Source organism: Paenibacillus polymyxa (assembly GCF_001719045.1).
In the GTDB taxonomy this organism is placed as follows: domain Bacteria; phylum Bacillota; class Bacilli; order Paenibacillales; family Paenibacillaceae; genus Paenibacillus; species Paenibacillus polymyxa_B.
Genome location: NZ_CP015423.1, coordinates 3,157,844 through 3,242,500 on the forward strand (window position 1 = coordinate 3,157,844; position 84,657 = coordinate 3,242,500).

The following is an 84,657-nucleotide window of genomic DNA, read 5'->3' on the forward strand; positions in this document are numbered from 1 at the left end:
AGCGATGCGTCGTAATTTGACTGGTGTATTGGTATTTATTGTATTGATGTTGGTTGTAAGTGCATGCTCCGGCGGGAATTCTGGATCTACGTCTGAGACGAATGGGAATACACCCAGTACAGCTACCACAACAGCTGATAACGGACAGCCTAAAGATGGCGGCAGCCTGATCATTGGCGTACAAGCTGATCCGGTGGTGCTGAATCCGAATTATGCGGGTGATCGGGTAAGTCTGACGATAGATCAGGCGATATTCGCACCATTGTTTCAAGTGAACAATGGCAAAAAGACATTTTATTTGGCAGACAGTCTGACTCCTTCAGCAGACAAGCTGACTTATACACTAAAACTGAAAAAAAATCTGACTTGGCATGATGGCGAGAAGCTGACAGCTGACGATGTTGTTTTCACCATTAACAAAATTTTGGACGAGAAGCAGCACAGCTTTTTGAGAAGTAATTTTATGGTTAATGGAAAACCGGTTCAGGCGAGCAAGGTTGATGATACAACGGTGGATTTCAAGCTTCCTCAGCCAGCTCCTGCTTTTGAGGCAGCACTGGTACAGGTATCCCCGATTCCGAAGCACATTTTCGAGAATGAAGCGGATATTGAGAAAAGCACAAAAAACAACTCTCCGATTGGATCTGGTCCTTTCAAATTTAAAGAGTACAAAACCGGTGAGTACGTTACACTCGAACGGTTCGATAACTATGTTGGCGGAAAGCCGCATCTGGATTCAGTAACATACCGGATTGTTAAAGATTCAAATGCTGCGAATTTGGCCCTTCAAAATGGTGAGATCAATGTAAACTATCTCGATCCGCAAAATGTGGAGACCATTAAAGCAACAGATAAGTTTGACATTTTCCCTTACAGCGAAGGTCGCTTGGCTTATCTGTTGTTTAATGAAAACAGTGATACAAAGCAGTTGAACAAAAAAGAAGTACGGCAGGCGCTTTCTTATGCATTGAATCAGGATGAATTGATCCAGGTATCCTATGGCTCCAAGGATTATGCAGATACTGCGAAATCTGCTCTGACACAGGATGTACTGTATCACACGAACGACGTTGCATTTTTCAATAATGATGTGAACAAGGCAAAAGAGCTGCTGAAATCGGCTGGAGCTGAAGGACTGAAGCTGCGCATTATCATACCGGGCGGCAACAAGGTTCAGGAAGCACAAGCGCTGTATATTCAGCAGAAGTTCAAGGATATTGGCGTTCAGCTGGATGTGAACAGCATGGATTCCTCGGCATGGTCGCAAAAATTCGTCGATACGAATGCCAAGGACTTCGATCTGGCGATCAGCGGCTATATCATGGGGTATGATCCTGACGCGTATCGTATTTTGTATAGCACCGGATCATCTTCCAACTATTCGCATTATTCAAATAAAGAAGTAGATAAGCTGCTGGAAGAGGGCGCGGGTGAGTCGGATACGACTAAACGTGGAGCAATTTATAAAAAGGTACAAGAGCTGCTGGCTGAGGATGCTGTTATCTACCCGATTGCTTACACCAAGACTATTGTAGCCTTCGACAAGCAGTATGGTGGTATTGATCAGGCTGTGTTAAAGCCGGTCGTGATTTTCGAGGATTTGTCCAAAATTTATCACAAATAAGACAGGGTTTTCAAAAATAAGCTGGGTTAACCAGCTTATTTTTTTCGAAAACAGCAAGGGGAAGGGAAACGTATGAGACAACTCATCGCCAGAAGGTTGCTGCAAGTTATACCGATGCTATTTTTTGTGTCCATCGTCTGCTTCGGCTTGATCAAGCTGGCTCCAGGTGATCCGGTTCTCTCTTTTGTTACACCGAATATGCATCTGGAAGACATTGAACGAATGAGGCATAGCTTGGGGCTGGACCAGCCTGCTTATATGCAGTACATATTATGGCTTAAAAAAAGCCTAACGGGCGATCTCGGCTACTCGCTAATTAATCACCAGCCCGTGCTGGATCAGATTCTCGATCGTCTCCCGGCTACAGCCGGGTTAATGGGCGCATCCATCATATTGGCTGTGCTGATTGCAATTCCGCTCGGTTTGACGGCTGCGGCTAATCGGAATCGCTGGATCGACAAGCTCATTAATCTGATGTCGTACATCGGAATTTCTGTTCCGCTATTTTGGCTCGGTATTTTACTTATTTATTTGTTTGCGATTTATCTGCATTGGCTTCCGAGTACAGGAATGCGTACCATCGGTACGGACTCGGTGCTAGATGTAATCAAGCATGGGATTTTACCATGTTTTGTACTGGCCTTCGGCTTTCTGTCTGTGTATGTGAGATACATCCGTTCCAGCACGATTACGCAGCTCAAGGAAGAGTATGTGCAGATTCAATACGCGTTCGGATCTGGAAAAAGACTGGTTTTGTTTCGACATGTGCTTAAGCATGTGCTGTTGCCCATCATTACGCTGCTCGGAATGTCGGTTGCGGACCTGGTGGCTGGAGCCATTGTGACGGAGACGGTATTTTCCTGGCCGGGCATTGGCTCGCTGGGCATGACGGCGGTAAAAGGGATGGATTATCCCGTCATCATGGGGATTACTTTATTTTCCGCTCTGCTGCTGATCCTGGGTAATCTGCTTGCAGATATCTTGTATAGCATCGCGGACCCGAGAATTAAATCAACGAGGTGAATTCATGAATCGGAGCAAATGGCGCAACATCGGGATCGAGCTGATGACGAGCAAAATGGGCGCCGTCGCCCTCATACTATTGATCGTATTCTCGCTGGGGGCGATTTTCGCATTTTTATCGCCGCAGGACCCGAATAAGTTGAATGTGCTGGAGCGTCTCCAACCGCCGGGAGCGGCACACTGGTTTGGGACGGATGATTATGGGCGGGACTATTTTACAAGAGCACTATACGGCGGACGTGTATCATTGCTGGTAGGCTTCGCGTCCATGATTATTGCGACCAGTATCGGTGCAGTGGTGGGGATTGTGAGCGGGTATTTTGGAGGATGGATCGACAATCTGCTTATGCGGGTTTTGGAGCTGATCATGTCAATTCCGTCTTTCTTGGTTATTTTGCTGCTGAGTGTGTTTTTGAAGCCGGGCGTCGGTAATATCATCGTCATTATCGCACTGCTCATGTGGATGAACATTGCCCGGGTGGTCCGTGCAGAGACAATGACGTTGCGCGAACGGGAGTATGTACTATACGCCAAAGCTTCGGGACAAAGCACGTTGGGTATTATTATGAAGCACATCGTACCGAATCTGATTCCGGTAATTATCGTAGGGGCGACGAACAATATCGCTTCAGCGATTATGATGGAATCGTCGCTGAGCTTCCTCGGCTTTGGTGTTCAGCTGCCGAACGCTACGTGGGGCAGTATGCTGAATAATGCCCAAGGATATATTGCACAGGCCCCATATATGGCATTATTCCCGGGTCTACTTATTTTACTGACTGTGTTGAGCTTTAATGTTTTGGGGGATGTGCTGCGTGTAGGCTTTGAACCCAAATTAGTAAAACGATGATTCATAGTTTTATAGATTCATAGTACAGGTCCATTACAAATGGCTCCAGGAGCGACAGGAAGGAGCGAAAACACAATGACAGAACATCTACTGTCCGTCGAACAGCTAGAGGTCTCCTTTTTCACTCGTGAAGGGGAAAATCAGGCAGTTCGAGGGGTTAGTTTTCATATTGATGCTGGAGAAACGGTAGGAATCGTAGGAGAATCTGGCAGCGGCAAAAGTGTTACAGCGAAAGCGATCATGTCGATGATTGCCCCACCCGGCAAGCGGCTGAACGGCGATATTCGTTACCGGGGACAAAGCCTGACCGCTCTGACGGAAAAGCAATGGCGCAAAATACGCGGAAACCAGATTGCAATGGTTTTTCAGGACCCGATGACCTCGCTGAATCCGGTCAAAAAGGTTGGCTATCACCTGGTTGAGGTGATTCGCAGACATCAAGGACTGAGCAAGGAAGCGGCTACGCAAGCAGCTGTAGAACTGCTGCGACAAGTAGGCATTACCGAACCGGAGCGCCGAATGAACCAATACCCGCATCAATTCAGCGGCGGGATGCGCCAGCGGGTGATGATTGCCATGGCGCTCTCGTGCAGCCCGGAGCTGCTGATTGCAGATGAGCCGACTACAGCGCTGGACGTAACGATTCAGGCGCAAATCTTGGAGTTGCTCAAGACGCTAAAGCAGCAATCCGACATGTCCATTGCTCTGATCACCCATGATCTGGGCGTCGTCGCCCAGGTGTGTAGCCGTGTCATCGTCATGTACGGCGGCATGGTGATGGAGGAGGGACGCGTGGACGATATCTTTTATCGTCCGGGCCATCCGTATACGCAGGGCCTGCTGCGTTCTGTGCCCCAGCGCACGAACGGCTTCCGCGAGCGGCTGGTGCCGATTGAGGGCACGCCGCCGGACCTGCTGAACCCGCCATCAGGCTGTCCGTTCATGGAACGGTGCCCACACGCGTTTGCCCGCTGTGTGGAGCGGCCGCCGATGGTGGAGCTGCGCCCGGATCAGCGAGCAGCCTGCTGGTTGAACGAGCCGGACGCAGTGCCTGCCGGAGTCTGCGAGACGCCGAAAGCGGGCCACGCGGAAGGAGGGAATGACGGTGAGTGAAACAAAAGATGTATTGGGTGAGCAACAGCCCTTGGTGGAGGTACACCAGCTTAAGAAGCATTTTGTGACCGCAAAGGATTTGTTAGGGCGTAGCTCTGAGGTGCTCAAGGCGGTGGATGGCGTGAGCTTCCAAATCAAGCGTGGCGAGACGTTCGGACTGGTCGGTGAGTCAGGTAGTGGGAAATCAACGGTTGGACGCTGTCTGACGCGATTATACGATTATACAGAAGGTACGGTACGCTTTGACGGTCAGGATATTTCCAAGCTGAACGACAAACAGCTCAAGCCGCTGCGTCGGCGCATTCAGAGCATTTTTCAGGACCCATATTCCTCTCTTAATCCGGGTATGAACGTGCTTGACCTGATCGGTGAGCCGATGGATATTCACAGACTGCATCAGGGCAGTGAGCGTAAGGATGCTGTAGTGGCTTTGCTTGAGAAGGTAGGGCTGAAGCGGGAGCATCTGTATCGCTACTCGCACGAGTTCAGCGGCGGGCAGCGCCAGCGGATTTCCATCGCTCGTGCTCTCTCCGTGAACCCTGAGTTCATCGTCTGTGACGAGCCGATTTCGGCACTGGATGTGTCCATTCAGGCGCAGGTCATTAACACGCTGGAGGATCTCCAGCAGGAGTTCGGGCTGACGTATCTGTTCATCGCCCATGACTTGTCGATGGTGCGACATATTTCAGACCGAATCGGTGTGATGTACCATGGGCGACTGGTAGAAGTAGCCGATGCAGATGAACTGTATGAGCAGCCCGCTCACCCCTACACGCAGGCACTGCTATCCTCCATCCCTGTGCCTGATCCGAGAGCGGTCGGAGAGCAAGGGGGACTGGGAGGAGGCTTGGCCCAACCAGACGGTTCATTAGTATGGGACAAGGATATCAACAGTGCAACCGAGCTGAGAGAAATCAGTCCCGGCCATTATGTAGCATACCCGGTTAACCTTTAGGGTTAAGAGCGGTTGTATGATGTGCATGACCCAAAGGAGGTAAAAAACGATGACTGAATCGACGAAAAGAGTACGTATTTCCCAATGGGACGCGCTCTTGCTGGAATCATTACGCTCTTTAGGCTGGTCCCAAGAGGAATTAATCCGTCGGGTGCAGCAAAATGAGCTGCCAACGGACGGACCATCCGATTTTGATTATACAGAGCTTGTCACCGGGCTGGCGTCCCAAGAGCCGGAGGTGTTTGTCAGCGCAGTAACGGACGGATATCAGATCAAGTACAATACGATCCGGGGCATTCGTTCGTGGATTGCCGTTGCGTTCGGGCGGGAGCCTGAGCTGTCACTAGAGGAAGGAAGCGAAGCCGTTACATCCGAACTGACGAAGGCTGAGTATGATCGGCTTGGGCGGGTACTGTCATTAGGTTGGGTCATCCAGGAAGTACGTCCCGCGGCGGGCGAGACTTCAGGATTATACCGAATTGTACCTGCTGCACAGATTAAAAGTTGACTTTGTAGGGCTCGCTCTGCAAAATTAACAGAAGTGGAAAATGTTCAAGGTGAAAAGGCTACAGCCGATAACTGATGTACTTAGAGAACTTTATTTGAAGTCAGGGAGTCAATGTGCTTTTCCTGATTGTGTTAAACGGATTGTGATTGTGGATATGGATTTTACTAAACTAGATAAGTAACGGTAAAGCTGGGCGGTTGCTCAGCTTTTTTCTTTATGCATGGAGTCGGTATCTCTGTAATCCCGTGAAGGCACGCTTGCCAGCCCCAATGTCGTCCAACCTTATGGCGGAATGTTTGACTTGGGATGGTCTGCTGGAGCGGGCGAAAGTATCACCCTTGCCTTAACGTTTTCCAATTGTTATGTAATTATTTTCAATAAACAAGAAACAAATTCACGATTTTCACGTCTATGTATATAGATATAGTTTTAGGAAAACATTGGATCAAGACCTGTATAACAATAATTTTTTTACAAAGGAGCAATTAAAATGAAAAATCTAAGATTAAAATACGCTACTGCTTTCCTGTCGAGTGTAGTGCTTGTGGGAAGTGTAAGTGGTTTTTCTATTGCCAATGCTAATAGTACATTACGCCCTAATACGTATGTTCAAAGTTCAGTTAATGCTGTAAATCCATCTGTGTATCAGTTCATAACTAAGTTTAAAAAGAGCGAGACCCCAAATCAGTTGATTTGGAAGGAGAACAACATTTCGTTAGTGGCAAAAAAAATTGAGCTAGAAAATGCCCCAAGTTCTGAGAAAAGTGTTATTACATCAATAACGATCAAAAAAGGAGAAAAGAGTTATACCATTAAAACAGATGGATATAATGATAAACTGCGTGATATATCGAGCGCAGTATTATCTCCTTCTAATACATGGTTGGCTATACAGGCACAGCGGAGTGCGGGAGATACGTTACTACTGATCAATCTTAAAACCGGAAAATCTACCATTGTAAATGATCTTTTAAAGGCTAAAGGCAAAAAAAATATAGAATCAATTACTGCTTATAACTGGTCACCTAAAGAAGATCAAATTGCCTTTTCGTACGGTGATACATCAAGCAGCTCCATAGCTATATATAACACAAATAAGGATGCCTTTATATATCTTCCTAGGGAAACGGATTACATCAGCACAAGTCTGATTTTATGGCATAAAAATGGGAAAAATTTAGACTATATAAGTGAGTATCCATCTGACCAAAAGAAGTTATACAGATACTCAATAGACAGCAAAAAAGTGAAACCTGTTAAAAAAATTAGCCAGAGTGAATTTCAAAAATGGTTCAAACTTGATAAATACAAAACAAATTAATACAAAAAAGGGCGAAGTTTCACCTCCGCCCTTAATTTTTTAGCTTTCGCTTATTGTGATCTTACCAGAACTACCGTTTTGCTCAAGAACTTGAATTAGTGCTCTTTGATCGCTGTTAGTAAGTCTAATGCAACCGTATGTTGGACGCAAAGGATACCATGTTAAAGATGTGCTCTTAGCAGGGTCTCCGCCATGAATCATAATTTCGTCGCGGCCATTATTTGTAGCAGTCAAGAAGTTCCCACTTACTGCTTGATTCAGCCACACCCGCTTATAAGGACCATAAGAGTAGTCAGAATCACCTTTAGCATAAACAATTGTTTTCGCGACACCCGTAGGAATGTCTGCATATTTAAGTCTCCAGTTCGTATGATCCTGACCGTTTTTTGCATCATTTGATCCACGGCCTAAAGCTTCTACAGGTCCAAATACCAAACTGCCACTATCATTATAAACTTTCAGTGTTCCTTTGTAATCTCGATTAGATGGAAAATTAGCAATAATGTGATAACCCATTGTTAAACGCCTCCATTGGTTTAGTTGAGAGTGGATTTGATGGAGTCGCTAACATCTAAATGGCTCCACATTCTTTGATGTTAGTCTTCAATTCCCTCTCACTTATGTAGGTGATTTAAGGCTGTGAATTACAACCAATCGTGAAAAATGCGAATACATAAATTTTTTCAATTCATGTACTTTGCTCGATCATCCCCTACACTTATATAGGAGTTGGGGACTGTAACTACACAACCTGAATATGAACTTTTTCTAGATCGAGAAAATCCCTCTCTAAATTTGAATAGCCCCTCTAGCTAGAATAGATACTTGGATAAACCTTTGGATTATCCTGTATAATTTAAAATTACGCTCAAGATGTGAGAAGAGTTGAGGAGTATATTCCAACTCGACCACAGCAAAATAAGCTGCCTCCGGTAGAGTAACCGGAAGCAGCTTATTGCCAAGGACTCATTATTTTTTCATGATGAACTCAAGAAGTTCAGTTTTCATACTCTGGATGGCATCCTCTTTTGGCATACAGATAAATTTACTTAATCGTTTAATATCTGGATCGAAATATTGAAAAATTGCATTCATAGCCTCTACGTCGGATTCGGTTTGGGCAAGTTCAACTAATTTCATAAACTCATCATCTGATATAAATCGTGGAGCGCCTTCTTTTTCCATTTGTTCACCGCCTGTTGTGTAATATGGAGTTCCTTGGCAACTTGTACTTCTGCTTTATCGTTTATGTAAATTTCATAGATGACCTTTTTGCCTGTCTCAGACCTTAGTCTATTAATATATGATTGCATCATTATTTTGTTATCAGACTCTTCCGAAAATGAGGTTTGAAAGAGGTTAGGCTTAAATTCTAAAGAAATTTCACGTTTCCGATTTCGTTTTGTACGATACTGCATTCTCCAAGCAATTCTATAAAGCTCGCGTCGGTAATCTTCGATAGCACCCATCAAAATTTCCTCCCCTTGCTCAAATACGTACATATAAGGTAGGAGTTCTCAAAATCAATATAACAACCAATTTATAGAATCAATTTTATTTTTTTAGCGAATATAATAAAATTTTGAATTATTTTGGAACTATTTGAAATTTCCTTGTAGAGAGCCTCTAAAATTTTGTGAAGGGTATGGGCGATATGGGGAAGCTACTAGAAGACCAAGTGAAGTCAGACGCTCATTTTTTATGCTATATTTTATACATAAGGAAAATTAGTGAGAGTTGAGGTGCAGCATGACATCAATGAATATTGTCGAATCATCTGTCAAACCAGGATTAATGGCTTTTCAGGCAAGCACTGAAGATCAGGAGCAGGTTCAGGAGTTAATTTTAAAGACGGCCAGATGGCTGCACAGCAAAGGCTCTACGCAATGGGGACGCTTACTAAAAGGAAAAGATGATCATAACCTAGGCGGCGCTATTGCACGCGGAGAAGTGGTTATTTTCCGAGCATCAGAGGATCATAGCCTGGCAGGCGCAGTGATCTTGCAGCAGCAGCCCAGTGCATGGGACCGTAAGTTGTGGGAACTAGACGAAACGGATTCTGAAGGAGGAACCTCAGTATATCTGCATCGTTTGGTTGTGGATCGCGATAGCACCGGGAAGGGGCGAGGCCGTGAGCTGATGCAATGGATTGAACGAGGCATCCACTTCACAGGCAAGGATCGAATCCGTTTAGACTGTATTGCGGGCAATGACAAGCTTAGTGAGTTTTACAGACAATGCGGTTATACGTATATAGGCGAAACGAACGGCTATAATATTTTTGAAAAGATGCTAATAAAGTCATAGAAAACGGAATCATACTGAAGGAATACGAAAGAAGGAAGCAGGTGAGCTGCATTCTTCTTTTTTTGCTGTATAGCCCTTTACTTTCCCTTGGTCGCTGTCATATCAGAGCCCCAAAAGAAAAAAATTTATATAAAAATGAAAATGGGGATATCGCGCCTCCCCCTCCTACATATGATGATAGGGAAAGTTTTGTAAGCGCTTCAAAAGAAGGATGACATACAACCATGCGAAGCTACAGGAGGCGGTTAAGGTGGACAATTACATGAGCTGGATAAAGATTGGATTTTTCCTCAGCGTTCTGTTTTTACTTGCAGCGGCATGCAGTACCTCTCCCAAAATAGAGAACACAGAAGGGCAAAAAGTGCGACTTACGATGCAGGCTTGGGGTAATCCTGCGGAGGTGAAGGTGTATCAGCGGGCGCTGGATGCATTTGAAAAGGAAAACCCAAATATCGAGGTTAAGCTGGTGCCTGTACCGGGAGACCAATATGAGCAAAAGCTGTTGACACAGCTTCAGGGAAGTCGCGGACCGGATGTGTTTTATTCGTATGAATCGACGATTGCGCGTTTGATCGGGGCGAAGCAGGTACAGCCTTTGGGTGAGTTTTTAAAAAGTGATGCGAGTGATGTGAAGGCTGAGGATTTTCCGGAAGGATTGTGGGGACCGGCAAAGCGTGATGGGGAAATTTATGGGGTCACTCCCGACTCCAACCCGATGGTCATGTATTACAACAAAAAGGTATTTAAGGAAGCAGGCGTGAAGACGCCGCAAGAATACTATGACGAAGGCAAGTGGAATTGGGACGCCTTTGAAGAGGTTACATCCAAGCTGAAGGCAGCCGGAAAGCAGGGTTATATTGCGGAAAACTGGTGGGCTCACTGGTATTCATGGGTGTGGTCGAATGGCGGTCAGATCTTTGATGAACAAGGTAAATATGTGCTGGACCACAATGAAAAGGGCAAGGAAGCATTCGGTTTTATGTACGATATGGTGAAAAAGGGAAATGCGGTATATCTCGGCTCGCTTCCCAAAGGGCAAGGGGCTGACGCGATGTTCATGTCCAATCAAGTCGGTATGCTGGCGGCGGGAAGATGGCTGGAACCCTTGTTTAGCCAAAATAAAAGCCTCGACTTCGATTATATCTACTGGCCATCTAATACCGGTAAGAATGAGCCCGTTGCCATTCCGGTTGCCTATGTAGCTGTAAACAAAAATAGTCCGCATGTGCAAGAGGCCATGAAGTTGGCAGCATTCTACGTCTCTGTGAAGGGACAGGAGGCCCGGCTGGTTGAAGGTGGGAATGCCATGGGTACGCTTGCTGCCGCAGATGAGAGCATTATGAAAAAGGCGATAATTGAGCATTCAAGCTATTTGACCGAAGGACGTAACATAGGGCATGCTCATGGATCTGCACTGGCCTATGATGCTCAGGTGCCAGGGCTGAACTCGGATATCACGGAAACCATCGACCTGATGTTCCTGGGCAAGCAGGATGCTGCGGCAACCATTGAAAAATTGAATCAGATCATATCCAAGGCGGTCAAGTAGGCACGGGATGGGCCGTGACCGGGGAGGAAGGTGACAAGATGCAGAAAAAGCATCAAGCGCTGTGGGGCTATCTATTCATTGGCCCCCAGTTTTTGGGTCTGTTATGTTTTTCGCTGTTGCCGTTGCTATATGCGCTTTACTTAAGCTTTGTAAACTGGGATGGATTTGGCGTACCCTTGTTTGTCGGCTTGGACAATTTCAAGGGCCAATTATCTGATCCTGATTTCTGGAAGGCACTCATCAATACGATGTACTATATGGTGTTGGTCATCCCGGCGGGGATTATATTGGCTCTGCTCGTAGCCATCGTGCTCAACAAAGTGAAGGGCAAGGAAATTTATCGCTTGTTCTTTTTCATGCCTGTCGTAACCAGTTCGGTATCGGTTGGTGTCATCTGGATGTGGATACTGAACGGCGAATTTGGCATTTTAAATCATCTGCTGCGAGCGATTGGGATTACAGGCCCGATGTGGCTTACCGATACGCAGTGGGTGATTCCGTCGATTGCGCTTTTGAGCATATGGCTGGGACTTGGATATAATATGGTCATTTTTCTGGCAGGACTCCAGGGTATCTCCAAAAGCTATTACGAGGCAGCCGAAATTGACGGGGCCAGCAAGTTCCAGCAGCTAAGGTATATTACATTGCCGCTGTTGTCACCAACGACCTTTTTTGTGACCATCATGATGGTCATCAGTTCTTTTCAGGTGTTCGATCAGGCGTTTGTCATGACGAATGGAGGGCCAGCCAAAGCAAGCTATACGCTGGTGTACCACATTTATGATCAGGCGTTCATTGACTTCACGATGGGAGAAAGTGCTGCGGCAGCAATGATTTTGTTCGTGATCATTCTCGTATTTACACTGCTGCAATTTAAAATGCAAAAGAGGTGGGTGCACTATGGAGATTAGTTCCAGAGGTAGGGTATTCCTGCGCCATGTGCTGCTCGCTGTCGGCTCTTTAGTCATGTTTTTTCCATTCCTGTGGACTGTTCTCAGTTCCCTGAAGGATATTTCTCAAATTTTCGTCGTCCCACCTCAATGGATTCCTGATCCGTTCGTATGGAGCAACTATCCGGCATCGCTGGAGGCAATGCCCTTCGTGCAGGCGTATATGAACAGCTTTTACATTACGGTGATCATCGTGACAGCGACACTGATTAGCGCGTCTATGGCGGCGTATGCTTTTGCTAAAATCCGATTTCCGGGCTCGAACATACTGTTTATCTTGTTCCTCGCTACGATGATGGTGCCCAAGCAGGTGACGATGATTCCGTTATATTTGGTGATGGATCGCATCGGTTGGCTGGATACACATTGGTCGCTGATCGTACCTGGAGCCTTGTTTAATGCATTCGCAGTGTTTCTGCTCCGCCAGTTCGTCATGGGTATCCCACGCGATCTAGAGGAAGCGGCGGTAATGGATGGGGCGGGCTACATTCGTATTTACTGGAGCGTCATCCTGCCACTCATTCGTCCGGCATTGGCGGCAATAGGGATTTTCACCTTTTTGGGTGCCTGGAACAGCTTTCTTGATCCGCTTATCTATCTCAATACACCGGAGAAATTCACGGTTCCGCTTTTACTTAACAATTTCAAAGGGTTATATACCGCCGATTGGTCACTGATGATGGCGGGTACCACCATTTCTGTCGTCCCGGTGCTAATCGTCTACATCATTGCCCAAAAGCAAATTATTGAAGGCATCACCTTGACGGGAATTAAGGGGTAGGGGCATCTCTCTACTCCTTTTTGTATTTTTTTCGGTACTGTAGTGGGGTGTGCCCGGTAAGGTGCTTGAATACACGACCAAAGTGAGCGATGCTGTCAAAACCCGTTTTTTCAGCAATGGAAGTCACTTTCCAGCTTGTTTCTCTTAAATACGCCCGAGCCTGCTGGACCCGCACATCCTGAAGATATTCTACTAAGGTAAAACCTGTTGTCTGCTTGAAAATACGGCATAAATACGTGCTGCTAATATAAAAATGCTCAGCCAGCCGATCTAGCGACAGGCTCTCGTCATAATGAGCATGCAGGTATGCGATGACCGAGTACACGCGCTGCTGCTTTTCGCTACGTTCCGGTGCAATGGTATCGGCAGTGGCCGATTGTATGCGCCGGATGCGGATAAGGAGCTGGAGTAGCAAGCTCTGGAGATATAGCTGGCGGTAGGCATGTTCTTGGTGGTATTCATCTAGCATTTGCCGGAATAGGTGTTCCAGCTCGCATTGTTCTTCCGCGGAGGGGCGAAGCAGAAAGCTTTTCTCTGGCAGAAGAAGCTGATTCTGATCGCTGGAGGGAGAGACGGTCATTGACGAGGCTGCAAATTCTTCATCAAAGTTAATCAAAATCCGTTCATGGCTACCGCTACCCTTGTTACTCGTACGGTGAAAATCATGTTTGCTGATCCAAATCAAATCGCCCTTCTGGAGCGCATATACCCGCTGATTAATGTAGTAGTAGCGCTCTCCTGCCAGCAAATAATAGATTTCGTGCGCTTGGTGAACATGGTCGGCGGACATGCTGAATGGCACCTTCCGCAACGCTTGCTCGATGGCAAAACGGGGTGTAGCGATCATATCGATAGTCTCCTTTAGTGAAAGAATACATAAGGATAATATATGTATATTTTACGGGAAAAATCATAATAAAAGCGAAGATTTTGCTCTTTCTTATACTATAAAATAAAAGCAATTCATGTAAAGGGTGTGAACCAATTGACTAAAATCAAATATGCACTTGTGGGTACCGGAGGAAGAGCCGAATTTTTTTACGGTGAAGTTGTTACCGTTTTCAAAGATACCTCGGAGCTGATCGCGTTCTGTGACGTCAATCAGACGAGAATGGATTATGCCAATCAGCTGCTGCAGGAGAAATACGAGCATGAGCCGATTCCGACCTATAAAGCTCACGAGTTTGATCGGATGATCGCGGAGACGCAGCCGGATATCGTCATTGTCACGACCATTGACCGGGTGCATCATCGGTATATTATCCGGGCGATGGAGCTGGGCTGTGATGTCATTTCCGAGAAGCCGATGACGGTGGATGAAGATAAATGCCAAGACATTTTGGATGCCATAGACCGCACGGGACGGAAGCTGCGCGTCACCTTTAACTACCGCTATGCGCCGCATAATACGAAAATCCGTGAGCTGATCATGGACGGAACGCTCGGAGAGGTGCTGTCAGTCAATTTTGAATGGCTGCTGAATACACAGCATGGCGCGGATTATTTCCGTCGGTGGCACCGGGACAAGCGCAATAGCGGCGGTCTGCTGGTGCATAAATCGACGCATCATTTTGATTTGATGAACTTCTGGCTTGGCTCGAAACCGGAGACGGTGTATGCGATGGGGGATCTGAAATTTTACGGACGAGAAAATGCGGAGCAGCGTGGCGTGACGGAGTTTTATCAACGGGCTTACGGCAGCAAGGCAGCGGAAAATGACCCCTTTGCGCTACACCTGGACCGTAACGAGCATCTAAAAAGCATGTATCTGGATGCTGAGCATGAGGATGGCTATGTGCGGGATCAAAGCGTATTTGGCGACAATATCAGCATTGAAGATACGCTGAGTGTCATGGTGAAGTATCAGAACAAGACGGTAATGAACTATTCGCTGAATGCTTACATGCCTTGGGAGGGCTTTATCATCGTATTTAACGGCACGAAGGGACGGATGGAAGTTCGGGTATCCGAGCAATCCTATGTTAATTCCGGTGGCAGCAAGGCAGATGAGGGTGCGCTAAAAGAGAAGACCATCACCATCTATCCCCACTTTGCAGCACCTTATGAAGTCGAAGTAGAGGAAGGCCAGGGTGGTCATGGCGGAGGAGATCCAGTTATGCTGCGTGATATTTTTGATAAGCCGGCAGAGGATCGGTTTCATCGTGCGGCCTCACATATTGACGGTGCATGGTCCATTTTAACAGGCATTGCCGCCAACCGTTCTATGCGTACAGGTCAACCGGTGAAGGTGGAGGAACTGGTGCGCTTGTAATGAGCAGTAAATGTAATACCGAAAAGCCCCCTCTAACTAGATGAATAGAGGGGGCTTTTCGGTTGTATTTATATATAGAATGCACCTTACATCTTACGGCACTTTATTTTATTATTTATTGGCAGTCAGTTCCCGGGTTCCCAGTTGTTGTACAGGACGATGGTTATCGGGGAAAATGGCAGCAAACTGGTTGATTTGGTCTGCGGACATTTCAATAGGCTGCTCCAGCACTGTCCAATTTACATGTTCTGTGCATGGCGGGGTAGTCAGCGATCCGTTGTAGCGAACGGAGTGCAGGTCTTTTGGCAGCAGCGCAGCGAGATCTATTTCTTCATCTAGAGCCGCCGCTTCTTGGGAATTATCCTTCGGTAGTTTGGACCAAATGCGGTTGAAAGCCTTGTTTTCTTTGCCACTTTGGATAAGGACTCCTAAGACAGCTGTGCTTCCGTTGTCGCTTTGATGGACAAAATGAAGCTCCATTTCAGCATTTTTACCATCTATTTGGTGTTCGCTCGGGTGATGAAAATGAAACTGCTTTAAAGTGAATTTAGTACCGTCCAGCATGATGCTATTGCTGGCATCGGCAACATTGATTTGCACAGTGTGCCCATTGTTCAAAATGGATGCTTTCGTATTAGTGTAATGAACTTGCAGCGGTTGCTGCGTTTGCGATGCTTCCAAATGGGTATGCTCTATATTGACAGGAGATTGTTCGTGGCCGTTACCACAAGCAACAAAATCTTTTTCCAGCTCTCCCCAATGCTCCGGTCCCTGATCTCCTTCATAAGACCAGTGCGGGCCTTTTTGAACAACCGCATGAGCGTTGGTAGCTGATGAGGATGAAGTGCTGGTGGTACTAGAAATGGCGGGCTGTGAATTGCATCCTGTTACTGACACAACCAAGATAATGGCAAATATGCTGAACAGGCAACCTTTCCAGTTTTTTTTCATGTTTCTTTATCCTTCTTCCAAATAGAGTATGTGAAACTTTTTACATTGTAAATTATTGTACAAAGTTCCTACAAGGGTCCAAGGACTTAGAAAGAAGCATTTTTCGATTAAATAGTTTTAAGTTAGTAAGTTAGATTTATGTTTGTCCTTTTTGGGCAAGAGTTACTATAATAATGGAGTGTGCATTACAAAATAATTCCATATCTATTTAAAGGAGAGATCTACATGAAAGCAGCAATTGTTACAAAAGACAAGAAAGTCAGTGTAGAAGAGAAACCTTTACGCTCCCTGAAGCATGGGGAAGCGTTAGTCCAAGTCGAGTATTGCGGAGTTTGCCACACAGATTTACATGTAAAAAATGCAGATTTCGGTGATGTCACAGGCAGAGTTCTGGGGCATGAAGGTATTGGGAAAGTCATTGAATTAGGTGAAGGAGTAACCAGTCTTAAGATTGGTGATCGCGTAAGTATTGCCTGGATGTTCCAAAGCTGCGGTCACTGCGAATATTGCCTAACCGGGCGGGAAACGCTGTGTCGTGAAGTTAAAAATGCCGGATATACGGTAGACGGTGCAATGGCAGAGCAATGTATTGTCACAGCTGACTACGCGGTCAAAGTACCAGATAGTCTTGATCCTGCCGCTGCAAGTAGTGTAACTTGCGCAGGGGTTACCACATATAAAGCAGTTAAAGTAAGTGAAGTCAAACCAGGACAATGGATCGGTATCTTCGGCATTGGTGGCTTGGGTAACCTGGCTGTGCAATACGCCAAAAATGTATTCAATGCTAAAGTTGTAGCCTTTGACATCAGTGATGAAAAACTAGAACTGGCCAAACAAATCGGTGCTGACTATATCGTTAACAGCATGAAAGAAGATCCGGTCGCTCGAGCTAAGGAGTTAACAAACGGTGCCGGTCTGGATGCAACCGTGGTTACTGCTGTTGCCAAAACACCTTTCAACCAGGCCATCGACGTTGTGAAGGCTGGCGCGCGTGTCGTAGCTGTAGGTCTCCCAACCGATAAGATGGATCTGGACATTCCACGTCTGGTTCTGGACGGCATTCAAGTTATTGGCTCCTTGGTCGGCACTCGTGAAGACCTTAAAGAAGCGTTCCAGTTCGCTGCAGAAGGTAAAGTTGTCCCTCTTGTACAAAAACGTCCGCTCGAAGACATTAATGAGATCTTCGAGGAGATGGAGCAGGGCAAAATCCAAGGACGTATGGTCATTGATTTCACAAATTAAAATGATGTCCAATTCGTAACCCTTGGAATTCGGAGAGAGAAAGCGCCTGCTGATGTATTGCAGGCGCTCTTTTTGGCTTTACAAATTATTCAGAATGTTATCTTCCAAAACCGCAGATTTATCCCCGTATTCTTTAATAATATGTCTTTCTCCCCAAGCACAAAGAGAATCTAAAATGCCTTTCAGACTACATCCATATTCACTAAGCTCGTACTCCACCTTGGGTGGAACCTGATTATAGCTAATCCGATTGACAATGCCGTCTTCCTCTAATTCACGAAGCTGCTGAGTCAGCATTTTTTGTGTTATGGAAGGCATCATCCGTTTTAATTCGCTTGTCCGCATCTTTCCATGTGTCAAATGACACAGAATGACGCATTTCCATTTCCCACCGATCACCTCTAACGTCGCCTCAACAGAGATATTGTATTTTTTCTTCCCCAATGCCGATCCCCCCATGTGTATCGCTTCTGTTATACATACCTTAACAGCCTGTTTTAATTAAAAAGAACTTTATTTAGGGTACTTTTTAGTACCTATATCACTAAAAAGTACGTACTGTTCATATTTGCTTGAATAACTCATAATAACATCTGCTGGTCGAAGATTTCTATAGATAGGAGTGAAAAACATGTCGCCAGAATCAAAACGAAGTATCTGGCCATTACTGGCTCTAGCCGTAAGCGCCTTTGCGATTGGGACAACTGAGTTCATCAGCGTGGGACTGCTTCCCCTGATTGCTGAAGACTTGCACATATCTGTAACGATGTCTGCACTAACTGTAACGCTGTATGCATTAGGGGTGACCATCGGGGCACCTGTCTTGACCTCATTAACATCAAGTGTTTCCCGTAAAACGTTGCTGCTGTGGATCATGATTATATTTATTGCAGGCAACAGCCTCGCTGCGGTCTCTAGCGGAATTGCCTTGCTACTGATTGCACGTGTGATCTCGGCGTTCGCTCATGGGGTATTCATGTCCATCGGTTCCACTATCGCGGCCGATCTTGTGCCGGATGATCGGCGAGCGAGTGCGATTTCCATTATGTTCTCCGGGTTGACCGTAGCCACGGTTACAGGCGTACCTTTGGGTACCTACATTGGGCAGCAATGGGGTTGGCGGGCAGCATTTATGGCGATTGTGGTCGTCGGTGTAGTGGCACTCATCGCCAATCTGATTCTGCTGCCATCTACGCTGCGCAAAGGGAACAAGACTCCTTTCCGCGAGCAGGTCAAACTGGTTACCAATGGTCGCTTGCTACTCGCATTTATCATTACAGCTTTGGGGTATGGAGGCACATTTGTGGTATTTACTTATTTATCTCCATTACTTCACGACATAACCGGATTTCAGCAAAGTACGGTAACGTTTATACTTTTGCTGTATGGAATTGCGATTGCCATCGGGAATGTTATTGGCGGAAAAGCAGCAAACCGCAAGCCGCTTTCAGCTTTGTTTTACATGTTTCTGATTCAAGCAGTGATCCTGTTTCTCCTGTTGTTCACGGCACCTTTTAAAACGGCAGGACTGATTACGATCTTCTTTATGGGATTGCTTGCGTTTATGAACGTGCCCGGGCTACAGGTATATGTCGTCATGTTAGCCGAACGGTTTGCACCCAAAGCTGTCGATGTTGCCTCTGCTGTTAATATTGCAGCTTTCAACGCAGGGATAGCAATCGGAGCTTATGTAGGCGGGATTGTAACGGATTCACTCGGTCTCATTCATACGGCCTGGATCGGGAGCATTATGGTTTTCGTTGCGGTTTTGCTCACAGGCTGGAGTCGTATGCTCGAAAAAAGGGATACAACCCCCATTACAGGTTAAAGCTTTTAAAAAATAGAGAGGAAGATTCAAAATGACACAAAACTTACAAAGCACAACATTGTTAAACAACGGAGTTCGCATGCCTTGGTTTGGCATCGGGGTATTTAAAGTGGAAGAAGGTTCGGAGCTGGTCGATGCTATAAAGGCTGCTGTAAAGCATGGCTACCGCAGTATAGATACAGCTGCAATCTATGCGAACGAAAGCAGTGTAGGGCAGGCTATTCAGGAAGCCCTTCAGGAAAATAATCTGTCCAGAGAAGATCTGTTCGTCACGTCCAAAGTGTGGAATGCAGATTTAGGCTATGAAGAGACACGAGCCGCTTATGAAGCCAGTCTGGACAAGCTGGGTCTGGAATATCTGGATCTATATCTGATTCATTGGCCAGTTCAAGGAAAGTATAAAGAAGCTTGGAGAGCGTTGGAATCCTTGTATAAAGAAGGACGGATTAAGGCCATTGGAGTCAGCAACTTCCAGATTCATCATTTGGAAGATCTCATGAAGGATGCCGAAATTAAGCCCATGATCAATCAGGTGGAATTCCATCCACAATTAACGCAAGCCGAGCTGTTGCAATTCTGTCAAAAGAACGACATTCAAATGGAAGCTTGGTCTCCGTTAATGCAAGGTCAATTGCTCGATCATCCGGTACTGCAAGACATAGCGACCAAGTACGGCAAATCGGTGGCGCAAGTGATTTTACGCTGGGATGTACAGCAGGGAGTTGTCACCATTCCCAAGTCTACCAAGGCGCATCGGATCGTCGAAAATGCCGACATTTTTGACTTCGAACTGACGCGCGAGGATATGGATCGAATCCAGGCGTTAAATGCCGATCTTCGGGTAGGTCCAGATCCGGATAACTTTGATTTTTAAAATTACGTTCATCATGAGACGCCGTTTCCTTCTTCACTGAAGGGACGGCGTTTTGTGCATGATGGGTCTGGAGCTACAGCAATCCAATCCCGCCATATGGTATTATAGGGTTATGTGAAAAGAGACGTTTTGGAAGCTTGTGAATACGAAAAATTTCCGGGGGACTTCATGAATAAGACGATTGCAGATATAGCCCAAATGGCTGGCGTATCCAAGAGCACGGTATCCCGTTTTTTGAACGGCGGGTCTGTCAGCGTGGATACGAAACGAAAAATTGAAAAAGTGGTTAAAGCCACGGGCTATGTGCCCAATGCCTTTGCCCAGAGTCTTAAGGCGAAGCGGACCAACATCATCGGCACCGTTGTCCCGCGTCTGGATTCTTTTGCGACATCTCATACGCTGATGGGGATTGATGAGGAACTGCGTTCTCAGCATTATCAGATGCTGATCTCTAATACGAGCCAGGATGTACAGCGTGAAATCGAAGCCATTTATGAGCTGGGAAGACAAAAGATTTCGGGCATCATTTTGCTGGCTGCTCAAATTACAGACGACCATCTGGCCGCGATTCGTGACATTGGTATTCCGGTGTTGCTGGTGGGCCAGCAGCACGAGCAGCTTCATAGTCTTATCCATGATGACTATCGTGCAGGATATGATATCGGCACGTACGTTTTGTCACAGGGACACCGCGAAATTGCCTACGTTGGTGTTACTGAAAAGGATGTTGCCGTCGGTGTGCAGCGCAAGGAGGGCTTTAGGCAGGCTGTTCGCGATGCAGTGCCTGCTGAGTCTCATACGGACGATGCGATGCGAGCAGCAGGGTATGATATCAGATACTATGAGACCGGATTTAAAATGTCCGATGCACGGATTGCTGCATCCGCCATTTTGGACCATTTCAAGCCATCGTTAATGGTGTGTGCTACGGATAATATCGCGCTGGGCGTAATCAATGCTGCTTATTCCAGAGGGATTGTCATCCCGTTGGATTTGTCGGTAACTGGCTTTGGGGGATACGATATTACGGAGGTCATTCACCCTGCCCTGACAACCGTTCAATATCCGTATATGGAGGCTGGACGTGTAGCAGCGCAAAATATTATGCGGCTGGTAGAACATAAATCGGTAGAAAAAGTGACGGTCATGAATTATTCCCTGATCGAAAGAGAAAGCGTTGACAAACGCTGAACAAGTGGATTATAATTTCTACGAAACCGGTTCCATAGCATTCGAGCACAAATGGAATCGGTTGCAAATCCATGGATGAGCATTTTTTTTAATCGTATAGGAACCGGTTCCGATTAAATATTTTTTTCATTAATTTGGAACCGGTTCCCGAAGCGAAGTTTTAATAAAATGAGGTACAACTATGAAAATGACAAGAGAACAAAAGTATCGAATGATCGAGCAGGCAGAGCCCGGTGAAATAGCCGGCTTGGAGGAGAAAGTGGAGCAATGTCACTGGCGGCAGGCGTTTCATATCCAGCCACCGACCGGTTTGCTCAATGACCCCAATGGATTTTCTTATTACCAAGGTGAATACCACTTGTTTTATCAGTGGTTTCCGCTCGGAACGGATCATGGGATGAAATACTGGTATCATCTGAAATCCAGAGATTTGGTCACATGGAATAGTGCGGGCATTGGGATCGCACCGGGGGACTATTTTGATTCGCATGGGGCTTATTCCGGCAGCGCACTGGAGCATGAGGGTAAGTTACACATGATGTATACAGGGAATACACGAGACGAAAACTGGATTAGACATCCTTATCAATGCATGGCTGTTATGGATGAGAACGGTCACATTACTAAATGGGAGCATCCTGTTATTGCCAATGTGCCAGAAGGCTATACAGACCATTTTCGTGATCCCAAGCTATGGAAAGACGGCGATAGCTTTTACTGTGTGATTGGTGCCCAGAGAACGAATTTAACAGGCTGCGCGGTCCTCTACCGATCAACTGACCTTCGTACGTGGGAGTTTGAGGGAGAATTGTGCACAGGCCTGGAGTCGTTTGGCTACATGTGGGAATGTCCAGATTATTTTGAACTGAACGAAGCGGGAGTCTTGATCTTTTCTCCTCAGGGCTTGGAGCCTTCTGGGGATGAAAATCGCAATATTTATCAATCGGGCTACGTAATCGGCAAGCCGTTGGATACCGAAACAAGAACGCTGGAGCACGGTGCATTCCACGAGCTCGATAGAGGCTTTGACTTCTATGCGCCACAGACGATGATTGACCCACAGGGGCGGCGTATTATGGTGGCATGGATGGGCCTGCCGGATATCGAATATCCCACAGATCCGAACGGATGGGCTCATTGTCTGACATTACCAAGGGAGCTTACGCTTCATGAGGGCAAACTCTTGCAGCGGCCGATCCCTGAGCTGACTACGCTGCGTAGAAATCGTGAGGATCGGGTAGCTGACACGTTATTTTCAGAGAGCAAAACCTATGAAGGATTTACAGGTACGGCCTATGAGCTGATCTGTGAGGTAGATCTTTTGAGCGCTAAGGTGTTTGGTATTGAATTCCGTGCGAGTGAGACTGAGAAGACGGTGATTAAATATAATGCCGTCAGTCGCAAACTTGTATTGGACCGTTCGCAATCAGGTGAGCCTGTAGCCACTTCCTATGGTGAGGTACGGCAGTGTCCATGGGATAAAGATCATATCAAACTACATTTGTTTGTAGATGCGTCTTCAGTTGAGATTTTCGTCAACGATGGGGAAGAGGTGTTCACCAGTCGTATTTTTCCGCATCCAGAGAGTGACGAAATACGCTTTTTTGCCGACAAGGGAGAGGCTCTCTTCCAGGCGGTAAAATGGGATTTTACATGAGTAGGCTAAAACATCAAGTGGTTCGTTAATCATCAAACATAACGGAATGAACGAGAGGATGAACATCATGGCGGAAAACAGAGAAATAGCTAAAGAAGTGATCCAGGCAATCGGTGGGCAAGAAAATATTGCATCTTTTGCTCATTGTGCGACGCGCTTGCGGATTATGGTGCATGACAAGGAGAAGATTGATCAGAAAAAAGTTGAGGAGATCGACAAGGTCAAGGGTGCTTTCTTCAATTCCGGGCAATATCAGATTATTTTTGGTACAGGTACGGTAAATCGAATTTTTGAAGAGGTCGAAAAGCTTGGCGTGACCGGTTCATCTAAAGAAGAGGTGAAGAGTCAGGCGAAAAAGGAAGGCAACGTCTTCCAACGCTCCATTCGTACCTTTGGCGATGTGTTTGTACCCATTATTCCTGTGCTGGTTGCTACGGGGCTGTTCATGGGGCTACGTGGCTTGCTCACTCAGCCGCAAATTCTCGCTCTCCTCGGCATGACGCCACAGGACATTTCACCCAATTTTCTATTATACACACAAGTATTAACGGATACGGCCTTTGCTTTTCTGCCCGCGTTAGTCGCATGGTCAGCCTTTAGAGTATTCGGCGGTAGTCCAGTGCTGGGTATCGTTCTCGGTCTGATGCTGGTAAACCCGGCCTTGCCCAACGCTTATAGTGTTGCGGACGGCTCAGCCCATCCGTTGACGATGTTCGGGTTCATTCCTGTAGTGGGCTATCAAGGCTCGGTATTGCCAGCTTTCTTCGTGGGCTTGATCGGAGCCAAGCTGGAGCGAGCGCTGCGCAAACGGGTGCCTGAAGCGCTAGATCTGATTCTCACACCGTTTTTAACACTGTTGATCATGATCACTTTGGGATTGTTTGCCATCGGTCCGATTTTCCATTCACTCGAAGAATGGGTGTTGCACGGAACAACGTTTGTGCTGGATTTGCCTTTCGGTATTGCAGGGATTGTCATCGGTTTCTTGCATCAGATTATCGTCGTTACAGGTGTGCATCATATATTTAATTTCTTGGAGATTCAACTGCTTGAAAAGAACGGCGTAAATGCCTTTAACGCCATCATTACCTGCGCTATGGCTGCTCAAGGTGCTGCCTGTCTGGCGGTTGGGCTGAAAACGAAGAATAGCAAACTGAAAGCGTTGGCACTTCCTTCCTCGTTGTCTGCTTTTCTGGGGATTACGGAGCCGGCTATTTTCGGGGTCAACCTGAGATACATGAAGCCTTTTGTTATGGGCCTTATCGGTGGGGCGGTTGGCGGTTTTATCGCTTCTGTCTTCCATTTGGCGGCTACAGGCATGGCAGTTACGGTCATTCCAGGCACGTTGCTCTACATGAATCATCAGCTTCCGCTTTACATTTTGGCGAACTTGGCTGCTATGGTTGTAGCCTTTGTCCTGACCTGGATGTTTGGCTATAACGATAAAATGTTGGAAGAGGTCAAAACAGCGGGTTCCTCCAATTAACACCACCCAAGTAATGCGAATACACGCAGATTTATACGCTTAATTATAAATATGATGGTCGTTCTATATGGAACGCTCTTGGTCCCTAATCAAAAAGGACTACTAGAGCAGGGTTCCAGGTAGAACGACCATTTTTATTAACTGAGGATTTTGCAAAATCCTGTAACTATGAAATTCTGTTCTAGACCATCCAACTAAACAATCGAAGAGCGTTCATCCAGAAATTCGGACGGCGAGCAGCCTGTCAACCGTTTGAAGATCCGATGAAAATAGGAAACATCGCTATATCCCACATACTCCGAAATTTCACGAATCGTTAGCCGGGACTCGGTCAGCATGTAGATGGCGGTTTTAATGCGTTGCGTATGTACATGCTCGCTGATCGTTTGGCGTGTTACCTCACGCAGCAGCGTCGCGGCATAATTGGGGGTTTTACGGATGGCGTCGCCAAGCTCCTCCTTGGTTACCTTTTCCCGGTAGTGGTTCTGGATATACTGTTTCATATGTTCCACATGTCGCTCTCGATCGCAAGAAATGGCGCCTTTGTCCCATTCCTGATTCATATATATCATTGCCTCGGTCAGCAGACAGTCAGCCATCAGGGTGTAGTAGCTTGGGTGTTCAGTCCATTGATAGTACATCGATTTAATTCGTTCATGCAGCATATCGTAGCATCCAGGTTTGATCAACAACGGCTTGTCAGTATTCAGTATGGGAAGTGGGCTGTTCGTACATGTTTTGCGGCAATGTATCACATACTTGGTATGAAAAAGCGTAGGAATGCTCTTGCCATAGTAATCCAGATGACCGGGTAAAAGCAGTGTTTCACCCTTACCGAGAATGAATTTGCAACCGTTCACCCAATATACACATTTGCCAAAGGTAACCAAAATGAACAGTAAGTCATCGTTGTCGCTATTTGCACCAGCCTTTTCATACCAGTCCACACCGTTGTCCTGCCGAATATCCACCAATGTAATCACGAAACTCACTCCCCGATGTCTTCAACATTCATTATACTGTAGTACATTCATCATACTATAGTTCATAGTCTTGGTGCACGGGTACAGGTAGAATAGAGCTATATAAGTTTAATGTAGATAGAGAAGCAAAGTGGAATAGAAAACCATACAGTAAAGACATTCAGGAGGATGACATTACTATGCTTAAAACGAAAATTATTTGTACTATGGGACCTGCCTGTGACTCCATTCATTTGCTAAAAGAAATGATCCAGGCTGGTATGACTGTAGCCCGCTTGAATATGGCTCACGGGGAGCTGGAAGATCACGTTAAACGTATCGAAAATGTGCGTCAGGCTGCGAAGGAAATGAATACCTTTATACCTGTCATGATGGATATTAAAGGACCAGAAATACGGATTGGCAAGCTGAGAGAGGCATCTTGTCTGTTGAAACCAGGTAGCCAGCTCATTCTGACCACAGAAGAGATTCTAGGGGACGAGCATCGTATTTCAGTGAATTACCCGGATATGCCGAAGGACATCAAACCAGGCGACCGCATTCTCATTGACGACGGTTTGGTTGATCTGACTGTAACCTCCATCGAAGGTACGGAAATGATTTGTAATATTGTAAGCGGCGGTATTTTGAAACCGAGAAAAGGTGTAAACCTGCCAGGGATTCATACGACCCTTCCAGGCGTGACGGAGCGAGATGTGAGGCACATCCAATTTGGGGTGGAGCAGCGTGTTGAGCTTATTGCGGCTTCTTTTGTGCGTAAAGGCGACGATATCCGTGAAATCCGTGAGATTTTGAAGGGACATCATGCTGAGCATGTACAAATCTATTCCAAAATTGAAAATGCTGAAGGCATGGAAAACCTGGATGATATTATCGAAGCTTCCGATGGCATTATGGTAGCCCGTGGCGATCTGGGTGTCGAAGTGCCGATTCAAGATGTGCCTGTGATGCAAAAAGAAATGATCGACAAGTGTAATCTGGTCGGCAAACCCGTTATCGTAGCTACCCACATGCTGGAATCCATGCAGGTGAACCCGCGTCCGACGAGAGCCGAAGTTAGTGACGTGTTTAATGCCGTTATGCAAGGAGCCGATGTTGTTATGCTGTCGGGCGAATCAGCTGCGGGTAAATATCCTGTCGAGTCTGTACGGACCATGGCCGCTGTAGCTGCCAGAGCAGAATCGCAATTCGATTATCAGGAGCAGTTTGATAAGCGCCGAGCACGTCAAAGCACCAACATCACCGAAGTGATTAGTCAGGGTGCGGTGAGTTCGTCCCTGGAGCTGGATGCGAAAGCAATTATTACATCGACTGCCAGCGGATTCACGGCACGTATGGTATCCAAATATCGTCCGAAGGCACCTATTATTGCGGTTACTCCGAATAATACGGTATTCGCTAAAATCTGCCTGTTATCCGGCGTATTCCCGATCAAGGGGGATAAAGTAGCAACAACGGATGAAATGTTCGAATCCTCCATCCGTAACGCGCTGAATGCAGGATATATCCATAAAGGCGATACTGTAGTCCTGTCAGCAGGTGTTCCTGTCGCTGAGGCGGGCACCACTAACTTGATCCGAGTATATCAAGTGTAATTTACAACAAAATATAGACAAGCCAAAAGGCGCTGGCCCCCATGGGTTCAGCGCCTTTTTCACATTCTGTCATATCACTAACTTACAGCCCGAACACACTTTTAGCAACGACCTGTGTCAATTCTGCCTTATGGGCTTGGTATTGCTCAGGTGTAATGCTCTTATTGGCCAGTCGTTGATCCAACTGCTCCGTTAACTGAGCTACCTGTAAATCAACAACAGCCTGTGCGTCCTGTTTATTGGATTGTGCAATATCTGCCAAGGTTTGACCGTTATATAACGCATCATACAATTGCTCATCCGAGGATGCGCCCAGTGTTTTCAAAAGTTCATCATCCTTGGAAGCTTCATTATCCTGTACCTGAGGGGCTCTCTCTGGAGCCAGTGTAGCAGCATTAGCCCGACTTCCCCAAGTAGAAGACTGCCCAATAGATAACGCCAGCAACAGTGTACAGATGATCATAATTCGTTTTCGATTCATGAGTGTAAATCTCCTTTGTGTTCATTCAATTTCTGACAAGGTGGAGCCTTATATGGATATCCAACGGGAGTAATGTTTATGCCTTTAGCCGATCCGGCTTATGTAGTTACCAGATTCTAATATACATCATACACACCCAATCTTAGCGCCAGCTTAATACTCGTTTAAAATAAACTAAAAGAGGAGGATATAAACAGGTAAAACCAAAAAAAATTCACGGATACGAATAATGGATGTGACTTACCCTTTGGATTCTGCCCTTTTCTTTGACCACATTGTTCGTATCCCATGAATACAGAGCATCTGCTCAGACTTACTTTCGCTGTGCTGGATTGGCGGCTTTTTAACTTTGTTAGGGGAGAGGCGGATATGAAAAAAACCTCCTTCACAAAAGTGAAAGAGGTTTTAGACATCTACAACCACTATGATTTAGGGTTTTTTCCATACTTATTGTCGCCAGGCTGACTGTCTAGGCATTCGAATACAAGCAGCACAATGCCACCGAAAGGCACAAGAGCAATCAGAATCCACCACCCGGTTTTACCTGTGTCATGGAGTCTGCGGACAAACACTGCCAGAGACGGTAACAAAACAGCCAAGCTATAGATAAGTGTCAATACTAAAGGAAGTCCCAAAAGGAGATCCACTAAGTATAATATCAAACAAGCTATCACATTGAACAGAGTAAACATCCAGTATTCTGTACGTCTTGCTCTGCCTTGGAATCCTACATAGTTTTGCAGCACTTTTAAATACCATTGCATATATTTTTCACCTCCTTATAAAATCTAAATGTTTCTATACACGTAAAATTGTTCTTTTAGGTATATCGGCAGGAAACATATAGAATTTTAGTTGTAAAATTATAACTTTAAACTAGAAATTTACGCAATACATTTATTAATGTTAATAATTCGATGAATAATTTATAAAAACATAAAATTACATATTGAATTTTCCATATCCATTGAATAATATAGAGGTACGGTTAACCGCCAGGTTTGAATCGTCCTTCTTAACAGAAGGTGCTTTTATTTTTCAAATCAATTGAAAGCGCTTTAATTCCAATAGGAGGGATGACCAACATTAAATTCGAGGGTGAAGAAGTTAATACAAACATAATCCTGACCGCTTTCTCAATATTCTTTTATGTTATCAGGGATGTTCACAACGAGAGGAGATTGATTTATGAAGCAATCATTTGTTCGTAAAGTAACGGCAGCTTCACTCGCAGGTGCGCTGTTGTTGCCTGCTTCTTTGGTAGGCGCGGAGCCAACACTCCATTCAGATACAGATGGAATTCAAAATGTAGGGCAAACTTCCCTTCAAGCTCAAGACCTGGAAAACTTTTCAATTCAAAGTAAAAAGGCTGTCTCTTTCAAGGAGACTTCCGTACATGATCCATCCATTCTGAAAGTGAAAGACACATTTTACATTTTTGGCTCACATCTGGCGGCTGCCAAGTCCAAAGACCTTATGAATTGGGATACGATTGCTACAGGAGTGGCGAATGGTAATGCATTGATTCCCAATGTCAAAGATGAATTAAAGGAAGCACTGGATTGGGCGCAGACGGACACGCTGTGGGCAGCTGATGTCATTCAACTGGCAGATGGCAAGTTCTATATGTATTATAACGCTTGCAAGGGTGACTCCCCGCGTTCAGCGATGGGCCTAGCAGTTGCTGATAAAATTGAAGGGCCTTATAAGAATAAAGGAATTTTTCTAAAATCCGGCATGTGGGACCAACCGAGTGAGGATGGAACGATCTATGATGCAACCAAGCATCCGAATGCCGTGGACCCGGACACCTTTTATGATAAAAACGGCAAGCTGTGGATGGTATATGGCTCTTACTCTGGAGGCATTTTTATTTTGCAGATGGATGAAAAAACAGGGAAGCCGCTCCCTGGTCAAGGCTACGGGAAAAAGCTGACAGGCGGTAACCATGCTCGTATGGAAGGGCCATACATACAATACAGTCCGCAAACGGACTACTATTACTTGTTCCTGTCCTATGGTGGATTGTCAGCAGATGGCGGATACAACTTGCGGGTGGCTCGGTCCAAAACACCGGATGGCCCTTTCTACGATGCTGAAGGCAATGATATGATCAAGGTCAAGGCAAATCCTGATAAACCACTTTTTGATGACGCTTCCATTGAACCATACGGTGTCAAACTGATAGGTAATTACCTGATTCCAAGAGAAATTGGTGATCCGGGTACTGGACTGGGTGCAGGCTATGTGTCGCCCGGACACAACTCGGCTTATTATGATCCCAAGACGAAAAAGCATTTTGTCATTTTCCATTCCCGTTTCCCGGGGAGAGGCGAACAGTATGAAGTGCGGGTACATGAAATGTTCATGAACGCTGACGGTTGGCCTGTGGTTGCACCTTATCGTTATTCGGGAGATGAGGATTCACTGAAAAAGCTGTCAGAAAAGGATGTCCTCGGTCAATATTCGTATGTAAATCACGGGAAGGAAATTTCGGCAAATATTAAGCAAGCCGTTAACGTCAGTCTGGATAGCGGCGGCAAGCTGTCTGGTGGAGTGAACGGTACATGGAAGTTGGGGGCAGGCAATCAGCTGGAAATTACAGCAGAGGGTACGAAGTACAAAGGCGTATTCCTGCAGCACCGTCATCCAGACACAGGTGCCAAGACGCTTGCTTTTACCGCGTTGTCCTCAAAGGGTGTTGCGGTATGGGGTTCGCTAAAGCCTGACCTGAAGGCCAGCAAGATTGTAGCTGCTGTGCAGAAGGATCTGAGCCTGGGCGATACGAGCAATGTTCTTTATAATCTGACGCTACCTACTCAAGCAGCACAAGATACCACTATTTCATGGGAGTCCACCCACCCGGAGAGTATTTCTGTGACAGGTGAAGTATACCGTCCAGAAGCCGGTTCTCAGCCTGTAACAGTTACATTGACGGCGACCATCAAAAAGGACAAAGCCACAGCTAAGAAAAGTTTTACAGCCACTGTTCCCGGACAGGCGCAAGGTCCTCAGCTTGCACGCTATTCGTGGAGTGAAGATCAAGGAACTTCGGTTGTCGACAGCACATACAATCAATTCGATGGTAAGACCTATGGTGGTGCCGCATGGGATAAAGACGGGAAGCTTGGCGGTGCTCTTGTCCTGAACGGCAAGGATGGTTACGTGCAGCTACCAGCGACGGTAACGGATGCGAAGGATTTTACCTTTTCCGCTTGGGTGAACTGGAAGGGCGGTGCAGCTTGGCAACGGATTTTTGACTTTGGCAACGGCCAAGCCCGGCATATGTTCCTCACCCCTTCCCAAGGAAGTGGTGTGCTCCAGTTTACAATCCATGAGGGTACGGATCAAAGCTTGCTTTCCAAATCATCATTACCTCTAAACCAGTGGACGCATGTAGCGGTTACACTGGAAGGGAATACAGGGAAGTTGTATGTAAATGGTGAGGAAGTAGCTGTTAATGACAGCATTACCTTCAATCCCGATGAGTTGCTGACGAGCGAGGCTTATCTCGGCAAAAGCCGTTTTGCCGCCGATGCTTACTTCAATGGCAGCCTGGATGAAGTTCAATTGTATAACAAAGCGCTGACAGCAGAGGAAATTAAAGCACTGGCAGAATTGTAGTTCAAAATGAGCAAATAAACGCAGGAGATGAGCTTTTAGTAAGAAGTTCGTCTCCTGCACAATGTTTTGTATATTTATTTCTTGATTGCTGGTATAATAAGAAGCAACTGCGGATATAATGTTTTAAGTAGGCGTTAATGACTCACTCCCTTCGAATGAACACAGCTTTGAAGTTCGCAATAGAGAACATAAGCACTCTGCATAAATTAAATTCACCAGTGCTTGCGTTTTCAATACACTTATGGTAATATGAGTATATTGAAATTGTGACCTGAGATTCGCATATTGTAGAGGGCTATTGTTTTAGGTTGAAATAACCTTGTGCAATATGTGAATTTTTATTTGTAAAAAATAAAGGTCATATAAATACATTTTGGAGGTAATTCCATGCAAACAGGTACAGTAAAATGGTTTAACGCAGAAAAAGGTTTTGGTTTCATCGAGGTTGAAGGTGGAAGCGACGTATTCGTACACTTCTCCGCAATCCAAGGCGACGGCTTCAAATCTTTGGACGAAGGCCAACGCGTAGAATTCAACGTAGTTGAAGGAAACCGTGGACCACAAGCTGAGAACGTTGTAAAACTGTAATTTAAAATTACAGCCTACTTCAGATGCCCCGAACATAGCGTTTGGGGCATTTGTTTTTATCTGTTCACAAGACCGTTTTTGAACTGATTACATCTTATCGCTTTATAAATCATGAAGAAAGAGGGATGTTTATGTACAATTCACGGAAAAAGCCAATGGATGAGATTCCTGAGGAAATTACAACTGTCTGGAATTGCGCCAGCGATACATGTAACGGCTGGATGCGGGATAACTTCGCTTTTTCTGTCGAGCCGACATGCCCCATTTGCGGTTCTGCCATGGTGAAGGGCGAGAAAAAGCTGGCAGTTTTAAATAATACGAGCTTCAATCATACCAAACAATCCTAAGCGGATAAATGTTTGTAGTGAAAGATGCCCCATAGCCATTAACGGCGCTGAGGCGTCTTTTTGTTTTTTATAAATATAAATTATACATAAGAATGAACAGGCTTTCAATTATGGTGTGTAGGATGGGGCTAGTATGCTCAGTAAGATAGAATTAAATTCAGGTAGCGCTTCGTAGAATACACCGTGGCCGCTACGTTCGAAAGGAATAAGCTTTGATCCGGCGATTCCTTTTTGAGTTTGGACAGCCAGGGGGAAAGGACAGACCCGATCCAGCTTGCCGTGTAGAATCCAAGTAGGCACGTGTATACATGGCAAATCAGGACGCAAATCAGAGTCACGTAGTGAATACAAAGTACAAGCCATGCTATGAACTGAAGCCGCAAAGCCCTGATCACGTAACCAGTCGCGTAAGCTCTGGCTGACGGGATTGGCAAACAACATTTCGCCAAAAGAAGTTACCAATTGTGGGCGATCTGTATAGGCTTGTTTGATGAGTTTATCTACCTCTGTGACAGGAGTACCATAAGGGAAGTCGCTGGTTGGCGTGAACCGGGGTGTAGCTGCTCCGATTAAGATCAACTGATTGACGCCAAATCCCCGGTGCCTGCTCATGTAGCGTGTGACTACAGCTCCCCCCATGGAAAAACCAATGAGCCGGACCTGGCTTAACTGAAGCGCCTGCATAACAGCCAGCAGATCGTCCGCCAATCGATCGTAATTGTATCCATGCCATGGTCGATCAGACTTGCCGAACCCTCTAAGATCAACCTGAATACAGCGATACCCGTAAGCAGGCAACAAGGCGACCTGGTATTCGTACATTCGGTGATCCAGCGGCCAGCCGTGCACCATCAGAACAGGGATGCCTTCTCCAATATCCTCAACATACAGCTTCACGCCGCGTTCCACCTCAATATAATATCCCATCGTGTTCACCCCTCTAGAAATCACGTCATTTCATTCTCTCTCACATATATGTAGCCAGGGCTTAGCTCATTCGAAAAAGGGATGAGTCTGTCACGATATAAGCATATAATATGTCAAAAAATGTATGTCATCCTGTATAGGAATAGGATATAATTATGGAATGAAACAGCATCGGGAGAGTGGAACAATGACACCATCAAAAACATTAAAATGGATTACAGGCGGATTGGAGCTGTTTTTAGCTATTCCCGTTTTGGGCGGGCTGCTCATCGTAAATTCCGCGTATACTATATTGTTCTTTATGCTGATTTTCCACATTGTTACGTTGGTGCTATCGGTGACGAATAGAGAGTCTTATTATGGATCTATTTTAGGGATCGTGACCTCGGTTATTGGATGGATTCCGATTGTGGGCTGGTTGATGCATTTGCTCTCAGGCATATTTTTGATGATTACCGCAGCCCAGCAGCCGCGTGATCAGTATCGCAATCGCAATCCTTATGATGATTATCGCTATTAGGGTAAGTGTGGGGATGCAAAGATGAAAGATCCTGTTGAACAGGGTCTTTTTTTATTTATGAAATCTCCCCATGATTATGGTGTTGTAGTATTTTCCATCTGAAAGAACCTTATCGTTTTTTAATAACCCTTCGATTTCAAATCCATGTTTTTTATAAAGCTCAATGGCTTTATCATTCGTTTCCAAAACTTGTAGAGTTATTTTCTTGATGCCATTGGAGTCAGCCCAGGAAATAGATTTTTTTAAAAGATTCGTCCCGATCCCGTAACCCCAAAAATCCTTTAGTACACATACGCCGAATTCAACTTTATGAGAGAATCTGCTCAGAACATGGCCCTCACATCTTGAAAATCCGACGATTTTATCATGAACTACCGCAACTAAAAATAGGTTTCTGTTATTCTCTGTATCTGATTCAATGAGCTGTTCAAAACCGGATGTACTTATAAACGCTTCTCCCTTCTCTCTATCTAAATTTTCAGTTTCTCCATCAATCAGCAAGCGGATTTCAGACAAATTCTTCGCATCTTGAATTATGGCTGATCTGATCGTATAGTGTATTCCTTGCACATCAAATTCCTGTTTATTTATTTTCATTACATTCTCCTTATTATGAATTAGAGTGAAAAATGACCTCTGGATCATGTTAGTCTACCACATGTTATCTTGTTTACATGACAAATAAGCCTGTCTCCTTCTGTTGTACCGCAGCAGGGGACAGGCCTATTGATTTCTCTACCCGTACAGGGAAGCCGGATGGAGATTTATTATACATGGGTGGATGTGTCAGATTAACAAATGGTTTTTATGAATGCGACTTATCGAGCTACAGCTTTTGGAAAACGGAAGTTGTGGCTATTTCTGCTTAGCAGAGGCTTTAGCTGCATTGGTTTTAGCAGGAGCCTTGGCTGCATCTCCTTGAGTAGGAGCTTTACCTGCATCCGCTTTACCGCCATCTACTGGTGGTTTGGATGGTTTCACGCCATTCACCATATCTGTCATCATTTGCTTCAGATTAGAGACACGTTGGTTATATTCAGTTGCCGTAATCTTGCCGTTTTGTTTTTCCGTAGCCAGTTTCACTTTCATATCTGAAACCATTACATCAATAACGGAATTTACGCTCACGCCCTGTGCTTTGGCGATCGTAGCAAGGGATTTACCTGCTTTCAACTGTGTATCCAACTGACTGGAGGATAATTTCAATAATTTCAGGAGAGCTTTGTTCTCAGCATAGTTACCTCCTGCGATTTTAGGGCCATTAGCATCGCCGGGATTCCCCTTAGGTGCCTGTGCTTTGTCTGCGATGGGAGCCTTCTCAGGTGTAGTTGAAGCAGCATGGGCTGCGCTTGTGGAGTACAGTGCCCCGCCTCCTAAAAATGCCAAGGCCATCGTTCCAGCCAAAATTGCTTTCTTGGTGCTCTTCATCTTCATTTTCCACCTTTCGGTTGTGGTTTGTTTGGTACGTGATACATCATAAGGGATCAACTTGAATGCTATCTGAGCGCAAGCTGAGCATTTACTGAATGAAATTTGGGTGGCATGACTAAAATTTCAGCTAAAATAAACTTGTATTACGTGTATTAAGTGATATAATACACTACAGGCACGATAGATGCAGCCGATTAGGGGGAAACACCCATGGAAGAACAACGGGTTGGCTCGTTCCGATTTTTAATTGACTTTAGCCAGCCATTATATGAACAAATATTAAATCAAGTACGAAGCTCCATTGCTAAAGGGGAGATCGAAATGGGAAGCAAAATGCCATCTGTTCGTGATTTAGCGCAGGAATTACGCATGAATCCGAATACCGTGATGCGGGCATATCAGGAGCTGGAGCGGGACGGATTGACTGAGAAGCGGCGCGGGTTAGGCACTTATGTTACTTCGTCCGGTGAACGGATTGCCAGCTTTCGGGAACAATTGGCTATAACATATATAGATCAGTTTCTCGGACAGATGAGTAGCCTGGGGTTATCGTGGGAAGATGTACAGCAGTATATACGAAGCAAACAGGACGGAAATGGCAAGGAAGGAGGCGATAAGGCATGACGGAGTCTGTTGTGGTTGCGAATCATCTGGTGAAGCAATACGGCAGTAAAAAAGCACTGGATCAATTAGATGTCATCATTCCGGCAGGACGTATTGTAGGCGTGCTTGGACCCAATGGCTGTGGGAAGTCCAGCTTCTTTCGAGCAATCACCGGATTGATTCAGCCAGATGGGGGCGAGCTTCAGGTGTTGGGCCGACAGCCTGGTTGGGAAACCAACCGGGATATATCCTATCTTCCTGACCGGGCACGCTGGTACCCCCATCATACAGTTCAGCAGACGCTGGAATGGGGGAAGTCTTTTTTGCCTGGTTTCAATATAAAAGATGCGTATAAACTTGCTGATCATATGGACGTCGAGCTGGAACTTAAAATGACTGGGCTGAGTCGCGGACAGGAGGCACGTGTGCTACTGATTTTATGTCTGGCACGTGAGGTTCCAATCATGATCCTAGATGAGCCGTTTGCGGGTATTGATGTCCTCTCCAGAGAGGCCATTGTAGCCGGGATTATTGATTATTTGGAGGGGCGGCAGCAGTCGATACTCATTAGCACGCATGATATTCAGGAAGTGGAAGGCTTGTTTGACTACACGGTCATGATGGACCGCGGACGGATCATATGGTCTGGTGATTCGGATGATCTGCGTGCAGAGCATGGCTCGCTGAATCAGGTGTTCCGCAATTTGTACAAAAAGGAGTGGAAGGCGTGAATTCATCAGGGCTGTTCAAAGATTTGATACGCCATGAATTTCGAAATAAAGGAAGCTGGAGAAAGCAAAGTCGCAATCGACTACCGAGATCGTGGAGACTCGTGTATTTCTCATTATTTCTAATTGCGGCGTTCGCTATTTCCTTGTACTTCGCACTTCACAACCAGCTCGAATTGACAAGGCTGTGGTATGTCACCCTGGGCCTGCCGTACATGATCATTTTTATGGGTGTGGGAAGTTTGAGAAGAGAATGGGAAAATGACACCTACGGATGGTGGCTGACCCTTCCCTATCCGCGCATATGGCTGATTAGCGCCAAATGGATTGCGGCTATTTTACAAACCATGGTCGTAATATCGCTTTTGTTTGTGGTGGGTTCTCTGTACGCGTTGTTCATCTCATCAACCATACAGCCTTATACGTTTGCGGATGCAGCGTCTTTTATTGTAGCCGGATTGAACTGGTTTGTGATGATTATCGCCTTCACACCGTTGGTTATTGCGCTGGGTCTATTGACGGCCAGTACCAAATACAGCACCTTGCGGCCGCTTAACCCGATACTGTGGATTCTTTTGATGGGTGGCGGGAGTGTCTTTTATTGGTCGGGCGATCAGGGGCTTTATGAGCAGTTTGACCATGCTCAAACAGGACAATGGTTTCCATTTACCTGGCATTTCCCGATTGCGGTGTTGATGAGTTGGATTGTTGCGTATGTATTAATCCGCTTGAGCGCGTATCTGCTGGAGAAAAAACTGTCGATTTAGGCTAGCGTATCTACAGGATCTATGAGGAAGGAGTTACTACACCATGACGACGATATTTATATATGTATTGATGGCTGTTCTGGTGGGGCTGATGATCTGGCTAAGGACCAAGAGACGAAGGGGACCGGTAAAAGGAAACGGAATCCGGATTCTGCTCCCCTTGTTTATCGCATTCCCGCTTATGATGATGTCTGTGTACCAATTAATGCATATTCCCGGTCAAACGTACGCGCTCCCCGCCTTTTGGGAACTGCTGGTTGCCGGGCTACTAGGGGCTCTGTTTGGCTATGTTATCTTGCTGCATACGGCGTATGAAAGACGGGATGACGGTCTTATTTATCCCAAGCCGAACCAATATTTTAAATATATTATTATCGCTATTATCTTGATTCGCGTCGTTTTGACCCAGTATCTCAGTAGTTTGGGTACGACCGAAATTAGCATGCTGGCAATTACGATGGCGCTGGTGTATATCTCAATCTGGCGAATCGGGAGCTTTATCAAGTTTCGGAGAACGTTATCCGTATAACAATAGCAATGGGGTTAACACAGCGGCTTACTATTCAAAAAGCGTTCATTCGCTTGGCGATAGGAGCCGCTTTTTGAGTTTTGGCATTAGCAAGTTATCACACATTGTTATTGCTCCCCATATCCTTTATTCTAAGGCTTGTGGCTTGCATTGTAGCAGTACAATTATAAATTTTTGAAAGGAGGGTTATTGAGGTTTCAAAAGATTTAAATGGGGTTTAAAGTTAGATAGGCGGGGAAAAGTTGCTTCTTGCGATTAGGTGTAACTTAATTAGTTACATAAAAGGGAATTGTTTTCAATTTTCTATTTTTTTTATGTTGAGAGGGGCTTACATTCATGAAAAAACATACGGTTACTGCCGCACTCGCTGGCTTGCTCGTGCTATCTTCTGCTGTACCGGCCTTGGCGGCCGAAACAAAACCCGCTACAGGTATTCAGGTTTGGGTAGATGGCAAGAAGGAGGCTTACAAAATTGCGCCTATCGTGAGAAATAAGCAAGTCTTAATTCCCCTGAGACAATTGGCCTCCAGTTTGGGAATTCCGTTGGATGCCAAGCATATTACATTCAATACGGCGCGACAAAGCACGACCATCCGATATGATCAGGCGACGGTTGTACTGGTGTCTGGCAGCCCGGAAGCGCAAATCAACGGGATTAAAGTGCCACTGTCCACCTCGACCATCTTGACCAAGCAAGGGGTAACCTATGTACCGGTTGATGTCGTCAAAGAAGCATGGGGCAAGCAAGTGATTTGGGACCCGGCCAGCCAAACGGTGCAAATCGGGGTGAGTAATAAGGATAAGGTCATTGAAATCGTGAAAAGCTTTGAAACCGGAGACACGAAAGCGGCCGAGACTTGGATCAGCAAGGATCAGTACATTCAGCACAATCTGAGCTTTGCTAGCGGAAGAGATGCGTTGCTGCAAGGGATTAGCCAGGCGAAGGGTGCCAATGTACAGGTTGAAATCCAACGTGTAATTCAGGATGGTAATGATGTAGCGGTTCATTATAAAGAATCCATTGCAGGGAAAACGAGCATTGTTTTTGATATTTTCCGCTTCGATAGCAATGGTAAAATTGTTGAGCATTGGGACAACATGCAGGACTCGGCTCCAGCCAATCCAAGCGGACACACCATGATTGATGGAACAACACAGATCACGGATCTCAACCAAACTGAGACGAACAAAACACTGATCCGCAAGTTTGTGGATGATGTCCTGGTTGGCAAAAATCGTGCTGCATTGGAAAGCTACTATAACGGTGACCATTACATTCAACATAATCCTCTTTTTGGTGACGGTGTATCCAATTTGAAACAAGCATTTTCCGCAGCGGGAAGCCAAGGAGCTTCTTTTGGATATGATCAGGTTCACATGGTCATTGGAGAAGGCAACTTTGTGCTGGTTGTGAGTGAATTGACATCGTCTAAGGGAACTTCAGCCGCTGTTTATGATCTGTTCCGGGTAGAGAACGGCAAGGTAGCGGAGCATTGGGACGTAGTTCAGGAGGTTCCAGCTAAAACAGAGTGGAAAAATACAAACGGCAAGTTTTAAGAAAGTGCATTTGTGGTATGGCGTGATTGGCATGCTTCCCTAATCGTCCTCTTCCTGTTAAAATGATGCAAACTTATAACAGGAGGTTGGACGATGGAAGGCTTGAAGCAACGTGTGGGCTGCCTGCATGCACATCACTCGAACATAGCCTATGTGGAACGAGCTTTTGCTTCTTATGAGGTGGAGCTGATACATTTTGTGGACCCTGGGCTTATGCGCCGGATCTCGTCAGACCCGCATTTTTCTGCGGACGATGCCAGTCGCAAGGTAGAAGAGCAACTGAGCTGGATTGCTCAAAGCGATATAGACGTTATTTTGATAACGTGCACGAATTATATCGTTTTGGCAGAAAAAGCTCAATTGACCCTGTCTACACCAGTAATTGCGCTGGATGAGCCCTTTTTTCATGAGATATGCGATGATTTGCGGCCACGGACCTTGGTATTCACGAATCCGGCTACTGTAGAGGGAACGATGAAGCGTCTTTATCATACGGCTGCTCTGTTAGGCAAACCGGATATCTCTTCTTGGATAGAGGTTAAGGTGGTGGAGGACGCTTTTGAACTGATTATGCAGGGACGTGAAGACGAGTATAAGGAATTGCTGGTTCGTTCGCTGTATGAGCTAAGGGAGGTTGATCCAAGCAGAGGGCTGGCTGTAGCACAGTTGTCTATGGTTGATGCTGCGTTACAGGTGGAGCTGGAGACGGGGCAAACGATTGGTAATCCCTTACGGTCGTTGTCGAATTCAATTGAGGATTTGTTAAGTTAAATAAGTATAACCAAAAGAACTTCCGCCCCGTGTTTTGGGCCTGTGGAAGTTCTTTTTTTTTGGGAGGAGGCTGGCGAGCAGTTTACTTCTACGCTGTTCATCACAGATTCTGTTGATCTTGGGTGATGAGTGCTGCGCCTGCCGATTCTCTTTGGACAAGCGTAACGTATAAACGTTCATGCTCCACGTCTTCCCCAGCAATGATTTTGAGAACTTGTTCGGCAGCTACAGCGCCCCATTTACGCTTGGAATAGTCAATCGTTGTCAGACGGGGCTGAATATATTGCGCCAGCTCGATATTATCAAAGCCGACGATATGAATATCCTTGCCAATCGTCAGCTCTGACTGAGCCATTCGATTGTACAAGCCCACTGCCATTTCATCATTGAGACAAAATACGGCTACAGGTTCCGAACCCGGGCTAACGTGTTGCTGCAAAATGATCTCAGCCGCCTGTTCACCGCCCGATTTCTCAAAATCGCCGTCAATTTCGATCATTTCAGCCACGCCGCTACGCTCAATGGTCTGCTTGACCGCCTGCATCCGTTGCCATGAATCGTAAGAACCTTCTGGTCCGGTAACCACATATAGCTTACGGTGTCCCAATTCTAATAAATGTTCGATTGCGAGAGCGGCGCCCGCTTTGTTATCCAGCAGCACCTGGTTAATGTTAGGATGATTCAGTTCACGGTCCAACACGACAATTTTATGTCCTCGCTCGGCGTAGTTCAGTAGCTCCTGACTATCAAACGTCTGATCCAGCACAATGGCGCCGTCGATCATGCGTTCCGGCAGCATTCGGTGAGACTGCTTACCGCTGCATACGATGAGATCATAGCCCTTGCGGTTCAAAATTTCCTTGATGCCATACAGTAAATCTCCATAAACGTCTCCACGGAAATCAGTTAGGAAAACGCCAATAATTTTGGTCTGCCTTTTCTTGAGATTACGTGCGGCGGCATTGGGCACATAGTTAAGCTCTTTGGCAATGGCTAAAATACGTGCGCAAGTTTCTTCTGTTACCTTATCGCTACCATTCAAGGCATATGAAACGGTAGATATGGAAACGCCCGCCTGTTTGGCGATATCTTTAATGCTGACCACATCGTCACCTCCTTGTCGTCCGTCTTATAATTGCTATTGTATATTCATTATTAACCACATATCTATTCCAAATGTCTTAGTCCTACACATAAGCAGCAAAGGGCGATCCCGCAAGATCGCCATCCCTTTGTTGCCTATACCAGATTTAGCATTAAAAACGCTTTATAAAATAATCTCCAGACGGTGTACACCGTCATGTTCTGCCAAGGCTTGCTCGAAAATCTCGCGTTTGATGCGCAAGGCACCGGAGCGGTAGCGATTATCATCGGCTGGCACGCTTTCCAGTGGTGTTCCGTTCAATACTGTACGGCCTTGCTCACCGCCAGTATGCTCTTGCAGCATGCGGTAGACGAAGGTGATCGGTTTTCCTGCAAAGGAAAATTCAAATTCCAATCCGTCGAGATGCTCCGGCAGCACGGGGTCCAGGATCAGATCTTCGCCCGACTGACGAACACCAAGGACATTTGATATGAGCTGATTCATATAGATTCCTGGACCACTGGAATAGATTCTCCAGCCGCCTTTGACGGGTACGGCTCCTTCACGCAGTTCACCAAACCGTTCCTGTGCTTCATAGCGGGTATTAAATTTACCGTCCGAGCTGCTGAAATAGGCGTTGCTTTGGCGCCATTCGGCATTCGGTACGGACGCACGTATGCCGACCGGATTGATGAGCTTCAAGCTGTGCCAAGCGTCATCCTTGCGTCCCAATTTGGCCATCGCTTCCGCAAAGCGGATATGGGCATGCACATATTGCAGCCCGACCTCACGTCCGAAGTTGGCCGCTTGCTCTGCACGCTTGAAGTGCGAGCTCACACCGCCATCATACTGTGCAGGGCGGTTCATCAGACGCACGCCATCCGGGCAGAGGAACTGCTCACGGATGAGTTGCTCATGAGCCAATGCTTGCTCAGGCGTGAGCAGCTGGCTGATCATGCTGCGTGTCATCGGCAGCAGCCGATAATGGATTCCTGTCTCGGTGTCAGACGGATGGAGCATCAGCTTAGGTTGGCCGGGCTCTTCCATATACACGAAGCCCGGAATAATTCCGCTCTCCAGCATGTAGCGGTTAAAGTCTTTACGGATGCCATTGGCCATCTGATGTAGATCTTGTGCGATCTTGTCGGCTTCACTTACTACACCCGCGGGGGCCTGCTCCAAAGCAGCAGCAAAGTTACTAATAACTTGGTAGGTGAGTGCAACCGTCCAGCTGCTCGCCATGTATTGCTTCAGCTGAGCATTGGCTGGTTGGAGGGTATCATCCCAATCGCCGTCGCCATAGGCCGACAAATACGTATCATGCAGGAAATTCTCGCGAATATATTCGATTTCCTTCAGGGCATGTTCCATGAGAGTCGCGGTCTGCTTGGTATAATCGAAAGTATGCCGATGGGTGTAAGGCACATTTTCTCCCAGAATACTGTAATCACGGGTAGCGGTCAAATAATCGCCCAGTACCTTGAGCGGCCAGACGATAATATCTCCATGGCTTTCTTCTTGCTGCACGTGAGTATAGTTGTCAAACATAAACCATTGCGGCCAGTTTCCGCTGTCCTCGTACTGATGGCTGAAAACAGTCAGCAAAATGGAACGAACCTCATCGAACTTTTGCATAGCTGAGAAATATTCCACAGGCCCCTGACACACATCACGTGTTCCCCAGGCTGCACCGCCGTATTGCTCCAGACCGTGAGGCACAGAGTAGTGAACGAGCATATTGTGGGTGTACCACCAAGCCACTGCGTTCACACGGAATAGCTCGCTCGTTTCGTGTTGACCCAGCGACAGATGGAAACCGTTCATAAGCTCGGCAAAATATGCCCGATAGCGCTCGCACTCATCTTCAAAGGAAGCGTGACGCTCTTTGTGCGCTGATTCTTGCCCAGCTGAAAGCCCATTCAGCCAACCCTGCACGGTGCAGGTCCATTCGCTGCTGTCACCCAGCTCCAGCACAACCAGAGACGCATCAGGAGAAGCTTTCCCCTGTAGCAGTGCGTGAGCGTCGCTCACATGCTGTAATGGAGCGCCCTCTATGTGCATTCGGTACAGCAGGTCTGGATAGGCTTCGGCACTCAGGGAAGCTGAGTCTGCCCGGAAGAGTAGGGCGTCACCTTCACGTTCCATATGAAACGGGAGTTCATATTCGTTCACATGCATAGACATTTGCTGAGTGATGAGGAACGGATAGGTTTTGCCACTCGCCGCACGCATGTGAAGCCGTACTTCTGGGCTATCGACATTCGTATGGTTTGTAATAATGAATGTATCGTCTGCCGTTTTGTAATACCAGCGCACATAATTGAAGCCAATCTCGAACAGGGAAGGCATCGTAAGCAGGCGGTATTTCCCTTGGATTCCGACATAAATACGTTGACCGGATGTCTTGGGAATATTGAGCGCATTACGCGCGTTGGTAATCATTTTGTTGAAATTTGTATTGCCGATTACGAGTTGGGAATTGAACACCCCGTACATATAGGAGGTGGTTGTAATGGTTTCTTCCTTACCTCCTGAGTAATGCCCACCCATTAAAATGTGCCCATGGGGACGCTCTACACGAAGCTCTTTGGATTTGAGTACGACATGCTCATAGCTGTCCGTGAAAAAGGAAAGTAGCTCATCGCCATCCCGTTCTTCTTCCTGCCGTTTGGGGAAAAGTTGATCCACTTCGGCATCGGTTAAGTCCAGCGTGCGCAGCGGCTCACCGATGGTTTGAGCTGGAGCCACACGCCCTGCCTGAAGATCACTTGCCGCGCGTACCGGTATGATGGTCTCGGAAGCGTCTACTAGAATGGCAGCTACTTCGTCACGTGCTTTTGTCACCAGTTCCTGATACTCCAGCTTTGTCACTGCGGCTGGATGATTCGGCTGGAACAGACCGTAAAAAGTAAAGCGAGCTTCCCCAGCCAGTTTCACCCGCTCAGATTGCAACGCGGTATAGGCGAATTCGTATTGGTACACTTCATTGGCGAGCGAGTCGCGACGGAGTGCTTCCGGCTCATTCGTTTCTTTGTACGAAAGTCCAAAGAACTGAAATCCGTCAGTCGAGTAACCAACAGTGCGGGTTAACGAGCCTTGTTGAATGTATGGGAATGCCTGACTTTGAGGCTGGTTTTGACGTGAGCAAACGGTATAGCCTCTTTGTTCATCATGGTAGACGGTGTGGTCAATATATTGAGATAAATAAGCTTCATTACTGCGCACAGCAGCGGTATCGGCAATGCCGATATCCTGACCGTACACGACATCTGCTTCCACGTCATCGCCCTGTAGGGTTACATCCCAGAACCATACTCCCAGGCGGCTTAGCGTGAAGGTCACCTGATAGCCTACACCAGCGGTGAAACCTTCCCAAATAATCTGCTGATCCGTTTGTCGGATTACTCCCGGTGAGCGAACCCCAAGCAGGGGAGTGATACTTACACCGGACGGACGGTACAATCTCAAGTACAGATTGTTCAAGGAACCGTCGACTGAATTGGTCAACAGTTGGTTGATCATCGTTGAGCCGTGAGCGATCTTGTACACATCACCGCTGCTTAAGAAGGTAAAAGACAGGTCTCCGGTCCGCAGCAAAATATTTTGATCTAGACTTGTATTTATCAAAGGGAACGCCTCACTTTCCTGTTTCTTTTACTAACCGAAAATGGCCTTCTGTAGTATCTCGGCTGTTAGGTCCTGTAAAGACGGCAAATTCACCGCTGTCACTGTCAAAGCTCAAATCTGCATGATGATAGCGCAGCTGAGGCTCGGTCACTGTAAATTCCACTTCCCGGCTTTTGCCTGGGGCAAGCAGGACTTTGCAGAAATCTTTCAGTTCTTTCATCGGACGAACCGTATCACCGCTGATATCACGAATATAGAACTGGACGGTTTCCTCGACTGGACGCGTTCCTGTGTTCGTTACCTGCACTTTAACGGTCAGCTCCTGACCGGGAGTAAGAGTGTCGCCGGAAAGCTGTACGCTGTCATAGGCTACATTGGTGTAGCTCAGTCCATAGCCGAACGGGAATAAAGGTTCGTTCGGTACGTCTAGGTATTGGGAGACGTAACGTTCTTTTGTATTCGGGTCTAGCTGCGGGCGTCCTGTATTAAAATGATTGTAATACACGGGCACCTGTCCGACCGATTGCGGGAATGACATGGTCAGGCGACCCGTAGGTTCGGCATCACCGTACAACAAATCGGCAATCGCCGCGCCGCCTTCGCCACCAGGGAACCAGGCTTCCAGTACAGCGTCTACTTCTTCAATAACACCGTGCAAATCCAACGGACGACCATTAAATAGTACGGCTACCATAGGCTTGTTCAGCGTCTTCAGGCGCTTCACCAGTTCCAACTGGGCTTGTGGCAAGCGAATATTGGAACGGCTGCCTGCTTCACCACTCATATCCGAGCGCTCTCCAAGCGCCAACACGATAACCTCTGCTTGGCTGGCAGCTTGCAGAGCTTCTGTATATTGCTCCTCAGTCATATCGTCGATAGAGCATCCTGCCGCTACCGTGAGCAGCGAGGAGGATATTTTCGATTGGAACCCGTCAACAACACGAATGGCTTCCTCTTGTGAACCGCTCCACGACCAAGAACCCAGAATATCGCCGCTCTCTGCAAAAGGTCCGATCAACGCAATAGGTTGATTGCGATTCAATGGAAGAATGGAATCATTTTTGAGCAACACGCAAGATTTAATAGCTAATTCTTTGGCAACTGTGCGATGAGCGTCGCAGAACACAACTTCACGTTCACGCTCAGGGTCTGCGCCGCGTAGCGGATTCTCGAACAAGCCCAGCTTTTGTTTGAGCTTCAATATACGCATCACTGCTTCATCAATGAGCGCTTCATCCAGCTGTCCGCTGCGAACCAGCTCAGGCAGATGCCCGTTATAGCAGGAGGTCATCATTTCGATATCTACGCCAGCCAGCAGTGCTTTCTTCGCGGCCTCGCGCTCATCCTCGGCGATGCCGTGAGGGATAAGCTCCTTAATGGCGGCCCAATCCGAAATGAGTACACCATCAAAGCCCCATTCATCACGAAGCAAATCACGCATCAGGCGCTTATTGCCCGTTGCGGCTACGCCTTCTACGGTATTGAAGGATGTCATCACCATTTCACAGCCTTCATCTAAAGCAGCTTTGTAGGAGGGGAGATAATACTCTCGCAGCTGCCATGCGGACACATCAACAGTATTGTAATCCCGTCCGCCTTCGCCAGCTCCATATGCGGCAAAATGCTTCACGCATGCGGCCACCCGGTCGGTATCGTTCGTCAGATCTTTACCCTGAAACCCCCGCACAAACGCACGAGCAAATTCGCTGTTGAGGTAAGGGTCTTCCCCTGTAGATTCCATCACACGGCCCCAGCGCGGGTCACGCACCAGATCGACCATAGGAGCGAATGTGACGTGAACACCGGATACAGCCGCTTCTCGGGCAGCAATGGTAGCGCTCTCTTCTGCCAGCTGCATATCCCATGAGCAACCAATAGCCAGCGGTATAGGGAAAATCGTTTTGAAGCCGTGTACAATATCTGCCATAATTAAAAGCGGAATACCCAGACGGTTTTTACTCAAATGAGCCTGCTGAACACGAATCGCTTCTTTAGCCCCTGCGATGCCAAGCACGGAACCGACGTTATGGACATTTTTTTCTGTGATGCCGAGAGAAGCCATAGGACCGGTAATTTGACTATCTGTTCCCGCTTCTTCAAAGAAGGCACCTACAAGCTGTAGCAGTTGATCGACTTTTTCTTCAAGCGTCATGTTTTCTAAATAGGAATTCAGGTGTTGTTCCATCATAATCCTCCATAAGCTGTATTGTTGGTGGACAGCTCTCTTTTTCAGATTCATGAGATTTTTTGGATAAAGATGATTCAAAAAAGTGCTGAACAGGCTAATAGCTAGTATAGAAGCATAATATTCTGTCGTATTATTAATCGAAACGTTTCTATTGATGAACTCAGTTGGATTATATACGCTTTCAAATGGAGAGTCAAATCCAATGCAGCGGATTTTTATAGGCTAAATAGCGTAATAAAGATGATAAAAACGAAAAAAAGTCAGGATTCCGAGTGAATAAAAAATAATATTGCTATTGAATACGGTTTCAATTTGTTCTATAATGACTATCGAAACGTTTCTATTGACGGGTATGGTCCTTGTGCTTTGAACATAAGTGTTATAGCGGTATGCTTTAATCGCTATGTATTTACATGCATCAGGATTTTGCAAAATTCGATTCCAATCAATTATTGTATTTTTGCAAAGTCCTCGTATTTGAATCCGTTATCATATTGCATGATCGGTAAACCGATCATCTCGGGAGGAATTTGTATGATGAAAAGAACGTTGGGGATCATTTTGGCAAGTACCTTATTACTGGGGGGCGCGCTGGTAGGCTGCTCGTCCAAGGATGATTCGTCTGGCAAAGATGCGAACGGCAAGACGACCATCACCATGTGGGGCATGGGAGCAGAAGGAAAACTGCTGCCTGAAATTGTAAAAGATTTTGAGAAAGAAAATCCAGATATTCACGTTGATGTACAGGCGTTGCCTTGGGATAACGCTCACGATAAGCTGCTGACAGCAGTTGCTTCAAAATCCGGTCCGGACGTGGTTCAGTTAGGTACATCATGGGTTCCCGAACTTGCGTCTGCGGGTGCATTGACGGATATTACCCCTTATATCAGCAAGTATCCTGAACTGGAATCGAAGAATTTCTTCGAGGGTGCTGTAGGTACGACAAAATTTGAAGGGAAACCAGTCGGTGTGCCTTGGTACACTGAAACGAGAGTTTTGTTCTATCGTTCTGACCTACTGAAACAAGTCGGATATAATGAAGCGCCTAAAACGTGGGAAGAGCTTTCCGATGCTGCTCAAAAGCTGGCGGCTCGGGGCAAAGGCAAATATGGCATCTCCTTTAGTGCAAAGGAGCAGTCTATGGGCTTTATGTTTGCTCTCCAGAACGGTTCCAAGCTGGTTGACGAGCAGGGCAATCCGCTGTTCAATCAACCACCGTTTGTGGATGCTGTGAAGTATGTGAATACCTTTTTCCAAAATGGCTCTAACGCAGTGGATATTGGAATTGATTCCGTTCAAGGTTTGCAAGGCGAGGGTATCGTTCCAATGTTTATCAGCGGTCCTTTCATGATTAAAGAAATCAAGAGCAAGGCACCAGAATTGGAAGGTAAGTGGAATATAGCGGAGCTTCCTGGCAAAGTAAACAACCTGTCCGTTTTGGGTGGAGCCAACCTTTCAATTATGAAATTCAGCAAGCACCCAGAGGAGTCGGCCAAATTCCTGGCTTACATGAGCAAACCAGAAACACAGCTGAAATGGATGGATCTGTCCAGTAACTTGCCTGCAACTACTAAATCGTGGGAAGATGCCAAACTGAAGAGTGATCCGATGCTTCGGACGATTCGCAAACAGTTGGATCATTCCGCAGCATTGCCGCAACTGGCCGCATGGGAAGAGGTTTCTCAACAATTCATCAAGAGCTTCGAACGTATTTACCGCGGTCATGCCGATGTACAGAAGGAAATGGATGACTTTAATCAGCAGGCTGCAAGTATAATGAAAAAATAATGATCCATATCCGTCATTGTCAAAGGGAGTGAAGGCATGAAAGGAAGCTCGCAGAAGCTTGCGCCATACTTGTTTATCGGTCCCTCCATCATCCTGTTAACGCTGTTTTCGTTGTTGCCGATACTACTGGCGCTCGTGATCAGCTTCACGGATATGGATCTGTCCGGACTCGTTAATTATGAAAGTATTCGCTTTATAGGATTGGAAAATTACACGAACGTGCTTTTGGACCCTTCCTTTATAAAGTCCCTTGGTAATACCCTGTTCTTCGTCATCATCGGTGTTCCGTTGGTGCTGATATTTTCGCTTAGCATCGCGATTCTGATTAACATGGGGAAATCACGTGCTTTCAAAGTATTCCGCGTCGTGTTTTATCTGCCTTCCGTAACGAATGTGGTTGCGGTCGCAGTGGTTTGGAGCTATCTGTATAATCCGACGCTTGGATTATTCAACTACGTACTTGGTCAGATGAATTTAGGTCCCGTCCCATGGCTGACCGATCCAACAGTAGCGAAAATTTCGCTGATTGTGTTAGCGGTTTGGCGGGGCATCGGCTTAAACATGATTATTTTTATTGCGGCTATTAAAGGGATTCCGGGTTCTTATTATGAAGCGGCTCAGCTCGACGGTGCCAATACATGGCAGCAAATTCGTTATATTACGCTTCCGCAGCTTCGTTACGCTATTTTCTTCGTGTCCATCACGACGATGATCGGCTGGCTGCAATTTTTCGAGGAACCGTTTGTCATGACCAAAGGGAAACCGCTCGACGGTACGCTGACGGCATCCCTGTTCATTTACAATAACGGATTCCAATTTAGTAAATTCGGGTATGCCGCGGCGGGATCGTTCATTCTGTTCTTCGCGATCATCGCGGTGACGCTGATTCAGTTCCGTTTGCAAAATAAAGCGGAGTCCTGATAGAGAGAGGTGATGAACGTGAAAACAGCTGTTCAGCAAGCCCGCGCCAATACGCGCAGTGGTGAAAAAACATTTCAATGGTTCGTGGCGATTCTCCTGACCGTAGGAGGTCTGTTGATGGTGCTGCCTTTTGCGTGGATGATTCTATCCTCCTTTAAGACAGAGGGGGAGGTAACCAAAATTCCTCCGACCATCTGGCCGCAGCATTTTACACTGGATAATTTTAAATTACTATTCGATAGCATGGCTTTTGGAACCTATCTGACGAATACGCTGATTATTGTTTTAGCTTCCTTCTTCGGATTATTTCTGAATGCCATGGCAGGTTATGGCTTTGCCAAATTCCAATTTAAAGGCAAAGGGTTTCTGTTCTATTTGGTACTGGCAACGATGATGATTCCAGGCCAAGTGACGATGATTCCCGTCTATTTGATTCTGAACCAGATGGGGTTGACCAATTCCATGCTAGGGATTGTCCTGCCTGGATTGGTAGGTGCGTTCGCGATCTTCCTGTTCCGGCAGTTCATGTCCGATATCCCGGAAGAACTGCTAGAGGCGACACGCCTCGATGGAGCAGGGGAGTTCCGTACTTTTCTGCAAATCGTATTGCCTATCTCGACACCGATTCTAGCAGTACAGGCCATTTTAACCTTTATCGGCGGATGGAACAGCTTCCTGTGGCCGCTCATTATTGCGAACGATGAGAAGCTGTACACATTGTCCGTCGGACTGTCACTGCTCAAGGGACAGAACGAAAGTCAATTTGCCCTTCAAATGGCAGGCTCGACCTTTATGGTCGTTCCGATCATGATTATCTTCATTGTTTTCCAAAAGTATATTATCGAGAACTATACGATTTCGGGGATTAAGTAATAGTGTAGTGACAAACTATAGGCTGAACATAGTAACGGCGTAGTTTCTTGGTTCTAAACCAACGAGACTACGCCGTTTACTCTAATGGAAATATGATCAGCAGGACAACTATTACTATTTAGAAAAGGGTTATTCACTCAATAAGTTTGTTTATAAAACGAAACACTTAGAAATACGTAACCAATTGCTTATCGTTTATTCTAAACATTAATAAATGCATTAAGTATTTAATAATAATATTGACTATAATAAATATGGTGTGTTATATTAAAACCGTAAATAAAACGGCTTCTTAGTCTTGGTGGTACAACGGATTTTATTTTCGCATTCAGAGAGGATGGTTTAGGTGGCAGCAGCTGTAAAAGCAAAGATGATCGTAGACAAATCTTTTCGTATTGCTGAAGTCGATAAACGCATTTATGGCTCTTTTGTAGAGCATCTCGGGCGTGCCGTATATGGTGGCATTTACGAGCCTACTCATTCAACCAGTGATGAAGGCGGTTTCCGAAATGATGTTAAAGATTTGGTAAAACAGCTTGATGTTCCTATTATACGCTATCCGGGAGGCAATTTTGTATCCGGTTACAATTGGGAGGACGGTGTCGGCCCTGTCGCGTCCAGACCTAGACAGTTGGAGCTGGCGTGGAGAACGGTCGAGCCGAATGAAGTGGGTACGAATGAATTTTTCAAGTGGGCCAAGGATGTAGGTTCCGAAGTCATGATGGCAGTTAATCTGGGTACGCGCGGAATTGATGCTGCGCGTAATCTGGTGGAATATTGCAACCACACAGGCGGTTCCTACTGGAGTGATCTACGTCGTAGTCACGGTGTAGAGCAACCACATAAGATTAAAACCTGGTGTCTTGGTAACGAGATGGATGGCCCATGGCAGATTGGTCATAAGACAGCAGAAGAATATGGCCGACTGGCTGTTGAATCTGCAAAAGCCATGAAGCTGATTGATCCTGACATTGAGCTTGTATCTTGTGGTAGCTCCAGTTCCACAATGCCGACGTTCCCAGAATGGGAAGCAACCACACTGGATCATACCTATGAGGTAGCAGACTATATTTCCTTGCACCAATACTACGGCAATCATGACAATGATACGGCTAATTACCTGGCACGCTCTATGGATATGGATCATTTTATTCATACGGTCATTTCGACTTGTGACTATATCAAAGCAAAGAAACGCAGCAAGAAGAAAATGATGCTCAGCTTTGACGAATGGAACGTATGGTACCACTCCAATGATGCGGACAAAAAAATTGATCCGTGGTCTGTGGCGCCGCCGCAGCTTGAGGATATCTATAACTTTGAGGATGCACTGTTGGTAGGCAGTATGTTGATTACGTTCCTGCGCCACGCGGATCGTGTGAAAATGGCTTGCCTCGCCCAACTGGTCAACGTTATTGCGCCGATCATGACCGAGAATAACGGAAAGGCGTGGAAACAAACGATTTTCTATCCGTATTTGCATGCCTCCCGTTATGGTCGTGGCATATCGCTGATGCCTGTTGTGGATTCGGAAAAATACGATTCCAAGGACTTCACAGACATTCCTTATCTGGACAGCGCTGTAGTTTATGATGAAGAGGGAGACGCACTGACTGTCTTTGCAGTGAACCGTCATTTGTCTGAATCGCTGGAGCTGACAGTAGATGTACGCAGTTTTGAAGGCTACCGCATTGTCGAGCATACTGTATTGGAGCATGATGATCTTAAAGCGACCAACAGTCCAGCTGGTGAAAAAGTTACGCCTCACAACGGCGGCAACGCCAAGCTTGAAGACGGAATTGTAAAAGCTCATTTGGGCAAAGCATCGTGGAACGTTATCCGTCTCGCTAAGTCACATTAATTCTCTTCTGTAAAAGGTCCAGCTTCGACTGTATCTAAATAAGCTCGCATTCTCTCTTGTAAGAGTATTACAAGAGCGGCAATGCGAGCTTTTTGCGTAAAATGAGCCATTTGTCCCTCCATAGATATAGGTCTCTAAGAGAAGGGTGGATTTTAAATAAATATTATGTTTATTACTAAATTTAACTAGACAAAGATGATCCTTATTCACTAAGTGCTCGTACTCCGTACATTTTTATGAAGTTAATTAGACCCAGTGCCAGACTTCCCAGGTGAAAAAAGACCCTATTATATCGTTGTCAACGTACTGATATCTGAAATGCAGGGTGTGCAATCCGACTTAAATCCACGTTATACTTTAAAAGACAGTCTATTTAAATCCAAATGGTGGTTGTAGTATTTCGAGAAAGGAATGATCTGTATGAGTCAAACAGACGAATATCGTTTTCAAGTGAACTTGGGCGGTATGATTGATATTTTGGCCAATCATTTATATAGCAGTCCGCGAGTGTTTATACGTGAGGTTCTGCAAAATGCAACAGATGCGATCACGGCTCGCAAGGAGCTGCGGAAGGTTGCTGCTGAAAGTAATGTATTACAAGAAGACAAGGCCCTTGAAGATACAGCTTCTGAGAGTAACGACTATGAAGGTAAAGTCATCGTGGAGTTATCTGGTTCCGGGGAGCATCAGGTATTGATGATTCAGGATAACGGCATTGGATTGTCAGAAGAAGACATTCACCGTTTTTTGTCGATCATCGGTCAGTCTTCCAAGAAGGGAGCCGATTTGCTGGCTTCTGAGACTTCGTTTATCGGACGCTTTGGGATTGGGTTACTATCCTGCTTTATGGTGAGCGATGAAATTGTAGTGCTGACCCGCTCGGTGAAGGAAGGCATCTCCATGGAATGGAGAGGGAAGCCGGATGGGACGTATACGATTCGTCGATTGGAAACCGAGCTGCCTGTAGGGACACAAATTTATTTGCGCTGCAAGCCGGGAAGTGAGTTTTATTATGAGCCAGCGCAGGTGGAGGAGTCTCTATTCTATTATGGGGCGTTGCTGCCGTATCCGGTCATGCTGTCTGTAGATGGGGAGACCAAACGGGTCAATCTTCCGTCGACGAGCTGGATGCAGGACCCAGATCAATTACGGAGTCGCCGTAGTGAGGTACTGGATTTAGGCTATCGCCTGATGGGCGAGCGCTTCAGTGATTTTATACCGTTGCGGACGACATCGGGCAGAACAGGCGGGATTGCATTCATTTTGCCTCGCAGTGTTAATCTGAACAGCAAGCGGCTGCATCGGGTGTACCTGAAGCATATGCTGGTGTCGGACAAGGCGGAAAATGTTTTGCCGGAATGGGCATTCTTCATTAAAAGCCTGATTTGGACAGATGAATTGCAACCAACGGCATCACGTGAGTATTTTTATGAAAATGAGCAGCTTGACGATGTTCGTTCTGAACTGGGGACCTGTATTCGGGAAGAACTGCTACGCATGGCGCAGTATGAGCCAGACCGCTTGCAGCACTGGATTCGTTTGCATGAGCTGTCCATGAAGGCGCTCGCCGTGGAGGATGATGAATTTTTGCGGATAATGTACCGTTGGTTTTCCTTCGAAAGTACATTTGGGCGGCGTGAGCTGAAAGAACTGATCCAAGAGGCGGACGGACGTCCACTGCATTACACATCGACAGTAGATGAGTATCGTCAGATTACGCATGTGGCGGCGGCGCAATCCATGTTGGTGATCAATGGCGGCTATATTTATGATTCAGACATTTTGGAAAAGCTGCATTGGATTGACCCTAACCTGCAAACAGAGCGTCTTAGCCCTGAGGAAGTATCTCTTTCATTTACCGGGCTAACGCAGGAAGAACGCGAGAGTTATTACGGTGTGCTACGTGTCATGGATGCTGCTTTGCAGCCGATGCGTTGCCGCGCTGAGTTGAAGCGTTTTGAGCCTGTGAGTTTGCCAGTGTTGTATACTATTTCTCAGGATGCCCTGACCTTGCGCTCTATGGAAAACACGGTTGAGGAGACAACCTCACTTTTTTCCAATGTGCTTGATAGTCTGAAAGCAGGAGTTCAGCAAAATTCGGGCTATTCCACCTTATACTTTAATCTGAACAACCCGGTGGTGGCGCGGATTCTTGAAGCTACCGATACGCAGATGGTCACGGCAGCTACAGAAATGATGTATGTGAATGCGCTTATGATGGGGCACTACCCGATGAACCGCAGTGAGTTGGGACTGATGAATCGGAGTGTGCTGCATTTTATCAATTGGGGATTAGGGAACGGACAAAATGCGTAATTGCGTAATTATAGGGGGAGCCAAATGGAAGATACGATATATGAATTGATGGAACAGGCGCAGGATCTGCCCGGGGGTGCAGCAAAGCTGGCGATTCTGGAAGAAGCTGTCCGCTTGGCAGACACATCCGGGTTGAAGGAACTTGCTTATGAAATCCGGGGAGAGATTGTAGACTGCGCTATTTTTAACGGATATCCATTGAAGTCGCTGATTGCTTTTTCGTGGCAGCTGGGCCAATTTGATCAAAATCCAGAGGAATACGACGCAGATGAGCTGTTGTGGAATTACAAATGGATACTCGGGAAGGTGTGCAGCTTTTCCAATATATCGAAGACTCAAATAGAAGATCTGGCGGAAGATATGCGCAGACGTTATGCCGAATATGGGTATAATGAGCGTCCATATTACTATTATAAGTTCCGCATCGCGATGGACATGGGTGAACTGGATGAAGCACGGCGATATCTGGATACCTTCCGCTCGGTCGAGCGGGACAGTATGAGTGATTGTGAGGCCTGCGAGCAAAGCCAGATGGTGCGTTTCTACTACTTGACCGGAGAAGACGAGCAGGCGCTTGCCGTGGCAAAACCGATTTTGTCGGGACGGATGAAATGTGCAGAAGTACCGCATGTGACGCTTTCTCAGGTACTGTTGCCGCTTTATCGTCAAGGCGAGGTTGATGAGGCAAAGGAGAATCATCGCAAAGGCTATCGCCTAATTCGGGATGAACGCGACTTCCTGAAAACGATAGCGGAGCATATCGAATATTTGGCGATTGCCGATCCAATTCAAGGAATCGAAGTGGTAGAGCGTCATCTACATATGGCACTGGACTATGAGAGCGGGCTGGAGCAGATGTATTTTTACGCGACGATGGTGAGTCTACTGCAAAAGTTGGATACTTCGGGAGAAAAACGGTTGATCCGGTTGCCGGCTTCCTTGGAATGGGCTAGAGAGGATCGCACATTGACAGAAATCATTGCGTATTTTAGGCCACTGGCAGAATCAGCGGCGGCTGATTTTGATCGACGGAACGGGAATACGTTTTATTCCGATTGGATCGGGAAAATTGTTCAAACGGCATAGAAGAAGTGGTAGCTGTGACGAATATTTTATACAGCCCAAACAATGAGCAGGTATAATGTTCCTGTGAAATGACAGGAGGGGTTATGTTGTGACCGTAACCGAAAAGGTGATTAATTTCGCACACCGCGGAGCTTCAGGTGTATGTCCCGAGAATACGATGGCGGCATTCCGCCACGCCTTGGAACTGGGAGCAACAGGTATAGAGACGGATGTGCAGCGTACCCAAGATGGGCATCTGGTGCTGATTCATGATGAGTCGCTGAAGCGTACGACAGGTTGCTCACTGGATGTAAGGGATATTACGCTGGAAGAATTAAACAAACTGGATGCGGGCGGTTGGTTTGATGAGAAATTCCGAGGTGAGCGGGTCCCGATGCTGGATGAGCTACTGGAACTAGCCCAGTCCTCGAATACAATTATTAATTTAGAGTTGAAAAATAGCATTTATCTCTATCCGGGAATGGAGGAAGAGGTCATTGCTGCCGTGAAGCGTTTTGGGTTGGAACAGCGGGTAATCATATCCAGCTTCAATCACGAATCGCTGGCGCTCTGTGCGCAGCTTGCTCCTGAGATCAAGACGGGGGCGCTGTATATTGAAATTATGGTTCGTCCATCGGAGTATGCCACCCAGTTCGGGGTTACAGCACTTCATGCCTACAAACAAGTTGTTACACCAGAAGCTGTATCAGAGGCTTTGGCATTAGGCGTCGTCTACCACCCATGGACGGTGAATGAACCGGAAGAAATGAAGCGTCTGCTGGAGGCCGGGGTGAACGGCATCATTACGGACTATCCTGATCGGTTGGCGCATTTGTTGGCTGTTCGCTCTTCCTAAGTCGAAACACACAGCGGAACTGCGACTTAGGTTTGCAGGTATATGACTGTGGCTATTTATTGAAGTGAAAAAGACTCTCCTATACGCACTCGTTTTTACGAGGCGAGGGAGAGTCTTTTTTTGCCTTAAGCCGAAGAGCGTATCATCCACGATGACCTTGATTCCTTTCTACTTGATGCCGAGCCGCATGCGATAGCTGAACAGGATATCTAGTGTTCTGCCCTGAAAATGATTCTCTACCAGCTTCACGAAGCGGGCTATATCGTCGTCAAGCGCTCGATTGCCAAGTTTGAAGAGACTTTGAATACCCCCTTGGCTGAGAGCGAGCCCTGTATAGCGAGCTGCGTCACACTGCTCACGGTTGTGAAAGACAATCTCCCGGGTATATCGGAATTGTCCGCTGCGGTGCAGATTAGCTAAATGCTGATCCTTGCTCCATTTATGAGCTTGTTGCTCTACTGGGGCTTCCTGTTCCAAAAGGGTATCCGCTTTGGTGATAAGCTCTATATAAGCTTGCTCTATCTGCCATTGCAGCACCGGAGGCCAGTCACAGTCAAAGGCCGCAAACACGCCGCCCTGAGCCAAGACCCTGCCCGCTTCCTGAAGCGTGCTCTCGGGGTCCATCCAGTGAAAGGATTGAGAGCAGGTAATGACGTCTACAGTTCCGTCTTCAAAGGGCAGGTTGTTGGAGAACCCGCTTTTGAAGGAAATGGTTCCTGCTATTGTCGTTCCTGCTGTCTCCAGCTTGTGCTGTGCTTTTCCTCTCATGTCCGGGTTAGGCTCGATACCGACGATTTGCCGAGCGGCGTTTTCCCATATGAAAGTTGAAAGTCCTGTACCGCAGCCAATATCGGCAACTAGCTCTACGTTTCGCTCCAGATAGCGGCTGATGATTTCCACGACGAGTGTCGGCGCTTCCGGGCGATGCTGATCGTAGTTGTCGGCAAAACCGTTGAAACGATCCACATTACTTTGCAGATTTCCCTCAGGTATCATAGGTCCTTTTCCTCCTTAGTTTCGACTGGGCGGCCGTGTAGATTCAAATGCTGATGTACTCCTTTATTGTACAAGTTTACATGTTCATCCATCTACTCTCGTGATTTCACAGCACCCGTCGGATTTCGGAGGGAGGCAATTCCCCTATTTTATCATTGAAGCAAGCGCCCACTCGCGCATCATGGAGTCAAGCATCGGACGCAAATCTTCGCGTTGCATACCCATGTGGAGCACGGCTTCCAGATATCCAGCTTTATCTCCAATATCATAACGTGTGCCTTCCAGCTCTAATGCGAGCAGTTGGTTCTGCAATGCTACTTGATGAAGGGCATCTGTCAATTGGTATTCACCGCCCGCTCCAGTGGACAGGTTTTCCAATATAGAGAAAATGGAAGGCTCCAACACATACCGACCAATGACTGCCTGCCGCGAAGGAGCCTCTGCCGAAGAAGGTTTTTCAACAAGCCCACCGACTTCGTGAATGAGACCGTTCTGGTGAGTGGAGTCAATAATGCCGTATTTACTTACATCCTGTTCTTCCACTGTGCGCACGCCGACCACTTGCTTGCCAGTCGCTTCGTAAACATCCATCATTTGACGAATCGCCGGGGTGGAGGAATTCATAATATCATCGCCCAGCAACACGGCGAAGGGCTCATCGCCAATGAACTGACGAGCGCAGCTGACCGCATGTCCCAGGCCGAGGGGTTCTTTTTGACGGATATAGTGAATGACTGCTTTACCCCCGATGCTTTGAACTTCACGTAGGAGATCGTATTTACCTTTGCTCTCCAGTACCTGCTCCAACTCCACAGACTTGTCAAAATGATCCTCGATGGCTTTTTTATTACGCCCCGTTACGATAATGATGCTCTCAATTCCGGACTTGATGGCTTCTTCTACGATATATTGAATAGCCGGCTTGTCTACGATTGGAAGCATCTCTTTCGGTAAAGCTTTCGTAGCTGGTAGAAAACGGGTTCCTAATCCGGCGGCTGGAATAACAGCTTTTGTAATTTTTCTCATAGAAACTCACTTTCCTTTCGTGATGGGGAACCGAATACCCAGTATCGGCTCCCGATATAATTGATGATCATTCCGGCTGCGGTCGCGATCAGCTTGCCTAAAGCAAGTGGCAGCTCGGTTCCAGTGTGAAGCACTTGCAGTAATAAGGAGGTTATCCCCAAAACGATCAGGTTGATGACGATAAATTTAGGTAATTGACGCTTATTAGTATTGTTTGATAGTTGTTTGTTGAATGTCCATTTGCTGTTCAAAATATAACTGTTGGCTGTGCCGCAGCTGTACGAAATGATCTGCGCCACAATAACCGGTACCCCGACCCAAGCCAGCAGCATAAAAATGATATAATCTACACCCGTATTCACCAGACCTACGATACCAAATCGGATCATAGGAAGCAGCTGGGCCATGCGACTTTTCATGGTTTAGGCTCCATGACCGGATTTGGGTCCGGTATATACCGCACTGTTGCCGCGCACTGTGCGTCCTGCCGAAATCAGACTGTCACGAGCTCCTTGCATGTACAGGGATTCACGGGGTTCAGGGGCTTTCATAGCATGTGTCGGACCGTTTTCGTATTGTCCACCCAGATGCTCACGGACAATGTAAAGCGGGCGTGCTTTGGTTTCGTCATAAATCCGTCCAACATATTCACCCATAATACCGAGAATGATCAGGATCAACCCGTCGAAGATCAGGCTGATGCTAATCATAGACGACCAGCCCTTCATCACATAGAAATCGGTGAAAAAGTTGAGAAACAATACGTACATCAGATACAGGAAGCCGGACATGGATAGAAGTGCGCCGATATACCCTGCCAGCTTAAGCGGTTTAATCGAAAAGGATGTGATTCCGTCCAGACTGAGCTTGATCATTCGTTTCAACGGATACTTGGTTTCGCCTGCGAGCCGCTCGTCGCGCTCATATTCTACAGCAGTTTGTTTGAACCCGATCCAGCTGACCAGTCCACGAACGAATCGGTTATTTTCCGGCAGCCGTTTCAATTCATCTATAACCTTGCGATCCATTAAGCGGAAATCTCCGGTATCGACCGGGATATTAATATCCGTTGATGCTTTAAGTACACGGTAGAAGAGGCTGGCAGACCATTTCTTGAAGCGAGTTTCACCATTGCGTTTGAGCCGTTTGGCGTAGACTACTTCATAGCCTTCCTTCCACTTGTTAGCCATCTCAACAATCAGTTCCGGCGGGTCCTGGAGGTCGGCGTCAATGACGACGACCGCCTCTCCCACTGCATAATCCATCCCGGCGGTAATCGCTAGCTGATGACCAAAATTGCGAGAGAAATCAATCAATACAATGGTGTCATCTCTGAGACTGAATTCCTTGATCAATTGGACGCTGCGGTCCGAACTTCCATCATTTACGAAGATCAGCTCGTAGGGCTCACCCATTGAGCCCATGACTTGTTTCAGCCTCCGATAGGTTTCCGTAATAACGGCTTCCTCGTTGTACATCGGAATAACTATGGAATAACGGATAGGTTCACTCATTCGTAGTTCCTCCTCATTTATAATGTGATTTCGTATAAAGTACCGCTTCCGCCAAGTTCGTCTCCGCCAGGGCCACCTTGACCATCCTGGGCGTTTGCATTGCTGTTTGTGGTGTCGCTTCCGCTCTCGGTTGCTTTAACGTCTGTACTTGTTTCGCCTGTTGTTGTTTTCCATTCATCTGTAGGGATCACTTTGCCGTGTTCTTTGATCCATGCAGTGACTTCAGAGTTACCTCCGTCCGGTCCGCCGCCTCCACCAGAAATCATGAAGTACTTCACTTGGCCGCTTTCGACCAGCGCCTTGATTTTATCGACGGTATAGACTGGATCGGAAGATACAAAACCATTCATAATAATTACTTTTTGTCCGGCCTCGACCAGGTAAGGAGCAGCCGTTGAATAATTACTTGCTGCGAAAAGGTAGGTTTCACCTGTGTTGTTTTTTTGCAAATAGCTCAACGTTTTTTGATCTAAACCTTGGCTGCCGTTTGGTCCCCCCATCCCTCTGGAGCGGGTAGAAGATTTTTGTTCCGTGTCTGTACTTGTTTGTGTGCTTGAAGTATTTCCATCAGGGCCGGAATTCTCTGTATTATTGGTCTGGTTATTCGTTTGAGTTCCCTCGGCTTGTTGTCCATTAGCGCTCTGGCCTCTATTGCGATCATTGCCACCCGGCATTCCCCCACCACCGCCGCCAAATTGAGTCGGTCCGGCTTGTGGAATCATGCTGTTCCCCCCGTAGACGATCGGTGTCAATGCCCAGTACACAGGGCCGATAAACATAGCGAGTACACTTGCAATGATGGCGAATCTTGTGAACTTCTCAGATTTCATTCGTGCTACTACCAATAGCGCCGTGCCGATGATCCCTAGGGTCAATACCGCGATGGACCAGCCGCTGCCAATGGTATCGTTGTAATTTTGCAAAACAAACCAGCTAAATACCGAGGTTGCCAATACTGCGGCGGGTAACAGCCAGGAGAGCCAGTTGGAACGCTCACGATACTGCTTCCACAATTCTACGAATCCTGCTCCAAAGAGCGCTGCAATTGGTGGTGCGAGCATAATCAGGTAATAATGATGAAAGAATCCTGCTACGCTGAAAAATGCAGCTACGGGAATCAACCAGGCCAGCCAGAAGATGACCTCTTTGTGCTTTTGTGTGATATTACGACGTCGAATGCTTGCAAGCAGACCGATGGAAGCAATCAATGCGAATGGAAGCAGCCAGCTGGCTTGACCTGACAAGGAAGATTGGAACAACCGCAAAGGTCCTTTTTCGCCAGTGCCGAACATGCCACCACCGGAATTTCCTCCCGGTCCACCGCCTGGTCCACCCTGGCCACCTTGCCAATCTCCAGGACCACTTTGTCCGTTACCGCCGAATCCGCCTGTTGCCATGTTGTTGGCACCAGAGTCATCCGTAGTGGTAGTGCTGTCCGATGATGTAGTCGTCTGAGCTTGATCTGTGTTCGTATTGCTGCTATTCGTTGTAGCGATATTGTCCCGATCTGTGCGTTCACCGCCACGATTGCCACCTGTACCCTGATCTCCTGTCAGACGGGACAGGCCGTTATAACCAAAGGCCAAATTCAGCACAGAATTGGTACCGCTACTCCCCATATAAGGGCGTTCATCTGTCGGAGTGGAGTCCACTACGACTGCCCAGGAGAGCGATACGATCAGGAGGACAACTGCTGATCCTGCCAGTGTTACTGCTTTTCGCTTCCAGTTAAACTTGGAAGCCAGCAGATAGAACAAACCCAGTGCGGGAACGATCATATAGGCTTGCAACATTTTTTCGTTAAAGGCGATGCCTACGACTGCGAAAGCAGCAAGGATCAGCCCGGTTTTGCTATTTCTAATGCCTCTGAACAATAGCCATGTTGCGAGCAACAGTGTGAAGACCAACATAGCGTCGATGTTATTCGTGCGGCTGACCGCTACGGCTATCGGTGTCGTTGCCATGGCGAAGGCGGCCAATCGTGCGGCCATCGTACCGAAGCTCGGTTTGACGAGCAAGTAAACGAGCAAGACCGATCCGACCTGAGCTAGCGCCTGTGGCAAGATAACGCTCCATCCGTGAAGCCCAAATATATAGGCGCTCAGTGTCTGAATCCAGAACACCACAGGCGGTTTGTCTACCGTTACTGATCCGGCAGAATCAAGTGAGGCGAAAAAGAAGTTGTGAAAGCTCTGTAGCATGCTTGCTACGGCCGTCGTATAGTAGGTGTTTACATATTTGTCTTGCCAGATGTTGTATCCGTTCAAAAATGCGGATATCAGCATAATGATGATCAGGGGGATGTCCGCCCTGGTCTTAAACCATTTCTTAATCATGTTCATTCCACTCCCTGTGAAAATTCTTTGTATTTATTCCATTGTTCTAGCCGCTATCTTCAGGACTGCGGAATGACCAGTCGCTTCTGATCTTGGCCCGGTGAACTACCGGCTTGCTATTATCATGCCATACGTACCTTAATGGGTTCTGAGCGCTCCCTGAACGTTAGCTGAAAGCTGAGCAGAGGTGCTTTTTTTGCGACAGGATTCAGGTATATTAGATACAGGTAAAAAATGAACCGACTTTTTTATGAGAAAAATGCGGCAACATGAAAGGGAAGATTAATAATGAATCCAATACACGGAGTTAAAATTATGCTGGCAGATGATGAGCCTCATATTTTGCAATTTTTAGAGCTTGGACTGATTAATGAAGGATATGAAGTTAGAACCGCCGAGAACGGGAGTGAAGCGCTCGATTTGGCAAGAGAGTTTCGTCCGCATGTAGCGGTGCTGGATGTGATGATGCCGGAAATGAACGGTTTTGAGGTGTGCCAAAGTCTCAAGGAGACGGAGGATAACATCGCGGTTATTATGCTGACCGCCAAGGATGATGTAGACGATCGGGTAAAGGGTTTGAAAATCGGCGCGGATGATTATGTCGTGAAGCCCTTCAGTTTTAATGAGTTGCTGGCTCGCATTGAAGCGCGCTTGCGCAATCAGTTCCCCGATCTGCTGGGCGAAGTGATTCACGGACCCTTTCAAGTGGATGATCGACGGAAGGAAATTAGTTATCAGAGTCAGGTGCTGGAGCTGTCGCCTACCGAATATGAACTATTGAAGTTTCTGGTGCTAAACCACGGGATTGTGCTGAGTAAAAGTCGTATACTGGACCGGGTATGGGGGTACGATTTTGGGGGCGAGGATAATATTGTTGAAGTGTACATCCGCTCCTTACGTGAAAAACTCAAAGACAAGGAGCACCGGGTCATTCGTACGCTGCGCGGTGTGGGATACCGGGTGGATCTGCTATGAAGGCGGGAGGAAAAAGTCGGAGAAAATATGCGCTCCGTTCTCTCCGGTCCCAACTTTTAGCCAGAACGTTACTCATTTTGGCTTTGCTGCTCGTATTGATTGGTTTTCTACAATATTTTCTGATGAAAGATTTTCTGTATCGTAGTCGGGCAGAAGCTATGGATACGCAGCTGAATTCAATTCCTGCCGATTTATTGATTAAGGATTCACAGGAGCAGAGTAGGGTAACCGCTCCCCAAGAACAAACTAATCGGAGGAATAATCGACCGGGGCCGTTTTTGTTCTGGCCGGATATGTCGCTCGCTTCTATAGATACAGACGGTACCTTCCAGAGCTTGTCCAACGAAAACGGACTTAAGCCGCCACGTCTCACCACTGAGCAATATCAAGCGATGCAGCAGAGCAAACGTATGCGTCACGGCTATCAATTAATCAGGGATGCTCAGGGGAAAGAGCAACTGGTTGTATTCCGTCCGCTCGGTCCACCTGACCGTTCGTCCGGTTTACTTCAAATGGGCGTATCCACGAATTCTATGCAAGAGCAGTTGATTAACCAGCTCCGCACCTTTATTTTATTGTCATTGATTGCGCTTGCGATTGGGTTGGCGCTTATGCTTCCTGTGCTGCGACGCACATTGGTGCCCCTTTCCAGGATGGTCGAGGCAGTCAAACGTATTGATGCGGGCAATCTGGCCGAGCGCTTTGACGCAGAGCAGGGGCAGTATGAGGTGGATCGTTTGGCAGTTTCATTTAACGGGATGCTGGAACGGTTGGAGCATTCGTTTGCTGCCGAACGGGAATTGCAGATGCAGATGAGACGATTTATTGCGGATGCTTCCCATGAACTGCGCACCCCGCTCACATCTATTCACGGTTTCTTGGAAGTGCTGCTTCGTGGAGCAGCATCTAATCCGAAGCAGCTTCAATCGGCACTAGAAAGTATGTACGGTGAATCCAAGCGGATGAATAAACTGGTCTCTGATTTACTATTGTTGGCTAAGCTGGACCGAACACCGGAGTTGAAACTGGAGGACATACCACTAGATGCGTTGCTGTTGGAAATGAAACCGCAGCTCCTTATGCTGGCAGGTACACGTAAGGTAGTTTTTGATATGACGGCAGGTATACGGGTGTTGGCAGAGGGGGATAAAATCAAGCAGGTAGTGCTCAACCTGTTTCATAATGCTGTTCAGCATACTGATATGGAAAGAGGTGTGATCCAGGTAAACCTGTCTGCGGGTAAGAAGTTGGTGGATATCCAAATTCGTGATAACGGACCAGGCATGAGTAAAGAACAGCTGGAGCGGATATTTGAGCGTTTTTATCGTGGAGATGAATCGCGTACACGTAGCTCAGGCGGGGCGGGCCTTGGTCTGGCCATTACACAGTCTATCGTGGAAGCACACGGCGGGAACATTACGGCTGAAAGCACACCGGGAACGGGAAGTGTATTCAAAGTAACGCTACCTTTAGCGGGAACAGTATAGTTTTTAAGATTATGGCGTAACATAAAAATAGCCCCCCGAACCGCAGCTTTGGTTATAACACGGCTCGGGAGGCTTTTCTATTGTTAGTTAATCAGCGAAGCTTTTTGTAAAAGTACATGTAGCACCTTGGCGGATGCCTCACGGGTTGTAGGTGCATTCGGCTGGAAGTAGGAGGAGCCTTTGATCGCTTCTCCGTTGATAATACCTGCTGCACTTACTTTTTCAATACTGTCCTTGGCATAGCCTGCAAAGGATGAAGCATCATGGTACGGTGTGCGTGCAGGGCCATCGGCTGTAGCTTTGATTTGAAGCAGGTCTACAGCTTTACCCAGCACGACAGCAATTTCTTGACGACTGATATTAGCGTTCGGATCAAACTTGTCGCTGCTGCGACCCGTAATCAAACCAGCTTCATAAGCGGCTGCTACATCGCCGGAGTACCAGCTACCTGCCGGGATATCACTGAATGGTGCAGCAGTACCTGGTGTCAGGCCGAGTGCTCGGGTTACCAGGGCTGCAAATTCTGCACGCGTCACGTTCTTCTTCGGTGAGAAAGTCGTGTCAGTCGTGCCGTTAATCAGCAACTTGTTCGCCAGTGATTGAATTTCCGATTGGGCATACGACGATGAAATATCTTCAAAGCTAACGGGACGTGTCGCCGCTGCATACGTCGAGAAGCCCGGACGGCTTACCTTGACGACGGTAGATCCATCAGCCTGCTTGGTGAAGACGGATGGAACGGGATAGACATTTCCATTTGCCGTGTAGAGTACACCGGCTGTATTGGAATCAATTTGACCAGGTACGGTAAAGGATCTGCTAATAAACTGTCCTGGAGCAACTTTGAGCGATTGACTCTTGCCACCAGTGACAACATTAGCTTCAAACCCTACCGGGGTGCCGATCACATTGGAGCCTTTCAGTTTACTTGTAAAAGTGTTGCTCGCCTCTGCCTGGCTGCTGATTACCACTTCAATGCCTGCACCAGCAGGAACATTTTTCAGAGCGGATACTGGCAAAGCCAGAGAAGAACCTGTATTGCTTACAATCAAGCTGCTTCCTGCTGAAGCCTTGCCCAGCGTTACCAGTTGTGTGGAAGTGAGCGATGCCTTCGTCGTTTGGCCTGCTTGGCTAGTAGCCGACAGTACAATAGCTGTCGGGCTGGAACCTGCTGCTGTCACGGCAGCCTGCAAATCTGCATCGGTTACTGTCAGCGACTGTACATTATTGTTCAATGCAACGGCTGTAGTGATAGTTTTAACAGCCTGTCCTTGTTTCACAACGCTTTGAAGTGAAGGTGCAGATGTAGGGACAGGAGTGGATGTGTTCGTTGTAGCAGAAGGTGTAGTATTGCTTCTACCGCCACCTCCACCACCTCCGCCTCCACCACTACCGCTAGATGCGGCGCTATTATCCACGCGAATAGCTTTAGTGGCGGTGAAGAGTTTAGGGCCGTCGGCATTGCGTACGACTTCGCCGTCTTTATTCAGTTCTGGAGAACTGACTTCCAGCTTGTATACGCCGTCCTTCAAATGCTGAATCACGGGCTGACCATTAGCATCCAGAACAGGTTTTCCCTTGTCATCTAATTCGACGTAACTTCCGTCAATATCCTTGAAGGAATATGCACCTTGTTTGAGGCGAGCATTGTCACCTTGTTCCTTGGAGGTCGTAATTCCATCGATCAGACCGATTAATTTATCATCTACGCCGTATACATAAAGCGCGATCTGGTTGGTTTTATCTGTGGTCAGGCGGAATGTCAAATCTGTTGAACGTTGAGCACCTGTACGACTCGGATAAATAATCGGGTTGGTGACACTCAAGTCCTGCAAGCCGAAGCCAGTTGTAGGATTTTCTTTGCCCACATGAACGACGAACGGCAGATGAAGTGTTGGCAGTCCGGCGCTTTTCAGAATAACTTCCCCTTCATATACACCTGTGGCTGCACCCGAATTTGGTTGTACAGACAGGAAGAACGGTTGCGATTTACCCGGTTCTGCCGAGATTGCTCCATTCGCGCCCACACCTTGCAACTGAACGGCAATGTTGCTCACGTCAGGTGTAGCAATCGGTTGAGTTGGATCAGAAGTTACATTATCATGTAAAACGGTGCTGGCTTCATATTGCACAGTGTTAGCCGACAAGTTTTTGAGTTGAAGCTGAATCTGCTTCGCATCACTACCAGGTCGTAACACCCCGAAGCTGGCGGAAGGATTATAATTCACAACCTCCTGCCGATTAAAGTTTTTGTCGAGAATCGTAATCTTTTCGACGGTTTCCAGCAGGGCTGGCGTCTGAATCGCATTAGCGATGTTTACAAGGCCTGCACCTTGGGAATACACATCATATTGGATTTTATCCTCATCAAAGAGTGTAATCGAAGTGTTGGCGAGCGCAGCGCGGATATCAAACGGTGTCCAGTTCGGATGCTGCTGCTTCAGCAGTACAGCAAGTCCAGCCACATGTGGAGACGCCATACTTGTACCGTTGCTACGTTTGTAAGCCTGCTCATACGATGCATCTGGATAGAACTTGGCGAAAGCAGGGTAGGTTGATAAAATGCCAACCCCCGGTGCGCTCACGTCTGGTTTGATACTGAGCAGTTCATCTCCGTTCGGTCCGCGGGAGCTGAAATCGGCCATGGTATTACCTGCATTATCTGTGCGAATATAGTCTGCTCCAAAGGAAACTGAGAACTTTTCTCCAGCGTTGTCTACGATTTGTTTAGCCAGTGCACGGCCTTCCTTACCTTTCATGTCAAAGGTTGGAATAAAGTCAAAGCTGTCACCCAAATTGGAATTAACGTAGTCATCGCGACCTGAAATACTTTCCCCTAAATCAGCTTTGGTGATGTCGCCCGCTTTCGTATTCCCATTAAAAACGATAACAGCCTTCGCGCCGTTTTTTTTCGCATTTGTGATTTTATCCACGAATGCCAAGTTGCCGCGTGAAACGAGGACGATTTTTCCTGCTAAGTCTTTCCCTTCAAAATCATCAGGTTGTCCCAGATTCGCATATACGAGCTCATAAGGGGCAGTTCCCAAAATGGAGGAAAAGTCTTCTCTGCCTGTCTCCCAGCCCATCAAATTAAAATCATAATGTGCATAAGCATCATTAGTTACGGTCTTTTTCAATTCACCGTTAGCCTCCCAATAGGTGTCACGGGTGACCGAAGCTGTACCCGAGAAGCTTTTGCTCGGCGAAGTAGCTGCACCGACGGAAATCGCCAGCTGTGATGTTGCGGGAGAACCCATGGAATAAAAATAAGGGCCATCCTGTGCCGCATTACCATTCGCTATGACCGCGACTACGCCGGAAAGTACAGCATTATTAATAGCAATGGAATCCGGGGAGTTCGGGTCCTTTTCGGAATCCGAGCCCAGCGACAGGTTAATGACGTTCATACCATCTTTGACAGCGCGTTCAATGCCATCAATGACCTGTGCGGAGGAACCGGAGGAACGACCCGTCTTGGTATTGCGTCCAAGCACTTTATACACGTATAAGTCCGATTTATAGGAAATACCCTTTTGTACAATATCTGAGGATTTATTTGCGGCTTTACCGGCAATCGTGCCAGAGACGTGAGTACCATGTGTCGTTCCGCTAAAACCTGTGCCGTATGGGTCATTCTCTTTTTCAAGGAACGGTTCCTCGTAAGGATCGTTGTCCTGTTCAAAAGAGTCATATCCGCCTTTATAGGCTTCTTTCAAGTCCGGATGCTCATAATCGATACCGGTATCAATAACCCCGACCTTGATTCCCTCGCCATTCAATCCTTTGGCCCAGGCTTCAGGAACACCAATCTGGTCCAGCGGTGCGTTATCATAAGTGGCTTCACTGGCTGTAAGTGTTGGCGGGTCCTGTACGGGGATGGAATAATACGTTTTGTTTTCATGAATGGATTTTACGCCTGGCAGTTTAGCCAGTGCTGGAATCTTATTGGCTGGCAATGTGACCTCCAAGCCGTTAAGCACTGTGTTGTACTGGTAATTCACCTGGAGAGAAATACCATGCTCAGCGGCTTGGTCCACGAACGTAGTTTGCTCGTTGGCAATCGCGGATTCCGCTTTTTGCTCAGATTGAGCTGTGAAAGCTTGGACGCCTGAACGTGCCGCATATTTGTCTACGGCTAAGGGCTCACCATCAAGCTGTACGATGACTCTGACCTGGCGGGAAGAGTCTGTACTTAGCTCTGGCGAAATGAAGGCCGGAGCCGCCTCAATAGTCAATGCTTGCTGAGCTTCCAAAAATGAGTTGAGTTGTAGATCTGCGGTAGCAGCAGAACTGACAGACGGCAGAGACAAGCTTACCGTCAAGGCAAGAGCGAGTGATACGACAGGTATTTTTTTCAAAATGATCGGCTTTTTCAAAGATTTCCCTCTTTTCAATCAAAATATGATATGTCTACATACTAGGATTTGAAGCCACTGCCGTTGTTCTCACGCCTCCCTTAATATCTAAAATAATAGAATTGACCACTGGTGACTAACTTGCCAGTTTTGAGGCATATCTTACCATATTGGTGGGATATATTACTATATGTTTTTTATATTTTTAGAAAAAATAAGGGTAACATTACATGTAGATTCCATGGAAATGTTATGAATTTACTAGATTATTTTTGAAAACAATCAAAGGGGAATGGGAGAATGCGAGATTTAATGATATAATCTGCATTGGAATTGTTGAGGTTTCACAATCATGTAAAATGCCTAAGGCAAAGGAGTCGATTATGTTGGCAAAAACGTTGATTTTCGGGCATAAAAATCCGGATACGGATACCATTTGCTCAGCTATTGCTTATGCAGACTTAAAAACCAAACTGGGCGCGGACGTAGAGCCGGTTCGTCTGGGCGAGGTGAACGGGGAAACCCAGTATGCACTGGATTATTTCAAAGTGAGCGCGCCACGTCTGGTTGAGCAGGTTGCTGCTGAAACGGACAACGTCATTCTGGTCGATCATAATGAACGCCAGCAAAGCGCCGCTGATATTGACAAGGTACGTGTAACTGAAGTCATCGACCATCACCGGATCGCTAACTTTGAAACAAGCCAGCCGTTATACTTCCGAGCTGAGCCAGTGGGTTGCACAGCCACCATTTTGAACAAGCTCTACAAGGAAAATGGTATAGCGATTCCGAAAGAAATCGCAGGTCTAATGTTGTCCGCGATTATTTCCGATTCCCTGTTGTTTAAATCCCCAACTTGCACGGATCAAGACGTAGCTGCTGCTCGTGAACTGGCTGAAATTGCTGGTGTAGATGCAGATCGTTACGGTTTTGACTTGCTTAAAGCGGGAGCTGATTTGAGTGGTCATACCATTGAACAGTTAGTAAGTCTGGATGCCAAAGAATTTCAGATGAATGGTCGCAAAGTGGAAATTGCTCAAGTGAACGCAGTAGACGTCAACGATGTGCTATCGCGTCAAGCTGACCTAGAAGCTGCATTATCCCAAACCATTGAGGCCAAAAATCTCGATCTGTTCCTGTTCGTTGTAACAGACATCGTGAACAGTGATTCCATTGGTATTGCCATGGGAAGCCAAGCACAAGCGGTTGAGAAAGCCTATAATGTTCAGTTGGACGACAATAAGGCTGTTCTAAAAGGCGTTGTATCGCGCAAATCGCAAATTGTGCCTGTATTGACTGACGCTTTTAACAGTTTGTAATGATAAATAATAAGCCTCCTGAGCCCGACTGCATAATGGCAGTGGAAGCAGGAGGCTTATTTTTATTTCTTCAGTTCTGCCAGGACATCTCCGATGCGGAATTCAAATGCCAATTTCAACTGATCGCTCATCAGATGCCAGGCGTTTTCAGCTACAGCGAGATCGCCGCTATGAGTAAAGGCATGTGCGGCACCCATGTATTTTTTATACTTCACGGGGACATCTGCTTCAATCAGCCGTTTGGCATACAACTCGGCTTCGTCAGCCAAGGAGTCCAACTCCGCGGTTATGATCAGAGCAGGAGGGAGATTATGTAGTGATTCTGCAAAAATGGGGGAAACCAACGGATTTCGCGCCTCATCTGGTGAGTTCAGATAACTTTCATTAAAGATCTTTGCTACTCGTGGCGGGATCCCCTTCTCGAATTGGGGTTTCAATTTGGGATCTGTAGCAATATCCAGTGGTGGGTAATCCAGTACCTGATATACAATCGGAAATTCCTTGCGCTCCCGGGCCATAAGACACAGCGCTGCCGCTAGATTGCCACCCGCACTGTGTCCCCCGACCGCAATGCGTTGAGGATCTACGTTAAGCACATCAGGATGCTTGTACAACCATTGGGTCACCTCATAGCTTTCCTGTAGCGGGATAGGGAATTTATGTTCTGGGGCCAAGCGATAATCGACATTAACGACGACGCAATTCGCACGTTCAGCAATGACCGGGCACCAGGGATCATCCATTTCGGCGCTACCCATTACAAAACCGCTGCCATGGAAATTAACGAATACAGGGAGTGGATCAGCAGACCGGTGAGAAGGTTCATATACAATCACCCTGGAGTCACCAATAGAGGTGGGGATGATCCTTTCCTTCCGATGTACTTTGGGAGAATGCGAAGGTTTGAAATCGGACGCAGCTACCATTCTGCCAGCCGATATGCGAGCAAGTTTGACGAACAGTTTTTGTCTCAGTCTTCGCACCATTTTTCTCTCTCCTCTCTGGAGTCGGTTAGACGCGAACCTTTAACATCTTCAAACGCAGAACGTACGCGTGACAAATAGGTTTGGAACTGACAGATTTCCGACTCACTAAAGTCTGACATCAGACGTGAAGCCAGCCCTACGAAAAACGGATCCATCTGTTGAATTTTACTTCTTCCTTTATCGTTCAGGGACACGAACACTCCCCGCTTGTCATTGGGATCGTCATATTTATTAATGAATCCCTCTTGTTCGAGAGAAATAACCATAGAACTGATTGCTGCCCGGCTTACACCCATCTTATCAGCCAAAGCAGAAGGAGATGACATTTCATCTCTTTGCGCTGAAAGTACACAAAGCGCAATATATTGCCCGTAGGAGAGACCAAATTCACGTGAACGTTTTTCCATATTTTTGCGTATTTCATACGTTATGGAAAATAAATCTACCAAAACACCAATCGGTTTATTGCCACCTGGAAAGAGATTATAGGCCAGTTGACGAATTTCGGAGTCCAAAAAAAAGAACATGCGATCCACCTCGATGTAGTTAATTAGTTAACTGTAATTTAATTAACCACTGGTTGCAATGATTTATACAAACTTTGTTCCGCATTTTTTTAAAATATATCTGTAAAACGTCATATCCAGGGACCGATACACTGATCGAGGCTCTGATTCACAAAGGCTTGTATGGAGGGCTGACGCAGGGTACGTCCTTCTTGCCACCGCCACTCACTATATTGAACCTTGGCGGTATACATGGGTTGCACCCAAAATGCATCTTGATGCCGATCCGGTTTATTGCTAAAAGGTCGCTCCGATATGGTATGTGGCAGCAGGCGCTCGGTAAGCTGACGCCAATCTTCCCGAGTCAGCTTACCTGTACCCACATGCCCGATATAGCGCAGCATGCCTTGTTTATCATATTGGCCCAGCAACACAGCATTGATAATGCCTCCGTTTAGGGTATAGCCACCGATGACGGCAATGATATCGCCATAATTTTTGACCTTGACCCATCGTCCGTCTTTTCCGCCCAATGTGTACGGACTATCCAGCTTTTTACACACAATGCCTTCCATTCCTTGGCTGCACATGACCTGAAATAGAGCTTGTCCATCAGGATGAGCGGGAGCCAGTTGAATCCGTTCATTCGGTATGATGATCTGATGCAGCAGTTCAAGCCTTTCCTGTAACGGTTTAAGATGAACCCACTCCCCGTTCAGATAAACAATATCAAACAACATGTAAGTAGCGGGTACAGCTTCATAGGCTGACTGAATTCGATCCGTTCGACGAATCAGATCCCTTCGCATAATTTCATGGAACGATGGCTTACCGTCGGCACCGAGTGCGATCATTTCCCCGTCCAATATGACCGAATCAGCCTTACAGTAGGAGGGGAAGAGAGCAAGCTCCGGGTATAAAAGCGTTCGTTCGTGCTGTTTGCGGTTGAACAGACGCGTGCTGCCCTGGTCGTGATACGTCAAAATTCTCGTACCGTCCCATTTTATTTCGTAACGCCAAAGGCCTGTTGCATCTACAGGTACTTTTTCGCTCAGTTCCGGTTCAAACGGGATGACAGGTTTTAATTCCGTACGCAACGCAGCACCTCCCTTGCCTTCATTGGAATAAATATAGTGTCGACGATAGATCTTATTTTATGTATGTGATGTTTCGCTGATTCCTAAATAGGGGAATGATAAGGATATCTTGCGCCGGCATGAAGTGATTGCAGTAATTCGTAATTCGTTAGCATGGAGTTGTAACGGGATGTTCTTCAGTCAGAAAGGAGATTGGTTTCATGAGACAAATTCGCGAGGAGGACCATGCAGTAGTCATGGTGGATGATGGGCAGGTAGTTGCAGAAGTAGGCTATAAATCCATAGATGACCACTCGTTGGTCATTGACCATACATTTGTATCCGAGCAGTTACGGGGTCAAAAAATCGGCAAGGAGCTTATCGACCGAGTGGTTGATATGGCAAGGAATGAGCATAAAAAGGTTATTCCTGCTTGCTCGTACGCGCTTGCTCTGTTCAAGCGCCATAAGGAATACAGTGACGTATGGCAGCAATGAATATGGATCATCAAGGCTGCTTAATTGCATAACCGATACAACACCGGAGCGGGTAATCAGACCTTCCCGGTGTTTTTTTTGTGTGCATAAAGCTTGTAAAATCAATGCATTCTACCGTTGATATAGGGAAGTAAAGGGCTATTCTCAAATGTTGAAGCATATTTTCTGACAGATGGCTATGAAATTGTTCATACTGTTGTCACTTCACAGGCTGTCCATGAGTTCTATATAATATATTATGGTTATGACTACAACAGTAACGAAAACCTGAATTTAAACGAAGGAGACGCTCATGATGAATAAAGCGAGTGAGGACAAGCAGTACGTTCCAACGAGCAATCGTAATTTTACAGCCTTGATTATCACCGTTTCCATAATAGCCAACGTGATTATTTTGCTGCTGTTCTTTTCGCCGATCGGATACCAGGGTAGTGTGAGTTTTGATCTCACTATTTTCCCAAGGCTGAATGCGATTTTTAACAGCTTCACATTTATTTTTCTGGTGGCTGCACTGGTTGCTATTTTCAAAAAGAACATTAAGCTTCATAAAACCTTTGTTTTGCTGGCCTTCGCCAGTACCGTTTTATTTTTATTTTCCTATTTGACCTTTCACTACATTTCGCCGGAAACTGCAAAATATGGTGGGGTGGGTATCCTTCGGCCGATTTACTTTACGCTGTTGATTTCGCATAGTATACTGGCTGCGATTATTGTACCGCTGGCCCTGTTCACGGTTGTATGGGGATGGACGATGCAGGTAGCAAAACATCGTAAGATTGCACGCTGGACGATGCCGATTTGGCTATATGTGAGCTTGACCGGGGTACTGGTGTACGTTTTCATGGCCCCATACTATTAATAGATTAAACCCTTTGCGGGTTGATTTAGGGAAATGGCGTCTCTGCTGAAGAGACGCCTTTTTTGTATCCAATAAAAGAAAAATTATTCCTTCTAAATTTATTTTATTGAAAAAACGTTCCTTCTTTAGCGGTATTTCTGCTATAATTTGCCTTAATCAACTAAGAACAAGGGGGTCACCATGTGACAAAGAAAGCGAAAGGCAGGTTACGGTTGCTTGTATCTATGCTAGCGCTGGTTGTACTGCTGAGCAGCTGCGGTGGTGGAGGATCAAAGTCGGAAAAGGTTGACGGAGGGAAAGTAACACTGCAATTTTGGACCATTGCACTACAACCTACATTTACCCCGTATTTCAATCGGGTGATTGCCGATTATGAGCAGAAGAACCCCAATGTCAAAATTGACTGGAAGGATTACCCTTATGACGCAGTAACCAACAAGCTGTTGACAAGTATCGCTAGTAACAGCAGTCCAGATGTAGTCAATCTCAATACAGAATTTGCTAGCCAGATGGGCTCCAAGGGTGCTGTTGTTGATATGAATGAGCATTTGTCGCCCGAGGAAAAGGCTGCTTATTTCGAGGGTATTTATAATTCTACAGTTATTAACGGTAAAGCTTATGCGCTACCCTGGTATACCGGTACAGAAGTGCTTTACATGAATACAAAGCTGGTCAAAGCTGCCGGATTGGACCCTGCTCATCCGCCCAAAACCCGGGAGGAATTGTCTGAATGGGGCCGTCAAATTAATAGAAAAATTGGCAGGGCAGGCTATGCTCAGCAGCTTGTATCCAAGCTTTTCGCTGTGGACGGCATTCCTATCCTAAATAAAGAAAAGACAGCAGCGGCGTTCAACACACCAGAAGCAGTCACTATGATTGATAATCTAAAGAAACAGATGGAAGATGGCATTGTACTCAAGGAAGACGCTGAATTCTCACAACAAGTGAAATATTATGCCGGCGAGCAGGTTGCTTTCGAGCTGGCAGGCCCGACGTTCATCAATTTTATCAAAACGGCAGCACCGGATGTTTATAAAAACACAATTGCTGTCCCTGTCCCAACCGGCAAAGCCGATGTGCGACTCTCCAACTCCATGGACCTGGTCGTACCTGCTAAGTCTGCACATGTGGACGAAGCAGTGAAATTTGCTGTTTTCTTGACAAACGCAGAGAGTCAAACAGCTTTTTCTAAAGCGGCGAATACACTACCTTCCACGAAAGACTCCATTAAAGATCCATATTTTACTCAGTCTGACAAATCATTAGAAGCACAAGCCAAGGTAGTATCCGCGCAAAGCTTGGATAAGGCGACAGATTATATGGTCGGTGTGCCTAATGCCAAAGATGTGAATAGTGCCATCGCACGAGCTTTACAAAATATGGTATTAAATGGCACGGATACGAAGCAGACGCTTACTGCTTTGGAGCAGGAAGTGAACGATATTTTAAAGCAATAGGTTTGACAGGGGAGTAAGTGAATACTCCCCTGTTCATTTATCAAAATCAGGTGGTGATGCAGCATGATCAAATGGTTGAGGTCGGAGTCCTTTACGGCCTGGGCCTTTATGACGCCGGGACTGTTATTGCTTGCCGTCTTTGTATTTTGGCCTATTATTTACAGCATTCCGCTGGCATTGACGGACTACTCGGTCATATCAGACACCCATTTTGTCGGCTTGGATAATTTTGAAGCGGCGTTTAAGGACCGTAACTTTCTTATTTCGATTTGGAACTCATTGTTGTACGTGCTCATTGTCCCCTTTCTTCAAATTTTCTCCATCCTGATGGCTGTGCTTGTGAATAGCCGTATCCCGGGAATTAAAATATTTCGTACGACCTACTACATCCCTGTTGTGACTTCGATGGTAGCGGTAGCCTTAATTTGGAGCTGGCTGTTGGGCAAAAACAGCATAGTGAACTACTTGCTCATGCAGGTCGGCTTGATTAGCAAAGACATCCATTGGTTATCGGACAGCAACTTGGCATTGTATGTACTAATGTTCATCACAATGTGGAAGGGACTCGGGTATTATATGATGCTCTATCTGGCTGGATTACAAAATATTCCCCAAGATCTGTACGAAGCCGCTAGAGTCGACGGAGCAAGCCGATGGCGTCTGATTGTCCATATTACTCTTCCACTGCTGAGACCCTACGTTCTGTTCTGTACCCTTATATCGCTCATGTCAGCTATTCGCGTATTTGATGAAGTATATGTACTAACCAAGGGTGGGCCGGGAACGGCCACGTTGACATCCAGCTTGTATATTTTTCAAAAGGGCATGGAGCAGTTTAATTTTGGATATGCTTCCGCGCTTGGCTTAATTGTCGGTGCAATGATTGCCCTACTTAGTATTATCGTATTCCGATTCAATAGGAAAGGCGGTGTCAATCCCTATTGATGAATCTAAAGGATGACAAAATGCTACGCTCATCTCTTCCTAAAAAGGAAAGCAGCCGCATCATGCGCAGTCTTGCTCGAATACTGAGAATGACGGTCATCTACGTGCTTCTAGTGCTACTCGCCCTCTTTTTAATGGGACCGTTCCTATGGCTGCTCAGCGTATCCCTCATGCCAGGCCGCAACATTTTTTCAACGCCACCCGCTATTTTTCCGACCTTTATTGATTTCGACAACTACGTTCAGGTGTGGCAGTTCATGAATTTTCCAAAGTATATGCTGAATACGGTCATCATTACGGTGTTGGGCGTTGTGCTCAATGTGGTGCTCGCCAGTCTGACAGGATATCCCTTGGCTGTATTTCGTTTTAAGGGTAAAAATCTGGTGTTTACGCTGCTGATTGCCACTATGATTATTCCTTCCTACACCGCATTTATTGTGCATTATCTGACCATTCAGGGGCTTCATCTAGGCAATACCTATTTGGGTGTGGTGTTGCCTGGGGCAGTCTCCGTTTTCAACATTTTTCTAATGCGACAGACGTTTATTCATATTCCTACCGATGTGCGTGATTCCGGTAAAATGGACGGCGCTTCGGAGTTCCGAATTTGGTGGCAGCTGGTGCTTCCGCTGGTCAAGCCAGCGCTGGCTGTAATCTCTCTATTGGAGGCGATGTCGTTCTGGAACAGCTTTCTGTGGCCTATCGTTATTTTGAACGATACGGAGCTATATCCGCTGGCAGCTGCGCTCACGTATCTCAACGGTCAATTTGCCTATAACTTCGGCTGGATTGCTGCAGGCACAATGATTTCGGTACTGCCGATCATTATATTGTTCCTATTTACACAGCGCTACTATATGGAAGGTCTGGCGGGAGCGGTAAAAGGATAAGCCAGTAGTTACGGCTACGAAGAGCCTGTGAAGGGAAGGAGACGATTGCGATGAAATTGTCCAAAGGAATGGGGCCTCATTCAGGTGTAGGGCTATCGCGGCAGGAGATACAATATTTTTTTCGTGATGTGTATGACAGCGAGGAAAGGCTGGTTATCTCCGAACCGCGACTGATCTGTGAACTGTCCTCTCGCTTTGCAATGAATCAGGAGTATGAAGGTGTGCTGGACCCTGAGGGACCGATCAAGCTCATTGTACCTCCAGGACCGGGTGTACCGACTGAAACACGGGGAAGCGTACAGTTGGTGCTCGAATATGACGGAACGCTTGCTGCAGACGGATATCGGTTGGACATTCAGAAGGACGGGCGGATTGAAATCCACGCTTCTAATAAAAGAGGGCTCAAATACGGCATGGATGCCCTGCATCTCCTGCTTCAGGTGGAACAGGAGCGATGTACTCTGCCGGTGATGTCTATTCGGGATGAGCCTTCCTTTCCGGTCCGAGGAATTATTGAGGGCTTCTATGGGAAACCGTGGAGTTTCGCGGATCGGCTGGATGCCGTCCGTTTTATGGCTGCGCATCGGATGAACACGTTCATGTATGCCCCCAAGGATGATCCATATCATCGTGAGCTATGGAGAGAACCGTACCCTGAGGATACGTTTGACCAGATCCGCGAATTAAAGGAAGCCTGCGAACGGCATGAGGTTGATTTTCATTATTGTATCAGCCCAGGGAACGACCTGAGCTTTGGTAGCGATGAAGATTTTCTCAAATTGACGGAAAAGCTGACGGCCGTGATTGCGATTGGCGTACGTCATTTTTCTGTATTAATGGATGACATTGACTACGTACTCAAAGGGGAAAATCGACATTTGCTGGGCCGCTCGGGTCACGCTCATGTCTTTTTGACGAACAAGGTGCATGCATGGCTGGCTGAACGACTGCCTGAATTTACGCTGACGGTCTGTCCTTCGGAATATTGGTCATATTGGGATACCGAATACAAAAAGGATTTCCGTGAGCGGCTGCATCCGGAGATTAAGGTGTTCTGGACGGGGTACTTTGTTTTTGCTCCACAGATTAGTCGCGAGCACGCCGCTGATAATCATGCATACTTTGGGCATGAGCTGTGGCTGTGGGATAACATCCCGGTGAATGATTGTGACCATGATCGGTTATTCCTTGATCCGCTACGCGGACGGTATTCCGGGCTACCGGACTGCGGACATACCGGTATGGTGGCCAACCCGATGAATCAGTGGGAATGCTCCAAAGTGACGCTCATCACGATGTCCCACTACATGTGGAACAGTGAACGGTATATGCCTGAGCTATCTTGGGAATGGGCTGCGCGGGAGTTAGCGGGAGAGCGTGCGGATGAACTGATGTTTTTCTGTCGTCAAAACAGGAACAGCCGATTAGGCGGCAACACGTATGAGGACGTGGACCTTGCTTTGAAAATGCGCGATATCCCTGCGCTGGATATGTACTTTGAGCGGCTGCTTCAGGCGGTGAGCGTCCTGCGGAACGTGCCTGCCGATGATCTAGCCGCAGGGTTCGTGTTCCAGGCTGCACCGTGGCTGGAACGTGCCGAGCTGGACGCGGGCCTGTGGCAGGTGCTGCGTCAAGCTGCGCTCAGCAGCGAGCGACAGGACGATGCACAGTCGGGGGAGAGCAGCACGCCGAGCGAAGAAATTGACGGGCCAGAGCCGTCGCCTCTGACGGACGAAATCGCAGGAGAACTGCGACGCGGTATCACTGCTTGCTTAGAAGCGGAGGTTCGGCTGGGTAGCAATCCAGCAATCCGTGCTGCCGCGCAGTGGGGTTATGTCGATCAGGACGAACAAGGCAAATATCGGCTGATCTTGTGAGTGTTTGCGATGGATTAAGAAACCAAGGCAGCATAGCTGCCCTGAAAATAATCATTTGCCGTTAGGATAACGGTAATTTTCAGGAGAGGTGGAATGTACGATGAAGTCAAACACCCGATTACTTTTTATACCGCTGGATGAGCGGCCCTGTAATTATCAATTTCCTTATTTACTGGCACAAGGCACAGACTTGGAAATGGAGCGGCCCCCATTGGAATGGATGGGGCAAAAGAAAACCCCTGGCGATACGACCAGACTATGGGCATGGCTCGAAGAACGCGCAGCGACTGCTGATGGAGCCATTGTTGCGATGGATACGTTGCTGTACGGAGGAATCGTACCTTCTCGACTACACGGTATGTCGAGCGAGCAGGTCAGAGATAGAGTGAATCGGCTTCGCAGGCTAAAGCAATTATATCCGCAACTGACCCTGTATGCATTTCAACTGATTATGCGTTGTCCGCAATACTCTTTGGCTGATGAAGAACCGGATTACTATGCCGATTGGGGCCGTGAGATATTCAGAAAGGGCTTCATTGAGCATCGTCAGGAGTTGGGGATCGCTACCTCAGAAGAGTTGCTCGAATTAGCTGATATCAGCGAGCGTTTGCCAATGGAAATACTGGATGATTATCTGGGACGTCGCCATGTGAATTTGGAGGCCAATGAGGTTGCACTGGATCTCGTAGCAGAAGGTATCATTGATTTTATGATCATCCCACAGGATGATTCGGCTCCCTACGGCTATACCGCCAAGGATCAGCAGCGGCTAAGAAGTCGTATTTCTGAGCTTGGGCTGGATTTGAATGTATACATGTACCCGGGGGCAGATGAAGTGGGTTGTACGTTGCTGGCTCGTTGGGTTAACAAGATGAATAATGTAGTCCCACTGGTGTATCCTCGATTGTCTGCTTTGCAGGGGGCATTCGTAGTTCCGCTTTTTGAAGATCGCTATTTTTACGAAACCTTAAAATATCAGATTATGGCGGCAGGTGGGCTAATAGCTTCCTCAGCAATGGAGGCTGATTTGATTTTGTTGGCTAACACACCCGGTGACACGATGGCAGAAGCTTCATCCCAGCAGCGTGCAATGACCGGATATGATGTACATCGGAATGTAGTAGAGCTGGTTGAGTACGGTTCTTATATGCTGCAATATGCAGGTCAAAATGTTGCAATTGCTGATGTGGGCTACGCCAACGGAGCAGATCTCAAGCTAATTAGACTATTGAAGCAAAAAGGACTGCTTTTTAAGCTGGCAGGTTATGCAGGCTGGAATACCAGTTCTAACACGCTGGGCACCGTCATTGCCCAGTCTATGCTGTATACCCACTATGGCCCTACGGAGGAACATTTGGATTTTCTGTCGCTGCGCTACGCCGAGGATGCCTGTTATTGCGCTGTGGTACGTACGGCTATGAATAACGGGATTGTGGAGCAGATGGGTTTTACCAAGTTTATGCTCGATGGACCGAGAGGCTCGGTAGCTGCGGTTATTCGCGGACGGCTGGAGCAGGCGCTCAATGAATATGTGAACGGGCCGGAAGGCCACGTGGAAATTACAGATTGCTACATGCCGTGGAACCGCACCTTTGAAGTCGGATTAACCGTACGGCATCATGCCGAGAAGAGAGGGTGATTCCTATGGGAATGGAAGGTGTGTTATCCAAAGTTCAGCACGGACTGATCGTATCCTGTCAGGCGCTACCAGGCGAACCGTTACATGGAGCAGATTCTATGGTCAAAATGGCGCTTGCCGCACAGCAGGGTGGAGCTGTAGCGATTCGCGCCAATGGCGCATCGGATGTACGTGCGATTAAACAGGCGATTTCTCTACCAGTCATTGGCTTGATTAAGCGGGATTATGATGATTCTGATATTTACATTACGCCTACCCTTCGTGAAATGGAGGAACTGGTGGAGGCAGGCGCGGATATCATTGCGCTGGATGCCACATTACGACCGCGCCCAGCGGGATGCAAGCTGAAGAGGCTCATAGATTATGCCCATGAGCAGGGAGTTACTTCCATGGCAGACATTTCGACACTGGAGGAGGCGCTTCATGCGGCCTCTCTTGGCGCAGACTGCGTATCCACCACGTTATCCGGGTATACACCGTACTCTACTCGGATTGAGGGTCCTGATCTGGAGCTGGTTCGGAGAGCGTCAGAACTGGTTCCCGTTCCTTTAATTGCAGAGGGCAAAATCTATGATCCGGCGCAGGTTGAGGAAGCATTCCGAATGGGAGCACATGCAGTGGTCGTAGGCTCGGCGATTACCAGACCCCAATTGATTACGCAGCGGTTTGCCGATGCCGCAAGGAAGGCAGTGAAATGCATCTATGGAGATGAACGACCGAATTAACACGTATTATCCTTCATTAACGAAATCGGAGCAGAAAGTCGCCTTGTGCGTACTGGAGCATCCCGCAGACATCATATATTTTTCCGTGACAGAGCTTGCGGATTTTGCAGGTACAGGCGAAACGACCGTCATGCGCTTTTGCCGGAAGATTGGTTTCAAGGGTTATCAGGATTTCCGACTGTCCCTGGCACAAAACCAGACTTATCGTAAAACCGATATGGGCGAGGAGAACATCGACCCAGATGACGAACAAGATATTACGCGTACGGTGTATCACAACATGCTCGATATTTTGCACTCCAGTATGGGACTGCTGGACCATTCAGAGCTTGGCCGTGCGATTGCGTGTCTCGATCAAGCGGGCTATGTTCAATTTTTCGGTGTAGGCGCTTCGGGAATTTCTGCGCAGGATGCTAAAAACCGTTTCTTACGGATCGGGCGTCGCGCCGAGGCTGTGGCAGACGGACATATTCAGTCGATGATGGCGGTGTCCATGAACCCGGGTGATGTGGCTATCGGCATTAGTGTATCAGGAAGTACGCTGGATACGAACGATATGCTGCATAAAGCCAAGCAAAACGGTGCAACTGTTATCGCAATTACGAATTATGCCAAATCACCCATTACCTCCATTGCGGATATCGTGTTGCTGACCGCAGGCAAGGAAGCTCCAATAGAAGGTGGTTCCATCGGCGCTAAAATCTCACAACTATTCGTGATTGACCTCATCTGCGAAGGGCTTGCTCGCAAGCATACGAATCACACCAAACAGATGAAGGAAAAAACAGCGAGGGCCGTTATTGAACGAAGCTATTGAGATTTTTCAGTTGTGAATTGAAAACTTGTGCTCCGACAGTTCAATGACTTGTGTTTGTGGTGCTTATGAATGGTTATTTCAAGTATTGCTATTATTAGAAGGTTTGTACAAAGAGCTAGTAAGCTTTTATGTAGGGCAACAAGGAGGTTGGTGTGGTGGTAGCTGCTGTGAACAGAGTCATTGGAATCGACATTGGGGGCACATCGGTGAAGGCCGCCATAGTGGCACGGGACGGATCGGTGCTTGATGAAATCCGGCTGGATACGGACGCTTCCCGTGGACGTGAATGGGTGTTGTCGCAGGTGTCAGAATCTGTGCTCGGACTGTTGCGTTCTTTTGGGGATACCAGCATCGGTGCCTATATAGATATAGGCGCTCTAGGCATTGCTACTGCTGGCAGAGTAAATGTGGAGAGCGGCGTAGTTGTGTATGCCACAGATAACCTACCTGGCTGGCAAGGTACATCCTTAGTAACGTGGGCTAAAGAAAAACTGGCTTTACGAGCGGTTGCTGATAATGATGCGAACGCCGCTTTACTTGGAGAAGCGTGGCAGGGAGCGGGGAAAGGCAAGCGACGCTTGGTGATGCTCACGTTGGGAACAGGTGTCGGAGGTGCATATATGGAAAATGGCCTCTTGTGCAGAGGGGCTCATTGGAGCGGCGGTGATTGGGGGCACAGTATTCTATACCCCGGAGGACACCCCTGTAATTGCGGAAAAAAAGGGTGCGCCGAGCAATATGTATCGGGGAGCGCCCTGTTACGTCGAGGTAGGGAACACGTCGGTAAATTGTACCGCTCGGGAAACGAGATTGTGAAAGAGGCCGTTCACGGTAACCAGGAGGCAATCCAGGTGCTGGATGATTACACCGCAGATTTAGCTGTACTTCTAGCTAACATCTCGGTGACTCTTGATCCTGAGGGGATCATTGTAGGCGGAGGAGTAGCGGACACGGGAGAGGTCTGGTGGCCTATGCTGGAAAAGCATCTGCACCAATTTGGAGTTCAAACGGAAGTAAGTCGGGCATTGTTGGGCAATCGCGCTGGAATCATCGGCGCTGCACGGCTTGCCTTCGAAATGACCGAGTCCTAGTACAAGAATGAAAGGGGAACGAACCATGACGCAAAAACGGCTTGATACCGACATTGTTGTGATTGGCGGAGGTCTAGGGGGGACATCGGCAGCTCTTGCGGCGGCGAAGGCTGGCATGAGAGTCATCGTGACAGAGGAGACGGACTGGTTAGGGGGGCAGTTAACTTCACAGGCGGTTCCCCCAGATGAGCATCGATGGATCGAACAGTTTGGTTGCACAGCAACATACCGTGAGTTCCGTAATCGTGTACGTGACTATTACCGTCAGAACTATCCGTTAACCGAAGAAGCTCGAAATAATCCCATTCTCAACCCTGGGAACGGTTGGGTAAGCCGTCTGGCTCATGAACCACGGGTAGCTCTGCGGGTGCTTGAAGATATGCTCGCTCCTTATTTGAATACGGGGTGCGTTCATGTATACTATCACACCGTGCCTATTGCCGTTCAGACGGATGGGGACTGTATTACTTCTGTAACTGTCCGTACCTCGAATAGCGCTGATCATAAGTGTGGATTTAGAGTGCTGCACGGAACGTTTTATCTGGATGCGACAGAGTGTGGTGATCTCCTTCCGATGGCGGGCGTGGAGCATACGAGTGGAGCGGAGTCGCGGGCGGCTACGGGTGAACCTCACGCACTGGAGTGTGCTAACCCTTTTGATATGCAATCTATCACACATGTGGCTGCCGTAGACTATATTCCCCAGGAAAGCTTCACTATAGAGCGGCCGCAACAATATGATTTCTGGAGAAATTATATTCCGTCCTTTTCC

General features: G+C 46.9%; 74 protein-coding genes (1 of these 74 running past the window's edge). 50 read left to right on the forward strand and 24 right to left on the reverse strand.

Annotated features, from left to right (window positions below):
* The first annotated feature begins 4 nt into the window (after positions 1 to 4).
* The 7 genes from AOU00_RS14080 (at position 5) to AOU00_RS14110 (ending at position 7,394) form a co-directional block, all read left to right on the forward strand.
* Positions 5 to 1,624 (forward strand): ABC transporter substrate-binding protein, encoded by a 1,620-nt coding sequence (locus AOU00_RS14080; RefSeq protein WP_069290851.1) that lies wholly within the window; start codon positions 5 to 7, stop codon positions 1,622 to 1,624.
* Between the two features lie 72 nt (positions 1,625 to 1,696).
* A complete protein-coding gene (locus AOU00_RS14085; protein WP_069290852.1) occupies positions 1,697 to 2,647 on the forward strand; it encodes an ABC transporter permease in 951 nt (316 codons plus the stop codon).
* 4 nt (positions 2,648 to 2,651) lie between these two features.
* A complete protein-coding gene (locus AOU00_RS14090; RefSeq protein ID WP_069290853.1) occupies positions 2,652 to 3,497 on the forward strand; it encodes an ABC transporter permease in 846 nt (281 codons plus the stop codon).
* Between the two features lie 75 nt (positions 3,498 to 3,572).
* Positions 3,573 to 4,610: an ABC transporter ATP-binding protein gene (locus AOU00_RS14095; protein WP_069290854.1), complete on the forward strand. Its 1,038-nt coding sequence runs from the start codon at positions 3,573 to 3,575 to the stop codon at positions 4,608 to 4,610.
* Positions 4,597 to 5,565 carry an ABC transporter ATP-binding protein gene (locus tag AOU00_RS14100; protein WP_069290855.1) on the forward strand — a complete coding sequence of 323 codons (969 nt, stop codon included), beginning with the start codon at positions 4,597 to 4,599 and terminating at the stop codon, positions 5,563 to 5,565. The genes AOU00_RS14095 and AOU00_RS14100 overlap by 14 nt, the downstream gene beginning before the upstream one ends.
* A 49-nt stretch (positions 5,566 to 5,614) precedes the next feature.
* Entirely contained in the window at positions 5,615 to 6,073 is a 459-nt protein-coding gene (locus AOU00_RS14105; protein ID WP_069290856.1) for a hypothetical protein, read from the forward strand.
* A 490-nt stretch (positions 6,074 to 6,563) separates the two neighbouring features.
* Complete coding sequence (locus AOU00_RS14110; protein ID WP_069290857.1) at positions 6,564 to 7,394, forward strand: TolB-like translocation protein; 831 nt, start codon at positions 6,564 to 6,566, stop codon at positions 7,392 to 7,394.
* A 39-nt stretch (positions 7,395 to 7,433) separates the two neighbouring features.
* On the opposite strand, the gene AOU00_RS14115 is transcribed toward AOU00_RS14110, so the two are convergent.
* The 3 genes from AOU00_RS14115 to AOU00_RS14125 form a co-directional block, all read right to left on the reverse strand.
* Positions 7,434 to 7,910, reverse strand: a complete 477-nt coding sequence (locus AOU00_RS14115; protein ID WP_023986571.1) for a L,D-transpeptidase — start codon at positions 7,908 to 7,910, stop codon at positions 7,434 to 7,436.
* Between the two features lie 453 nt (positions 7,911 to 8,363).
* Positions 8,364 to 8,534, reverse strand: a complete 171-nt coding sequence (locus AOU00_RS14120; RefSeq protein ID WP_237166185.1) for a helix-turn-helix domain-containing protein — start codon at positions 8,532 to 8,534, stop codon at positions 8,364 to 8,366.
* Positions 8,531 to 8,863, reverse strand: coding sequence for a hypothetical protein (locus tag AOU00_RS14125; RefSeq protein WP_069290858.1), 333 nt, complete (start codon positions 8,861 to 8,863; stop codon positions 8,531 to 8,533). Before AOU00_RS14125 ends, AOU00_RS14120 begins: the two co-directional genes overlap by 4 nt.
* Before the next feature lie 280 nt (positions 8,864 to 9,143).
* Between AOU00_RS14125 and AOU00_RS14130 the strand changes: the two genes are divergently transcribed.
* The 4 genes from AOU00_RS14130 (at position 9,144) to AOU00_RS14145 (ending at position 12,981) form a co-directional block, all read left to right on the forward strand.
* The gene (locus AOU00_RS14130) at positions 9,144 to 9,701 is read left to right on the forward strand and encodes a GNAT family N-acetyltransferase (protein ID WP_069290859.1); all 558 of its coding nucleotides are present in this window, start codon (positions 9,144 to 9,146) and stop codon (positions 9,699 to 9,701) included.
* Between the two features lie 250 nt (positions 9,702 to 9,951).
* On the forward strand, positions 9,952 to 11,250 hold the full coding sequence (locus AOU00_RS14135; protein ID WP_069290860.1) for an ABC transporter substrate-binding protein: 1,299 nt from the start codon (positions 9,952 to 9,954) through the stop codon (positions 11,248 to 11,250).
* Between the two features lie 38 nt (positions 11,251 to 11,288).
* Complete coding sequence (locus AOU00_RS14140) at positions 11,289 to 12,161, forward strand: carbohydrate ABC transporter permease (protein ID WP_061830759.1); 873 nt, start codon at positions 11,289 to 11,291, stop codon at positions 12,159 to 12,161.
* Complete coding sequence (locus AOU00_RS14145; RefSeq protein ID WP_013308340.1) at positions 12,151 to 12,981, forward strand: carbohydrate ABC transporter permease; 831 nt, start codon at positions 12,151 to 12,153, stop codon at positions 12,979 to 12,981. The genes AOU00_RS14140 and AOU00_RS14145 overlap by 11 nt, the downstream gene beginning before the upstream one ends.
* Positions 12,982 to 12,991: 10 nt before the next feature.
* Here the strand turns inward: AOU00_RS14145 and AOU00_RS14150 are convergent, their stop codons facing one another.
* Positions 12,992 to 13,828 (reverse strand): helix-turn-helix transcriptional regulator, encoded by an 837-nt coding sequence (locus AOU00_RS14150; RefSeq protein ID WP_069290861.1) that lies wholly within the window; start codon positions 13,826 to 13,828, stop codon positions 12,992 to 12,994.
* A 138-nt stretch (positions 13,829 to 13,966) separates the two neighbouring features.
* Between AOU00_RS14150 and AOU00_RS14155 the strand changes: the two genes are divergently transcribed.
* Complete coding sequence (locus AOU00_RS14155; RefSeq protein ID WP_069290862.1) at positions 13,967 to 15,253, forward strand: Gfo/Idh/MocA family protein; 1,287 nt, start codon at positions 13,967 to 13,969, stop codon at positions 15,251 to 15,253.
* Between the two features lie 111 nt (positions 15,254 to 15,364).
* Here the strand turns inward: AOU00_RS14155 and AOU00_RS14160 are convergent, their stop codons facing one another.
* Positions 15,365 to 16,204: a carbonic anhydrase gene (locus tag AOU00_RS14160; RefSeq protein ID WP_061830751.1), complete on the reverse strand. Its 840-nt coding sequence runs from the start codon at positions 16,202 to 16,204 to the stop codon at positions 15,365 to 15,367.
* 225 nt (positions 16,205 to 16,429) lie between these two features.
* Here AOU00_RS14160 and adhP point away from each other — a divergent pair, with 225 nt between their 5' ends.
* Complete coding sequence (gene adhP, locus AOU00_RS14165; RefSeq protein WP_061830749.1) at positions 16,430 to 17,446, forward strand: alcohol dehydrogenase AdhP; 1,017 nt, start codon at positions 16,430 to 16,432, stop codon at positions 17,444 to 17,446.
* 78 nt (positions 17,447 to 17,524) lie between these two features.
* On the opposite strand, the gene AOU00_RS14170 is transcribed toward adhP, so the two are convergent.
* Positions 17,525 to 17,890, reverse strand: coding sequence for a winged helix-turn-helix transcriptional regulator (locus tag AOU00_RS14170; protein WP_069292048.1), 366 nt, complete (start codon positions 17,888 to 17,890; stop codon positions 17,525 to 17,527).
* A 187-nt stretch (positions 17,891 to 18,077) separates the two neighbouring features.
* Between AOU00_RS14170 and AOU00_RS14175 the strand changes: the two genes are divergently transcribed.
* The 5 genes from AOU00_RS14175 (at position 18,078) to AOU00_RS14195 (ending at position 24,482) form a co-directional block, all read left to right on the forward strand.
* Positions 18,078 to 19,274: an MFS transporter gene (locus AOU00_RS14175; protein WP_069290863.1), complete on the forward strand. Its 1,197-nt coding sequence runs from the start codon at positions 18,078 to 18,080 to the stop codon at positions 19,272 to 19,274.
* Between the two features lie 31 nt (positions 19,275 to 19,305).
* Positions 19,306 to 20,148 carry an aldo/keto reductase gene (locus tag AOU00_RS14180; protein WP_061830745.1) on the forward strand — a complete coding sequence of 281 codons (843 nt, stop codon included), beginning with the start codon at positions 19,306 to 19,308 and terminating at the stop codon, positions 20,146 to 20,148.
* A gap of 168 nt (positions 20,149 to 20,316) precedes the next feature.
* A complete protein-coding gene (locus AOU00_RS14185) occupies positions 20,317 to 21,339 on the forward strand; it encodes a LacI family DNA-binding transcriptional regulator (RefSeq protein ID WP_069292049.1) in 1,023 nt (340 codons plus the stop codon).
* Positions 21,340 to 21,520: 181 nt separating this feature from the next.
* Positions 21,521 to 22,996, forward strand: a complete 1,476-nt coding sequence (locus AOU00_RS14190) for a glycoside hydrolase family 32 protein (RefSeq protein ID WP_069290864.1) — start codon at positions 21,521 to 21,523, stop codon at positions 22,994 to 22,996.
* 67 nt (positions 22,997 to 23,063) lie between these two features.
* The gene (locus tag AOU00_RS14195) at positions 23,064 to 24,482 is read left to right on the forward strand and encodes a sucrose-specific PTS transporter subunit IIBC (protein WP_013308350.1); all 1,419 of its coding nucleotides are present in this window, start codon (positions 23,064 to 23,066) and stop codon (positions 24,480 to 24,482) included.
* Between the two features lie 194 nt (positions 24,483 to 24,676).
* Here the strand turns inward: AOU00_RS14195 and AOU00_RS14200 are convergent, their stop codons facing one another.
* A complete protein-coding gene (locus tag AOU00_RS14200; RefSeq protein WP_069290865.1) occupies positions 24,677 to 25,465 on the reverse strand; it encodes a helix-turn-helix domain-containing protein in 789 nt (262 codons plus the stop codon).
* 179 nt (positions 25,466 to 25,644) lie between these two features.
* Here AOU00_RS14200 and pyk point away from each other — a divergent pair, with 179 nt between their 5' ends.
* Positions 25,645 to 27,060 (forward strand): pyruvate kinase, encoded by a 1,416-nt coding sequence (gene pyk / locus AOU00_RS14205; RefSeq protein ID WP_023986598.1) that lies wholly within the window; start codon positions 25,645 to 25,647, stop codon positions 27,058 to 27,060.
* An 82-nt stretch (positions 27,061 to 27,142) separates the two neighbouring features.
* On the opposite strand, the gene AOU00_RS14210 is transcribed toward pyk, so the two are convergent.
* Both AOU00_RS14210 and AOU00_RS14215 read right to left on the reverse strand, forming a co-directional pair.
* Positions 27,143 to 27,541 (reverse strand): hypothetical protein, encoded by a 399-nt coding sequence (locus AOU00_RS14210; RefSeq protein ID WP_069290866.1) that lies wholly within the window; start codon positions 27,539 to 27,541, stop codon positions 27,143 to 27,145.
* Between the two features lie 422 nt (positions 27,542 to 27,963).
* Positions 27,964 to 28,305 carry a DUF805 domain-containing protein gene (locus tag AOU00_RS14215; protein ID WP_069290867.1) on the reverse strand — a complete coding sequence of 114 codons (342 nt, stop codon included), beginning with the start codon at positions 28,303 to 28,305 and terminating at the stop codon, positions 27,964 to 27,966.
* Between the two features lie 424 nt (positions 28,306 to 28,729).
* On the opposite strand from AOU00_RS14215, the gene AOU00_RS14220 reads away from it, so the two are divergent.
* From AOU00_RS14220 to AOU00_RS14230, 3 genes are all read left to right on the forward strand, one after another.
* Complete coding sequence (locus tag AOU00_RS14220; RefSeq protein WP_069290868.1) at positions 28,730 to 31,165, forward strand: arabinan endo-1,5-alpha-L-arabinosidase AbnB; 2,436 nt, start codon at positions 28,730 to 28,732, stop codon at positions 31,163 to 31,165.
* 387 nt (positions 31,166 to 31,552) lie between these two features.
* Positions 31,553 to 31,753, forward strand: coding sequence for a cold-shock protein CspD (cspD, locus tag AOU00_RS14225; RefSeq protein ID WP_013308356.1), 201 nt, complete (start codon positions 31,553 to 31,555; stop codon positions 31,751 to 31,753).
* Between the two features lie 131 nt (positions 31,754 to 31,884).
* Positions 31,885 to 32,100, forward strand: a complete 216-nt coding sequence (locus AOU00_RS14230) for a cold-shock protein (protein ID WP_013308357.1) — start codon at positions 31,885 to 31,887, stop codon at positions 32,098 to 32,100.
* A 108-nt stretch (positions 32,101 to 32,208) separates the two neighbouring features.
* Here the strand turns inward: AOU00_RS14230 and AOU00_RS14235 are convergent, their stop codons facing one another.
* Entirely contained in the window at positions 32,209 to 33,027 is an 819-nt protein-coding gene (locus AOU00_RS14235) for an alpha/beta fold hydrolase (protein ID WP_069290869.1), read from the reverse strand.
* A 187-nt stretch (positions 33,028 to 33,214) separates the two neighbouring features.
* On the opposite strand from AOU00_RS14235, the gene AOU00_RS14240 reads away from it, so the two are divergent.
* The gene (locus AOU00_RS14240) at positions 33,215 to 33,547 is read left to right on the forward strand and encodes a hypothetical protein (RefSeq protein WP_061830729.1); all 333 of its coding nucleotides are present in this window, start codon (positions 33,215 to 33,217) and stop codon (positions 33,545 to 33,547) included.
* Positions 33,548 to 33,598: 51 nt separating this feature from the next.
* Here AOU00_RS14240 and AOU00_RS14245 read toward each other — a convergent pair whose 3' ends face one another.
* Together AOU00_RS14245 and AOU00_RS14250 are read right to left on the reverse strand one after the other, a co-directional pair.
* Complete coding sequence (locus tag AOU00_RS14245; RefSeq protein WP_061830727.1) at positions 33,599 to 34,144, reverse strand: GNAT family N-acetyltransferase; 546 nt, start codon at positions 34,142 to 34,144, stop codon at positions 33,599 to 33,601.
* Between the two features lie 258 nt (positions 34,145 to 34,402).
* Positions 34,403 to 34,975, reverse strand: a complete 573-nt coding sequence (locus AOU00_RS14250; protein WP_061830725.1) for a hypothetical protein — start codon at positions 34,973 to 34,975, stop codon at positions 34,403 to 34,405.
* A gap of 213 nt (positions 34,976 to 35,188) precedes the next feature.
* On the opposite strand from AOU00_RS14250, the gene AOU00_RS14255 reads away from it, so the two are divergent.
* From AOU00_RS14255 to AOU00_RS14280, 6 genes are all read left to right on the forward strand, one after another.
* On the forward strand, positions 35,189 to 35,602 hold the full coding sequence (locus tag AOU00_RS14255; RefSeq protein WP_061830723.1) for a GntR family transcriptional regulator: 414 nt from the start codon (positions 35,189 to 35,191) through the stop codon (positions 35,600 to 35,602).
* Positions 35,599 to 36,312, forward strand: coding sequence for an ABC transporter ATP-binding protein (locus AOU00_RS14260; RefSeq protein ID WP_061830721.1), 714 nt, complete (start codon positions 35,599 to 35,601; stop codon positions 36,310 to 36,312). Before AOU00_RS14255 ends, AOU00_RS14260 begins: the two co-directional genes overlap by 4 nt.
* On the forward strand, positions 36,309 to 37,076 hold the full coding sequence (locus AOU00_RS14265; protein WP_061830719.1) for an ABC transporter permease subunit: 768 nt from the start codon (positions 36,309 to 36,311) through the stop codon (positions 37,074 to 37,076). The genes AOU00_RS14260 and AOU00_RS14265 overlap by 4 nt, the downstream gene beginning before the upstream one ends.
* A gap of 43 nt (positions 37,077 to 37,119) precedes the next feature.
* Complete coding sequence (locus AOU00_RS14270; RefSeq protein ID WP_061830717.1) at positions 37,120 to 37,605, forward strand: CcdC protein domain-containing protein; 486 nt, start codon at positions 37,120 to 37,122, stop codon at positions 37,603 to 37,605.
* 336 nt (positions 37,606 to 37,941) lie between these two features.
* On the forward strand, positions 37,942 to 39,162 hold the full coding sequence (locus AOU00_RS14275) for a stalk domain-containing protein (RefSeq protein ID WP_069290870.1): 1,221 nt from the start codon (positions 37,942 to 37,944) through the stop codon (positions 39,160 to 39,162).
* A gap of 93 nt (positions 39,163 to 39,255) precedes the next feature.
* Positions 39,256 to 39,933, forward strand: a complete 678-nt coding sequence (locus tag AOU00_RS14280) for a hypothetical protein (protein WP_069290871.1) — start codon at positions 39,256 to 39,258, stop codon at positions 39,931 to 39,933.
* A gap of 100 nt (positions 39,934 to 40,033) precedes the next feature.
* Here AOU00_RS14280 and AOU00_RS14285 read toward each other — a convergent pair whose 3' ends face one another.
* The 3 genes from AOU00_RS14285 to bglX all read right to left on the reverse strand — a co-directional run bounded on the left by AOU00_RS14285 (position 40,034) and on the right by bglX (position 46,829).
* Positions 40,034 to 41,038, reverse strand: coding sequence for a LacI family DNA-binding transcriptional regulator (locus tag AOU00_RS14285; RefSeq protein WP_069290872.1), 1,005 nt, complete (start codon positions 41,036 to 41,038; stop codon positions 40,034 to 40,036).
* Positions 41,039 to 41,200: 162 nt separating this feature from the next.
* The gene (locus AOU00_RS14290; RefSeq protein WP_069292050.1) at positions 41,201 to 44,641 is read right to left on the reverse strand and encodes a GH36-type glycosyl hydrolase domain-containing protein; all 3,441 of its coding nucleotides are present in this window, start codon (positions 44,639 to 44,641) and stop codon (positions 41,201 to 41,203) included.
* 13 nt (positions 44,642 to 44,654) lie between these two features.
* The gene (bglX, locus tag AOU00_RS14295) at positions 44,655 to 46,829 is read right to left on the reverse strand and encodes a beta-glucosidase BglX (protein ID WP_081330712.1); all 2,175 of its coding nucleotides are present in this window, start codon (positions 46,827 to 46,829) and stop codon (positions 44,655 to 44,657) included.
* A 537-nt stretch (positions 46,830 to 47,366) separates the two neighbouring features.
* Here bglX and AOU00_RS14300 point away from each other — a divergent pair.
* The 7 genes from AOU00_RS14300 to AOU00_RS14330 all read left to right on the forward strand — a co-directional run bounded on the left by AOU00_RS14300 (position 47,367) and on the right by AOU00_RS14330 (position 56,512).
* Positions 47,367 to 48,620: a sugar ABC transporter substrate-binding protein gene (locus tag AOU00_RS14300; RefSeq protein WP_069290874.1), complete on the forward strand. Its 1,254-nt coding sequence runs from the start codon at positions 47,367 to 47,369 to the stop codon at positions 48,618 to 48,620.
* A 36-nt stretch (positions 48,621 to 48,656) separates the two neighbouring features.
* Positions 48,657 to 49,541, forward strand: coding sequence for a carbohydrate ABC transporter permease (locus tag AOU00_RS14305; RefSeq protein WP_069290875.1), 885 nt, complete (start codon positions 48,657 to 48,659; stop codon positions 49,539 to 49,541).
* Positions 49,542 to 49,559: 18 nt separating this feature from the next.
* Positions 49,560 to 50,414 carry a carbohydrate ABC transporter permease gene (locus AOU00_RS14310; protein WP_023986622.1) on the forward strand — a complete coding sequence of 285 codons (855 nt, stop codon included), beginning with the start codon at positions 49,560 to 49,562 and terminating at the stop codon, positions 50,412 to 50,414.
* 346 nt (positions 50,415 to 50,760) lie between these two features.
* A complete protein-coding gene (locus AOU00_RS14315) occupies positions 50,761 to 52,275 on the forward strand; it encodes an arabinosylfuranosidase ArfA (protein WP_069290876.1) in 1,515 nt (504 codons plus the stop codon).
* Between the two features lie 420 nt (positions 52,276 to 52,695).
* Positions 52,696 to 54,591 carry an HSP90 family protein gene (locus AOU00_RS14320; RefSeq protein ID WP_069290877.1) on the forward strand — a complete coding sequence of 632 codons (1,896 nt, stop codon included), beginning with the start codon at positions 52,696 to 52,698 and terminating at the stop codon, positions 54,589 to 54,591.
* Between the two features lie 24 nt (positions 54,592 to 54,615).
* Positions 54,616 to 55,677, forward strand: a complete 1,062-nt coding sequence (locus tag AOU00_RS14325; RefSeq protein ID WP_069290878.1) for a hypothetical protein — start codon at positions 54,616 to 54,618, stop codon at positions 55,675 to 55,677.
* An 88-nt stretch (positions 55,678 to 55,765) separates the two neighbouring features.
* Positions 55,766 to 56,512 (forward strand): glycerophosphodiester phosphodiesterase, encoded by a 747-nt coding sequence (locus AOU00_RS14330; RefSeq protein WP_069290879.1) that lies wholly within the window; start codon positions 55,766 to 55,768, stop codon positions 56,510 to 56,512.
* 168 nt (positions 56,513 to 56,680) lie between these two features.
* Here AOU00_RS14330 and AOU00_RS14335 read toward each other — a convergent pair whose 3' ends face one another.
* From AOU00_RS14335 to AOU00_RS14355, 5 genes are all read right to left on the reverse strand, one after another.
* Positions 56,681 to 57,508, reverse strand: a complete 828-nt coding sequence (locus tag AOU00_RS14335; RefSeq protein ID WP_069290880.1) for a class I SAM-dependent methyltransferase — start codon at positions 57,506 to 57,508, stop codon at positions 56,681 to 56,683.
* A 144-nt stretch (positions 57,509 to 57,652) separates the two neighbouring features.
* A complete protein-coding gene (gene galU / locus AOU00_RS14340) occupies positions 57,653 to 58,534 on the reverse strand; it encodes a UTP--glucose-1-phosphate uridylyltransferase GalU (RefSeq protein ID WP_069290881.1) in 882 nt (293 codons plus the stop codon).
* The gene (locus tag AOU00_RS14345; protein WP_069290882.1) at positions 58,531 to 58,953 is read right to left on the reverse strand and encodes a GtrA family protein; all 423 of its coding nucleotides are present in this window, start codon (positions 58,951 to 58,953) and stop codon (positions 58,531 to 58,533) included. The genes galU and AOU00_RS14345 overlap by 4 nt, the downstream gene beginning before the upstream one ends.
* Before the next feature lie 3 nt (positions 58,954 to 58,956).
* Positions 58,957 to 60,048 (reverse strand): glycosyltransferase family 2 protein, encoded by a 1,092-nt coding sequence (locus AOU00_RS14350; RefSeq protein ID WP_069290883.1) that lies wholly within the window; start codon positions 60,046 to 60,048, stop codon positions 58,957 to 58,959.
* Between the two features lie 17 nt (positions 60,049 to 60,065).
* Complete coding sequence (locus AOU00_RS14355) at positions 60,066 to 62,384, reverse strand: glycosyltransferase family 39 protein (RefSeq protein WP_069290884.1); 2,319 nt, start codon at positions 62,382 to 62,384, stop codon at positions 60,066 to 60,068.
* A gap of 288 nt (positions 62,385 to 62,672) precedes the next feature.
* Between AOU00_RS14355 and AOU00_RS14360 the strand changes: the two genes are divergently transcribed.
* Together AOU00_RS14360 and AOU00_RS14365 are read left to right on the forward strand one after the other, a co-directional pair.
* A complete protein-coding gene (locus tag AOU00_RS14360; protein ID WP_069290885.1) occupies positions 62,673 to 63,359 on the forward strand; it encodes a response regulator transcription factor in 687 nt (228 codons plus the stop codon).
* Positions 63,356 to 64,846, forward strand: a complete 1,491-nt coding sequence (locus AOU00_RS14365) for a sensor histidine kinase (protein ID WP_069290886.1) — start codon at positions 63,356 to 63,358, stop codon at positions 64,844 to 64,846. The genes AOU00_RS14360 and AOU00_RS14365 overlap by 4 nt, the downstream gene beginning before the upstream one ends.
* 83 nt (positions 64,847 to 64,929) lie before the next feature.
* Here the strand turns inward: AOU00_RS14365 and AOU00_RS14370 are convergent, their stop codons facing one another.
* Positions 64,930 to 69,222, reverse strand: a complete 4,293-nt coding sequence (locus AOU00_RS14370; RefSeq protein ID WP_069290887.1) for a S8 family serine peptidase — start codon at positions 69,220 to 69,222, stop codon at positions 64,930 to 64,932.
* A gap of 365 nt (positions 69,223 to 69,587) precedes the next feature.
* Here AOU00_RS14370 and AOU00_RS14375 point away from each other — a divergent pair, with 365 nt between their 5' ends.
* Positions 69,588 to 70,520: a manganese-dependent inorganic pyrophosphatase gene (locus AOU00_RS14375; protein WP_069292051.1), complete on the forward strand. Its 933-nt coding sequence runs from the start codon at positions 69,588 to 69,590 to the stop codon at positions 70,518 to 70,520.
* Positions 70,521 to 70,582: 62 nt separating this feature from the next.
* Here the strand turns inward: AOU00_RS14375 and AOU00_RS14380 are convergent, their stop codons facing one another.
* The 3 genes from AOU00_RS14380 to AOU00_RS14390 all read right to left on the reverse strand — a co-directional run bounded on the left by AOU00_RS14380 (position 70,583) and on the right by AOU00_RS14390 (position 73,109).
* A complete protein-coding gene (locus tag AOU00_RS14380; protein ID WP_069290888.1) occupies positions 70,583 to 71,506 on the reverse strand; it encodes an alpha/beta hydrolase in 924 nt (307 codons plus the stop codon).
* On the reverse strand, positions 71,491 to 72,033 hold the full coding sequence (locus tag AOU00_RS14385; protein WP_069290889.1) for a MarR family winged helix-turn-helix transcriptional regulator: 543 nt from the start codon (positions 72,031 to 72,033) through the stop codon (positions 71,491 to 71,493). Before AOU00_RS14385 ends, AOU00_RS14380 begins: the two co-directional genes overlap by 16 nt.
* Positions 72,034 to 72,143: 110 nt before the next feature.
* Positions 72,144 to 73,109 carry an ATP-dependent DNA ligase gene (locus tag AOU00_RS14390; protein ID WP_069290890.1) on the reverse strand — a complete coding sequence of 322 codons (966 nt, stop codon included), beginning with the start codon at positions 73,107 to 73,109 and terminating at the stop codon, positions 72,144 to 72,146.
* Between the two features lie 200 nt (positions 73,110 to 73,309).
* Here AOU00_RS14390 and AOU00_RS14395 point away from each other — a divergent pair, with 200 nt between their 5' ends.
* The 11 genes from AOU00_RS14395 to AOU00_RS14445 all read left to right on the forward strand — a co-directional run.
* Positions 73,310 to 73,585, forward strand: a complete 276-nt coding sequence (locus AOU00_RS14395) for a GNAT family N-acetyltransferase (RefSeq protein WP_069290891.1) — start codon at positions 73,310 to 73,312, stop codon at positions 73,583 to 73,585.
* A 295-nt stretch (positions 73,586 to 73,880) separates the two neighbouring features.
* The gene (locus AOU00_RS14400; RefSeq protein WP_023986646.1) at positions 73,881 to 74,444 is read left to right on the forward strand and encodes a DUF420 domain-containing protein; all 564 of its coding nucleotides are present in this window, start codon (positions 73,881 to 73,883) and stop codon (positions 74,442 to 74,444) included.
* Between the two features lie 182 nt (positions 74,445 to 74,626).
* A complete protein-coding gene (locus tag AOU00_RS14405; protein ID WP_069290892.1) occupies positions 74,627 to 75,901 on the forward strand; it encodes an ABC transporter substrate-binding protein in 1,275 nt (424 codons plus the stop codon).
* Between the two features lie 63 nt (positions 75,902 to 75,964).
* The gene (locus AOU00_RS14410) at positions 75,965 to 76,846 is read left to right on the forward strand and encodes a carbohydrate ABC transporter permease (RefSeq protein ID WP_069290893.1); all 882 of its coding nucleotides are present in this window, start codon (positions 75,965 to 75,967) and stop codon (positions 76,844 to 76,846) included.
* Positions 76,846 to 77,736, forward strand: a complete 891-nt coding sequence (locus AOU00_RS14415) for a carbohydrate ABC transporter permease (RefSeq protein WP_069290894.1) — start codon at positions 76,846 to 76,848, stop codon at positions 77,734 to 77,736. Before AOU00_RS14410 ends, AOU00_RS14415 begins: the two co-directional genes overlap by 1 nt.
* Before the next feature lie 50 nt (positions 77,737 to 77,786).
* Complete coding sequence (locus tag AOU00_RS14420; RefSeq protein ID WP_069290895.1) at positions 77,787 to 79,613, forward strand: protein O-GlcNAcase; 1,827 nt, start codon at positions 77,787 to 77,789, stop codon at positions 79,611 to 79,613.
* A gap of 100 nt (positions 79,614 to 79,713) precedes the next feature.
* The gene (locus AOU00_RS14425; protein ID WP_061832129.1) at positions 79,714 to 81,252 is read left to right on the forward strand and encodes a DUF4127 family protein; all 1,539 of its coding nucleotides are present in this window, start codon (positions 79,714 to 79,716) and stop codon (positions 81,250 to 81,252) included.
* A gap of 5 nt (positions 81,253 to 81,257) precedes the next feature.
* Positions 81,258 to 81,977 carry an N-acetylmannosamine-6-phosphate 2-epimerase gene (locus AOU00_RS14430; RefSeq protein ID WP_061832130.1) on the forward strand — a complete coding sequence of 240 codons (720 nt, stop codon included), beginning with the start codon at positions 81,258 to 81,260 and terminating at the stop codon, positions 81,975 to 81,977.
* Positions 81,955 to 82,794 carry a MurR/RpiR family transcriptional regulator gene (locus AOU00_RS14435; protein WP_061832131.1) on the forward strand — a complete coding sequence of 280 codons (840 nt, stop codon included), beginning with the start codon at positions 81,955 to 81,957 and terminating at the stop codon, positions 82,792 to 82,794. Before AOU00_RS14430 ends, AOU00_RS14435 begins: the two co-directional genes overlap by 23 nt.
* A 152-nt stretch (positions 82,795 to 82,946) precedes the next feature.
* Positions 82,947 to 83,885: an ROK family protein gene (locus AOU00_RS14440; RefSeq protein ID WP_069290896.1), complete on the forward strand. Its 939-nt coding sequence runs from the start codon at positions 82,947 to 82,949 to the stop codon at positions 83,883 to 83,885.
* 25 nt (positions 83,886 to 83,910) lie between these two features.
* Positions 83,911 to 84,657, forward strand: partial view of an FAD-dependent oxidoreductase gene (locus AOU00_RS14445; RefSeq protein ID WP_069290897.1) — the 5' portion only. The gene runs 864 nt beyond the window's last position; the window shows 747 of its 1,611 coding nt (coding positions 1-747); its start codon is at positions 83,911 to 83,913; its stop codon lies off the right edge, out of view.

Excerpts from the sequence above, each read along its gene's own strand:
- AOU00_RS14140 (WP_061830759.1), top strand. The coding sequence starts at position 11,289 with ATGCAGAAAAAGCATCAAGCGCTGTGGGGCTATCTATTCATTGGCCCC.
- bglX (WP_081330712.1), bottom strand. The coding sequence starts at position 46,829 with ATGGAACAACACCTGAATTCCTATTTAGAAAACATGACGCTTGAAGAA.
- AOU00_RS14190 (WP_069290864.1), top strand. The coding sequence starts at position 21,521 with ATGAAAATGACAAGAGAACAAAAGTATCGAATGATCGAGCAGGCAGAG.
- AOU00_RS14410 (WP_069290893.1), top strand. The coding sequence starts at position 75,965 with ATGATCAAATGGTTGAGGTCGGAGTCCTTTACGGCCTGGGCCTTTATG.
- AOU00_RS14365 (WP_069290886.1), top strand. The coding sequence starts at position 63,356 with ATGAAGGCGGGAGGAAAAAGTCGGAGAAAATATGCGCTCCGTTCTCTC.
- galU (WP_069290881.1), bottom strand. The coding sequence starts at position 58,534 with ATGAGAAAAATTACAAAAGCTGTTATTCCAGCCGCCGGATTAGGAACC.
- AOU00_RS14380 (WP_069290888.1), bottom strand. The coding sequence starts at position 71,506 with ATGGTGCGAAGACTGAGACAAAAACTGTTCGTCAAACTTGCTCGCATA.
- AOU00_RS14235 (WP_069290869.1), bottom strand. The coding sequence starts at position 33,027 with ATGGGATATTATATTGAGGTGGAACGCGGCGTGAAGCTGTATGTTGAG.
- AOU00_RS14080 (WP_069290851.1), top strand. The coding sequence starts at position 5 with ATGCGTCGTAATTTGACTGGTGTATTGGTATTTATTGTATTGATGTTG.
- AOU00_RS14435 (WP_061832131.1), top strand. The coding sequence starts at position 81,955 with ATGGAGATGAACGACCGAATTAACACGTATTATCCTTCATTAACGAAA.
- AOU00_RS14245 (WP_061830727.1), bottom strand. The coding sequence starts at position 34,144 with ATGAAAATAAATAAACAGGAATTTGATGTGCAAGGAATACACTATACG.
- AOU00_RS14230 (WP_013308357.1), top strand. The coding sequence starts at position 31,885 with ATGTACAATTCACGGAAAAAGCCAATGGATGAGATTCCTGAGGAAATT.
- AOU00_RS14395 (WP_069290891.1), top strand. The coding sequence starts at position 73,310 with ATGAGACAAATTCGCGAGGAGGACCATGCAGTAGTCATGGTGGATGAT.
- AOU00_RS14210 (WP_069290866.1), bottom strand. The coding sequence starts at position 27,541 with ATGAATCGAAAACGAATTATGATCATCTGTACACTGTTGCTGGCGTTA.
- AOU00_RS14220 (WP_069290868.1), top strand. The coding sequence starts at position 28,730 with ATGAAGCAATCATTTGTTCGTAAAGTAACGGCAGCTTCACTCGCAGGT.
- adhP (WP_061830749.1), top strand. The coding sequence starts at position 16,430 with ATGAAAGCAGCAATTGTTACAAAAGACAAGAAAGTCAGTGTAGAAGAG.
- AOU00_RS14300 (WP_069290874.1), top strand. The coding sequence starts at position 47,367 with ATGATGAAAAGAACGTTGGGGATCATTTTGGCAAGTACCTTATTACTG.
- AOU00_RS14275 (WP_069290870.1), top strand. The coding sequence starts at position 37,942 with ATGAAAAAACATACGGTTACTGCCGCACTCGCTGGCTTGCTCGTGCTA.
- AOU00_RS14125 (WP_069290858.1), bottom strand. The coding sequence starts at position 8,863 with ATGGGTGCTATCGAAGATTACCGACGCGAGCTTTATAGAATTGCTTGG.
- AOU00_RS14145 (WP_013308340.1), top strand. The coding sequence starts at position 12,151 with ATGGAGATTAGTTCCAGAGGTAGGGTATTCCTGCGCCATGTGCTGCTC.
- AOU00_RS14305 (WP_069290875.1), top strand. The coding sequence starts at position 48,657 with ATGAAAGGAAGCTCGCAGAAGCTTGCGCCATACTTGTTTATCGGTCCC.
- AOU00_RS14110 (WP_069290857.1), top strand. The coding sequence starts at position 6,564 with ATGAAAAATCTAAGATTAAAATACGCTACTGCTTTCCTGTCGAGTGTA.
- AOU00_RS14180 (WP_061830745.1), top strand. The coding sequence starts at position 19,306 with ATGACACAAAACTTACAAAGCACAACATTGTTAAACAACGGAGTTCGC.
- AOU00_RS14400 (WP_023986646.1), top strand. The coding sequence starts at position 73,881 with ATGAATAAAGCGAGTGAGGACAAGCAGTACGTTCCAACGAGCAATCGT.
- AOU00_RS14335 (WP_069290880.1), bottom strand. The coding sequence starts at position 57,508 with ATGATACCTGAGGGAAATCTGCAAAGTAATGTGGATCGTTTCAACGGT.
- AOU00_RS14130 (WP_069290859.1), top strand. The coding sequence starts at position 9,144 with ATGACATCAATGAATATTGTCGAATCATCTGTCAAACCAGGATTAATG.
- AOU00_RS14185 (WP_069292049.1), top strand. The coding sequence starts at position 20,317 with ATGAATAAGACGATTGCAGATATAGCCCAAATGGCTGGCGTATCCAAG.
- AOU00_RS14215 (WP_069290867.1), bottom strand. The coding sequence starts at position 28,305 with ATGCAATGGTATTTAAAAGTGCTGCAAAACTATGTAGGATTCCAAGGC.
- AOU00_RS14260 (WP_061830721.1), top strand. The coding sequence starts at position 35,599 with ATGACGGAGTCTGTTGTGGTTGCGAATCATCTGGTGAAGCAATACGGC.
- AOU00_RS14105 (WP_069290856.1), top strand. The coding sequence starts at position 5,615 with ATGACTGAATCGACGAAAAGAGTACGTATTTCCCAATGGGACGCGCTC.
- AOU00_RS14420 (WP_069290895.1), top strand. The coding sequence starts at position 77,787 with ATGAAATTGTCCAAAGGAATGGGGCCTCATTCAGGTGTAGGGCTATCG.
- AOU00_RS14195 (WP_013308350.1), top strand. The coding sequence starts at position 23,064 with ATGGCGGAAAACAGAGAAATAGCTAAAGAAGTGATCCAGGCAATCGGT.
- AOU00_RS14085 (WP_069290852.1), top strand. The coding sequence starts at position 1,697 with ATGAGACAACTCATCGCCAGAAGGTTGCTGCAAGTTATACCGATGCTA.
- AOU00_RS14115 (WP_023986571.1), bottom strand. The coding sequence starts at position 7,910 with ATGGGTTATCACATTATTGCTAATTTTCCATCTAATCGAGATTACAAA.
- AOU00_RS14385 (WP_069290889.1), bottom strand. The coding sequence starts at position 72,033 with ATGTTCTTTTTTTTGGACTCCGAAATTCGTCAACTGGCCTATAATCTC.
- AOU00_RS14415 (WP_069290894.1), top strand. The coding sequence starts at position 76,846 with ATGAATCTAAAGGATGACAAAATGCTACGCTCATCTCTTCCTAAAAAG.
- AOU00_RS14430 (WP_061832130.1), top strand. The coding sequence starts at position 81,258 with ATGGGAATGGAAGGTGTGTTATCCAAAGTTCAGCACGGACTGATCGTA.
- AOU00_RS14360 (WP_069290885.1), top strand. The coding sequence starts at position 62,673 with ATGAATCCAATACACGGAGTTAAAATTATGCTGGCAGATGATGAGCCT.
- AOU00_RS14160 (WP_061830751.1), bottom strand. The coding sequence starts at position 16,204 with ATGAAAAAAAACTGGAAAGGTTGCCTGTTCAGCATATTTGCCATTATC.
- cspD (WP_013308356.1), top strand. The coding sequence starts at position 31,553 with ATGCAAACAGGTACAGTAAAATGGTTTAACGCAGAAAAAGGTTTTGGT.
- AOU00_RS14150 (WP_069290861.1), bottom strand. The coding sequence starts at position 13,828 with ATGATCGCTACACCCCGTTTTGCCATCGAGCAAGCGTTGCGGAAGGTG.
- AOU00_RS14320 (WP_069290877.1), top strand. The coding sequence starts at position 52,696 with ATGAGTCAAACAGACGAATATCGTTTTCAAGTGAACTTGGGCGGTATG.
- AOU00_RS14090 (WP_069290853.1), top strand. The coding sequence starts at position 2,652 with ATGAATCGGAGCAAATGGCGCAACATCGGGATCGAGCTGATGACGAGC.
- AOU00_RS14255 (WP_061830723.1), top strand. The coding sequence starts at position 35,189 with ATGGAAGAACAACGGGTTGGCTCGTTCCGATTTTTAATTGACTTTAGC.
- AOU00_RS14100 (WP_069290855.1), top strand. The coding sequence starts at position 4,597 with ATGACGGTGAGTGAAACAAAAGATGTATTGGGTGAGCAACAGCCCTTG.
- AOU00_RS14120 (WP_237166185.1), bottom strand. The coding sequence starts at position 8,534 with ATGAAATTAGTTGAACTTGCCCAAACCGAATCCGACGTAGAGGCTATG.
- AOU00_RS14350 (WP_069290883.1), bottom strand. The coding sequence starts at position 60,048 with ATGAGTGAACCTATCCGTTATTCCATAGTTATTCCGATGTACAACGAG.
- AOU00_RS14355 (WP_069290884.1), bottom strand. The coding sequence starts at position 62,384 with ATGATTAAGAAATGGTTTAAGACCAGGGCGGACATCCCCCTGATCATC.
- AOU00_RS14425 (WP_061832129.1), top strand. The coding sequence starts at position 79,714 with ATGAAGTCAAACACCCGATTACTTTTTATACCGCTGGATGAGCGGCCC.
- AOU00_RS14280 (WP_069290871.1), top strand. The coding sequence starts at position 39,256 with ATGGAAGGCTTGAAGCAACGTGTGGGCTGCCTGCATGCACATCACTCG.
- AOU00_RS14270 (WP_061830717.1), top strand. The coding sequence starts at position 37,120 with ATGACGACGATATTTATATATGTATTGATGGCTGTTCTGGTGGGGCTG.
- AOU00_RS14095 (WP_069290854.1), top strand. The coding sequence starts at position 3,573 with ATGACAGAACATCTACTGTCCGTCGAACAGCTAGAGGTCTCCTTTTTC.
- AOU00_RS14240 (WP_061830729.1), top strand. The coding sequence starts at position 33,215 with ATGACACCATCAAAAACATTAAAATGGATTACAGGCGGATTGGAGCTG.
- AOU00_RS14175 (WP_069290863.1), top strand. The coding sequence starts at position 18,078 with ATGTCGCCAGAATCAAAACGAAGTATCTGGCCATTACTGGCTCTAGCC.
- AOU00_RS14345 (WP_069290882.1), bottom strand. The coding sequence starts at position 58,953 with ATGAAAAGTCGCATGGCCCAGCTGCTTCCTATGATCCGATTTGGTATC.
- AOU00_RS14325 (WP_069290878.1), top strand. The coding sequence starts at position 54,616 with ATGGAAGATACGATATATGAATTGATGGAACAGGCGCAGGATCTGCCC.
- AOU00_RS14250 (WP_061830725.1), bottom strand. The coding sequence starts at position 34,975 with ATGAAGAGCACCAAGAAAGCAATTTTGGCTGGAACGATGGCCTTGGCA.
- pyk (WP_023986598.1), top strand. The coding sequence starts at position 25,645 with ATGCTTAAAACGAAAATTATTTGTACTATGGGACCTGCCTGTGACTCC.